General features: G+C 74.7%; 102 protein-coding genes, 1 pseudogene and 1 riboswitch (1 of these 104 only partly in view). Of the genes and pseudogenes, 45 read left to right on the top strand and 58 right to left on the bottom strand.

Annotated features, from left to right (window positions below; translation table 11 throughout):
- A protein-coding gene (locus tag IE332_RS19220) for a DUF11 domain-containing protein (RefSeq protein WP_229928713.1) crosses the window boundary here: on the bottom strand, positions 1-51 show its 5' portion. Its footprint begins 3,210 nt before the window's first position; the window shows 51 of its 3,261 coding nt (coding positions 1-51); it begins with the start codon at positions 49-51; its stop codon lies beyond the left edge, outside the window.
- Between the two features lie 213 nt (positions 52-264).
- Positions 265-1,020 carry a response regulator transcription factor gene (locus tag IE332_RS19215; RefSeq protein ID WP_189917855.1) on the bottom strand — a complete coding sequence of 252 codons (756 nt, stop codon included), beginning with the start codon at positions 1,018-1,020 and terminating at the stop codon, positions 265-267.
- Positions 1,021-1,253: 233 nt separating this feature from the next.
- Here IE332_RS19215 and IE332_RS19210 point away from each other — a divergent pair, with 233 nt between their 5' ends.
- Entirely contained in the window at positions 1,254-2,654 is a 1,401-nt protein-coding gene (locus IE332_RS19210; RefSeq protein WP_189917853.1) for a COG1470 family protein, read from the top strand.
- A gap of 470 nt (positions 2,655-3,124) precedes the next feature.
- On the opposite strand, the gene IE332_RS19205 is transcribed toward IE332_RS19210, so the two are convergent.
- From IE332_RS19205 to IE332_RS19185, 5 genes are all read right to left on the bottom strand, one after another.
- Complete coding sequence (locus IE332_RS19205; protein ID WP_189917851.1) at positions 3,125-4,381, bottom strand: hypothetical protein; 1,257 nt, start codon at positions 4,379-4,381, stop codon at positions 3,125-3,127.
- The gene (locus IE332_RS19200; protein WP_189917850.1) at positions 4,378-9,483 is read right to left on the bottom strand and encodes a hypothetical protein; all 5,106 of its coding nucleotides are present in this window, start codon (positions 9,481-9,483) and stop codon (positions 4,378-4,380) included. Before IE332_RS19200 ends, IE332_RS19205 begins: the two co-directional genes overlap by 4 nt.
- Positions 9,480-11,570, bottom strand: a complete 2,091-nt coding sequence (locus IE332_RS19195; protein WP_189917848.1) for a CHAT domain-containing protein — start codon at positions 11,568-11,570, stop codon at positions 9,480-9,482. The genes IE332_RS19200 and IE332_RS19195 overlap by 4 nt, the downstream gene beginning before the upstream one ends.
- Before the next feature lie 103 nt (positions 11,571-11,673).
- Entirely contained in the window at positions 11,674-12,498 is an 825-nt protein-coding gene (locus tag IE332_RS19190) for a hypothetical protein (RefSeq protein WP_189917846.1), read from the bottom strand.
- A gap of 295 nt (positions 12,499-12,793) precedes the next feature.
- On the bottom strand, positions 12,794-14,467 hold the full coding sequence (locus IE332_RS19185) for a PLP-dependent aminotransferase family protein (protein ID WP_189917845.1): 1,674 nt from the start codon (positions 14,465-14,467) through the stop codon (positions 12,794-12,796).
- 161 nt (positions 14,468-14,628) lie between these two features.
- Between IE332_RS19185 and IE332_RS19180 the strand changes: the two genes are divergently transcribed.
- Entirely contained in the window at positions 14,629-15,117 is a 489-nt protein-coding gene (locus IE332_RS19180) for an Lrp/AsnC family transcriptional regulator (RefSeq protein ID WP_229928712.1), read from the top strand.
- Positions 15,118-15,384: 267 nt separating this feature from the next.
- Positions 15,385-16,512 (top strand): NADH:flavin oxidoreductase, encoded by a 1,128-nt coding sequence (locus IE332_RS19175; RefSeq protein WP_189917842.1) that lies wholly within the window; start codon positions 15,385-15,387, stop codon positions 16,510-16,512.
- A gap of 68 nt (positions 16,513-16,580) precedes the next feature.
- On the opposite strand, the gene IE332_RS19170 is transcribed toward IE332_RS19175, so the two are convergent.
- The 5 genes from IE332_RS19170 to IE332_RS19150 all read right to left on the bottom strand — a co-directional run bounded on the left by IE332_RS19170 (position 16,581) and on the right by IE332_RS19150 (position 20,832).
- Positions 16,581-17,147 (bottom strand): hypothetical protein, encoded by a 567-nt coding sequence (locus IE332_RS19170; RefSeq protein WP_189917840.1) that lies wholly within the window; start codon positions 17,145-17,147, stop codon positions 16,581-16,583.
- The gene (locus IE332_RS19165; RefSeq protein WP_189917831.1) at positions 17,144-18,544 is read right to left on the bottom strand and encodes a hypothetical protein; all 1,401 of its coding nucleotides are present in this window, start codon (positions 18,542-18,544) and stop codon (positions 17,144-17,146) included. The genes IE332_RS19170 and IE332_RS19165 overlap by 4 nt, the downstream gene beginning before the upstream one ends.
- Positions 18,541-19,350, bottom strand: a complete 810-nt coding sequence (locus IE332_RS19160) for an ABC transporter ATP-binding protein (protein WP_189917829.1) — start codon at positions 19,348-19,350, stop codon at positions 18,541-18,543. The genes IE332_RS19165 and IE332_RS19160 overlap by 4 nt, the downstream gene beginning before the upstream one ends.
- Positions 19,351-19,453: 103 nt before the next feature.
- Positions 19,454-20,233, bottom strand: coding sequence for a zf-HC2 domain-containing protein (locus IE332_RS19155; protein ID WP_229928711.1), 780 nt, complete (start codon positions 20,231-20,233; stop codon positions 19,454-19,456).
- Positions 20,234-20,301: 68 nt separating this feature from the next.
- Complete coding sequence (locus tag IE332_RS19150; protein WP_373313763.1) at positions 20,302-20,832, bottom strand: RNA polymerase sigma factor; 531 nt, start codon at positions 20,830-20,832, stop codon at positions 20,302-20,304.
- A gap of 650 nt (positions 20,833-21,482) precedes the next feature.
- Between IE332_RS19150 and IE332_RS19145 the strand changes: the two genes are divergently transcribed.
- From IE332_RS19145 to IE332_RS19105, 10 genes and pseudogenes are all read left to right on the top strand, one after another.
- Positions 21,483-22,745 carry a phenylacetate--CoA ligase family protein gene (locus IE332_RS19145; protein ID WP_189917823.1) on the top strand — a complete coding sequence of 421 codons (1,263 nt, stop codon included), beginning with the start codon at positions 21,483-21,485 and terminating at the stop codon, positions 22,743-22,745.
- Complete coding sequence (locus IE332_RS19140) at positions 22,742-24,079, top strand: MFS transporter (protein WP_189917821.1); 1,338 nt, start codon at positions 22,742-22,744, stop codon at positions 24,077-24,079. Before IE332_RS19145 ends, IE332_RS19140 begins: the two co-directional genes overlap by 4 nt.
- Positions 24,076-25,260: a GNAT family N-acetyltransferase gene (locus IE332_RS19135; protein ID WP_189917819.1), complete on the top strand. Its 1,185-nt coding sequence runs from the start codon at positions 24,076-24,078 to the stop codon at positions 25,258-25,260. Before IE332_RS19140 ends, IE332_RS19135 begins: the two co-directional genes overlap by 4 nt.
- 56 nt (positions 25,261-25,316) lie before the next feature.
- Positions 25,317-26,483: a LuxE/PaaK family acyltransferase gene (locus tag IE332_RS19130; RefSeq protein WP_189917943.1), complete on the top strand. Its 1,167-nt coding sequence runs from the start codon at positions 25,317-25,319 to the stop codon at positions 26,481-26,483.
- A complete protein-coding gene (locus IE332_RS19125) occupies positions 26,480-29,065 on the top strand; it encodes an acyl-CoA reductase (protein ID WP_189917817.1) in 2,586 nt (861 codons plus the stop codon). The genes IE332_RS19130 and IE332_RS19125 overlap by 4 nt, the downstream gene beginning before the upstream one ends.
- On the top strand, positions 29,062-29,271 hold the full coding sequence (locus tag IE332_RS19120) for a hypothetical protein (RefSeq protein ID WP_189917815.1): 210 nt from the start codon (positions 29,062-29,064) through the stop codon (positions 29,269-29,271). The genes IE332_RS19125 and IE332_RS19120 overlap by 4 nt, the downstream gene beginning before the upstream one ends.
- A 55-nt stretch (positions 29,272-29,326) precedes the next feature.
- Positions 29,327-29,410, top strand: a pseudogene (locus tag IE332_RS42395) (amino acid ABC transporter ATP-binding protein); the annotation flags it as partial.
- 17 nt (positions 29,411-29,427) lie between these two features.
- Positions 29,428-30,297: a glutamate ABC transporter substrate-binding protein gene (locus IE332_RS19115; protein WP_189917813.1), complete on the top strand. Its 870-nt coding sequence runs from the start codon at positions 29,428-29,430 to the stop codon at positions 30,295-30,297.
- Positions 30,298-30,376: 79 nt separating this feature from the next.
- On the top strand, positions 30,377-31,042 hold the full coding sequence (locus IE332_RS19110; protein ID WP_189917811.1) for an amino acid ABC transporter permease: 666 nt from the start codon (positions 30,377-30,379) through the stop codon (positions 31,040-31,042).
- Positions 31,039-31,971: an amino acid ABC transporter permease gene (locus IE332_RS19105; protein WP_189917809.1), complete on the top strand. Its 933-nt coding sequence runs from the start codon at positions 31,039-31,041 to the stop codon at positions 31,969-31,971. The genes IE332_RS19110 and IE332_RS19105 overlap by 4 nt, the downstream gene beginning before the upstream one ends.
- A 42-nt stretch (positions 31,972-32,013) precedes the next feature.
- Here IE332_RS19105 and IE332_RS19100 read toward each other — a convergent pair whose 3' ends face one another.
- The 5 genes from IE332_RS19100 to IE332_RS19080 all read right to left on the bottom strand — a co-directional run bounded on the left by IE332_RS19100 (position 32,014) and on the right by IE332_RS19080 (position 38,314).
- Positions 32,014-33,357 (bottom strand): GH1 family beta-glucosidase, encoded by a 1,344-nt coding sequence (locus IE332_RS19100; protein ID WP_189917807.1) that lies wholly within the window; start codon positions 33,355-33,357, stop codon positions 32,014-32,016.
- A 111-nt stretch (positions 33,358-33,468) separates the two neighbouring features.
- The gene (locus tag IE332_RS19095; RefSeq protein ID WP_189917805.1) at positions 33,469-34,044 is read right to left on the bottom strand and encodes a GNAT family N-acetyltransferase; all 576 of its coding nucleotides are present in this window, start codon (positions 34,042-34,044) and stop codon (positions 33,469-33,471) included.
- Between the two features lie 117 nt (positions 34,045-34,161).
- Positions 34,162-35,310, bottom strand: coding sequence for a glycosyltransferase family 4 protein (locus tag IE332_RS19090; protein WP_189917803.1), 1,149 nt, complete (start codon positions 35,308-35,310; stop codon positions 34,162-34,164).
- 262 nt (positions 35,311-35,572) lie between these two features.
- Positions 35,573-37,567 (bottom strand): FtsX-like permease family protein, encoded by a 1,995-nt coding sequence (locus tag IE332_RS19085; RefSeq protein WP_189917801.1) that lies wholly within the window; start codon positions 37,565-37,567, stop codon positions 35,573-35,575.
- A gap of 6 nt (positions 37,568-37,573) precedes the next feature.
- A complete protein-coding gene (locus IE332_RS19080) occupies positions 37,574-38,314 on the bottom strand; it encodes an ABC transporter ATP-binding protein (RefSeq protein WP_189917798.1) in 741 nt (246 codons plus the stop codon).
- Between the two features lie 134 nt (positions 38,315-38,448).
- Here IE332_RS19080 and IE332_RS19075 point away from each other — a divergent pair, with 134 nt between their 5' ends.
- Positions 38,449-39,810: a sensor histidine kinase gene (locus IE332_RS19075; RefSeq protein WP_189917796.1), complete on the top strand. Its 1,362-nt coding sequence runs from the start codon at positions 38,449-38,451 to the stop codon at positions 39,808-39,810.
- Complete coding sequence (locus IE332_RS19070; RefSeq protein ID WP_189917794.1) at positions 39,798-40,460, top strand: response regulator; 663 nt, start codon at positions 39,798-39,800, stop codon at positions 40,458-40,460. Before IE332_RS19075 ends, IE332_RS19070 begins: the two co-directional genes overlap by 13 nt.
- Positions 40,461-40,489: 29 nt before the next feature.
- Here IE332_RS19070 and IE332_RS19065 read toward each other — a convergent pair whose 3' ends face one another.
- The gene (locus IE332_RS19065; RefSeq protein WP_189917792.1) at positions 40,490-40,885 is read right to left on the bottom strand and encodes an SsgA family sporulation/cell division regulator; all 396 of its coding nucleotides are present in this window, start codon (positions 40,883-40,885) and stop codon (positions 40,490-40,492) included.
- A 364-nt stretch (positions 40,886-41,249) separates the two neighbouring features.
- On the opposite strand from IE332_RS19065, the gene IE332_RS19060 reads away from it, so the two are divergent.
- The 3 genes from IE332_RS19060 to IE332_RS19050 all read left to right on the top strand — a co-directional run bounded on the left by IE332_RS19060 (position 41,250) and on the right by IE332_RS19050 (position 44,132).
- A complete protein-coding gene (locus IE332_RS19060; protein WP_189917790.1) occupies positions 41,250-42,017 on the top strand; it encodes a response regulator transcription factor in 768 nt (255 codons plus the stop codon).
- Positions 42,018-42,022: 5 nt separating this feature from the next.
- Positions 42,023-43,531, top strand: a complete 1,509-nt coding sequence (locus IE332_RS42390; RefSeq protein WP_189917788.1) for a sensor histidine kinase — start codon at positions 42,023-42,025, stop codon at positions 43,529-43,531.
- A gap of 181 nt (positions 43,532-43,712) precedes the next feature.
- Positions 43,713-44,132: a hypothetical protein gene (locus IE332_RS19050; protein ID WP_189917787.1), complete on the top strand. Its 420-nt coding sequence runs from the start codon at positions 43,713-43,715 to the stop codon at positions 44,130-44,132.
- On the opposite strand, the gene IE332_RS19045 is transcribed toward IE332_RS19050, so the two are convergent.
- Together IE332_RS19045 and IE332_RS19040 are read right to left on the bottom strand one after the other, a co-directional pair.
- Positions 44,050-45,219 (bottom strand): DMT family protein, encoded by a 1,170-nt coding sequence (locus tag IE332_RS19045; RefSeq protein ID WP_229928710.1) that lies wholly within the window; start codon positions 45,217-45,219, stop codon positions 44,050-44,052. The genes IE332_RS19050 and IE332_RS19045 overlap by 83 nt on opposite strands.
- A gap of 231 nt (positions 45,220-45,450) precedes the next feature.
- Entirely contained in the window at positions 45,451-46,068 is a 618-nt protein-coding gene (locus tag IE332_RS19040) for a MerR family transcriptional regulator (RefSeq protein ID WP_189917785.1), read from the bottom strand.
- 114 nt (positions 46,069-46,182) lie between these two features.
- On the opposite strand from IE332_RS19040, the gene IE332_RS19035 reads away from it, so the two are divergent.
- Positions 46,183-46,602, top strand: coding sequence for a DUF3291 domain-containing protein (locus IE332_RS19035; RefSeq protein ID WP_189917783.1), 420 nt, complete (start codon positions 46,183-46,185; stop codon positions 46,600-46,602).
- Between the two features lie 265 nt (positions 46,603-46,867).
- Entirely contained in the window at positions 46,868-47,539 is a 672-nt protein-coding gene (locus IE332_RS19030) for a hypothetical protein (RefSeq protein WP_189917782.1), read from the top strand.
- A 44-nt stretch (positions 47,540-47,583) separates the two neighbouring features.
- Here IE332_RS19030 and IE332_RS19025 read toward each other — a convergent pair whose 3' ends face one another.
- The 4 genes from IE332_RS19025 to IE332_RS19010 form a co-directional block, all read right to left on the bottom strand.
- Positions 47,584-48,435 carry an NAD-dependent protein deacetylase gene (locus tag IE332_RS19025; protein WP_189917779.1) on the bottom strand — a complete coding sequence of 284 codons (852 nt, stop codon included), beginning with the start codon at positions 48,433-48,435 and terminating at the stop codon, positions 47,584-47,586.
- Between the two features lie 43 nt (positions 48,436-48,478).
- A complete protein-coding gene (locus IE332_RS19020; protein ID WP_189917777.1) occupies positions 48,479-49,048 on the bottom strand; it encodes a P-loop nucleotide/nucleoside kinase family protein in 570 nt (189 codons plus the stop codon).
- A 205-nt stretch (positions 49,049-49,253) separates the two neighbouring features.
- Positions 49,254-50,015 carry a maleylpyruvate isomerase family mycothiol-dependent enzyme gene (locus IE332_RS19015; protein ID WP_189917775.1) on the bottom strand — a complete coding sequence of 254 codons (762 nt, stop codon included), beginning with the start codon at positions 50,013-50,015 and terminating at the stop codon, positions 49,254-49,256.
- A gap of 125 nt (positions 50,016-50,140) precedes the next feature.
- Complete coding sequence (locus IE332_RS19010; protein ID WP_189917773.1) at positions 50,141-50,344, bottom strand: cold-shock protein; 204 nt, start codon at positions 50,342-50,344, stop codon at positions 50,141-50,143.
- Between the two features lie 304 nt (positions 50,345-50,648).
- Between IE332_RS19010 and IE332_RS19005 the strand changes: the two genes are divergently transcribed.
- Positions 50,649-50,876, top strand: coding sequence for a hypothetical protein (locus IE332_RS19005; RefSeq protein ID WP_189917771.1), 228 nt, complete (start codon positions 50,649-50,651; stop codon positions 50,874-50,876).
- A gap of 52 nt (positions 50,877-50,928) precedes the next feature.
- Here the strand turns inward: IE332_RS19005 and IE332_RS19000 are convergent, their stop codons facing one another.
- Positions 50,929-51,375, bottom strand: a complete 447-nt coding sequence (locus IE332_RS19000) for a CBS domain-containing protein (RefSeq protein ID WP_189917769.1) — start codon at positions 51,373-51,375, stop codon at positions 50,929-50,931.
- Between the two features lie 306 nt (positions 51,376-51,681).
- Between IE332_RS19000 and IE332_RS18995 the strand changes: the two genes are divergently transcribed.
- The gene (locus IE332_RS18995; protein ID WP_189917767.1) at positions 51,682-52,131 is read left to right on the top strand and encodes a DUF5994 family protein; all 450 of its coding nucleotides are present in this window, start codon (positions 51,682-51,684) and stop codon (positions 52,129-52,131) included.
- A 113-nt stretch (positions 52,132-52,244) separates the two neighbouring features.
- On the opposite strand, the gene metE is transcribed toward IE332_RS18995, so the two are convergent.
- The 8 genes from metE to IE332_RS18955 form a co-directional block, all read right to left on the bottom strand.
- Complete coding sequence (metE, locus tag IE332_RS18990) at positions 52,245-54,560, bottom strand: 5-methyltetrahydropteroyltriglutamate--homocysteine S-methyltransferase (protein ID WP_189917765.1); 2,316 nt, start codon at positions 54,558-54,560, stop codon at positions 52,245-52,247.
- Positions 54,561-54,727: 167 nt separating this feature from the next.
- A riboswitch (cobalamin riboswitch) is annotated at positions 54,728-54,949 on the bottom strand.
- 126 nt (positions 54,950-55,075) lie between these two features.
- Positions 55,076-55,825 carry a methyltransferase domain-containing protein gene (locus tag IE332_RS18985; protein ID WP_189917762.1) on the bottom strand — a complete coding sequence of 250 codons (750 nt, stop codon included), beginning with the start codon at positions 55,823-55,825 and terminating at the stop codon, positions 55,076-55,078.
- A 3-nt stretch (positions 55,826-55,828) separates the two neighbouring features.
- On the bottom strand, positions 55,829-56,596 hold the full coding sequence (locus IE332_RS18980; protein ID WP_189917760.1) for an SDR family oxidoreductase: 768 nt from the start codon (positions 56,594-56,596) through the stop codon (positions 55,829-55,831).
- Positions 56,584-57,447 (bottom strand): TauD/TfdA family dioxygenase, encoded by an 864-nt coding sequence (locus IE332_RS18975; RefSeq protein ID WP_189917758.1) that lies wholly within the window; start codon positions 57,445-57,447, stop codon positions 56,584-56,586. Before IE332_RS18975 ends, IE332_RS18980 begins: the two co-directional genes overlap by 13 nt.
- A gap of 32 nt (positions 57,448-57,479) precedes the next feature.
- Positions 57,480-58,754 (bottom strand): aspartate aminotransferase family protein, encoded by a 1,275-nt coding sequence (locus IE332_RS18970; RefSeq protein ID WP_189917747.1) that lies wholly within the window; start codon positions 58,752-58,754, stop codon positions 57,480-57,482.
- A gap of 11 nt (positions 58,755-58,765) precedes the next feature.
- Entirely contained in the window at positions 58,766-63,160 is a 4,395-nt protein-coding gene (locus IE332_RS41905; RefSeq protein ID WP_189917745.1) for an SDR family oxidoreductase, read from the bottom strand.
- Positions 63,157-63,735 (bottom strand): DUF6309 family protein, encoded by a 579-nt coding sequence (locus IE332_RS18960; RefSeq protein WP_189917743.1) that lies wholly within the window; start codon positions 63,733-63,735, stop codon positions 63,157-63,159. The genes IE332_RS41905 and IE332_RS18960 overlap by 4 nt, the downstream gene beginning before the upstream one ends.
- 11 nt (positions 63,736-63,746) lie before the next feature.
- Entirely contained in the window at positions 63,747-64,544 is a 798-nt protein-coding gene (locus IE332_RS18955) for a phytanoyl-CoA dioxygenase family protein (RefSeq protein ID WP_229928709.1), read from the bottom strand.
- A gap of 397 nt (positions 64,545-64,941) precedes the next feature.
- Here IE332_RS18955 and IE332_RS18950 point away from each other — a divergent pair, with 397 nt between their 5' ends.
- From IE332_RS18950 to IE332_RS18940, 3 genes are all read left to right on the top strand, one after another.
- Positions 64,942-65,622, top strand: a complete 681-nt coding sequence (locus tag IE332_RS18950) for a TetR/AcrR family transcriptional regulator (RefSeq protein ID WP_189917741.1) — start codon at positions 64,942-64,944, stop codon at positions 65,620-65,622.
- 194 nt (positions 65,623-65,816) lie between these two features.
- Positions 65,817-66,011, top strand: a complete 195-nt coding sequence (locus IE332_RS18945) for a DUF1918 domain-containing protein (RefSeq protein WP_189917738.1) — start codon at positions 65,817-65,819, stop codon at positions 66,009-66,011.
- A 47-nt stretch (positions 66,012-66,058) separates the two neighbouring features.
- Positions 66,059-66,751 carry a DedA family protein gene (locus IE332_RS18940; protein WP_189917736.1) on the top strand — a complete coding sequence of 231 codons (693 nt, stop codon included), beginning with the start codon at positions 66,059-66,061 and terminating at the stop codon, positions 66,749-66,751.
- Here the strand turns inward: IE332_RS18940 and IE332_RS18935 are convergent.
- On the bottom strand, positions 66,748-67,488 hold the full coding sequence (locus IE332_RS18935; RefSeq protein ID WP_189917727.1) for a PIG-L deacetylase family protein: 741 nt from the start codon (positions 67,486-67,488) through the stop codon (positions 66,748-66,750). The genes IE332_RS18940 and IE332_RS18935 overlap by 4 nt on opposite strands.
- Positions 67,489-67,694: 206 nt before the next feature.
- On the opposite strand from IE332_RS18935, the gene IE332_RS18930 reads away from it, so the two are divergent.
- A complete protein-coding gene (locus IE332_RS18930) occupies positions 67,695-68,711 on the top strand; it encodes an MDR family NADP-dependent oxidoreductase (protein WP_189917725.1) in 1,017 nt (338 codons plus the stop codon).
- Positions 68,712-68,727: 16 nt separating this feature from the next.
- Entirely contained in the window at positions 68,728-69,120 is a 393-nt protein-coding gene (locus IE332_RS18925) for a MerR family transcriptional regulator (RefSeq protein ID WP_189917723.1), read from the top strand.
- A gap of 107 nt (positions 69,121-69,227) precedes the next feature.
- Here IE332_RS18925 and IE332_RS18920 read toward each other — a convergent pair whose 3' ends face one another.
- From IE332_RS18920 to IE332_RS18900, 5 genes are all read right to left on the bottom strand, one after another.
- Positions 69,228-70,463: an MFS transporter gene (locus IE332_RS18920; RefSeq protein WP_189917721.1), complete on the bottom strand. Its 1,236-nt coding sequence runs from the start codon at positions 70,461-70,463 to the stop codon at positions 69,228-69,230.
- 5 nt (positions 70,464-70,468) lie between these two features.
- A complete protein-coding gene (locus IE332_RS18915) occupies positions 70,469-71,059 on the bottom strand; it encodes a GNAT family N-acetyltransferase (protein WP_189917719.1) in 591 nt (196 codons plus the stop codon).
- Complete coding sequence (locus IE332_RS18910; RefSeq protein WP_189917939.1) at positions 71,056-72,246, bottom strand: type III PLP-dependent enzyme; 1,191 nt, start codon at positions 72,244-72,246, stop codon at positions 71,056-71,058. Before IE332_RS18910 ends, IE332_RS18915 begins: the two co-directional genes overlap by 4 nt.
- 110 nt (positions 72,247-72,356) lie before the next feature.
- Positions 72,357-73,718, bottom strand: a complete 1,362-nt coding sequence (locus IE332_RS18905) for a DUF6271 family protein (protein WP_189917717.1) — start codon at positions 73,716-73,718, stop codon at positions 72,357-72,359.
- Positions 73,700-74,782 carry a phytanoyl-CoA dioxygenase family protein gene (locus IE332_RS18900; RefSeq protein ID WP_189917715.1) on the bottom strand — a complete coding sequence of 361 codons (1,083 nt, stop codon included), beginning with the start codon at positions 74,780-74,782 and terminating at the stop codon, positions 73,700-73,702. Before IE332_RS18900 ends, IE332_RS18905 begins: the two co-directional genes overlap by 19 nt.
- A gap of 517 nt (positions 74,783-75,299) precedes the next feature.
- Between IE332_RS18900 and IE332_RS18895 the strand changes: the two genes are divergently transcribed.
- Complete coding sequence (locus IE332_RS18895; protein ID WP_189917713.1) at positions 75,300-77,270, top strand: FUSC family protein; 1,971 nt, start codon at positions 75,300-75,302, stop codon at positions 77,268-77,270.
- Positions 77,271-77,312: 42 nt separating this feature from the next.
- Here IE332_RS18895 and IE332_RS18890 read toward each other — a convergent pair whose 3' ends face one another.
- Complete coding sequence (locus tag IE332_RS18890) at positions 77,313-78,752, bottom strand: amidase (RefSeq protein WP_189917711.1); 1,440 nt, start codon at positions 78,750-78,752, stop codon at positions 77,313-77,315.
- A 316-nt stretch (positions 78,753-79,068) separates the two neighbouring features.
- Here IE332_RS18890 and IE332_RS18885 point away from each other — a divergent pair, with 316 nt between their 5' ends.
- Positions 79,069-80,412, top strand: a complete 1,344-nt coding sequence (locus IE332_RS18885) for a cytochrome P450 (protein WP_189917709.1) — start codon at positions 79,069-79,071, stop codon at positions 80,410-80,412.
- Between the two features lie 136 nt (positions 80,413-80,548).
- A complete protein-coding gene (locus tag IE332_RS18880; protein WP_189917700.1) occupies positions 80,549-81,277 on the top strand; it encodes a rhomboid-like protein in 729 nt (242 codons plus the stop codon).
- Between the two features lie 82 nt (positions 81,278-81,359).
- Here IE332_RS18880 and IE332_RS18875 read toward each other — a convergent pair whose 3' ends face one another.
- Together IE332_RS18875 and IE332_RS18870 are read right to left on the bottom strand one after the other, a co-directional pair.
- A complete protein-coding gene (locus IE332_RS18875; protein WP_189917698.1) occupies positions 81,360-81,926 on the bottom strand; it encodes a DUF421 domain-containing protein in 567 nt (188 codons plus the stop codon).
- A gap of 58 nt (positions 81,927-81,984) precedes the next feature.
- Positions 81,985-82,818 carry a LysR family substrate-binding domain-containing protein gene (locus tag IE332_RS18870; protein ID WP_373313759.1) on the bottom strand — a complete coding sequence of 278 codons (834 nt, stop codon included), beginning with the start codon at positions 82,816-82,818 and terminating at the stop codon, positions 81,985-81,987.
- A 58-nt stretch (positions 82,819-82,876) separates the two neighbouring features.
- Here IE332_RS18870 and IE332_RS18865 point away from each other — a divergent pair, with 58 nt between their 5' ends.
- From IE332_RS18865 to IE332_RS18855, 3 genes are all read left to right on the top strand, one after another.
- Positions 82,877-83,305: a DUF5997 family protein gene (locus IE332_RS18865; RefSeq protein ID WP_189917696.1), complete on the top strand. Its 429-nt coding sequence runs from the start codon at positions 82,877-82,879 to the stop codon at positions 83,303-83,305.
- A 261-nt stretch (positions 83,306-83,566) separates the two neighbouring features.
- Entirely contained in the window at positions 83,567-85,240 is a 1,674-nt protein-coding gene (locus IE332_RS18860; RefSeq protein ID WP_189917693.1) for a DUF885 domain-containing protein, read from the top strand.
- Positions 85,241-85,461: 221 nt separating this feature from the next.
- Positions 85,462-86,178: a hypothetical protein gene (locus IE332_RS18855; protein WP_189917691.1), complete on the top strand. Its 717-nt coding sequence runs from the start codon at positions 85,462-85,464 to the stop codon at positions 86,176-86,178.
- Positions 86,179-86,217: 39 nt separating this feature from the next.
- On the opposite strand, the gene IE332_RS18850 is transcribed toward IE332_RS18855, so the two are convergent.
- Entirely contained in the window at positions 86,218-87,498 is a 1,281-nt protein-coding gene (locus tag IE332_RS18850) for a nucleotide disphospho-sugar-binding domain-containing protein (protein WP_189917689.1), read from the bottom strand.
- 136 nt (positions 87,499-87,634) lie between these two features.
- Positions 87,635-88,402, bottom strand: a complete 768-nt coding sequence (locus IE332_RS18845) for an SDR family NAD(P)-dependent oxidoreductase (RefSeq protein WP_229928708.1) — start codon at positions 88,400-88,402, stop codon at positions 87,635-87,637.
- Between the two features lie 153 nt (positions 88,403-88,555).
- On the opposite strand from IE332_RS18845, the gene IE332_RS18840 reads away from it, so the two are divergent.
- Together IE332_RS18840 and IE332_RS18835 are read left to right on the top strand one after the other, a co-directional pair.
- Positions 88,556-89,014, top strand: a complete 459-nt coding sequence (locus IE332_RS18840) for a hypothetical protein (RefSeq protein ID WP_189917687.1) — start codon at positions 88,556-88,558, stop codon at positions 89,012-89,014.
- Between the two features lie 66 nt (positions 89,015-89,080).
- Positions 89,081-89,611, top strand: coding sequence for an STM3941 family protein (locus tag IE332_RS18835; RefSeq protein WP_229928707.1), 531 nt, complete (start codon positions 89,081-89,083; stop codon positions 89,609-89,611).
- Between the two features lie 34 nt (positions 89,612-89,645).
- On the opposite strand, the gene IE332_RS18830 is transcribed toward IE332_RS18835, so the two are convergent.
- Positions 89,646-90,590 (bottom strand): SMP-30/gluconolactonase/LRE family protein, encoded by a 945-nt coding sequence (locus IE332_RS18830; protein ID WP_189917931.1) that lies wholly within the window; start codon positions 90,588-90,590, stop codon positions 89,646-89,648.
- Between the two features lie 76 nt (positions 90,591-90,666).
- On the opposite strand from IE332_RS18830, the gene IE332_RS18825 reads away from it, so the two are divergent.
- A complete protein-coding gene (locus tag IE332_RS18825) occupies positions 90,667-91,116 on the top strand; it encodes an Lrp/AsnC family transcriptional regulator (protein WP_189917685.1) in 450 nt (149 codons plus the stop codon).
- On the opposite strand, the gene ftsH is transcribed toward IE332_RS18825, so the two are convergent.
- The 3 genes from ftsH to IE332_RS18810 all read right to left on the bottom strand — a co-directional run bounded on the left by ftsH (position 91,113) and on the right by IE332_RS18810 (position 95,758).
- A complete protein-coding gene (ftsH, locus tag IE332_RS18820; RefSeq protein ID WP_189917683.1) occupies positions 91,113-93,197 on the bottom strand; it encodes an ATP-dependent zinc metalloprotease FtsH in 2,085 nt (694 codons plus the stop codon). The two genes, IE332_RS18825 and ftsH, sit on opposite strands and share 4 nt — an antisense overlap.
- A gap of 108 nt (positions 93,198-93,305) precedes the next feature.
- Positions 93,306-93,953 (bottom strand): mycothiol-dependent nitroreductase Rv2466c family protein, encoded by a 648-nt coding sequence (locus IE332_RS18815; RefSeq protein WP_189917681.1) that lies wholly within the window; start codon positions 93,951-93,953, stop codon positions 93,306-93,308.
- 170 nt (positions 93,954-94,123) lie between these two features.
- On the bottom strand, positions 94,124-95,758 hold the full coding sequence (locus tag IE332_RS18810) for an alpha/beta hydrolase (protein WP_189917679.1): 1,635 nt from the start codon (positions 95,756-95,758) through the stop codon (positions 94,124-94,126).
- Between the two features lie 254 nt (positions 95,759-96,012).
- On the opposite strand from IE332_RS18810, the gene IE332_RS18805 reads away from it, so the two are divergent.
- Positions 96,013-96,432: a MazG-like family protein gene (locus IE332_RS18805; RefSeq protein WP_189917677.1), complete on the top strand. Its 420-nt coding sequence runs from the start codon at positions 96,013-96,015 to the stop codon at positions 96,430-96,432.
- A 32-nt stretch (positions 96,433-96,464) separates the two neighbouring features.
- Here the strand turns inward: IE332_RS18805 and IE332_RS18800 are convergent, their stop codons facing one another.
- The 4 genes from IE332_RS18800 to IE332_RS18785 form a co-directional block, all read right to left on the bottom strand.
- Positions 96,465-96,836 carry a hypothetical protein gene (locus IE332_RS18800; protein WP_189917675.1) on the bottom strand — a complete coding sequence of 124 codons (372 nt, stop codon included), beginning with the start codon at positions 96,834-96,836 and terminating at the stop codon, positions 96,465-96,467.
- 322 nt (positions 96,837-97,158) lie between these two features.
- Positions 97,159-97,869 (bottom strand): DUF6461 domain-containing protein, encoded by a 711-nt coding sequence (locus IE332_RS18795; protein WP_189917673.1) that lies wholly within the window; start codon positions 97,867-97,869, stop codon positions 97,159-97,161.
- A 306-nt stretch (positions 97,870-98,175) separates the two neighbouring features.
- Complete coding sequence (locus IE332_RS18790) at positions 98,176-99,414, bottom strand: glycosyltransferase (protein WP_189917671.1); 1,239 nt, start codon at positions 99,412-99,414, stop codon at positions 98,176-98,178.
- 268 nt (positions 99,415-99,682) lie between these two features.
- Positions 99,683-101,221 carry a purine-cytosine permease family protein gene (locus IE332_RS18785; RefSeq protein WP_189917669.1) on the bottom strand — a complete coding sequence of 513 codons (1,539 nt, stop codon included), beginning with the start codon at positions 101,219-101,221 and terminating at the stop codon, positions 99,683-99,685.
- Positions 101,222-101,292: 71 nt separating this feature from the next.
- On the opposite strand from IE332_RS18785, the gene IE332_RS18780 reads away from it, so the two are divergent.
- The 5 genes from IE332_RS18780 (at position 101,293) to IE332_RS18760 (ending at position 106,596) form a co-directional block, all read left to right on the top strand.
- Entirely contained in the window at positions 101,293-102,036 is a 744-nt protein-coding gene (locus IE332_RS18780) for a TetR/AcrR family transcriptional regulator (RefSeq protein ID WP_189917667.1), read from the top strand.
- A 40-nt stretch (positions 102,037-102,076) separates the two neighbouring features.
- Positions 102,077-103,714, top strand: a complete 1,638-nt coding sequence (locus tag IE332_RS18775) for an amidohydrolase (protein ID WP_189917665.1) — start codon at positions 102,077-102,079, stop codon at positions 103,712-103,714.
- Positions 103,715-103,859: 145 nt separating this feature from the next.
- Positions 103,860-104,159 carry a hypothetical protein gene (locus IE332_RS18770; protein WP_189917663.1) on the top strand — a complete coding sequence of 100 codons (300 nt, stop codon included), beginning with the start codon at positions 103,860-103,862 and terminating at the stop codon, positions 104,157-104,159.
- 230 nt (positions 104,160-104,389) lie between these two features.
- Complete coding sequence (locus tag IE332_RS18765; protein ID WP_189917661.1) at positions 104,390-105,793, top strand: erythromycin esterase family protein; 1,404 nt, start codon at positions 104,390-104,392, stop codon at positions 105,791-105,793.
- 311 nt (positions 105,794-106,104) lie between these two features.
- Complete coding sequence (locus tag IE332_RS18760; protein ID WP_189917659.1) at positions 106,105-106,596, top strand: HPP family protein; 492 nt, start codon at positions 106,105-106,107, stop codon at positions 106,594-106,596.
- An 85-nt stretch (positions 106,597-106,681) separates the two neighbouring features.
- On the opposite strand, the gene IE332_RS18755 is transcribed toward IE332_RS18760, so the two are convergent.
- From IE332_RS18755 to IE332_RS18750, 3 genes are all read right to left on the bottom strand, one after another.
- Positions 106,682-107,299, bottom strand: a complete 618-nt coding sequence (locus IE332_RS18755) for a response regulator transcription factor (protein ID WP_229928706.1) — start codon at positions 107,297-107,299, stop codon at positions 106,682-106,684.
- A complete protein-coding gene (locus tag IE332_RS41020) occupies positions 107,215-107,535 on the bottom strand; it encodes a hypothetical protein (RefSeq protein WP_229928705.1) in 321 nt (106 codons plus the stop codon). The genes IE332_RS18755 and IE332_RS41020 overlap by 85 nt, the downstream gene beginning before the upstream one ends.
- A gap of 71 nt (positions 107,536-107,606) precedes the next feature.
- Positions 107,607-108,176 carry an SRPBCC family protein gene (locus tag IE332_RS18750; protein WP_189917655.1) on the bottom strand — a complete coding sequence of 190 codons (570 nt, stop codon included), beginning with the start codon at positions 108,174-108,176 and terminating at the stop codon, positions 107,607-107,609.
- Between the two features lie 242 nt (positions 108,177-108,418).
- On the opposite strand from IE332_RS18750, the gene IE332_RS18745 reads away from it, so the two are divergent.
- Entirely contained in the window at positions 108,419-109,354 is a 936-nt protein-coding gene (locus IE332_RS18745) for a LysR family transcriptional regulator (protein ID WP_189917653.1), read from the top strand.
- A 78-nt stretch (positions 109,355-109,432) separates the two neighbouring features.
- On the opposite strand, the gene IE332_RS18740 is transcribed toward IE332_RS18745, so the two are convergent.
- Positions 109,433-110,209 carry a crotonase/enoyl-CoA hydratase family protein gene (locus tag IE332_RS18740; RefSeq protein WP_189917651.1) on the bottom strand — a complete coding sequence of 259 codons (777 nt, stop codon included), beginning with the start codon at positions 110,207-110,209 and terminating at the stop codon, positions 109,433-109,435.
- 157 nt (positions 110,210-110,366) lie between these two features.
- On the opposite strand from IE332_RS18740, the gene IE332_RS18735 reads away from it, so the two are divergent.
- Positions 110,367-111,701, top strand: a complete 1,335-nt coding sequence (locus IE332_RS18735) for an aminotransferase-like domain-containing protein (RefSeq protein WP_189917649.1) — start codon at positions 110,367-110,369, stop codon at positions 111,699-111,701.
- Positions 111,702-111,790: 89 nt separating this feature from the next.
- On the opposite strand, the gene IE332_RS18730 is transcribed toward IE332_RS18735, so the two are convergent.
- Positions 111,791-112,786, bottom strand: a complete 996-nt coding sequence (locus IE332_RS18730) for a helix-turn-helix transcriptional regulator (RefSeq protein ID WP_189917647.1) — start codon at positions 112,784-112,786, stop codon at positions 111,791-111,793.
- Positions 112,787-112,886: 100 nt separating this feature from the next.
- Between IE332_RS18730 and IE332_RS18725 the strand changes: the two genes are divergently transcribed.
- Entirely contained in the window at positions 112,887-113,459 is a 573-nt protein-coding gene (locus IE332_RS18725; protein WP_189917645.1) for a DinB family protein, read from the top strand.
- Between the two features lie 66 nt (positions 113,460-113,525).
- Here IE332_RS18725 and IE332_RS18720 read toward each other — a convergent pair whose 3' ends face one another.
- On the bottom strand, positions 113,526-113,750 hold the full coding sequence (locus IE332_RS18720; RefSeq protein ID WP_189917644.1) for a heavy-metal-associated domain-containing protein: 225 nt from the start codon (positions 113,748-113,750) through the stop codon (positions 113,526-113,528).
- Positions 113,751-113,945 lie beyond the last annotated feature (195 nt).

Here is a 113,945-nt window from a genome sequence, read left to right as displayed (position 1 = left end):
GGCTCTGGCCGGCCGCCGGATGGAGCGGGGAGTGCCGGTGGCGCCGATCACGCTCGACCTCTCAAGGTGGCAGGGGCGTTCTCCCGGCAGTCTCCCCGGCCCGGACGCCCGGGACCAGAGCCCGGGTGCCCGAGCCGGGGGTAACGACCGTGTCCCCAAAGGGCAGCCCGCCGGGGGCGGTTCGCCTCCGACGGGCCATGGCGCGTCTTGCGGCGGACGGTTCCGGGCCACCCCCGTGTCGGGCCGGTACAGCCGCCGCGCCCCTCAGATCAGGCCGCGCCGCATGGCGTACCCGACGGCGTGCGCCCGGTTGCGCAGGCCCAGCCTCGTGATGATCTCGTGCAGCACGTTCTTGACGGTGCGTTCGGAGTAGGAGGTCTTGGCGGCTATCTCGCTGGTGTCGAAGCCCTCGGCGACCAGTCGGAGCATCTCCGCCTCCCGGGCCGTCAGGGTGGACAGGGTCAGGCCCTTGCCGTCCAGCATGGTGCGCTGGAGCAGCCCGATCCGGTCGAGCAGCTCGCCGAGCAGGTCCCCGGGCATCACGCCCTCACCGTTGGCCAGGGCGGTGATGAGGTGCACCAGCCGGTCCTGGTCCGCCTCCGAGCGGCGCAGCACGGCGGCGACCCCGTACTCGACGATCGTCTGCAGCCCGCCGGCCTCGAAGTGCCCCACCACCAGGCCTATCCGGCCCGAGGTGGCGAGCCGCAGCCGGCGCAGGTGCTCGGCCACCGTCTCGGTCAGGGCGTCGACGACCAGCAGGGAGACCTCGGCGCCGGCCGCCTCGCCCTCGCTCAGCAGCTCCACCTCGGGCCGCTGGCGCAGCTGTTGGACCACACCGGTCTGCAGGATGAGGTCCTCGGCGTACACCGCCACGCGCACCTGGGCCGGCTTGCTACGCACCTGGGCGGCGGCGGGGCCCGGTGCGGAGGGCAGTGAGCTGCCGGACCGCTGGGCCGGTGCGGTGCGCCTGGTGGTGACGGATTCCCCTCGGCAGGTGCGGGTCGTATCGGTCGTTGTCATCGAACACTCCATATCTCCTGTGGAACTGCTGTGGTGACGGCCGGCCGGCCGTGGGGCGGTGACGGCCGGGGCCCGGCTGCTCCGGGCGCCCGGATCCCGCGGTTCCCGCGTCGGGTGCGGCCTGCCGGGACGGCGGCGGGCAGGGTCGGTCCGCCCCCGCGGGCAAGGGGTGTGCCCACGCCTTGCCCGCACGGCCCTCTCCTCCGACCCCCTCCCGGCCCTACCGTCACGCCATGACCACATCCGCCGAACTCGGCCTGTCCGCGCTGACGGTGGCGCCCGGTGGCGTGGCCACCACGACCCTGACGGTACGCAACGACCTCGACATCGTTGAGGCGTACACGCTGGAGGCGGTCGGTGATTGTGCGGCGTGGACGACGATCGAGCCGGCCCGGGTCTCCCTCTTCCCGGGGACGTCCGAGACGGTGACGGTGCGCCTGGCCCCGCCGCGTTCGCCCTCCGCGCGGGCCGGCGACTTCCCGCTCGGCATCCGGGTGCTGCCGACGGAGCGCCCCGAGCTGGTGACGGTCCCGGAGACCACGGTCACCGTGACGCCGTTCCACGAGCTGCAGGCCGCCCTCGCGCCCCGCCGCCGTCGCGGCTGGCTCCGCGGACGCTACCGGGCCTCGGTGCGCAACCTCGGCAACGCCCCCGCCACCGTCGTCCTCGCTCCCGGACAGGCCGGCGAGGACCTGCGGTTCCGGGTCACGCCGGAGCGGCTGCGCCTCGAACCCGGCGAGTCCGGGGAGCTGCGGGTGCAGGCGCGCGCCCGCAAGCTGATCTGGTTCGGCAAGCCGGCCTCCTGGCCGTTCGAGGTCACGGTCGGCCCGGAGCAGGGCGCGGACGGCAAGGGGCCGGACGGCAAGGGCACAGGCGCCAAGGGGGCCGACGGCAAGGGCCCGGGCGGCGACACCGCCGCGGCCGACCCGATGCCGGTCCAACGCCCGCTGCTGGACGGTGAGTTCGTTCAACTGCCGATCTTCCCCTGGTGGCTGCTCGCGCTTCTGGCGGCCCTGATCGCCCTGCTGCTGGCCTGGTTCGCCCTGGTCCGCCCGGCGGTGCGCAGCTCCGCGAAGCAGGCCGCGGAGAAGGCCGTCGCCCAGCAGCTCCCCACCCCGGCGCCGGCCCCCGCCACTCCGGACGGCGGCGCGCCGACGCAACCCGGCGGCGCGAGCCCCGGCGGCCAGACCAAGCCGGGGGCCGGGCAGTCGACCACGGGCCCCGGCGGCCGCACCACCGGTCCGGGCGGGCTGGCCGTCCCGGGCACCGGGCAGCAGAGCTCCGCCACCATCGACGTGCAGACCGCGAACGCGGCCGCCGCCGTGGGCAGTTACCAGGTGCCGCACGGCAAGGTCTTCGACATCACGGACATCGTGGCGGCCAACTTCCAGGGCGACCAAGGGCTACTGACCATCACGGCCGGGAACCAGACGATCACCACGATCGCCCTGGAGACCTTCCGCAACCAGGACTACCACTGGGTGACCCCGATCCAGGTGTCCGGGGACCAGACGGTGACGGCGAGCGTGACCTGCGAGGCGCCGGGCACTCCGGCCTCGGGCAAGCAGGCGGCCGCCTGCCACGAACTCCTCAACATCAGCGGCACGCTGAGCGATCTCCGACAGGGGAACTGACTGGGCGCGCAGGATGACCTTCCCTCCCCGGGCAACCGGGGAGGGCGAAGCGCCCCGGTTGTCCCGATGATGCCGACGGGTCCTGTCCGACCCGTCCGTCTCGTATCTCCCCCTCCCGTATCTCCTCCTACATCCTGTGACCATGTCAACACCGGCCGGTAACTTCGGTCGGGCCGAACGCCCTCCGACCAGGCCGCCGTACCGCGCCGACCGGAGGGCGTCTGCCCTTTCGGGGCAACCGGACAGGGCCTCCGAGGGCAACCGGCCCGGCCCCCGCGGGCCGCGAAGTCTGCCCCGGTGGACCACTGACGACCCGTCGGCCCGGCACCCGGATTGCCCCGCGCGCACCGGCGGTGGACGTTGGGCCGGGGCCCGAACCGTTCCGGTCCGAACGATCGGACCGAAGAGACCCGGGCCCCGGACGACCGGACCGGAGGGGATCACGCCCCGGACGATCGCAGCGCAGCCGCTCAGCCCGCGGACGACCCGGTCCGGGTGAGCAGGCCCGCGAGGAGGTGCCCCGCGGCGGTGGCCCGCCGGTCAGCGGCCTCCGGTGCGGGGGTGGCGGCCCGGGGGCCCTTGGGGCGGTGGTCCAGGACCTCCCGGACCACCCGCCGCCCGACGCCCATCGCGTCGTAGCCGGCCGGATCGCGGGCGAAGGCGGCGGCCGCCGAGGCCAGGGACGCCCGGGCGTCGGCCGTCCCCGACGGCATGCCGGCCAGCAGCCGGCCGGCCGCCACCTCCGGCTCCCACGCCTCGGCGCAGGTCAGCACGGACGGCAGGGTCCGGCCGCCGAGTTCGGCGTAGCCGTCGGCGGTCAGCGCCCGGACCACCACCGCCGCCTCGTCCGACGGGCCCTGCTCCCCCGACGGTTCACCCGGCCGCTCGCCCGCACCCGGTGCGGCCGGCTCGAACACGCTTCGGCAGGCCCTCAGCCGCAGTTCCTTCGGCGGGTACCCGCCGAAGGCGAGCGGCGGGAGCTCGGCCAGCGCGTCGGACAGCGTGTCGAGGTAGGCGGGGCCGCAGGCCAGGCAGGCGCAGACGTCCGCGAAGACCTCGGTCACCCAGTCCTCCCAGAGCCGCTGGCGCTCGGACGGGAGGCCGCTCCCCCGCACCCTGGCCCGCAGCGCGAGCCCCAGTCCGCAGTCGTCCTCGACGTGGTGGCCGACCTCGTGCGCCACGGTGAGCAGCCCCGGCAGGTGCTCGGTCTGGTGCCAGGGCACGCCGATGATCGGGAACGGCAGCGTGCCCGCCGCCGCCTCGCCGGAGCGGGTGCGTACGGCCCCGGGCAGGAGCTCCCGGTAGTCGTGGCCGCGGCCGACCGCGAACGGGACCTCGGCCCGGTTGAGGAAGACCAGCGGCGGCACCCCGGGGCCCGTCCCGGCCGCGGCCGGCGCCGGCTGGTAGCAGGCCCAGGCGAGCTCGTCGGCCGTCTCCAGGAAGTCCCGGTACTGCGGCAGGCAGCGCAGGACGAGCTTGCCGCGGAAGAAGTCCCACACGTGGTGGAGGTCGAGGACCGGCTCGGTCAGTTCGCGGTCGGGGAGCCCGTCCAGGTCCCGCAGGCAGGTGCGCAGCAGCCGCACCAGGCAGGCCACCTGGCTGTGGTGCTTCTCCAGCGGCTCGCCGGGCCCGGTGGCCTCGGTCCAGCGGGCGGTCTCCGCCTCCAGGCTCGCCACCAGGTGGCGGGTCCGGGCCCGGCTGCGCTCCTCGCGGTCGGCGCCGGTCATGACAGGACGTGGTCGGCGAAGGTGGTGGCGGTGGCGAACAGGGTGGTGTCGCTGGCCCGCCAGGTGGAGCCCTCCCAGACCGGACCGCTCCGGACCAGCACCAACTCGTGGAAGGCGTCGGCCAGTTGCCGCCGGTCCCGGACGGCGGTCGCCAGCTGGGCGACGGACGCGTAGGTGTGGTACTCGTTCAGCCCGATGCCGAGCACGGCGGCGGCGGGGAGCCTGGCGAACAGCTGGGCCGCGAACTGGTTGCGCCACAGCATCTGCTCGGGGATGTCCAGCGGGGACCCGGGCACCGGCGGATCGAGCACCACCACGCAGTCCGGGGACACCCGGAGCCACTCCGCCAGGGCGGCGGCCGGCAGGTCGAACCCCCGCGACCTGCTCTCCAGCCGCGACTCCGAGTACGCCACGGACATGTCGAAGTACGGACCCCTGGGGGTGGCCTCCAGCGGGGCACTGACGTGGACCAGGCTCGGCCGGGTGGTCAGCGGATCGCCGGAGTCGACGGCCTCCACGAAGCGGACGGTGAAGCCGAAGGACGCGTAGACGTCGGCGAGGGCCACCCCGGACAGCCGGTGACTGCCCCGGGACCCGTACTGCACGGCCGTGGGCGGGGCCACGATGACCACCGTGGGCGTGCCGGTCGAGGGGCGTTGCCGCTGCCGGGCCAGGTCGGCCAGGGACTCCGGGTCCGGCTCGGGGCCGCCGGCGGCCCGCGGCCCGGTCACCAGCGCGAGGGCCCGCCGGGTGCGCGGGCCGAGGAAGCCGTCGAGCGGCAGGTCCGGGTCGACCGTGTCGCGCAGCGAGGTCTGCAACTGGACGAGGGTGCCGTGCTCGGCCGCGCCGGGCAGGGTGCGGAACCCGTACGGCCCGGCGCCCGGCCCCGCTCCCCGGGGCTCGGTGACGGCCAGTTCCCACGGCAGCGCGTGGACGGCGGCGTCGTCGGACTCCAGGCGCAGCACCCGGTTCCGGTCCGGTTCCCGGACCGCCCCGAGCGCCTCGGCCAGGGGCTCGCGCAGGCGCTCCACCACGGCCCCGGGGTCGTTGAACAGCAGCCGCTGCAGCGCCTCGGTGTCCGCCGACGGCAGGCCGTCGGGGGCGGTCAGACGGATCGCCAGCTGCCCGGCGGCCTGCGGCGGCTGCCAGGTCGGCGACGGGACGGGCTCGGCCGGGCGCTGCGGCCGGCCGAGCCGCTGGTAGAGGCGGTCGGCGGACGAGCGCGCGTCCGGGTCGTCGGCCAGTTCCGCGTAGGTGCGCAGCGCGTCGGCCGCCCAGCGGGTCGGCCGGGCCACCCGGGCCGAGGCCTCCAGCGCGCGGGTGATCAGTTCCCCGGCCCGCGCGGCGTCGCCGGCCCGCCGGGCGTCCTTGGCGAGCCCGGCCAGGACGGCGGCGTGCAGCAGCGGGAAGCGGTCGGCGATGGTCGACGGGTAGTCGCCGCGCGCGGGTTCGTCGGGGACGCCGAGCCGGGTGCCGGCCCGGAACCAGCGCCACCACTGCAGCGGGTCCCGGTGGTAGGTGTCCTCCTGGAGGACGGCCCGGGCCTCGTCGACGGCCGAATGGGCGCGGTCGGGCCGGCCGGCCAGCCGGTCGAGCTCGGCGAGCAGCGCCCGGTGCAGGGCCCGGTCCAGCGGGTCCGGCGCGTCGTCGGCGGCGGGGAACACCCGGTACAGCGGGGCCAGCACGGTGTCCGAGGCCTTGCGCGGGGTCCGGCAACGGCGCAGCTCGTCCAGGACGAACAGCCGGGCGGACGGCGGTTCGAGGGCTTCCAGGGCGTGGGCGAGCGCCTGGACCGACTCCCGGTCGCGCGGTGGGGGGTCGGAGCGCCGGGTCCTGCGCCAGTCCTCGACCATCCACTGGGTGGCCAGCAGGGCGGCCTGCCGGGGCGGCAGCCGCGGGGCCGGTTCCGCGGTCGGCCGCTCCGGGTCGGGCCGGCCGCCCTCGTCGAGGACGAGCTCGCGTGCGAGCAGGGCCGTGCGGAGCGCGAACTCGTCCTCGGGCGTGGCCGACCGGCCGGCCGGCGGGCCGGTGCGGGGGCCGGCGGCGGCGAGCAGTTCGCGCGCCTCCACCAGGTCGCCGACGTCGCGGAGCAGGAAGCGGGCGTGGAGGTAGCGGCACGTTGGGTGGCCGTCGTGGTAGCCGAGTTCCTGCCACAGGCTCTCGGCCTGCTGGAAGTACCGTTCCGCCTCCTCGACCCCGAGCAGTTCGCCGGACAGCACACCGCCGAGCTGGTGGATGCGGGCCCGCCACCGGTAGCGGGCCGCCCCGGGCACGCGTTCGGTGAGCAGGGTGGCGCGGTCCAGGGCCGTCCGGGCGCGCTCCTCCCGGCCGAGCATGAACGCCGCCCGGGCCCGGAGCAGTTCCGCCTCCACCGCGGCGTCGACGGCCGCGCCGCCGGCGGCCGGCCGGTCGTCCGTGCCGAGCAGGGGCCGTAGGACGCGCAGGGCGGCGCAGGGCCGCCGGCAGGCGAGCAGCAGCCCGGCCCGGGCGAGCACCAGGCTCGGGGAGGCGGCGAGCGGGGCGAGCGGTTCGAGCCGTTCGCACCAGCGCAGGGCCTCGTCCAGCCGCCCGTGCGCCTCGCGGTCGCGGGCGAGGGCGAGGCCGATCTCGACGGCCCGGACGGCCTTGCCCTCGCGCAGGGCCAGCTCGAAGGCCTCCTGGTAGGCGTCCTGCGCGGTCGGGTCGCCGGCGGCGGCCCTGCTGTCCCCGAGCACGCGCAGCGCGTCCAGGCGCTCATCCGGGTCGGCCGCCGTCAGCGCGTGCTCGGCGCAGCGCACGGCGGCCTCGGCCCGGCCCTCGGCGTTCAGCAGCATCGCCCGCACGACGTGTTCCCCGCCGGGGACGGGCAGGGCCCGGGGCGAGGCGTCGCGGGCCCGGGCCGCCTGCTCCAGGGCGTACTCGACCTCGTCCCACTGCGGGTCCCCCGCCCCGACCCGGTCGCGCAGCGCCCGGCGGGCGAGCACGTAGGCCTCCTGGAGCCGGGCCTCGGCCACCTCGGCGTGGGTGATCAGCGCCGTCCCGCGTCCGCCGCGCCGGGGCGTGCCGTCCTCGTCCAGGTAGTCGCCGCCCAGCACCTCGCAGGCGAGCTCGTGCAGCTCGTCGAGCGCGTCGGCCTGCCGGGCCCGCCGCAGTGCGCTCCGCCAGGCGGCGGCGGCCTGCGGGTCGCCCGGCTGGAACCGGTGGTAGAGCGCCTCCCGGGTGAACTCCGCCCAGCGGTCCGGGGCCCCTTCGGCGAGCAGTTCGAAGTGCCGGGCGAAGGCGCGGTGCAGGTCCTCGAAGACCGGGTGGTCGGCGAGGAGCAGCCGCTGGGGCACCAGCACGTCCGGGTGGAAGACCACCGTCGAGGGGTCCTCGGCGGCCTGCGAGACCCAGGAGGAGGAGCCGGCGTAGTTGAGCAGCTCGGCCCAGATCCGGTCGAGCTCGGCGGTGGTCCCGGGCGGCCGGGTGAACGGGTAGGCGTCCGGGCCGCCGAGGCCGTCGGTGTCCGCCCTGGGGTCGTCGCTCGGGGTGGGCCCCGCCATGTTGCGCAGGAACGGAGCCATCACCGCCAGGTCCTCGCGCCGCAGCTTGCGGGGGACGACGCCGTAGCGCAGCAGCCAGCGCACCGGCTCCTCGGTGATCCGGCACACCACCCGCTCGATCAGCGGCGGGATGACCGGGTCCCGGGTCTTCTCCAGGGCCTCGACGCCCAGGTCCGGGTCCAGCTCGATGGCGTCGGCGAACAGGGCGAGGACCAGCGGCCGGCCGTTGGCCCGCCGTCGGGCGACGGCCCGTTTGCCGGGGTCGGCGATGCCGCGGATGGTGCGGAGGTAGGTCTCGGCCTGCTCGTCGGTGAACGGCGTCACCTCGATGGACTCGACGCCCTTCAGCGCGGCCAGGGCCTCCGGGGCCCGTGTCGCCAGGTCGTACCGGCCGGCCAGCACGATGCGGAGCGCGGGGCAGTCCTGCTGCACCTCCCCCAGCAGCGCGAGGAAGCGGCCGACTCCGGGTGTGCCCCGCAGCAGCAGTTCCTCCGTGGTGTCGCAGACCAGCAGGGCCGGCCGGTCTCCGGCGGCGTCGTTGAACCGGTCGACGAAGACCCGGGTGACCTCCGCCCGCAGCGTGTCCGGGTCCCCGGTGGTCCGGAAGCCCTGGGCCGCGGTGCGGCTCAGGTCGGACGGACGGCGGCCGAGCAGGCTGCGGAACGACGCGTAGCGGTCCAGGCTGCCGAAGGTCCGCTTGCCCCAGCGGTCGTCGAACTGCGCGGCCGCCTCCAGCAGCGCCAGCCACGGGTAGCGGCCGACGGTCACCGGGGAGACCACGTCGAAGTCGATCCGGGCGCACGGGACGTCCCGCTCGGCGCCGGCGCAGTAGCGGGTGACGAGCCAGCGCAGCCGGGTGGTCTTGCCCATCCCGGCCGCACCGTGCAGCTGCCACGCCCGGACGTCGGTGCCGGCCAGCAGGGCGGCGGCCTGCTCCTCCAGTTCGGGCCGCGCCAGGTACTGCGCGCAGCGGGCGTAGTCCACCGCCCAGTGGCACCGGGCCCGTACGTAGCCCGCGCGGTCCTCCCGGACCCGGGCGACCTCCGGGCCGTACACGGAGAGGCGGTCGTCGTCGGCGAGCACGTCCAGCAGGTCCTGGCAGCGGGCGAAGTCCCGGGCGGTGTCCGCCGCGGTGAAGAGCTCGTCGAACAGCCGCAGCCCGCGCTTCCGGTCGCCCACCAGCAGGTGGCGCAGTTGCTCGCGCCGGTCCCCGGCGGCGGCCCGGTGCTCGGCGAGCCGCCGTTCCAGCTTCGCCAGGTCCCGGGGCGCCGCGCCGCCGGCCCAGTCCACGAGCCAGAGCTTCATGTAGGCCGCGCGGTCGTCCTGCGACAGCCGGTAGCGGCCCGGCTCGCCGGGCGCCGGCTCGACGACCTCCCGCTCGACCAGCCGGTCCAGCCCGGGCGGGCCGGGACCGGCGGACGGCCGGAGGACGCGGTCGAAGAGCTCCCGGTCGAAGACGCCGGCGGCGGCGCAGGCCTTGAGCAGGGGCTCCCACCCCGCCGGGAGCATCCGCCGACGGATCTCGTCGAAGTCGGCACCGGCCTCGATCAAGGCGGTGATCTGCTCGATCGATCCGGTCATGTGTCCGCTCCGTACAGGGTCTGCCGGATCGTTCGGAAGAGGTCGACCGCGACGCCGCCCCGCCTGGAGATCATCTTCGTGTATCCCTCGAACGCGCCCCGGACCTCCTCCGCGGCGAAGTTCAGGCCCGCCCGCTGGCAGTACTCGTCGGCCAGACGCAGGTAGTCGCGGTCCGGGAAGTCCCCGAGCGTCAGCACCGGCTGCCACCACCCGCCGTCCTCCGGGGGAAGTGCGCCCCGGTCGATCCAGTCCTTGGTGGTGACCAGGAGCAGCCTCAGCGGTGCCTCCCGCCGCCGCGCGACGGGCTCGATCAGTTCGGGGTAGACGGCCTGCCGGCACATCTCGGGCAGCAGGAACTCGGCGTGGTCGAGGGCGAGGACGTGGACGCGGGCGGGGTCCGGGTCGGCCGCGTGCAGGGCGTCCAGGAAGGCCCGGAAGATCCCCGCCCGGCGCCGGTCCGCCTGCCCGACCTGTTCGTCGAACGGCCGGCCCTGGTCCGCGACCGGTTCGGCGGGCGCGGCGCCGGGCCCGGCCGTCACCGGCACGGCGCCCGCGACCAGCGCGTTGAGTTCGGCGTTGAACGCGGAGAAGGCCTCCGGCCGCATCGGCTCCGGCTGGCTGTCGTCCAGGCAGCCGTCACGCACCGCCCGGAGCAGGCCCAGCCAGTCCTTGTGGGTGCTGCCGGGCTCTCCGCCGGCGCCGCCGGACGGCCGACTCCTCAGGTCCACGTAGGTGATGCGGTGCCCGTGCAGGAAGCAGCTCAGCAGGCAGGAGCGGGTGAACCAGGTCTTGCCGGTGCACCGGGACCCGACCCGCGACTGCCCGGAGATGACCAGCAGCGGACGGCCCTCCTGCGGCCCGACGGGGTCGAGCGCCTGCCACGCCACCCGGCGCTCGTCCGCGCGGTCCACGAAGAGCTTCAGGTCGCGGTAGAGCGAGTTCTCACAGAGCGTGGTGATGGACCGCTCGGTCGGCACGAAGCGGATCGCCAGGGCCGCCTCCGGGTCACGCTGCGTGGCCAGCACCGGGAGCGCCCAGTACCCCTGCTCGCTGAAGCGGTTGCGCAGTTCCCGACGGGCGGTGTGCACGGCCCGGTCCACCGCGAGCCCCTTCACCACCTCCCGGTAGAGCGCGCAGGCGAAGGCGACGCCGGCCGGCGAGTCGATGTCGGCCTGCATCGACACCACCGCCTCGGCCTCGGCCTCGAGGAAGGCGTGGGCGAGGCCGCCGAGCTTGTCCACCGGGTCGGCCGCCGTCCGACAGGCGTTCAGGACGACGAGCCGGGGCCGCCATTCGTCCAGCAGCTCGGCGATGTCCTCGGACTCCAGGCTCCACTGCTCCTTCGGGTCGACCTCGGGGTTCTCCCGGGTGGCCCAGTTGAACGGCAGGGCGGCGGCGGCCCCCTCCACCGCGGGCATGCCGTGGCCGACGAAGTGCAGGACGTGCGGGCGCCACGTCCTGACCTCGTCGAAGAGCCGCTGGTGCGACGGGCCTTCGAGGACCTGGAGGTGCGCGCGGCCGGGCGAGGTGCCCAGCGCCGCCGCGATCGTGGCGTGCTCCTGGTCGGCGAGGTCCGTCCGGTCGAGCGGGTTGCAGACCACGAGCAGCACCCGCAGCGGCCCGAGCTCAGCGGGCCCGGCCGGCTGCCGCCCGGCGTCGGCCGGCGCCTCGCCGTTGCCGTCGCCGTCGCCGGCGCCCTCCGCGCCGGGGAAGCCGGGGACGGGGAGGTGCGCGGGCGCGTGCCGGCGTGAGACCAGCAGCCTCGGGTCGTGGAAGATCCAGCTCCCGCCGTCCCGGAGCAGCTCCCACGGCAGCCGCCGCAGGTCCTCGACCGCGATCTCCAGGCTCAGCCGCACCGGGTCGGCCCCGGTGTCCTCCGCCCGCGCGCCCGCCCGCACCCGGCCCCAGAGCGCGCCCACGGTGCCGGGGGTCAGCAGGGCGAACAGCCGCTCGCCCGCCGCCTTCCGCCGCTGGTCGGTGGTCCCCGGGCCGAGCACCCCGGTCAGGTCCTCGGCGCACCCGGCGGCCTCCGCGAGGTCCAGGTCCTCCACCGCCTCCCGCGGCGGGCCCGGTTCGAGCCCCGCCACCCGCAGACCGACCCTGGCGGGACCGTCACCCGTGCCCGCCGGCTCGGGCGGACCGGGTGCGAGGCGGAATCGGACGCTCGTCATCACGGCCTCGGACGGCGGGTCAGCCGCCCCGCGAAGGGGCGAACGGCAGTTGCTCGGCCTCGTCCACCGGGCCGAGGACGGCGGCGGGGTCGTCCCGGATCTCCTCGGTCAGCAAGGGGGGAAGGGCGGTGGGCAGGGCCCCGTGGCCCGACTGCCGCGGCCCGTACTCGGCGTGCACCTTGCCCCGCCAGTTCTCGCGCAGCCGCACCACCTGGTAGAAGGGCGTGACGTCCGCGCCGGTCCACTCCGCGCCGAGGGCACTGCGGTGGACGACCGAGGCGTCGAGCGCCAGGTCGGCCAGCTGGAGCACCCCCGCGACGCCGGCCGACGCGGCCACCTTGAGCTCCGCCGTCGCGCCCGCGGCCGCCGCCGCGAGAACGGTGCCACCGCGGGCGGAGACCACGCTGGTGACGGCCAGCAGCGACTCGTCCCAGGCCTTGTTCCACCACAGCGTCGCCAGGTCGTTCGCCAGGCTCCGGACGTCGGCGATCCCCGTCTGCGCGATACCGCGGAACACCACGAACGCCGTGTTCTCCTTTCCGAACGTGACCGACGCACCGGCGTCGATCGCGCTCAGTCCGGAAAGGGGATCGGGAGCGGCCCCGGCGGCTTTGAAACGCACACTCACGGACTTGTTCGAATCGTAAACGAACAGACCCGGCGGAGTCCCGTCCTCGGAAATGAACGAGACACCGCGGTCGGCCAGGCTGCCCGCCCTCCGGACCGAGTCCTGCCGGTCGAGCACGTCACCCAGGCGAACGCGGCTCGACGGGGGCCAAGTCACCCACCAGCCCCGCCATTGATCCCCCGTCATCGCCTTGCAGTAGACGTCGTAGCCGTTCATCGCGCCTCCCGCAGGCCGTGCGGCGGAAAGGAGACCGGGCTCGCTCCCTGAGGAGTTCGTCGACAGGCGGAATGCGTTCCACCGGCCGGTGGTTCAAAGGCCGACCAGGAGCGGCGCCCTTTGAATTCACGCTAGTCGCCGCAAAACGGCGTGTCAAAAGGCCCCCCACCGCCGCACCCGGCATTCCGTCACCCTTCGCAGCCGGTGCGGTCCGCGCGGCCCGGCGCCCCCGGATCCGGCGTCACAGCGCGCTACGGACCCGGCGTCACAGCGGGCTACGGACCCGGCCGGTGGATCAGCCCAGAACGGCGGGGTCCTCGGCGAGTTCGGCGAGCAGCGCGTCCAGCTTCGCGCGGTCGACCGAGGGCATCACGAAGACGTGCACGTAGCTGCGGCGGGTGGACTCGTCGCCCGGGACGAGCAGCACGTCCTGCGAGGACAGCGACCACTTGGCCACCAGCTCGGCGCTCGGCTTGCGGAACCGCACGGTGACCGCGCCCGGGGTGCGGGCCGGCCAGAGGTCGACGCCGAGCTCGTGCTCCATGGCCAGCAGGCGCCGCTCCAGGTAGTCGGCGAGCTCCTGCGCGGTCCGGATCCGGTCGACCTGGTCCTGGTAGGAGTGGCGGGACAGGTGGTCCCAGAGGATCAGCGGGGAGAAGCCGTTTCGGGAGCCGGCGAAGGTGGTGTCGGGGGCGCCCGTGTAGTCCGGCTGGGACGGCGGCGAGATCTGGTACTTCACCTTCGTCATGTAGATGCCACAGGGCCACGGCGCGCCCGCCCACTTGTGGCCGCTCATCGCGATCGAGGAGACCATGTCGACCTCGCCGTGGCCCGCGGTCGGCAGGGTGAGCCCGAAGTCGAACTCCGGCAGCTCCGTCTCCGGAGTCCAGCCGTACGCCGGGTCCTGCGAGGCCAGCCGGGCGAACGGCGCGTAGCCCGCGCCGAGCGCGCCGTCCACGTGGATCCAGAAGCCGCGGCGCACGTCGACCAGCGGCCGCCCGGTGCGCGGGTCCGTCCCGTACGCCACCTCGCGCCGCACCAGGCCGTACCGCTCGAAGATCGGCAGCAGCCGCTCGCAGACCGTCCGGACGTCGTCGTGGGCGCCCTTGAAGGTGCTGCCGAGGTTGAGGTTGACGAAGACCGGGTGGCCCTTGGCGGCGAAGAACTCGACCAGCGCGGCGAGCGCGTCCACGTCCACCGAGCCCGGGCCGTCCCAGGCGAACCCGGACGGGCCCGGGGCGGAGGGCACCTCGGCCGGCCACTCCCGGCGCCCGGTGGCCGGGTCGACCAGCGGGCACTCGTCCGGGTACAGCTCCAGGCCGACGGCGTGGAAGGTCTCGACGGCCAGCACCCGGACGGCCTTGGCGAAGGAGTAGTGGGTGTCCTCGGAGTAGAACGCCACCGGGCGGTGGGCGTTCGGGTTGTCCCGGTCGGGCGCGGCCTGGACGTAGCGCAGCTCGTCCCCGGGGGCGGCCGGCGGGTGGATCAGCGCCTTGCCGCTGAGGTAGTCGCGGGCGTTCCAGAGCGCGTACATGTTGCCCTCGGTCGAGCCCATGGACAGCATGTAGCCCCAGTACGACTCCGGGTCGGCCGGGTCGTGCGGGCGCTCCGCGTGCCACAGCCGGGCGTAGTAGTCGAGCACGGCGCGCTCGACGACCTTGGTGTTCGGCTTGTAGCCGCCGCTCTGGAACGGGTCGCCGAGGTTGTTGATGTTGTTCGGCATGAACCGGGCCAGGTCCAGCGCGGTGCCCTTCATGTCCTGGGTGGCCTGGTAGCCGACCAGGTGCTCGCGCTTGCGCGTCAGGTACTCGTCCACCGTGTCCAGCGCGCGCAGCCGCTGGGCGTCGTCCAGCCCGGCGGCGGGGAGCACGAAGTCGCCGCAGTCCAGCTCCGGGCCCGGGTCGACGGCGGTCACGGTCCCGGTCTCGGTCTCTGCGAAGGGACTGGTGGCGGTGGCGGTCGGGCTCATCGGCGGGGCGCTCCGGACGTGGTGGGGGTCGAGGGGCGTTCACCGCTCGCGCCGCCCAGGATGGAACTTTCCGGCGATTCCCGGAAGACCGTCCGAAGAAGATTCGGCCGAAGCCCGAACAGGTTTGCTCATCGACGGAATCGGCTGGGATCCTGGCACTCATGCCGAACAATCCGCAGCGCCGGCGGGCCCCCATCGACGACACCGACCGGGCGATCATCCGTGCCCTGGCCGACAACGCCCGCCTCCCCAACAACGCCCTCGCCGAGGCGGTGGGCATCGCCCCCTCCACCTGCCTGGCCCGGGTCCGCTCCCTCCAGGACCGCGACGTCATCCGCGGCTACCGCGCCGACGTCGACCCGGCCGCCATCGGCCTGCCGCTCCAGGCGATGATCTCGGTCCGGCTGCGTGCCCACACCCGCGAGCAGAACGAGAGCTTCCGCGGCACCGCCCCCGACCTGCCGGGCGTCCTGGCCGTCTTCCACATGGCCGGCTCCGACGACTACCTCCTGCACGTCGGCGTCGCCGGCCCCGAATCCCTGCGCGACTTCGTCGTCGACCACCTCACCACCCACCCGGCGGTGGCCCAGACCCGCACCAACCTGATCTTCGAACAGATACCGGGCCGGCACTACCTCGGGCAGGGCTGACCGCTCCGGAACGGGCACGCCCCCGGCCGGTGACGGCGGCCGGTGACGGCGGCCAGTGACCGGCTGGACCGTCGACCGGCAACCGGCAACCGGCAACCGACGGCCAGTGGCGCGGATCACACCGGGATTCCGACGGCCGGTGAAATGCCGGGGCCACCGCGGTGGTTGGCACGGGCAACCGTCTCCACACCGGCGCACCGCGCGGCACCGACCGACACCGCACCGCGCAGCACCGAATGGACGCACCGCTATCTGCGAGGAATCCCCATGACCGTCACCGAGCCGTCGACCTCCCGCGCGGCCGAGATCCTCTCCCGGCCCGTCACGATCAACGGGCTGACCGTGCCCAACCGCATCGTGATGGCGCCGATGACCCGCAGCTTCTCCCCGGGCGGCGTGCCCGGCGAGGACGTGCGCTCGTACTACGCCCGCCGCGCGGCCGCGGGCGTCGGCCTGATCGTCACCGAGGGGACGTACGTCGGCCACGAGTCCGCCGGCCAGAGCGACTCCATCCCGCGCTTCCACGGCGAGGAGCAGCTGGCCGGGTGGGCCCGCGTCGCCGAGGACGTCCACGCGGCGGGCGGCACCATCGTGCCGCAGCTCTGGCACATCGGCATGGTGCGCAAGCAGGGCGACCCGCCGGTCGCCGACGCCCCCGCCGTCGGCCCGTCCGGCATCCGGCTCGACGGGACCGAGGGCGCGGGCCGGGCGATGACCCGGGCCGACCTCGACGCCGTGATCGGCGCCTTCGCCGAGGCCGCCGCGGCCGCCGAGCGGATCGGCTTCGACGGCGTCGAGCTGCACGGCGCCCACGGCTACCTGCTCGACCAGTTCCTGTGGGCCGGCACCAACCGCCGCACCGACGGCTACGGCGGCGACCCGGTCGCCCGGACGAAGTTCACCGCCGAACTCGTCGCGGCGGTGCGCGCGGCCGTCTCCTCGGAGTTCCCGGTGATCTTCCGCTACTCGCAGTGGAAGGCGGAGAACTACGACGCCCGCCTCGCCGAGACCCCGCAGGAGCTGGAGGCGATCCTCACCCCGCTCGCCGAGGCCGGCGTCGACGCCTTCCACGCCTCGACCCGCCGCTACTGGGTCCCCGAGTTCGACGGCTCGGACCTCAACCTGGCCGGCTGGACCAGGAAGCTCACCGGCCGCCCCGCCATCACCGTCGGCTCCGTCGGCCTCGACGGCGACTTCGTCCGCGCCTTCATGGGCGAGGGCGCCCCCGTCCAGGGCATCGACAACCTCCTCGACCGGCTGGAGCGCGACGAGTTCGACCTGGTCGCCGTCGGCCGCGCCCTGCTCCAGGACCCGCAGTGGGCCGCCAAGGTCCTGTCCGGCCGCTTCACCGACCTGCAGCCCTACGACGCCGCCGCGGTCCGCAACCTGAGCTGACCCTCACGGTGAACAGGGCCCGGCCGCCGGTCGATCCGGCGCCCGGGCCCTGACCCGCTATCGGCGCGCTACCGCCGCGGTCCCGCCAGGGCGTACGCCACGGTGCCGGTCGCCAGCAGGGTCCACGCCGTCCAGTCGGACGCCGTCGTGCCGGTGGGAAAGATCATCCAGTTGAGCACCTTCCCGGTGGTGCCGCCCGGAACCGGGACGAGGAGGGCCGCCGCGAGCCAGCCGGTCGGCAGGGTCCAGGCGAGCTGTGCCCCGCACAGCACCGCGCCGAGCGCGGCCAGGCCGACCAGGCCCGCGCTGTCCCGGACGACGACCCCGGTGGGGGCCAGCTCCGTTCCCACCGACTGGACGGCCAGCAGCGCCGCACCGGCGACCGCGCCGATCAGCAGCACGTGCGCCACCCGGCGGGGCAGCCACCGGATCGCGGCCGTCCGCTCCAGCAGCACGTCCTGGCCGCCGAGCCCGACCGAGGCGGCCACCACGTTGGCGCCGAGGACGAGGACCGCCGTGCCCAGGTCCGACGGACCGGGCTCGACCAGGGCCCACACCGCCAGCCCGACCAGCAGGACGGCGGCGGCCGAGGTGGGCACCTGCCGTGAACGCGCGTACAAACCAAGCCACCTCATCGCGACGCCTCCCCCAACAGCACCGGCAGCTGGTCGTACCCCGCGCAGGAGAGGGCGGCGGCGCGCAGTTCGGCGATCCGCGAGCGCTGCTCGGCCGGTGACAGCGCCGTCAGCCTCTGCCAGGCGACGTCGGCGTCCGCCCAGGTCGTGAGCGCGTACGCGTCGCTCCCCTTCTCCTCCAGCGGTCGGAGCCGGGAATCCCGGAGGGCCCAGCTCACGGCGACGCTCTGGACCACGACGGCGCGACGGCCCCCGCCCTCCCGGTCGCTGTTCCCGCGGCAGCTCGGTGCCAGACCCTGGGCGATCAGCGCGCGGGTCAGGTCCTCACCCGTGGCATCGGCGAGCAGGCGTTCGTCGAAGTCGACCAGCACCACGTCGCCGGAGAGTGGGCGGGGGTCGCCGAGCGCGCGCGGCTCGGTGTCCTCCCGCACCGCGTTCGGCGCCTGGTCGCCCAGGACGTCGTGCAGCACGCGCAGCGCCTCCTTGCCGCGCGGCGCGAGCTCGGGCAGGCGTGAGCGGTTCGCCTGCGTCACGCACACCGGTCCGTCGCACACCAGGGTCGCGGCGGCCTTGTCGACGACGTACGTGTCCTGCGGAGCGGCGGGCAGGACCAGCAGTGCCAGGGCCGCGCCGGCCAGGGCAGGGGTCACCGCGAGCAGGCGGGCCCGGCGGGTCGCGGCCGACAGCAGTGCGAAGCCGGTGGCGAGCAGGCCGAGCAGCCAGAGCGTCTGGCCAAGGTGCACGGAGCCGGAGAGGGTCAGCAGCATCTGCCGCGGCTCCGCGATCGCCGGGGACAGCTGGGCGAGCCGGTTCGGCGCGATGCTCGACGGCAGTGCCCCGTCACTGCTCTTGTTCATGAGGAGGCCCGTCAGCAGGAGGACGAGCACCACCAGGGCCGGCGGGGTGAGAACGGAGGGCAGGGTCCGCGCGACGCCCATGCCGAACACGGCCCCCGCGACCAGGGCCAGCGCCGCCACCAGCGAGATCGGCAGCCAGCCGAGGCCCGTGTAGGTGGTCGGTCCGAGCGCCACCTGGACTCCGCCCACAAGGACGAGGAGACCGAAGCCCGCCGTCACCGCGAGCGCCGTCGCACCGGCCGGCAGCGTCGCCCGGCGCCAGGCCGGCAGCGGTGTGGTGACCAGCAGTTCGGCCATCCGCGAGCGGGAGTCGCGCAGCCCGTACACGGCTCCCATGCCCACCACGAGCGGCCACCAGAAGGCCAGCAGGTAGCGGGTCCACATCGCCATGGAGGTCCACTGGGCCGTCCACCCGGCGGTGCCCTTCCACCAGATGCCGTCGATCAGGAAGAAGACCGCCAGGCTGCCGGCCAGGACGACGACGCCGGGCCAGGGGGCGACCGAACGCCTCAGTTCGGTGCGCAGGACACGTGCGTTCACCAGGTGCCTCCCGGCCGGCCGGAGTTGCGGAGCAGCGCCGAGTAGCCGCGCTCCAGGGGGCTGTCGCCCGGGTGCTCGGGGCCGCCCGCCGCGGCCAGGTCGTCCGGCGTGCCCTGGAAGACGAGGCGGCCGTCGGCGAACAGCACCACGTCGGAGCAGGCCGCCGCGACGTCCTCGACCAGGTGGGTGGAGACCACCACGCAGGTGTCGCGGCCCAGTTCCTGGAGCAGTTCGCGGAACCGCAGCCGCTGCGCCGGGTCCAGGCCGGCCGTCGGCTCGTCCAGCAGCAGCACCGCGGGATCGTTGACGATGGCCTGCGCGATGCCGGCCCGCCGCACCATGCCGCCGGACAGGGTCTTCATCCGGTGGTCGGCGCGGTCCGCCAGGCCCACCCGTTCCACGGCCCGCTGGACGGCCGCCGGGACGGCCGCCTTCGGCACCTCCTTCAACCAGGCCATGTACTCGACGAACTCACGCACCGTGAAGCGCTTGTAGTAGCCGAACTCCTGCGGCAGGTAGCCGATCCGGCGGCGCAGCGCCCGGTGGTCGCCCAGCCCGCCCACGGCGGTGCCGAGCAGCTCCAGTTCACCCCCGGCGGGGCGCAGTACGGTGGCCAGCGCCCGGATCAGGGTGGTCTTCCCCGCCCCGTTGGGCCCGAGCAGGCCGTGGGTGCCGATGCCCAGGGACAGGTCGAGCCCGTCCACGGCCATCTTCTTCCGTCCGACCCGCACCCTCAGGTCCTCGGCCCGGATCTCCCAGGCGTAGGTCTTGGGCGCGGTGTCGGCCACGCTCGTCACGGATGTCATGCGGTGGTCCCCTTCGAGGGTCGACAACGTTGTCACAGCGTTTTCACAGCGGGCGTTCTCACGGCGGGTGTTCTCACAGCGGGCGCTCTCACAGCGGGCGTTCTCACAGCGTCGAGTACACGTTCCTGCGGGCGATCACGGCGCCGGTGCCGAGCGCGAGGAGCAGCCCCCACACCGGTAGCCGGTCCGGCTGCAGCAGGAGCCCCGGGGCGAGCGGGAGGTGGCCGCTGAGGTGGCCGGTGATCCAGGCGGGCGCCACGACGACGGCGCCCCACGCGGCCGCCAGCCCGGTGGCGGCGCGGGTCACGCCGACCACGCTGCCCAGGGCCAGGGCGGTGGAGGTGAAGGCCAGCGAGGGCAGCAGCCACTGCGCGGCCGACATGGTCCCGGTCAGCCAACCCCCCACCAGGAGCCCGGGCAGCACCACCAGGAGGACCGCCGTGGTGCGCCGCAGGAGCAGCGGCAGGCCGGCCCGGGCCGTCGAGGCCGTCAGTTCGTACGCCGGGTCCAGGGCGCGCGACCAGGACAGGGCCACGCCGCACAGCGGCAGCACCGGCGCGATCGACGACGCCGGGGAGGCCCCGCCGACCGAGGTCGGCGACGCGACCGCGTCCAGCAGCAGCGCCAGCAGGGTCACGGCGGCCGTCATCGCCAGCCACGGCGCCAGCACCGGCGTCAGCCAGGCCGACACCCACCGCGGCCGGTACCGCCGCGGGCGCACCCCGGCGGCCGCGTCCAACTGCGGCTCCAGACCGGCCCGGACGGTGTCGACGAGCGCGGCGACCTCGGGCGCCCCGGTGGCCACCGAGGCCGCCAGCAGGCTCCGGCACGGCGCGCACGCCTCCAGGTGGGCCTCCAGCGCCCACACCGTGTCCGCGGCCATCGCCGCGTCACCCCGCGCGTAGTCGTCGATCAACCGCCTCGACGCGTGTTCCCCGTTCGTACCGCCCCTCATGCCAGCGCCTCCCGCATCGCGATCCGGGCCCGGCGGGCGCGGGTCTTGACCGTGCCCTCGGGCAGTCTGAGCAGGACGGCGGTCTCCCGGACGGAGAGCCCGTCCAGCACCGTGGCCTGCAGTACCTCTCGGAGCTCCGGCGCCAGCCGGCGCAGAGCGTCCCCGACGTCGCCGCCGACGGTCCCGGCGAGCGCCTCGTCCTCGGCCGCGGGCACCACCGCCCGCTCGGCCGCGGCGACGGGCGGCTCGGCGTGGTGGGCGCGGCGCCGGAACGCGTCGACCAGCCGGCGCGCCGCGATCGTCCACAACCAGCCGACGGCCGTCCCGCCGACCGCGCTCCCGGCGAACGCGCCGGCCGCGCGCCACACCGCCAGATAGGTCTCCTGCATGACCTCGGCGACGATCTGCTCGTCCGCGCACCGGCGGCGCAACCGCACCGCCAGCCACGGCGACGTCCGCCGGTACAGCTCGTCGAACGCCCCGCGGTCGCCCTTGGCCACCCGCTTGACGAGGCCTTCCTCGTCCAGCTGGTCCACTGTTCTCCTGCGTGATCTCACACCAGCCAGACGCGGGGTGCCGCGCCCGGGTTCTGCGGATGCCGTGACCTGCGTCACATCCCCGCGGTCGCCCGCCGCTTCTCCGCCGCCCCTCCGCCGTTCGATGGGGGCCGCACCCCCCGAACGGCGGGTGGCGATTCCGGGCATCTGTTCCGCAATCAGGCGGGCGCACCTGAAATGTCTTACATTCAACAAAAAGGCGTGGCCGAATCCCGCCGATCAGCGCGGCGCAGCCGCCGATCCGGCCATCGTGAGATGTACCTCACCCTTTCATCGACGCCACCCGTGGAAAGCCGCTTGATGGGGCCTCAGGCCGCCACTCTGTCGATCCCTCGCGAGCTTCTGGCTGCGATACGAAGGTGCATCGGGGTGCTAGCCTGTGTTTCGTGCGAGCAGGGGGCCACGCACTCTTCACTTCGCACAAGTTGACCCGTGATCAGCGGCCATTCGGGGCCTTCCCTGCCGCAGCACGGTCTCCACCGATCCGGCGTCCCGAAAGGGGCGCGGCGGAATGCGAATTCCGCAGACCGCCGGATCACCGATCACCCTCGACCATTCGGGCGAGGTCGTCGCACCACACGACCTCCGCCTCACCCTCGCATGCCTCAAAGCAGGAATCGATGCCCGCTCACCCGATATCCGAACTCATACGCTTCGCGCGCCGCAATTCACCCTTCTATGCGGAGCTGTACGCCGGTCTACCCGACCGGACGGCGAAGCTGACCGATCTCCCGGTCGTCCCGCAGGCCGAGTTCTGGCAGGCGAACACGCCTCGCGACAACCGGCTGCTGACCGGGCCGCTGGAGGAGGCGGTGGTCTTCAAGAGCGGCGGCACCACCGGCTCGCCGAAGTTCTCGTTCTACAGCCGGGAGGAGTGGCGGGAGTTCACCACCTCGTTCGGCTCCGGGCTCGTCGACGCCGGACTGCGCCCGGGACACCGGGTCGCCGACCTCTTCTACGCGGGCGACCTGTACGCCAGCTACACCTTCGTCCTCGACTCGCTGCACCGCTCGCCCGTCGCCAACGTCAGGCTGCCGATCGGCGGTGCGGCGCCGCTGGAGTCGACCGTGCGGACCCTGGAGCAGTTCGAGGCCGAGGTGGTGGCCGGCACCCCCACCACGCTGTGCGCGCTCGCCGATCACCTGCTCGCCGCCGGACGCGAACTCCCGCACGTGGAGCTGCTGCTGTTCGGCGGTGAGGGCCTCTACCAGGACCAGCAGCCCCTGCTCGCCAAGGTCTTCCCCAACGCCCGTGTCTCCTCGATCGGTTACGCCGCCGTCGACGCCGGACTGCTCGGCCGGCCGGTACCCGGGCCCGACACCCGGGTGCACCGGGTGTTCGCCCCGGAGACGGTGCTGGAGATCCTCGACGACCACACCGGCGAGCCGATCACCGCCGAGGGCGTGCCGGGCCGGGTCGTGGTGACCGACCTGCGGCGACGGCTGATGCCCGTACTCCGCTACCCCGTCGGGGACCGCGCGGAGTGGACCGACCTCGCCGCCGGGTGGTTCCGCATCCTCGGCCGGGCCCAGGAGGGCGTCCGGGTGGGGCCGGTGTCGCTCTACACCGAGGACGTGCTCGACCTCGTCCGGGCCGCCGACCCGGCCGGCCGGGTGACCGGCGCGCAGCTGGTGGTGCGCCGCTGGGACGGCCGGGACGGACTGGTCCTGCGCCTGGCCTGCGACGGGAACCCCGCCGGACTCCCCGAACTGGCCGCCGCCGTCGAGGCCGGGATCCACGCGGCGCGGCCGCTGTACCCGGAGGCGGTCGCCGCCGGGTACGTCCACCCGCTGTCCGTCACCTGGGTCCGCCACCACGAGCTCGCCGTCAACGCGCGGACCGGCAAGCTGATCCGCGTCCTCGACGAACGGCCGCACTCATGACGGCCACCGGAACGGCCACGCGACCGGTCACCGGGCCGGCCGACGAACCGGCCGCGCGCCGTCTGCCGCTCGTCCTGCGCAACCGGCGGTTCGGCGCCGTGTGGGCCGCCCAGGTGCTCACCCAGGCCGCCGGGCGGATGTTCCAGGTCGGCACGGTCTGGTGGCTGGTGGGCTACGCCGCCGGTGCGGACCGCGGCCTCGCCTCCGGCGCCTTCCTCGCCGTCAGCACCCTGCCCGCGGTCGCGCTGGCGCCGCTGGTGGCCTCGCTCATCGCCCGCCGCCCGCACCGGACGGTGCTGGGCGCCTCGGCCGCCCTGGCCGGTCTGGTCGCCCTCGGCACGGCCGGCTGGACGTACGCCGGGACGCCGCCGATGGCCGTCGCGTACGGTGCCGCGCTGCTGCTGGCGGGCTGCCAGGCGGTCTTCGACCCCTGCCTGACCACGTCCGTCCCCGAGCTGGTCGAGGACGCCGACATCGAGACCGCGACCGGGTTCGAGCTCTCCACCCAGTCACTGGCCGGGCTCGCCGGCGGGCTGCTGGGCCCGCTGGTGGTCGACACCGCGGGCCCGGCCGGCGTCGTCGCCGGGTGCGCCGGCGCCTATCTGCTGGCGGCTTCGCTGATCGGCGCGACCCGGTTCCCGGGGCCGACGGCACCGGCGGCGGACGTGCCGGCCCCGGCCGGCGACGGACCCGGGCCGAGCCGCCCGCTGCGCCGCATCCTGTCCGAACTACCCTTCATCCGGCAGGTGTTGCTCTGCTTCGCCGCGGCCAACGTGTTCACCACGGCGGTGTTCGTGGTGATGCCGCTGTACACCCGCACGGTGCTGCACGCCGACGGCTCGACCGTCGCCGCCCTGGAGGCCGCCCTCGGTGCCGGCACGCTGGTGGGCTCGTTCACCGGCGGCCGCCTCCCGGGCGCTCCCACCGCGGTCGGGGCCGGCTGCCTGGTCCTGATGGCCGCCGCGCTCGGCCTGCCCGGCCTGGCCGCCGGCCACGCCGCGGCGCTCGGGGCGATGGCCGTCGCCGGCTGGTGCGTGGGCGTGATCGGCGTACGGTTCGTGGCGCTGTTCCAGCGGCTGGTTCCGGCCGCGGACCGGCCCGGCTTCTTCGCGGTGATGCAGGCCCTGCTGGGGGCGACCTTCCCGGTGTCCTCACTGGTCTTCGGCCTGCTCGGCGACCACCTCCCGGCACGGACGCTCTGCCTGGTCCAGGCCCTCGGCGTCCTGCCGGTCGCCGCCGCGCTGTGGTGGACCGGCCGGCGCGAGCCGGAACCGGTGGCGGCCCCGCAGGAGGCCCCGGCCCCGGCCGCCCAGCCGATCGGGGACGTGCGATGACGACCGCGGCGACCCTGACGATCGCCCCCGCCGCCCCGCAGGACGTCGCGCAGCTGCGCCAGCTCTACTTCGACGTCTACGGCCACGGCTACCCGGTCGCGCTCGGCAGCGACCCCGAGGAGATGCGCCGCCTGATCGCCGACCCGCACACCCACTGGCTGACCGCGCGTCACGAGGGCGCCGGCCACCTGGCCGGCTCGGTGGCCGTGCAGACCGACCCCGGCAGCCGGATCGGCAAGCTGGTGGGCCTGGCGGTCCACCCGGACCAGCGGGGCGGCGGGCTGGCCGGACGGCTGACCGCCGAAGTCTGCGGGGACGCCTTCGCGACCGGCGCCCTGGACTCGGTCTACGCGACCGTCCGGGTGGTCACCCCCGGCCCGCAGCAGGTCTTCGCCCGCAACGGCTTCCAGGCCCTCGGCCTGCTGCCGAACGCGGTCGAGGTGGCCGGGTGCGAGAGCCTCGCGCTGTTCGCCCGGCACGCCGACGGCGTCCTGGCCCGGCGGGAGGACGTCGGCCGGGTGCCGGACGCCCTGCTGCCGCTGCTGGCGGCGGCCCGGCGGAGCACCGGCATCCCGTACGGGCACCCGCTCCCGGCGGACGGGCCCGCTCCGCTCACCGCGCCCGTGACCGCACCGGTGAACACGCCCGTAAGCGCACCGGCAACCGCGCCGATGGAGCTGATCGCCGCGCCCGGCTTCGTCCGCCGCCGGTTCCTGCAGCTCTTCCCCGACCCGGCGGAACGGTTCTTCCCGCTGCACGTCCCGAACGCCGTCCTCACCCCGCCGGACGGCTCGTTCGAGGCGTACGCCGACCTGGACCCGGTCGCGGCGAGCTGCTCGCTGGTCGCCGTGCACCCGTCCCCGGCGGCCGTCACCGGCGCGCTGGAGCCGCTGATGGCGGCCGTCACCCGGGCCGGCGCCGACTACGTCGAGACGCTGCTGCCGCTGGCCGACACCGCCGGGCTCAGCGCCTTCCTGGCCGCCGGGTTCATCCCCAGTGCCGTCTACCCGGCGATGCGCCGGATCGGCGACCGGTTCCACGACTACGTGGTGCTGTCCCGGACCAGCCGTCAGATCGACTTCCGGACCACGGCCGTCAGCGTGCCGCTCCAGCCGTACCTGGCGGCCTACCTGACCGCCTGGACCTCGACCTACCTACCCCTTCCCGAGGTTGCCCCGTGACCGTCCGTCCCGTGAACGCCCACCCCGTGAACGCCCATCCCGTGAACCCCCACCCTCTGAACCCCCATCTCGCGCCGGTCGAGGTCCCCGACCCCACCGCGCTCCCGCACGTCCAGCAGCTGTGCGACCTGACCTCCCCGTACGCGTCCGGGCCCGAGGCCGACGCCCTGTTCGCCGCCGCGATGGCCGAGACCAACGCGTGGCACGCGCGGCGCTCCCCGTTCCTCCGCTCGCTGCTGGACGGCCCGGCCGAGACCCCGGCGCCCAGCGTCGGCGAGGAGGTCCGCACGCCCCTGGTGCACGCGAACTTCTTCAAGCGGCACGAGGTGCTCTCCATCCCCCGGGAGGAGGTGTTCCTCCACCTCACCTCCTCCGGCACCACCGGCCAGAAGTCGCAGATGTTCTTCGACACCTGGACGATCCGCTCCGCGCAGCGCATGGTGGCCCGCATCTTCGACCACTACGGCTGGATCACGCCCGACCAGCCCGTCAACTACCTGCTGTACAGCTACGAGCCCGCCCCGCAGCTGAAGCTCGGCACCTCGTTCACCGACAACTACCTCTGCGACTTCGCCCCGGCGAACCACACCACGCACGCGCTGCGCCACACCGGCAGCGGCCACGAGTTCGACGTCCACGGCTGCATCGCGGCGCTGCGGAGGTACGCCGAGGACGGGCTGCCGGTACGGATCCTCGGCTTCCCCGCGTTCCTGCACTTCACCCTGGAGCGGATGCGGGCCCTCGGCCTGCCGCCGCTCCAGCTGCCGGCCGGCTCCCTGGTGCTGCTCGGCGGCGGCTGGAAGGGACACACCGACCGGCAAATCGGCAAGGAGCGGTTCTACGCCGAGGTCACGGAGCTGTTGGGCGTCCCCTCGGAGCGGATCCGCGACACCTTCGGCTCGGTCGAGCACTGCGTGCCGTACATCGAGTGCGGGCACCACCGCCTGCACGTCCCGGTCTGGTCCCGGGCGGCCGTGCGCGACACCCGCACCCTTGAGCCGCTGCCGTACGGCGAACGCGGCTTCCTCCACCTGGTCTCCCCGTACATCACCTCGGTGCCGGCGCAGAGCGTCGTCATGGGCGACCTCGCCTCGCTGCACCCGGCGCAGGAGTGCCCCTGCCCGCTGCCCACGCCGTGGTTCACCGTCCACGGCCGCGCCGGGGTCAGCCGCAACCGCAACTGCGCGGCGGCCGCCGCCGAACTCCTGAAGGGACTGTCATGAAGCCTGAACCCGCGACGGCCGAACTCACCACGGCCGGACTCGCCACGGCCGAACCCGCCACGGCCGGACCGCACTTCTGGCAGGGCTCGTTCATCGACGACGAGGAGGCCGCCCGCCGGCTCGCCGAACTCCCGGAGCTCGCCGCCCGCGTCCTCGCCGAACCCCTCTCCACCGAGCTGGTGCTGGACGCCTGCCACCGCCTCGCCGACGCCCTCGGCACACCGGCCGGCCCCGTCCGCACCCGGCTGCTCGCCGTGCTGACCGACGGCGGCACCGCCCCGGCGGAGGCGTCGGCGACCCTCGCCGAGATCGCCGACGCGATCGCCCGCCCGGCCCTGGAACGCAAGCTCCGGCGCGAACTCGGCGGGCTGCGCCCCGAACGTCTCACCCGGCCCGACGCCCGCGAGACCACCTTCGAGGCCTGGGCGCCGGTCGGGCTGCTGGTCCACATCGCCCCCGGCAACGCCGCCGCCGTCGCGCCGCTGACCGTCGTCGAGGGCCTGCTCACCGGGAACCTCAACGTCCTGAAGACCAGCAGCGGCGACACCCCGCTCGCCCAGCACCTGCTCGCCGAGCTGGCCGCCGCCGACCCGACCGGTGCCCTGGCCCGCCGGATCGTCGTGCTGCGCTTCTCCTCCGCCCGCACCGAGTGGCTCCGGCTGCTGTGCGAGCCCGCCGACACGGTGGCGGTCTGGGGCGGCGAGGAGGCCGTCCGCTCGGTCGCCGGGCTGGTCCCGGCCGGCTGCCGGCTCGTCGAGTGGGGACACCGGATCTCCTTCGCGTACCTGACCCGCGACGCCTGGTCGGACGGGGCGACGCTGGACGCGCTCGCCGCCGACGTCTGCCGCTTCGAGCAGCAGGCCTGCTCCAGCCCCCAGGTGGTCTACCTGGACACCGAGGACGACGACGAGGTCTTCTCCTTCGCCGAGCGCTTCGCGGCCCACCTCGCCGACGCCTCCGCCGAGGTGCCCCGGCCCGAGCTCGAACCGGCCGAGCACGCCGAGATCACCACCACCGAGCTCATCGCCCGGCTGGAGGAACACCTCGGCCTCACCCGGGTGATCGCCGCCGAGGACGGGTCCTGGCGCGTCCTCGCCGACACCCGCCCCGCCCTGGCGGCCTCGCCGCTCAACCGCAGCGTCTGGGTCAAGCCGCTGCCCCGGGCCTCCGTCCTGGCCGTACTGCGCCCGATGCGCCGCTACCTGCAGACCGCCGCGATCGGCGGCGGCCGCGCCGACGTCGCCCGGCTGTCGCGGGCGGTCCTCGCCGCCGGCGTGCTGCGGGTCACCCCGGTCGGCGGCATGCTCGACGGCTACCACGGCGAGCCCCACGACGGCGTCTACGCGCTCCAGCGCTACAGCCGCCGGGTCAGCGTCCGGGCGGACGAGGCCTTCGCCACCACCGCCTGCCTGGACGACCTGGCGGCCCCCGCCGCCATCCCGGCCGCGCCCGGCGGCCCGCTGCTGGACAAGGCCGGCGTGCAGGAGCGGTTGCGCACCCTCGCCCCGGACCACGCCCACCTGTACTTCCGCAGCGGCGGCTCCACCGGGGCCCCGGCCCTGTCGGTGTTCACCAACGCCGACTACGACACCCAGATGCGGGCCGCCGCCGACGGCCTGCTCGCCGCCGGCTTCGACCCGGCCCGGGACCGCGCCGCCAACCTCTTCTACTGCGGCGGCATGTACGGGAGCTTCATCAGCTTCTTCTCGATCCTGGAGCGCCTCAACGCCACCCAGCTCCCCCTCGCCGCCGGCCCCGACCACGCCGCCACCGCCGAGGCGCTGGTCACGCACGGCGCGGACACCGTGTTCGGCATGCCCTCCTACCTCTGGCAGCTGTTCCACGCCGAGAGCGCCGTGCTCCGCGCGTACGGCGGGATCCGCAAGGTGTTCTACGGCGGCGAGCACTTCACGGCGGAACAACGCCGGGTGCTCACCGAGGAGTTCGGCGTCCAGCTGATCCGCTCGGCGGCGTACGGCAGCACCGACCTGGGCCCGCTCGGCTACCAGTGCACCCACACCGAGGGCTCGGTCCACCACGTCCTGACCGGCCTGCACACCCTGGAGATCCTGGACCCGGAGGCCGACCGCCCGGTCGCCGCCGGGGAGCCGGGCCGCCTGGTCTTCACCAGCCGCACCCGGGCCGGGCAGCGCCTGGAGCGCTACCAGATCGGCGACCTCGGCCGCGCGGTCGACGGCGTCTGCCCCTGCGGCAGCCACACCCCGCGGATCGAACTCCTCGGCCGGTACGGGGACGTCGTCCGGATCGGCACGTACTTCCTCAACGTCCGGCGCTTCATCGCGGTGGCGGAGGAGCGGCTCGGCTACCGCGGCGAGCTGCAGCTGGTCCTGGACAGCGGTGACGGCCGGGAGCGGATCGCCGTCCGGCTCGACGAACGGTACGCCCCGGACCCGACGGCCGCCCACGCCGCCTTCCTGGCCGCCATCCCCGAACTGGGCTCCGCCACGGCCGAAGGGCTGCTCACCTGCACGGTCGAGACGGCCGCCACCACCGCCTTCGAACGGACACCCACCAGCGGCAAGCTGCGGACGGTCATCGACCGGCGGCGGACCACGGCGTGACACCCCCGGCGCCGGGGGCCCGGGACACCGGGCCCCCGGCCCACCGCGTTGGCGGCACGGACGTACGCGGCTACGTCACGGAGGGGCCCGGGCTGAGCGCCTACGCTCTCGCGAACGGCACCGTCCACCGAACGCCGATGGGCCGGCACGAGGACGGCGAGGAGACCCACTGGCTGCGCCGCCACGACGAGTACGGGAAGGCCTGAGGGTTCGACGTCCGGCACGCTGCCGGTGCGATCGGCGACGACGTTCGGCGCCCGTCATCGGATGGGATTCGCCCGTTCGGCTGCGGATCGCATGGTGTTCGTCGCGGATGGACGGATCGTGGAGGGGTACCCGCCCGACCACGAGGGATGAGCACCATGAAGCTTCGCAAGGTGACCGTCGCGGCCGCCGCAGCGCTCGTGCTGTCCGTGACGGCCGCCGGCTGCGGCTCCAGCGGCGGCGGAGGCGGAGGCACGAGCGGTAGCACGAGCGGTAGCACCAGCGGTGGCACGAGCGGCAAGAAGATCACCGTCGGTATCAAGTTCGACCAACCGGGCATCGGCCTGAAGACCCCGGACGGCACGTACACGGGCTTCGACGTCGACGTGGCCACCTATGTCGCCAAGCAGCTCGGCCACCAACCCGGCGACATCGTGTGGAAGGAGGCCAAGAGCGCCGACCGCGAGGCGCTGCTCCAGCGCGGCGACGTCGACTTCGTCGCGGCCTCGTACTCGATCACCCCGGCGCGCTCGGAGAAGGTCGACTTCGCCGGCCCTTACCTGCTGGCGCACCAGGACGTACTGATCCGGGCTGACGACGACTCCATCAAGAAGCCGGAGGATTTGAACAACAAGAAGCTCTGTTCGGTCACCGGCTCCACCTCGGCGCAGAACGTGAAGACGAGGATCGCGCCGAACGCCCAGCTGCAGGAGTACGGCGGCTACTCGGAGTGCCTGACCGGTCTGGAGAACAAGGTCATCGACGCCCTCACCACCGATGACTCGATCCTCGCCGGCTACGCCGCGCAGGCCGAGTTCAAGGGCAAGTTCAAGCTCGGCGGCTTCAAGTTGAGCAACGAGAACTACGGCATCGGCGTCATGAAGGGCAGCGATCTCAAGGCGAAGATCAACACCGCCCTGGAGAAGATGGTCCAGGACGGCTCCTGGGACGCGTTCGTCAAGAAGAACTTCGGTCCGGCCGGCTACCACAACGAGCCCGCGCCGAAGATCGGCGTGATCGTCAGCTGAAGCCGGTACCCACGGCGCGCCGCCCTCGAAGCGGCGCGCCGCGCCCTTCCCGCATCCAGAAGGCCGGGAGTCACAGAACGTGTTCGACTTTCTCAACCGTTACGACCTGCTGGGGGCCTTCTGGGTGACGGTGCAGCTCACCTTCTACTCCGCCGTCGGGGCCCTGGTCTGGGGCACCGTGCTCGCGGCCATGCGGGTGAGCCCGGTGCCGCTGATGCGTGGCTTCGGCACCGCCTACGTCAACACGATCCGGAACATCCCCCTCACCGTGATCATCGTCTTCACCTCGCTCGGCCTGTTCCAGACGCTCGGCGTCACGCTCGGCGCCGGGAGCTTCAAGACGATCGACTTCCGGCTCGCCGTGCTCGGTCTGATCACCTACACCTCGGCGTTCGTCTGCGAGGCCCTGCGCTCGGGCATCAACACGGTGCCGATCGGTCAGACCGAGGCGGCGCGCGCCCTCGGCCTGACCTTTCCCCAGACGCTGAGGCTCATCGTCCTTCCGCAGGCCTTCCGTTCCGTGGTGGGCCCACTGGCGAACGTCCTGATCGCCCTGACCAAGAACACCACGGTGGCCGCCGCCATCGGCGTCGCCGAGGCCGCGGCGCTGATGCGGGAGATGATCGAGAACGAAGCCCAACTCCTTCTCATCTCCGCCGTCTTCGCCTTCGGGTTCAGCTGCCTCACCCTCCCGACCGGACTGGTCCTGGGCTGGTTGAGCAAGAAGGTGTCGGTCCGGCGATGAGTCCACCGACCGTCCTGTACGACGCGCCGGGGCCGCGTGCCAGACGGCGCAACGCGGTGTCGACGCTGGTGTTCCTGGTCGCCCTGGCCGTTCCGGCCTGGTGGGTGGTCCAGAGCCTCGCCGACAAGAACCAGCTCGAATGGGCCAAGTGGAGGCCCTTCTTCACGGACTCCCGCGCCTGGGAGACCTACCTTCTGCCGGGGCTCGAGAACACCCTCATCGCCGCCTCGCTCGCCATGGTCCTCGCCCTGCCGCTCGGAGCGCTGTTCGGCATCGCCCGGCTCTCCGCCCACCGGTGGGTACGGGGTACGGCCGGCACCGTCGTCGAGTTCTTCCGCGCCATCCCGGTGCTGATCCTGATGCTCTTCGCGAACGCGGCGTATGCCCAGTACACCGACGTCAGCTCGGACAGCCGACCGCTGTACGCCGTGGTCACCGGTCTCGTCCTCTACAACGCCTCGGTGCTCGCGGAGATCGTCCGGGCCGGAATCCTGGCCCTCCCCCAGGGCCAGGGCGACGCGGCCATGGCGCTCGGCATGCGCAGGAACCAGGTCATGCGCTACGTGCTGCTGCCGCAGGCGGTCACGGCGATGCTGCCGGCGATCGTCAGTCAGCTGGTCGTCATCGTCAAGGACACCGCGCTGGGCGGCGCACTGCTCGGCTTCTCCGAACTACTGGCGTCGGTCCGCCCGCTGAGCGCGAACTACGGCGCGAACACCATCGCCAGCTTCACCGTCGTCGCGGTGGTCTTCGTCGTCCTGAACCTCACGCTCACGACCTTCGCCGGCCGGCTGGAAGGCCGGCTCCGACGCGGAAAGAGATCCACCGGCGCGGTGGTCGGTGCGCACGCCGTCGAGGAACTGGGGACACCGGGCGAGCACCTGGGCCCCGACGAGCTCGGCGGAGCGGGCGGCCACTCCGGCAGATGAGGACCGAACCTGACACGGACCGGCTCCGACGCGGATGACCGACTACCCCTCGTGCCGCGCCCGGTGGGCGGCGATCAGGTCGCGGTACCAGGCGTAGGAGGCCCTCGGGGTGCGCTGCTGGGTCTTGAAGTCGACGTGGACGAGGCCGAAGCGCTGGGTGAAGAGCCCCTCGGCCCATTCGAAGTTGTCGAGCAGGGACCAGGTGTAGTAGCCGCGGACGTCGACGCCTGCGGCGACGGCCTGGGCGAGGGCGTCGAGGTGGGTGGCGAGGTAGTCGATGCGGGGCTGGTCGGGGGTGGTGGACTCGGCGACGGAGCAGCCGTTCTCGGTGATGGTGACGGGTGGGAGGGCGGTGCCGTAGGTGTCCCGCAGGCCGAGGAGGAGTCGGCGGAGGGCATCCGGGACGACGGGCCAGCCGAAGGCGGTGTGGGGGACGTCGGGGATGTCGACGAGGTCGAAGGGGAGGGCGGGGTCGGTGGGGGCGGCGACGCGGGTGGGGTTGTAGTAGTTGACGCCGAGGCCGTCGAGGCCGGGGGTGTGGATGAGGGCGGGGTCGCCGGGGCGGACGGCGCCGTAGATGTCGTCGGGGACGCCGAGGGCGGAGAGGTCGGGGTAGCGGCCGAGCAGGACGGGGTCGGTGAACAGCCGGTTGTGGAGGGTGTCGTAGGCCGCGGCGGCGGCCAGGTCGGCGGGGTCGGAGGAGGCCGGCTCGACGGGGGTGAGGTTGTTGGAGAGCATCACCTCCAGGCCGCGGTCGTGGAGGACCGACGCGGCCAGGCCGTGGGCGAGGAGCTGGTGGTGGGCGGCCGGGAGCGCCTCGAACATCAGGGTGCGGCCGGGGGCGTGGACGCCCATCGCGTAGCCGAACACGGTATGGACGAAGGGCTCGTTGAGGGTGATCCAGGTGGGGATGCGGTCGCCCAGGCGGTCGGCGACGATCGCGGCGTACTCGGCGAAGCGGTAGGCGGTGTCGCGGTTGAGCCAGCCGCCGTCGTCCTCCAGGGCCTGCGGGAGGTCCCAGTGGAAGAGGGTGGGGAGCGGGGTGATGCCCGCCTCCGACAACGCGTCGACCAGGCGGTCGTAGAAGGCGAGTCCGGCGGGGTTCACGGGTCCGCTGCCCGCGGGCTGGATCCGGGACCAGGCGATGGAGAAGCGGTAGCCGTCCAGTCCGAGGCCCTTCATCAGGGCGATGTCCTCGGGGTACCGGTGGTAGTGGTCGCAGGCGACCTCCCCGGTGTGGCCGTCGCGGATGACCCCGGGGCGCGCGGTGAAGGTGTCCCAGACGGACGGGCCGCGCCCGTCCTCGGCCACGGCCCCCTCGATCTGGTAGGCGGCGGTGGCGGCACCCCAGCGGAATCCCGCCGGCAGGTCGTAGCGGTCCGGCATGGCAGCAGCCTCCCGACAGGAACATGAGGAAGACTCATGTTACTGCCGCCGGGCCGGAACGCCAGAGGACACCGCCGCGTGACGCGCCAGGGGGCCATGCACGGGCCCGGGTCAGGCTCGACGCAGGTCCAGCATGGCGAACACCTTGTCGTAGCGGCGCTCCCCGACGGCGACGTAGTCCGGCAGCCGCCCGTACTCGGTGAAGCCGAGGGAGAAGTAGAGGTGCAGCGCGTCGGCGTTGTCGCCGCGGGCGTCCAGGGTGAGCACCTCGATGCCCGCGGCCCTCGCGTCCGCGATCAGCGCCGTGGTGAGCTTCCGTCCGATGCCGCGACCCTGGGCGGCGGCGGAAACGGCGAGCTTCTCCAGGTCCGCGTGCGGGCGGTGGGTCGGGCGCCGGTGGCGCAGCCAGTAGCCGAACCCGGCCGGCCGCCCGTCCAGGTACGCCACCCGCAGGGCGCCGTCCCCGGCCCGCGACCGCGCCAGCACCTGCTCGACCAGCGCCGCGACCTCCTCCGCCGACGGCGGCTCCAGCCACCCCAGCGCGGCGCCCGCCGACACCAGCTCCGCCAGGATCCGGTGCGCCGCGGCCGCGAACTCCCCGACCCCGCCGGCCCGCCCGGCCAGCGCCGCGGCATCGAGGATGACGAGGTCTCCGGGGGGCGCGGCAGCGGTCACGTTCTGGCTCATAGCGGGCAGGCTATCCTCCGGCCGCCGTCGGCGTGGCGACCTGGGGGTCGACAAGGCAAGTCCCGCGGTGTTGCGGCCGACTGACGGATCATCAACATCTTTGCCATCCAGGGAATTTCAGCGGATTTCGGCGTGGTGCGGGCCGGGGGTCAGCAGGCGGGTCAGCCGGTCGGCGGAGCCGTCCCAGGTCCACTCGGCGGCGGCCCAGCGGCGGCCCTCGCGGCCCATCGCGGCGCCCTCCGGGGTGGTCAGCATCCGGATGACGGCCTCGGCGACGGCACGCACGTCCCGGCCGTCCACGACGGCGCCGGTGCGGCCGTCCAGCACCGCGTCGGGGGCGCCGCCGGAGTTCCCCGCCACGACCGGCAGACCGCTGGCCGCGGCCTCCAGGTAGACGATGCCCAGCCCCTCCGCCTCCAGCCCGGCCCGGCGGGTGCGGCAGGGCATCGCGAAGACGTCGGCCGCCGCGTAGTAGGCGGGCGTCTCCTCGTGGCCGCGGCCGCCGGCGAAGACCACCGAGTCCTGCGGCAGCCGGGCAGCGAGCCTGCGCAGCCGCCGCTCGTCCGGGCCCTGGCCGACGATCAGCAGAGCGGCCTCGGGCACGGCGCCGAGGATCAGCGGCAGGGCCCGGATCAGCGTGTCCTGGCCCTTGCGGGGCACCAGCCGGGCCACGGTCAGCACCACCTTGCGGCCGTGCAGCCGGTACCGGTCGCGGACGGCCCGGCCGCCGTCCGCGACCGGTCCGGGCCGGAAGGCCGCCGGGTCGACGCCGGGCACCAGCCGGCTGAGCCGGGCGTGCGGGCCCAGCGCCGGGGCGATCCTGGCCCGGGTGTACTCGCCGAGGTAGGTGACCACGTCGACGCCGTCGCCGACCCGCCGCAGCAGCCGGCGCGCGCCGGGCACCCGGGCCCACCAGATCTCGTGGCCGTGGGTGGTGGCGACGATGCGTTCGGCGCCGGCCCGGCGCAGCGCGGGCGCCATCGCGGCGAGCGGGGCCGCCGCGCCGAACCAGACGCGGTCGCAACCGTGTTCGCGGACCAGCCGCGCGGCCCGCTCGGTGACCCGGCGGCTCGGCAGCAGGGTGCGGGCGGGGTCGCGGACCACCCGGAACGGCAGCCGGGCGTCGAAGGCGGTGTCGCCGGGCTCGGAGGAGGTGTAGACGACCACGTCGTCGCCGGGCACCCGGGTGGCCATCGCGTGCACGAAGGTCTCTATGCCGCCCTGCCGGGGCGGGAAGTCGTTGGTGACGATGAGTGTGGTGCTCAAGGCGGCTGCCTTTCTCGGGCTCCCGGCGGGTGCCGGGGCGTCATGCGGTGAACAGGTGGTTGCGGGTGTCCGGGCCGATCCCGGCGCGCGCCCTCCTGAGGCCGTAGCGGTGGCGGTGGCGGTGGCGGTGGCGGTGGCGGTCCACACAACTCCGGTCGATGTCAGGCGGGTTGTCGTCATCGGTGCTCCAGCCGACGCGGTGCCCGGGCGCAGCGGCAGCGCGTCCGCCGCGACGCCGGTTCGCGGCCGGCTCCTCCCCCGCCTACTCGCGCGCGGTGATCGCCGAGATCTCGCCCCGGCGCAGCAGCCTGCCGGTGGCCGCGAGCGCCACCGCGCCGCCCACCGCGAGGCAGGCCAGGACGAGCGCGGCCAGGGTGAACCACGGCACGTCGACGGTGACTTCGTGGTACTCGGCGGACAGCGCCGCCCGGTAGGCGCCGAGGCCCAGGGCGACCAGGACGGCGGCGACGCCCGCGGCGAGCCCGGTGGTGATCGCCGTCTCCCACAGCGCGGTGCGGCGCACCTGGCGGGCGGCCACGCCGATCAGCCGCATCCCGGCGATCTCGCGGCCGCGCCGGCTGTAGGACATCACCAGGGTGCTCGCCACCGAGATCAGGGCGTAGCCGGAGGCGGGGCCGGCCAGCACCAGCAGGACCAGGTCGTTGAGGCGGCCCTGCTCGTCGTCGGTCGCGTCGTACCAGTGGGCGGTGGTGCTGACGCTCGCCCGGTCGGTGCCCAGCCGGTGGGCCAGGTCCTGTGCTACCAGGCGGGCCGCGTCGCCGGTCACGTCGCCGGCCGCGTCGTCGGCGAGGAGCACGGTGGCCCGTTCGGGGCCGGGCAGGCCGGGGGTGCCGCTCGGCAGCAGCACCTGGGCGAGGGTGGAGCCGCCGTCGACGACGGCGACGACGGTGCCGGTGGCCGGCTTCCGCCCGTACAGGCCGTAGGTGAGCTCGGTGCCGACGTGGTAGCCGTACCAGCCGGCGTACTCGCGGGAGACGGCCAGCTCGCCGGGGGCGAGGTCGCGTACGGTGCCCTCGGCCACGTCCAGGCGGTGGGTGCGGGCGAGCGCGGGCAGGTCGACGGCGGCGCCCCGGTCCTGGCGCACCGAGGTGCGGTCGGCGACCGCGATGTCCGTCTCGGCGGGCGCGGAGACGGCGGCGACCCGCGGGTCGCGGCGCAGGCTCTCCAGGACTGCGGGGTCGAGCGCGCCGCCGCCGGGCGCCTCGACGATCAGCTCGCCGACCGTACGGCTGCGGTCGTCGGCCTTGACGGTGGCGCCGGTGGTGCCGAGCACGGAGGTGAACACGCCGACCACGGCGACGACGGCGAGCACCGGGCCGACCAGGGAGGCGGTGCGCAGCCGGGCGGTGGCGAGCGAGGCGACGGCCAGCCGTGCGGGCACCGAGCCGGAGCGGCGCAGCGGCACGCCGAGCAGGCGGACCAGCGGCCCCAGGTAGAGCGGGCCCAGCAGGGCGGCGGCGCAGGTGAGGAAGAGCGTGCCGAACAGGGCCAGCGGGGTGGCGCCCTCCACGTTCGCGCCGCGGGCGAACCAGACCATCAGGCCGCCGACCGCGAGCAGCGGCAGGCCCGCCGTCCAGCGGCCGCCGGTCATCGCGCGGGAGTCGAGTTCGGCCTCCCGCAGCGCCTCGGTGGCGTGCACCCGGGCGGCCCGCCGGGAGGCCGCGGACGCGCCGAGGACGGCCATCAGCAGGCCGGCCGGGACGGCGATCAGCAGCGGGACGGCGAGCGGGGCGTCCTTCAGGTCGACCGGGGACAGGCCGGTGCGGTTGAGGGCGGCCAGGGCGAGCGGGGTGCCGGGGACGGCGAGCAGGGAGCCGACGGCGGCGGCGGGCACGGCGACCGCGAGGCACTCGCCGGTCACCGTCCGGCGCACCTGGCGGGAGCCGGCCCCGACCAGCCGGAGCAGGCCGAGTTCGCGGCGGCGCAGCGCGATGCTGAGGGCGCAGGTGCCGGAGATCACGAAGACGGTGACGAAGAGGCAGATCACCCCGGTCATCACCAGCACGCTCTGGACGCCGCCGAGGTCGATCGCCCCGCCGGTGACGGTGTGGCTGGTGCCCTCGCCGTCCGGCAGGGTCACCGAGGGGCGGTCCCCGGTGGGCTGGGCTACCCGGAAGGTGGCCCCGAGGGCGGCCGAGGAGATCGCGATCAGCGCGACGCCGAGGACCAGCGAGACGAAGGTGCCCAGGAACAGCGGGGCGTGGTGGCGGACCGAGCGTACGGAGAGCTGCCACATCGGTGCTCAGTCCTCCCAGCGGTTGAGCCAGGCGGTGATCCGCTCGACCGTGGGGTGGCGCAGCGCGTCCACGATCCGCCCGTCGACCAGGTAGTACGCCTGGTCGGCGGCCGCCGCGGCGACCGGGTCGTGGGTGACCATGACGACCGCGCCGCCGTCCCGGTCGACCAGGTCGCGCAGCAGGGCGACGACCTGACGGCCGCTCTTGCGGTCGAGCGCGCCGGTGGGTTCGTCGGCGAAGACCAGCTCCGGGCGGGTCGCCATGGTCCGGGCGATGGCGACCCGCTGCTGCTGGCCGCCGGAGAGCTGGGCGGGCCGGCGGTCGGCGAGGTCCCGCAGGCCGACCCGGGCGAGGGCGCCGAGCACGGTCTCGCGGTCGGGGCGCCGGCCGGCCAGGCGCAGCGGCAGGGCGACGTTCTCGTGGGCGGTGAGCATCGGCAGCAGGTTGAACTGCTGGAAGACGAAGCCGACCCGGTCGCGGCGCAGGTCGGTCAGCGCCTGCTGGTCGCAGTCGGCCAGGTCGGTGTCGCCGATCAGCACCCGCCCGGAGCTGGGCCGGTCGAGGCCCGCGGCACAGTGCAGCAGCGTCGTCTTGCCGGAGCCGGAGGGCCCCATGACCGCGGTCATGCTGCCGGCCGGGAACTCCACGGACACGTCGTGCAGCACCGGGCCCGGAGAGCCGGGGTACGTCTTGGAGACGGAGAGCAGCCGCGCGGCCGGCACCGCCGTGCCGGTGAGAAGTGACATGACGCCAGTGCACCAGCCGGGGTGCGGGGGCGCAGTGGACCTGGGCGGAGAGTGCGGGGGTGGGTTTTCCCTACCGACGGCGGTCGGTCTTCCGGGCTAGGGTTCTTGATGATCATCGGACGGAAAGGCAGGAGATGTCCCTCACGGATGGGGCCGACCCGACGGCCGGGCTGGCGGCCGAGCCGGACGGGGCCGACGGGACCGACGGCGTGGCGGTGCCGGACATCGCCGTACGGCGGGCGCTCGGCCGGCGGCCGGCGGACTTCCTGTTCTCGGCCTGGCCGCTGCGCTGCTGGCTGAACCTGCTGGGCGGTGCGCTGTTCGGCCTGGGGCTGCTGCTGGCCCTGGTCGTGCTGGTCTCGGTCGGGATCCTGCTGTCGGTGGTGGGGGTGGGGCTGCTGGTGCTGGCCTGCCTCCCGCTGCTGGGCATCCCGGTGGCCCGGGTGGAGCGGCGCCGGCTGCGGCTGGTGCAGCCGCTGCGCCCCGCCGACCCGCACACCCCTGCGCCCGAGGAGGGGCTGCGGCGCCGGCTGCGGCACCGGTTCACCGAGCGGGCCACCTGGCGGGAGCTGGGGTACGCGGCGCTGCTGGCGGTGGTCTTCACCGGGGCCGGGCTGGGCGTGGTCGCGCTGCTGGCGTTCTCCTGCGTCCTGGCGGCGACCCCGGTGGTGGTGTGGGCGCTGGCCCCGGAGACCGTGATGATCGTCCCGGGGCAGGCCGTCCCCGATCCGCTGAGCGCGGTGCCGTTCAGCCTGGCCGGCCTGGCCGGGGTGGCGCTCTCGGCGTACGCGGCGGCCTGGCTGACGGTCGGCCAGGTGTGGACGGCCTGGATCCTGCTGGCCCCGCGCAAGGACCCGGAGAACCGCCGGGTGATCGAGCTGACCCGCTCCCGGGCCCGGCTCGCCGACGCCTTCGAGGCCGAGCGGCGCCGGATCGAACGGGACCTGCACGACGGCGCCCAGCAGCAACTGGTGGCACTCACCATGACCCTGGGGCTCGCAGAGCTGGAGATGAGGGAGGCCACCCCGGAGGCCGCCGCACTGGTCGCCCGTGGCCGCGGCGAGGCCCGCCGGGCCCTGGACCAGCTGCGCGACCTGGTGCGCGGCATCCACCCCCAGGTGCTGACCGACCACGGGCTGGCCGCCGCGGTGGCGGAGGTGGCGCAGCGCTCGCCGATCCCGGTGGAGGCCGCGATCGACCTGCCGCGCCGGCTGCCGCCGCTGGTGGAGGCGACGGCGTACTTCACGGTGACGGAGGCGCTGGCCAACGCGGCCAAGCACAGCGGTGCGTCCCGGATCGGGATCACCGGTACGTTGGTGGACGATCGGCTCACCCTGCTGATCACCGACGACGGTCGGGGCGGGGCCGATCCCGCCGCCGGCACCGGACTGTCCGGTCTCGCGGACCGCCTGGCGATCCTGCGGGGGCGGCTGCTGGTGTCCAGCCCCGTCGGCGGTCCGACGCAGCTCCGGGTGGAGGTCCCGTGCTCCGCGTAGTCCTGGCCGAGGACGCCGTCCTGCTCAGGGCGGGTCTGACCGAGATCCTCGACCGCAGCGGCCACCGGGTGGTCGCCGCGGTCGGGGACGCGCGGGCCCTGTCCGAAGCCGTCGACGAGCACCGGCCCGACATCGTCGTCACCGACGTCCGGATGCCGCCCGGCTTCCGCGACGAGGGGCTCAGGGCGGCGCTCGAACTGCGGGCCCGGCACGAGCGCCTGCCCGTCCTGGTGCTCTCCCAGTACGTGGCCACGGCGTACGCCACCCAGCTGCTCGGCGGCGACGGGCGGGACGAGGGCGGCCTCGGCTACGTGCTGAAGGACCGGGTCGGCGAGGTCTCCGAGTTCCTGGACACACTGCGCCGGGTCGCCGACGGGCAGACCGTCATCGACCCCGAGGTGGTGCGGGTGCTGCTGGCCCAGCAGACGGCGGCGCGCCCGCTGAACCGGCTCACCCCGCGCGAGCGCGAGGTGCTCGGGCTGATGGCCGAGGGCTACAACAACCAGTCGATCGCGGCCCGGTTGAGCGTCACCGAGGCGTCGGTGGTCAAGCACTCCAGCAACATCTTCATGAAGCTGGACCTCGACCCGGCGGAGGGCAACCGCCGGGTCCTCGCCGTGCTGGCGCACCTGCGCGGCGGCGCGGGCTGACGCACGCCCCCGCACGGCGGCGGGACCGTTCAGGACGCCAGCAGGTCGTCCAGGCCGCCGCCCCAGTCGATCCGAGTGTGCTCCGACCCCGCCGGAACGAGTTCCGCCGTGGCCGCGACGAACCGGTCCACCTCCGCCGCGGAGGTCGCCAGCAGCGCGACGCCCTCGCCACCGGCGAGCGCGATCAGCAGCCGGGAGTCGTCGAACGGCGCGACGTGCACGTCACCGTCGCCGACCGGCGTGTGGATGCCGGTCGTCAGCAGGTCGCGCGAGATCGTCCACACCGTGTCCGCCTGGAAGGCGCTGAAGTCCAGGTCTATCGCGTAGGGGTCGTCGGGCCGGTACGACCAGTCGACGTCCAGGTCCCGGCTGTGCTCGTCGCCGGTCATCAGCCGCATGCCGATCCGGGCGGTCAGGCGTTCCATCGAGCGGGTCCCCTTTCTCGGGAGTGCGTCGTGCGCGTCTTTCGCTTCCGGCGGTACGGCCGTGCGCCGCGATTCTGTCGTCTCGGGGGGAGGGCGGGCGACCCCGTCCACATGTCGGTTGCGTCACCGTCGATCTGACGATGCGTCATGCATCGGCTCGGACCCGCTTCCCTCCTCTCCTCCCGGGGCCCGCCGCACCCGGCACCGGCCACGCTGTCCGCGTGCCCCGATCCCCGCCGGGCATGCGCCCGACTTCACGACCCCCGCCCGCCGCCCGCACCCGAGGCCGGCCCGCCCACACCCCCGCCCCCACCCGGGCCCGGAGGTGTGAGAGAGTCGGCCGCCCTGACAGGAGGAGGAGCCGATGCACGGGAACGGGCCCGGGGTCACGGACGGCCCCGGCGGCGGCCGGGTCCTGGTGGTGGACGACGACGCGGCGATCCGGCGCACCCTGGAACGCGGCCTGCGGCTCAGCGGCTTCACCGTCGCCCTGGCCGAGGACGGCGAGGCCGCGCTGGAGCGGCTGGTGCCGGCCGCACCGGACGTCCTGGTGCTCGACGTCTCGATGCCCGGCCTCAGCGGCGCCGAGGTGTGCCGGACCCTGCGCGCCCGGGGCGACGACATCCCGGTGCTGATGCTCTCCGCGCTGGACGAGCCCGCCGACCGGGTGGCGGGCCTGCAGGCCGGGGCGGACGACTACCTGGTGAAGCCGTTCGCCCTGGAGGAGCTGGTGCTGCGGCTGCGCGCCCTGCTGCGCCGCCGCCCGCCGCAGCCCGCCGACCGGGTGCAGGCCGGGCCGCTGACGATCGACCCCGCCACCCGGCGGGCCCACCTGGACGGCCACGAACTGCACCTCACCCGGCGGGAGTTCGAGCTGCTCACGCACCTCGCCAGGAACGCCGGCCTCGTACTCTCCCGCGAACTGCTGCTGGAGCGGGTCTGGGGCTACGACTTCGAGGTGCGCAGCGACGCCGTGGACACCTTCGTCAGCTACCTGCGCCGCAAGCTGGAGGCCGACGGCCGGCCCCGGCTGATCCACACCGTCCGGGGTGTCGGCTTCGTCCTGCGGCTGCCCGACGGCAGCGGGAACGGGCACGGCAGCGGGCACGGCAGCCGGCACGGGAACGGGTAGCGGCCGTGAAGCTCTCCACCCGGATCGCCCTGTGGGCCGCCGCCGTCGTGCCGGTGCTGGTGGTGCTGGCCGGGCTGCTCCTGCTGCCGCTGGTCGGCCGGGACCTGCGGCACCAGCAGGACGCCCGGCTGCGAGACCGGGCGGCCGCCGTGCTGCCGGGCGTGCGCGCGCTGGTGGCCGCCGACACCCGGGGACGGCCCAAGGTCGAGCAGAACCAGCAGCGCAAGGTGGTGGACGCCGCCCTGGACTCGGGCGTACGGGTCACCGCCGAGGACGGCACCGTGCTGCTCTCGGTCGGCCCGCAGCCCGCCGACGACTCGGCGTTCCCCACCGCACCGGGCGGGCCCGCCACCGTGCACGACCGGGGCGCGGCCTGGCGGGTGCTGACCGCCCGGGTCTCCGGCACCGGGGCGAACGGCGGCAGCGGCACGCTGTGGGTCAGCGAGCCCGGCGGCCTGGCCGGCGACCAGACGGCGGCGGTGCGCCGACGGGTCCTGCTGGTGGCGGGCGTCTCCGCACCGGTCTCCGCGCTGATCGGCTTCGCCCTCGCCGAGCGCGCCACCGCGCCGCTGCGCCGGCTGAGCCGCCGGGCCGCGGAACTCGACCCGGCGGCCCCTCCCACCCCCGGCGCCGACCCCAGCGCAGGCGGCGGTACGGGCGGCGCGCCCTTCGCGGCGGTGCGCAGCGGCACCGCCGAGGTGGACGAACTCGCCTCCGCCCTGGCCCTGTTGCTCTCCCGCTACGACGAACAGGCGCTGCGCACCGCCCAGGCCCTGGAGACCGCCCGCTCGTTCTCCTCGGCCGCCTCGCACGAGTTGCGGACCCCGCTGATGAGCCTGCGCACCAACCTGGACGTGCTGGCCGCCCACCAGGACCTCCCGTCGGCCGAACGGGCCGAGATCGTCGCCGAGTTGCGCGACGACCACACCCGACTGCTGGACCTGCTGACCGCGCTCGGCACGCTCGCCCGCGGCGACCTCGTGGAGGTCGACTCCTTCGGCCCGGTGGACCTCGCCGACCTGGCCGACACGGCCGCCGCCGAAGCCCGGCGCCGCCACCCCGACGCCGACATCACCGTCGAACTCCCGCCGGAGCTACGGGTTTTCGGCTGGGACACCGGACTGCGGATCATGCTCGTCAACCTGCTGGTGAACGCCGCCGTGCACGGACGCGGCGGGCCGCTGCGCACGGATCCGGCCCGGGTGACGCTCCGGCTGGCCCCGGCCGGCCCGGTCGCACTGCTGACCGTCGACGACGCCGGCCCCGGTGTCCCGCCCGCCGATCGCGACGCGGTCTTCCACCGCTTCCACCGCCGCCGCGACAGCCCCGGCTCCGGGCTCGGGCTCACCCTGGTCGCCCAGCAGGCCGCGCTCCACCGGGGCACCGTCCGGATCACCGAACCGCCGGCCGACACCGGCTGCCGGGTGGAGGTCCGCCTGCCGCTGCCGGACGCCGACGCGCCGACCCTCCGGCTCCCGGCCCGACGGGACTGGATCACGGGCGAGCAGCCCTGAGACCGCTGCCCTGAGACCACTTCCCCCCTTGAGACCACTGCCCCCTGAGACCGCCGCCCCGTTCCACAGGGAATCCACAAGAAGCCGTCCTACGCTCCCGGCAACCGGGCCGGAACCCGCCGGGCGCCTCCGCGCCCGCCGGCCCGGGATCCGAGACCGTCCACGGCAGAAAGGGACGCCCATGTCCGTCAACCGCACGTCCGCCGGCCGCAGGGCCGCCGCCCTCGGCGCGCTCGCCCTCGCCGGCTCGCTGCTCGCCGCCGTCCCCGCGCAGGCCGCTCCGAGCGCCGCCCCGACCGCCGGGTCCGCGCCGACGGGCGACGGCGCGAAGGCCGTCTGCAAGCGGCTGCCGAAGACCGAGCAGCGCGTCACCAAGGCGCTCGCCCGGCTGAACGGCGACGCCACCGTGGGCGGTTCGGTCGCCCGCCTGCAGCAGCGGGCCGCCAACGCCAAGACCGCCGGCCACACCGAGATCGAGAAGCTCCTCAACGACCGCCTCACCGCCCGCAAGAACCTGGTCACCACCCTGCAGACCCGGCAGGAGGACCTGAAGTCCGTCGCCACCTGGTGCGGTGCCCACGACCAGGGCGCCGGCAAGTGACCCGCCGCCGCCCGTCCGCCCTCGCGGCCCTCGCCGTCCTCGCGCTCGCCGGGACCGCCCTGCTCACCGCCTGCGGCTCCGACGGCCACCCGGCCCCCGGAGCGGCCGACAGCAGCCAGGTCCAGGACATGCAGCACAAGCTCGACGCCGCCGACAGCGCGGCCACCCAGGCCGACACCGACACGGCGGCCGACGACAACTGACGGGCACCACGCGCTCGCCGGCCGCCGCGGCCCGACCCGGTCGCCGCGGCCGCCGGCTGCTCGGCGTCACCGAAACGGGCCAGGGTCAGGGCACCCGCCACCGCCGCCACGAAGCCGAGGACCGCGACCGGGGTCAGGTCGTGCCGGGTGTGGTCGCCCAGCACGAGCACCCCGACCACGGCCGGGCCCAAGGTCTCCCCCAGCACCATCGCGGCCGTCGCCGCGGTCACCGAGCCGTGCTGCATCGCCCAGGTCAGCGCGGCGAACCCGCCCAGACCCGCCACCGCCACCGCGTACGCCGAGGGCTCGGTCAGCAGCTGCGGCAGCCCCGGCTCGGGCAGCACCCGCACCGCCACCCCCACCACCCCGAACTGCAGGCCCGCCACCAGCCCGAGCAGCGGCGCGCGGCGGACACCGCCGTACCGCACCGCCGCCCAGCCCGCGCCGAGCAGCGCCACCGCGACCAGCAGCACCCCCAGCCGCAGCGCGTCGCCGCCCGTACCGTGACCGTCCCGCCCGGCCGTCAGCGCCAGCAGCAACAGCCCCGCACACACCGCCGCCACCCCGGCCCACTCACTGCGCCGCAGCCGTACCCGCAGCACGCGGGCCGCCCCGACGGCCGTCACCGCGAGCGCGGAGGCCAGCGCCGCCTCCACCTCGTACAGCGGCAGCCGCTCCAGCGCGACGAGTTCGGCGGCGAACCCGCACATGTCCATCCCCACGCCCACCAGGAACGGCCACTGCCGCAACGCCCCCGCCAGCGCGGCCGCCTCCCCGGCCCGCGCGCCCCCGGCGGCGGCACGACGGGCACCGACCGCCTGCAACACGGTGGCCGACCCGGTGAGCAGTGCGGCCAGGAGGGCGGACAGCAGGCCGATGAACATGGCCCGACGCTACGGCCCCACCCCACCCCCACTCCCCCCGGCACGCCGGACCCACCCGCCCCGGCGACCCGAGCTCGCACCGACAACCACAGCCCTCGGCTCCCGGGCCGCCACCCATCACCGCCCGGCAGCCCCGGCCAGGTGTGACGGCGGGCGGATTCGTGTTCCTGGACGTACACGCCCACCCACCCCCAAGCCGCCACCCACCACCCACCACCCCAGCGACCCCGGTCAAGTGTTCCGACGCGCGGATTCGTGTTCCTGGGCCAGGCGGCGGAGGGCGAGGAGGGCGGGTTCGAGGAGGACGGTGCGGAGCAGTGCGCTCTCGGCCTGGTCGACGGGGTCGGCGTGCGGGTCGAGCTGGTCGAGGTCGAGGACGGCGGTGCGCTCGGCGAGTGCGGCGTAGCCGAGGAGGGCCTCGTGGGAGACCTCCTCGCCGAGGGAGCGGAGGGTTTCGAGGGTTTCGCCGAGGACGGCCCGGGAGGGGGCGTGGTCGGAGACCTGCCAGCCGAGTTCGCCGATCAGGGTGTCGACGTCGGCGCTGCCGGGGGCGGGGGCCGGTTCGCCGTCCTCGTCGACGGGGCGGGCGCCGAGGACGAGCCCGAGGACCTGGTGGCGTTCGCCCGCGTGGGCGGCGACCGCGCCGAGGACGTCCTTGGTGGCGCTGACGCTGAGGCCGCGGACGCCGATGAGGGCGCGGACGAGGCGCAGTCGGCGCAGGTGGGTCTCGTCGTACTCGGCCTGGGTGGCGGCGGTGGCGCGGCCGGGCGGCAGGAGCCCTTCGCGCAGGTAGTACTTGATCGTCGCGGTCGGGACTCCGCTGCGGCGGCTCAGTTCGGAGATGCGCACGGCTGCACCCGTCTTTCTCTTCCTCGGTTCCCCTGGCATTTGGATACCAACACTGTCTAACATAGATAGTGCCACTACCCAATGTGGCGCCGTCCCCGACGAGGAGTGTCAGCCATGCCCACGCTGCCCTGGATCACCCCGAACCCGGCCACCCCCGGCACCTCGGCGGTCGTCATGGCCTCCCGCTTCGAGGTGCGCTCGCTCGCCGACGTCCCGCGCTTCTTCCTGAAGTCGCTGGCCGTCTGGCGGCAGCTGCGCAACGCCCCCGGCGCCCTCGGCGGCTCGCTGATCGCCCGGCCGCTGCGGCGGACCTTCTACACGCTCTCCGCCTGGGAGAGCCGCGAGGCCCTGAACGCCTTCGCCGCTGCCGAACCGCACCGCTCGGTCATGAGGGGCCTGCGCGCCACCATGAAGGAGTCCACCTTCACCTTCTGGCAGACCCCAGTCGAGCAGCTCCCGATCACCTGGGCCGACGCCCACGCCCGCCTGGACGCCGAGCGCGCCCGGGCCGGTGAACCCACCACGGACCGGTGACCCCGGAACGGCCCCGCCGGCCGGCCCGGGCGGGGCCGGCCGCCCTCTGCCCGCCGACAGAACACTCTTGACCGCGCATCACCCGCGACCGGCCGCCGCGACCGCGCGACATCCCCCGGCCGGTCGCCGCGGCGCGGCCCGCGGGGCGGCGGGGGCGCCGTCGCATCGGCTCCATTTTGTGACGTGGCCCTGTCTAGTTCGTTCCCGTCCCGGTGTGATGGGATGTGCCGTCACGGGGTGATGACCGCTGGTGGGGGTGGTGTGTGTGAGGCGCAACGGACGACCGTCGAAGCTCGACGGGGACGCGGCGTACCTGGTCGCCGTCGGACTGGTCCGACTGGGCGCGCAGGAGTGGCTGGGCACGGCGGGCGGGGTGCCGGCCTGGGTGGGCGGCCTGCGGGCGGCCTCGTTCGCGGACGCCTGGCTGGCGTTCGGCGACCCGGCCGCGCCAGGTCTGCGGGTGCCCGCGACGGCGGCACTGCGGGCGGTCGCCGGACGGGCGGCCGAGCTGGTCGTGCGGTCCTGCGCGGAGGACGGGTCGGCGGCCCTGGAGTGGCTGGGGCAGCGCTCGGCGGAGGCCCGTGAGCAGGCGCGCCGGGACGAGGTGTCGCACCCGGCCGAGCCCTGCGCGCTGACCCTGGTGTGGCACGGCGTCCAGGCGCTGTCCGCCGTGGACGAGCCGTCCGGGCGCGAGCGGGTCGAGGAGCGCTTCGAGGAGCGGGTCGAGGCGTACGTACGGGAGCGGCACCGCCGCCAGGACACCCTCGCACTGGTGCTGGGCTGCACCCGGATCGCCGCGGCCGCGCTGGTTGAGCTGAGCGACAGCGATCCGGCGCGGGTGTGCGGGTGGCTGGAGGAGGACGCGGCGCGCGTCATGCCGCTCGGCGGGCCCGTCCCGCTCTGGGTCCCGGGCCGTCCCTGGCAGCCCGCGGGCTGACGGCGGACGACAGCGGGCAGCTCAGGCGGTGCCCGGCGCCCGGCTCAGGCGGCACCCAGGAGGCGGGCGGTCTCGGTCATGGCCGGGCCCAGGGCCAGGTCGAGGCGGAGCACGGCGAGGTCGTCGCCGCGGGTGGAGCCCTGGTTGACGATGGCGACGGGCAGTCGCGCCCGGGCGGCCCGGCGGACGAAGCGCAGGCCCGACAGGACCGTGAGCGAGGAGCCGAGGACCACCAGGGACCGTGCCGCGTCGACCAGGTCGTAGCAGTGCTCGACCCGGGCGGCGGGCACGTTCTCGCCGAAGAAGACCACGTCCGGCTTGAGCACGCCGCCGCAGTCCGCGCAGGGCGCGACCCGGAACCCGGCCACCTGCTCCGGCGCGAGCAGCGCGTCGCCGTCCGGGCGCAGTTCGGCGGCGGGGCGGCGGAATCCCCGGTTCAACTCGTCGAGGCGCCGGTCGAGTTCGGCGCGGGAGCTGGTGCGCCGGCAGTCGAGGCAGACCACCCGGTCCAGTCCGCCGTGCAGTTCCACGGCCTCCCGGGTGCCGGCCGCGTGGTGGAGACCGTCGACGTTCTGGGTGATGACCGCGGCGACGTGCCCCGACCGCCGCAGCCGCTCGACGGCCTGGTGGCCGGCGTTCGGCCGGGCCCGGGCGAAGGCGGGCCAGCCGGTGTGGCTGCGCGCCCAGTAGCGGCGCCGGGCGGCCTCGCCGCCGGTGAACTCCTGGTAGGTCATCGGGGTGCCGCTGCGGTGGCGGCCGGTGGCCCCGCGGTAGTCGGGGATGCCCGACTCGGTGGACAGGCCGGCGCCGCTGAGCACCACCGCACCGCGCCGGTCCAGCAGCCGGGCGAGACCCGCCAGGCCCTCGGCCGGTCCCACCGCTTCGGAGGCGTCCATACCGCCGAGGGTAACCCCGCCGCCGACCGGTGCCTCCGCCCGACTACGCCTCCCCCGACTCGCCCGCCGCGAACGCGACGATCCGTGCCAGGGGCGGCCGCAGGCCCTCCGTGGTGTCCACCGCCAGGCAGGGCACGTCGAGCGCGATCGGCAGCCAGGACTCGACCGGCCGCTCCCCCGCCGCGATCCGGCGCAGCAGTTCGGCGTCCGCGTGCACGGCCCGCGAGGGCAGCTCGGCGGCCCGGCGGGCGATGCGCCGGCGGGCGAGCTCCGGGTCGACCACGCAGCGCACGACCCGGATGACGGCCAGGTCGGCGAGCGGCTCCAGGCCCGGACGCCAGAGGCGGTCCTGGTAGGCGGCCTCCGCCACCAGACTGGTCCCCGCCGCCAGGTGTTCGCCGATGGTGCGGAAGAACACCCGCAGGGTCCGCCGGTCCAGGTCCCCGCCGGGGCCGACACCGACGGCGGCCATCCGTTCCTTGAGTTCGTCCCGGCAGACGGCCGACCAGCCGAGCGCTCCGGCCAGGGCGTGCGCCAGCGTGGTCTTGCCCGCCCCGGGCGGGCCGCTGACGGCGACCAGCGTCGGGCGGCCGGTCCTGCCTCGTGAGGTCATGCCACGGGATTCTGCGCCGGCCCGCCGCCGCCCGCCACCTCCCCTGTGCGTGACGGACGACCGACGGCGGGTGATCGCTTCCCGTCGGCCTTCCCCCAGTCGGTCTTCCCCCGGGGGCGCCCGCCCGACATCGAGGTGCACGAGGAGGGACCGCCGCTGGACGAGACCGTGTGTCCGACTCGTACGGCCGACCGGCCGCGCCCGATCACCCCCAGCCGGGGACCGGCGGCAGCGGCCACACCGGCGGGGCCGGCAGCGGCTCCCCGGTTCCGGTCCGCGGCGCCGGGCCGCGGCCGGCGAGCCAGGCGAGCAGCACGTGCCCGGGTCCGCGGACGACGGGGCCCGCCTCCCCGAGGGACCAGGAACGTCCGAGGTCGGTGGCCTCCAGCCGGGCGACGGGGAAGCCGCGCGCGGCCAGCGTGGCGGCGGTCGCGTCGAGCGCCCAGGCCACGTAGCCGGCGGGCCAGCCGGCCGTCCCCCGACCGAGGTCGAGGTCGAGGTCGAGGTCGACGTGGTGGGTCTCGACCTCGCGCCAGGCGCGGTGGAGGGTGAACCAGGCGGGGTGCCGCCACCCGGCGAGGGCCGGCACGAGCGTGGCCCACCGTTCGGCGGGCACGGCCGCGGCCTCCTCGAACAGCCCGTCCAGACTGACCCGCAGGTCCTCCGCGAGCGCGGCCGCACCGCGCTCGGCCCCCTCCCGCAGCGCGCGGTCCAGCGCCGCGGCGTCGGCCCGCGGACCGGGTTCGGCACCCGTACGGGCCAGCGCGAGCAGCCACCGGTACGCGTCGGCGCCGCGCGCGAGGTGGGTGATGACGTGGGCCCGGCTCCAGCCCGGGAGCGCGGACGGCTCGCCCGCCTGCCGGTCGGTCAGGTTCCCGACGGTGGCGGCGAGTCGGCCGACGGAGGCGCGCACCTCGTCGAGCAGGACGGCGAGTTCGGCGCGGGTGAGGTCGGTGGCGGGAGTCACGGGCCCGCACTCTACGGCCCCGCCCACTCCCCCGCCCCGCCACCCCGGTAAACGCCGAGGGGCCCGCACCGCGCGTCGTGCACGGTACGGGCCCCTCGCTGCCGGACGGAAGCCGGGCAGGAAGCCTACAGCGGGCGGATGTTCTCGGCCTGCGGACCCTTCTGGCCCTGCGTGACGTCGAACTCGACCTTCTGGCCCTCGACCAGCTCGCGGAAACCGCTGGCGCTGATGTTCGAGTAGTGGGCGAACACGTCGGCGCCGCCACCCTCCTGCTCGATGAAGCCGAAGCCCTTTTCCGAATTGAACCACTTCACGGTACCGGTGGCCATGAGAAATCTCCTTCGAGAGACTGTCCGAAGTCCGCACCTCGCGGACTTTCGAGTCGCCGCGATGAGAACCCACCGGGGAAGGCCCGGAAAAAGAAAATGCGCCTGCAACAATCAGCAGGCGCACACGAACTTCATGGGAACCACTACTGCAACTAACTCGACTGTAGCAGGACCTGGCCCGCCGCGCAGGAATTCCGCGCGATTTTCCCGGCCGGCCCGCCCGCGCGCGCCCTCCCCGACCCGGCCGCGAATTCAGCCCTCCGGATCGACCCGTCCTGCCGGTTTTCGGAGCATACTGGCCGGGATGAGGAAAACACCGGTAGTCCGACGCTCCTTGCCCACCAGCCCCTTCAAATCCCGGCCCGCCGCGCCGCCCAAGCACTTCGCCGTGGGCGACCGGGTCACCCACGACAAGTACGGCCTCGGCCGCGTCATCGAGGTGGAGGACGGGGACGACGCCGCGGTCGTCGTCGACTTCGGCCCCCGTCAGGTACGGATCCGCCCGCCGTTCGCCGCGATGTTCACACTCTGAGTGATGTTCGCACTCTGAGCTGGGCACCGGCGGTGCTGCCGTCACGGCGGCCTCAGGCCGCCGGGGCGACGGCGAGCAGGCCGGTGGCGCGGTCCTCGGTGAGCACGCCGAGGATGTAGCCGTCCTCGTCGACGACGGGCCAGACCGCCAGGTGCTTGATCCGCATGGCGACTGCGGCCAGCGCCAGGCCCATGGTCGGCCAGGCGAACGGGCCGCGCTGGTGCGCGGTGACACCGATCGTGGTCCGCTCGGTGTACCAGGAGCGGGTCAGGAATGAGTGGAGTCCGGTGCGGGTGACCAGCCCCTCGCACCGGCCGTCGTGGTCGCGGACGAGCAGGTACTCGACGCCGGCGCCGCGGAGGATGTCGTTCGCCTGGTCGACGGTGTTGTCGTCGGCTATCTGGTAGTCGCAGGGGTCCATCGCGTCGGCGACCGTGAGGCCGTGGCCGGGCCACATCGGCTGTGGGGAGTGCGGGGAGTTGGGGGTCACGGTGCTCACCGTTCCCGTCTCCGGCCGCCCACCGGGGCCGCCGGGCCGTCCTTCACCCAGAACGAAGCCGGAACGGGTACCGGAATACGGGATGCCCTGGATGTCTACGACCCTACTCCGGTGGCGGGCCGTCCGGAGGCGTCCGAGGAGGTCCGAGGGCGAACTCCCGGGACCACCTCCGGGGCCGATCGCCGCGGAGTACCGTCGCCGCGGAGTACCGTGGGAGACAACCAAGGACATTCCGCACACCGGCATCAGCGTCGACGTCGCCCTGGGTCATGACGGGTCCCTCGTGGACCGGACGGGCGGCCTCAGATGATGCCGATCCCTCTTCCCCTCCCCTCCTCTGCCGGGCCGTGGACGGTGCCCGGCGCTCCGCTGCTGCCGCGGCTGGAGCTGGAGCCGACGATGTCGCGGGAGGGTGTGTTCGACGGCGCCTGGTGGCCCCGCTCGAACCAGGTCCTCGCCGAACTGCCCGACCTGATCACCGCGCTCGGTGCCCACTACGGTCGCATCGTCCGGGTGGGCCTCGACACCTCGGCCTGGGACGGCGTGCCCCGGTCCGTCGCGGCGAACGGCGTGGTGATCAGGATCAACTGGTTCCCCGGCAGCGACGCGACGATCAGCGTCACCCGTGGCCTTCAGGACCATTTCCTGCTGCTGGTGGTGCCGCCCGGCACCGCCCCGGCGACGGCCGCCTCGGCGATGGCCGGTGCCTCCGCGACCGGGAACCACACCCCGGCGGCGGAACTCCTGCTCGGCTGAGCGGATGCTCGGCTGACCGGACCGGCACCACCGCAGGCCCGACCCCGGCGATGGTGTACGCCGACCGGGGGCGCGGCCCCGCCTGGCCGCGCAGGGCCGCGCCCCCGCTTCCGTCAGCCGTCCAGTTCCGCCCGCAGGCGGCGGGCAGCGGCGACCAGGCTGTCCAGTGAGGCCCGGGTCTCCGGCCAGCCGCGGGTCTTCAGGCCGCAGTCGGGGTTGACCCAGAGCCGCTCGGCCGGGATCGCGGCGAGGCCGGCGCGCAGCAGCTCCACCGCTTCCTCGGTGCTCGGGACGCGCGGCGAGTGGATGTCCCAGACGCCCGGGCCGACCTCGCGCGGGTAGCCGGCCTCGGCGAGTTCACCGGCGACCTCCATGTGGGAGCGGGTGGCCTCCAGGGAGATGACGTCCGCGTCGAGGTCGTCGATCGCGGTCATGATCGCGCCGAACTCGGCGTAGCACATGTGGGTGTGGATCTGGGTGTCGGCGCGGACGCCGGAGGTGGCGAGCCGGAAGGACTCGGTGGCCCAGTCCAGGTAGGCCGGGCGGCCGGCGGCCCGCAGCGGCAGGGTCTCGCGCAGGGCCGGCTCGTCCACCTGGACGACGGCGGCGCCCGCGGCCTCCAGGTCGGTGACCTCCTCGCGCAGCGCGAGGGCGACCTGGCGGGCGGTGTCGGCGAGCGGCTGGTCGTCGCGGACGAAGGACCAGGCGAGCATGGTGACCGGGCCGGTGAGCATGCCCTTCACCGGGCGGTCGGTGAGGCCCTGGGCGTAGCCGAACCAGTCGACGGTCATCGGGTGCGGGCGGGAGATGTCCCCGGCGAGGACCGGCGGTCGCACGTACCGGGTGCCGTAGGACTGCACCCAGCCGTGCCGGGTGGCGAGGTAGCCGGTGAGTTGTTCGGCGAAGTACTGGACCATGTCGTTGCGTTCGGGCTCGCCGTGCACCAGGACGTCGAGGCCGGCCTTCTCCTGGTAGGCGATGACCTCGCGGACCTCTTCCTCCATCCGCTCCCGGTACGCCGCCGCGTCGATCCGGCCCGCCGTCAGGTCGGCGCGGGCGACGCGCAGGTCGGTGGTCTGCGGGAAGGAGCCGATGGTGGTGGTGGGCAGCAGCGGCAGGCCGAGCCGGGCACGCTGGGCCTCGGCCCGGACGGGGTACGGCTGGGCGCGCCGGGTGTCCGCCTCGGTGACGGCGGCGACCCGGGCGCGGACAGCCGGGTCGCGGGTGATCGGCGAGGTGGCGCGGGAGGCCAGGTCGGCGCGGTTGGCGGCGAGTTCGGCGGTGATCGCGCCGGTGCCCTCGCGCAGACCGCGGGCCAGCAGCGCCGCTTCCCCCGCCTTCTGCCGGGCGAAGGCGAGCCAGCGGGCGATCTGCGGGTCCAACTCCCGTTCGAGGGCGGCGTCCAGGGGGACGTGCAGCAGGGAGCAGGAGGGTGCCACGTCGACCCGGTCGGCGAGGCCGAGCAGGGTCGCCAGGGTGGCCAGCGACCGCTCCAGGTCGTTGATCCAGACGTTGCGTCCGTCGATCACCCCGGCGACCAGCCGCTTGCCGGGCAGGCCGCCGACGGCGGCGAGGTCGTCCAGGTTGCGGACGGCAGGTCCGGTGAAGTCCAGTGCCAGGCCTTCGACCGGGGCCTTGGCGAGGACCGGCAAGGCCTCGCCGAGGCGGTCGAAGTAGCTCGCGACCAGGATCTTCGGGCGGTCGGTGAGCGCGCCGAGCTCGCGGTAGGCGCGGGCGGCGACGTTCAGTTCGGCCGGGGTGCGGTCCTGGACGAGGGCGGGCTCGTCCAGCTGCACCCACTCCGCGCCGGTGGCCCGCAGCTCGGCCAATAGCCGCGCGTAGACGGGCAGCAGCCGGTCCAGCAGGGTGATCGGCCGGAAGTCGGCGGCGACGCCGGGGGCGGGCTTGGCGAGCAGCAGGTAGGTGACGGGGCCGACCAGCACCGGCCGGGCCCGGTGGCCGAGCAGGAGGGCCTCCCGCAGCTCGGCGACGGCCTTGGCCGGGTTCGCGGCGAAGACCGTGTCCGGCCCCAACTCGGGTACCAGGTAGTGGTAGTTGGTGTCGAACCACTTGGTCATCTCCAGCGGCGCGACGTCCTGGGTACCGCGCGCCATGGCGAAGTAGCCGTCCAGCGCGTCGGCCGCGACGGCCTCCCGGTGCCGGGGCGGGACGGCGCCGACGGCCACCGTGGTGTCCAGCACGTGGTCGTAGAGGGAGAAGTCGCCGGTCGGGACCTCCTCGACGCCGGCCTCGGCGAGTCGGCGCCAGTTCGTCCGGCGCAGGTCGGCGGCGGTGGCCAGCAGGCCCTCCGCCGGGACGGCGCCCTTCCAGTAGCCCTCGATGGCCTTCTTGAGCTCCCGGCCCTGGCCCTGGCGGGGGTAGCCGTACACGGTGGCCCGGGTCGCCGCGGCTGCGGACTTCGTCGTCAAGGGACTCTCCTTCGCGAGTCTTTCTCCGTGGATCCCGGGGACGGGACGAGAGCGCGAAGGGATGACGGGACCGGGCGGTGGCCCGCCCGAACACGCGGACGCGGCAAGCCGCCTGGTACGCACGCCGACCCGCCCACGAGGTCACCGGGATCTCCGCCCGCGGATGGTCCACGGGCGGGCAGCGGGCAGGTCTTCGGACTCGCGGGCACGCCCGCCCTGTCAAGGGCGGACACCTACAGGCCGTCGCTTCCCAGGCCCTCCCGGGCCCAGTGCGTATGACGGCGGTCGTTCCCGCTCACCGCTGCGGGGCAGTCCCGGATTCCCACCGGGTTCCCTCTTGCGACGCGCCTGCCTGGCGGACAGGGCGAACCAGCTGCCCGGCCAGCATAGATCGGCTTCGGCGTTCCGGACAGCGGGATCCGCGAACGCGTCCGGAGAGTGAGACGAGCGGGACGGCGGGCGGGACGGCGGGACCGGGACCGGGACCGCCGCCCGCCCCCGCCCCGGCCCCGCGGTCACGCCCCGGGCGGTGCCGCCTCCTGGTGCCGCCACCGCACCCGGTCCTCGGCGACCGGCGGTGCCGTCCGGGCGGGAGCCCGGAAGCCCGCGCAGGAGAGCACCAGCATCTCGTCGTCCCCCGGCTGGAACTCGTACCCGACCCGCTCCACCCGGCTCGCGACGCCCAGCCCCGCCAACTCCCGGCGCAGCGGCTCCAGTCCCTCGTACCGGAGGCCGGTGTCGTAGACCATCAGCGGGAACAGCCGGACCTCTCGGCGCGCCACCCGGGCGAGTTCCAGCAGTGCCGCCCGGTGGAAGTCCCGGCCGAGCCGGTTGCCGTACGAGAAGATCAGGTGCGAGCTGAGCACCAGGTCGAAGGAGTCGTCGGCGAAGGGGAGTTCGGGCAGTGAGCCGGCGACGTAGCGGTCCGGGCGGGCGGCGATGTCGGCCCGGAAGTCCCGGGCGTTGGCCGTCCACTGGCGGATCAGGTCGTCGGCGTCGGTGTACCAGGTCGAGGTGTAGCCGGCCGTCTCCCGCACCAGCAGGTCGCGTTTGAACCCGGTCTCCCGCTCCACCAGCAGGCCCAACTCCTCGCGGTGGTGGGCGTATTGCCGGTCGACGGCGACGGCGTCGATGCCCCGTCGCCCGGCCCCGGCGACGAAGCTCGCCGCACCGGCCGGGCAGTCCAGGATCCGCTGGTCCAGATCGCGGTCGGTGAGCGCGAACATGGCCCGGTACTCCTCGAAGGAGCGTGCGCTGACCAGCACGGTTCAGCCCCTTCCGACGAACGGCATGGTGGTGGGCAGCACCACCAGGGACTGGATGGTGGTGCCCGGCGGCTGGGCGGCCATCAGCACCAGGGCCTCGGTGAAGCGATCCACCGGGATGGTCGCCTCGACCGCCGTCGTCCCGTCGGCCTGCGTCGCGGCCGGCTGCGGCCCGCCGTCGACGGGGGTGACGTTGCCGACGTCGATCTGCCCGCAGGAGATGCCGTACCGGCGGCCGTCCAGGGCGAGCACCTTGGTCATCCCGAGCACGGCGTGCTTGGCGGCCGTGTACGCGATGGAGTTGGGGCGGGGCACGTAGGCCGAGGGCGCGCCGTTGTTGATGATCCGCCCGCCCTGCGGGGTCTGGGTGCTCATCACCCGGAAGGCCTCGCGGGCGCAGAGGAAGCCGCCGGTGACGATGGTGTCGAGCACCCGGTTCCAGTCCTCGAACGGGGTCTCGGTGATCGGCCGGCGCGGGGCGGCGGCGCCCGCGTTGTTGAACAGCAGGTCCAGCCGGTCGTACCGGTCCCGGACGGTGTCGAAGAGCCGGGCGACCTCCTCGGGGCTGCGGATGTCGGTCGGGACGGCGAGTACCCGGGCGGCGGCCGGGCCGGCCAGGACGGCGGTCTCCTCCAGCGCGTCCTTGCGGCGCCCGGCGACGACGACGGTCCAGCCGGCCTCCAGCAGGGCCAGCGCCGAGGCCCGGCCGAGGCCGCTGCCCCCGCCGGTGACGACGGCCACCTGTCCGTGCGGTGCGGTCAACGCGCCCATTCCTCCCCCTCGTTCACCCAGATCCGGAGCATCCGCCGTGAGTACGGCCCTGGTTCGTCGATGAACGGCGAACGCCCGTGCAGCACCCGGCTGTTGCGGATGATCAGCAGGTCCCCGGCGGCCATCGGCAGCCCGAAGGCGATCTCCGGGCGGTACAGCACCTCGTCCAGCACGCCCAGCGCCTCCCACTGACGGTCCGTCAGCTCGGGCCCGCCCCGGTCCGGGGAGGAGCGCACGGTGCGGGTCTGGTAGTAGCAGCCGACCGTCCCCTCCTTCCGGTGGTAGAGGATCGGGGTGATCACCACCTGCGGGCCCGCCCGGCCGGTCCGGTCGAAGGTCCAGTCCTCGCAGAGCGTGGCCAGGGCGTCCGGCCGCTCCCGCTCGATCAGGTCGTGGACGTGCCGCGCGCTCGCCAGTTTGGTCAGCCCGCCGCCGTCGAAGGCCGGCCGGAGGCAGAGCAGTACGAGCAGGTCGCAGGTGTCGCAGTGGAAGCCGAGTTCGGTGTTGCCGTCGCCGTCCTGGTCACGCAGCACCGAGGTGAGGTCGCCGCGCCCGTTCTGCGGGACGATCCGGCCGTAGTCCCGCAGCAGGAAGGCGAGCGCCTCGGTGATCGCCCCCTCCGGGTGCGCCGGGTCCACCAGGCCGCCGATGTGGGTGATGCCGACCGAGGCGACGGCGTCCCGGACGAAGTCCCGCAGCCGGGCGCGCACGGGCTCGGCCGCGCCCCACCGCCCGGCCCGCGCGTCGGCCCACAGCAGCCGCCGCTCCCGCTCGCCCAGCGGGAGCGACCAGAGCTCCCGGCGGGCCTCCAACTCCAGGCTGCTCCAGCCGATTTCCGTGGTGGCTTCCATGTGTCTCCCCTTCCTGCCGGTCCCGACCGGCCCTACCGGCTCCCGGCCGTGACGGCCTTGGTCCAGAGCTCCAGCGCCTCGTCGATCTGTTCGGCCGTGACCACCAGCGCCGGGATCATCCGGACCACGTTGAGGTGGATCCCGCAGAGGAGCAGCAGCAGGCCGTGTTCGGCCGCCGTCTGCTGGGCGTGCCGGGCGGCGTCCGGGTCCGGGGTGCCGTCCGGGTGGCAGAACTCGCTGGCGGCCATCAGCCCGAGGCCCCGGACGTCGGCGATCCCGGGCGCCTCGGCGGCGGCCGTCCGAAGCCCGTCCAGCAGCCGTACGCCCTGTTCGGCGGCGTTCTCCACCAGCCGCTCCTCGCGCAGCACGTCCAGGGTGGCCAGGGCGGCGGCGCAGGCCACCGGGTTCCCGCCGTAGGTGCCGCCCTGCGAGCCGGGCCAGGCCCGGCCCATGAGCTCGGCGGGCGCGGCGATCGCGGACAGCGGGAAGCCGCTGGCCAGGCCCTTGGCGGTGATCAGGACGTCCGGGCGGAAGCCGCCCGGACGCAGGGCGGAGTCCTCGTACTGGTGGGCCCAGAACCGGCCGGTGCGCCCGAAGCCGGACTGCACCTCGTCCACCACCAGCAGGATCCCGTGCCGGTCCGCGCGCTCGCGCAGCCCGGTGAGGAAGCCGGGCGGGGCGGGGACGTAGCCGCCCTCGCCGAGCACCGGTTCGACGAACATCGCCGCCGTCTCGGCCGGCGCGGAGACCGTGGCGAGCACCTCGTCCAGTCCGCGCAGCGCGTGCTCCACCGCCTCCGCCTCGGAGAGGCCGAGGCGGAAGGCCGCCGGGAAGGGCGCCACCGCGACCCCGGGCACCAACGGCCCGATGCCGGCCCGGAACCGGGTGCCGGCGGTGGTGAGCGAGGCCGCGCCCATGGTCCGGCCGTGGAAGGAGCCCTCGAAGACGATCACGTTCTGCCGCCCGGTGGCGTGCCGGGCCAGCCGCAGCGCCGCCTCCACCGCCTCGGTGCCCGCGGTGGCGTAGAACAGCGAGTCCAGCCCGGTCGGCAGCACCTCGCCCAACCGCTCGGTCAGGGTGAGCAGTTGGTCGTGCAGCACGGTGGTGTACTGGCCGTGGATCAGCCGGCCGGCCTGCTCGCGGACGGCCTCCACGACGCGCGGGTGGCAGTGGCCGGTGCTGGTCACCCCCACGCCGGAGGTGAAGTCGAGGTACCGGCGGCCCTCGGCGTCGTAGAGGTGGAGGCCCTCGCCGCGGACGGCGACGACCGGGGTGGCCTGCTTGAGCACCGGGGAGAGCTGGGACACGGAGCCTGCCTTCACGAGTGGGTCCTGTCTTCGGGGAAGCCCTCGGGGAAGGGCGCGGAGGTGGTGCGGGAGGGAGTGACGGGCGGCAGGTAGCCGGCCTCGGCGGCCCAGGCGAGCGCCGCCGACCACCACTGCGGGGTGGGGGCGGTGAAGCGCACGCCCAGCCGGTCGAGCACGGCGGTGGTGTACGCGCTGTCCACCCGGACGTTGCGCTCCTCCTGCTGCGCCCAGGCGGCGGCCACCCGGGCGGCCGCCGGGTGGCGGCGCTCGGCCTCGGCGATCGCGGCCGCGAAGGTCGCGTCGTCGGTCAGCCGCACCCGGTGCCCGTGCCCGGCGAGCCAGCCCACCAGCTCGTCGTGCGGCACCTCGTACGGCGACTCCACGTGGTAAGCGCCGGGCGCGGCGTACGGGTCGAGGGCGATCGCGGCGATCCCCGCGGCCACCGTGTCCACGTGCGAGAACGCGAAGGCGGTGTCCGGCCGGCTCGGGGCGGCCCCGGCCAGCAGGTAGCCGCGGATCAGCTGGTAGATCCGGTTGTCGCCGGCGTTGGCCTGGAACGCGCCGGTCCGGCTGTGCGCCGCGATGTGGCCGCTGCGGTGCAGGTAGGCGGCGTGCCCGGTGGCGGCCCAGGCCCGGACGGCTTGCTCCGCACGGTACTTGGTCCGCTCGTACGGGGTGCGGAAGTGCTGGCCGATGGACAGGTCCGCCTCGCTGAAGCGGCGCGGCGGGCCGTCCACCCCGCCCGCCACGGCGAGCGTGGAGACGTGGTGGACGCGGGCCGCCGGGGCGTGCTCCCCGACCCAGCCGAGCAGTCGGCGCACCGCCGTGTGGTTGGTGCGCTCCAGCTCGTCGGGCGAGGCCACCAGGCGGACGTCCGCCGCCGCGTGCACCACGATCCGCGCGTCCCGGGCCCGGTCCAGCCCGGCCGGGGAGAGGCCGAGGCCGTCCCGGTCGACGTCCCCGGCGACGGCGACGGCGCGGGCCGCGCCGGTGCCCAGCCGGCTCAGGGCCCCGGCGTCGTCGCCGGCCCGCACCAGGCAGGTGACCTCGGCGCCGCGCCGCAGGAAGGCGTCCAGCAGGTGCCGCCCGAGGTAGCCGGTGGCGCCGGTGAGCAGCACCCGGGCGGGTTCGCGCACCCTCGCCCGGGCGGTCGGCGGGGCGCCCGGGTGCAGCAGCTGGCCGGAGGTCGACAGCGGGACGCGGACGGGCCGGGTCGCCTGCTCCTCGGCCGCCGGCCCCGCCTCCTCCTCGGCCGCCGCCCCCGCCTGCTCCGCCACGGCGGCGGCGAACGCGCCGGTGATCCGCTCGGCGGCGGGGTGCGACAGCCCGGGCCACCCGTACACCAGGTCGGCGACCAGCCGGTGCTCCACGATCCGTGCGGTGAGCCGCAGGTCGTACAGCGGGTCGCCCCCGGCGCAGCGGGCCACTCCGGCCTGCTCGGCGGCGACCGTCCAGTCCAGCGCGGGCTCCTCGGGCAGCCGGAAGGTGCCGAGGAAGTTGAACCCGACGGCGGGCCGCTCCCCGGGCGCGTCCATCGGGCGGACGGGCGTCTCGCGCAACCGCCGCGCCACCGCCTCCGGTCCCGTCCCGGCCGCCAGCTCGACGTGCTTGACGGCGGTGAACCAGCCGACGGTGTCCAGGAATTCGCCCGGATCGCCGCCGGTGTCCCGGCCGTGGGTCTCGACCTCCACCGCGAACCGGGGGCGGCCGCTCCACCCGGTGACGGCCCCGGCGAAGGCGGCGAGCAGCACGGCCTCCAGCCGGGCCCCGCCGCCGTACCGCCCGACCAGCCGGGCGGTGGCGTCGGCGTCCAGCGTCCAACTGAGCGCGGCGGGCTGCTCGGTGGGCTCCTCGGTGGGCTCGGCCGGGCAATCGGCGGCCGGCTCCACGACGCGCTCCGGCGCCCGCTCCGCGCTCTCCGCCCACGCGTAGAAGTCCGCCGTCGGCGGCAGGTCGGCCGGCTTCCGGTCGAGCACCGCCCGGTACGCGTGCGCCAGGTCGTCCAGCAGGATCCGCCAGGACAGCCCGTCGACCACCAGGTGGTGCCCGACCAGCGCGAGCCGGTCGTCGGTCCCGGGCGGGCCGGAGAACAGGTGGACGCGCAGCAGCCGGCCCGCCAAGGGGTCGAGGCTGCGGTGGAGTTCGGTGCAGACCCCGGCGACGGTGTCGGCGAGCGGGCCGCCCGCGCGGGGGATCCGGGAGAACGAGACCGGGTCGAGGCCGTCCACCGGCCGAACCTCGCCGCAGCCGTCCGGGGAGACCGGCCGGCGCAGTGCCGGATGGCGTTCCAGGACGGCCGCGACCGCCGCCGAGAGGGCGGTCGGGTCCACGGCCGTACGACAGCGCAGCAGCACGGACTGGTTCCAGTGCCGAACGTCCCGGACGGACCGCTGCCGGTACAGCCAGCGCTGCGCCGGGGCGAGCCGGCCGGCGTCGGCCGGGGAGCGCGGGGCCGGGACGGCCGGGGCGACCGGGACGGCGGTGGCCGCCAGGCCCGCCGCGGTCGGGTGCCGGTAGAAGTCCTCGTGGGCGACCCGCAGTCCGGAGCGCCGCAGGAAGGCGATGGTGCGCATGGCGAGGATGGAGTCCCCGCCGAGGCTCAGCACGTCCACCCGCGGCCCCACCTCGGGCAGTCCGAGCGCGCCGGCCCAGAACCGGGCGATCTCCCCGGCCGGGCCGGACGCCGGTGCGCCCGCCAACCGGGCCCGGGACTCGACCAGTTCGTCCACCAGCTCGCCCAGCCGCGGCCGGTCGAGCTTGCCGTTCGGCCCGACCGGGAAGTCCGGCAGCACCAGGATCGGCTGCGGCACCGAGTAGCCCGGCAGCCGGTCCCGCAGGTACGCGTCCAGGGCCGCCACGGCCGCCACTTCACCCGGGCCGGAAGAACCACCCGCACCGGAGGAGCCGCCCGACAGCCGTACCGCGCCCAGCAGTTGGGCGCCGACGGCGGTCTCCCGCAACAGCACCGCCGCGCCGGCGACGCCCGGGTACCCGTCCATGGCCCGCTCGACCTCGGCGAGGTCCACCCGGTAGCCGCGCACCTTCACCTGGCGGTCCACCCGGCCCAGGAAGACCAGGTTCCCGTCCGCCCGGCGACGGCACAAGTCACCGGTGCGGTACATCAGTTGACCGTCCCGCCGGACGAATCCGCGGGCCGTCTCCACCGGCCGCCCGTAGTACCCGGCGGTGACACCGAGGCCGCCGATGAGCAGTTCCCCCACCGTGCCGTCCGGCACCGCCCGCCCGGCACCGTCCACCACGGTGAGCAGCACCTCGCCGATCGCGGTGCCGATCGGTACGGTCGGCTCCTCGGCGGGCAGTCGGCGGGCGTCGGTGACCGGCAGGCAGGTGGCGCCGACGGTGGTCTCGGTCGGGCCGTAGTGGTTGACCAGCCGGGCGGTGGTGCCGCCGTCGAGCAGGGCGGCGGCGAGCGGGCGCGGCAGCGGCTCGCCGCCGAGCAGCACGGTGTGCAGCGGCGGGGAGTCGGCCGGGCGGCCCTCCAGCAGGGCGGTCAGGTGCGAGGGGGTGGTCTTCAGGACGTTCACCCGGGCCCGCCGCAGCGAGGCCCAGAAGGCCTCCGGGTCGCGCACCTCGCGGTCCGGGACGACGTGCACCGAACCGGCGGTGGCGAGGGCGAGCAGCCAGGCGGTGTGGCCGAGGTCCGCGGCCAGCGTGGTGACGTGCGCGGTGCGCGGCGCGTCGGCCTCGGTGAAGGCGAGCCGGCCGGCCAGTGCCCGGGCGTAGTGCAGGGCGTTGGCGTGGGTGACGGCGACGGCCTTGGGCTCGCCGCTCGACCCCGAGGTGAAGGAGAGGTACGCGAGGTCCTCCCCCAGCACCTCGACCCGCGCCCCGGGCGACCCCGGCAGCTCCGGCAGGTCCGGGAGGGCTGGCAGCTCCGACAGCTCGGCCAGCTCGGCCAGCTCGGCCGGCTCGGCCGGCTCCGCCCGCTCCGCCCGCTCCGCCGCCTGCCGGTGCCGCGCCCGCTCCGGCGGTTCCAGCGGCTCCACCACCTCCCCGCCGAGCCCGCCCTCCGTCCCGAGCACCCGGCCCACCCGGACGGCCGCCAGCCGCCGGGCGAGGTCGGCCGCCGACCATTCCGGGTCGGCCAGCACCGCCGCGGCGCCCGAGCGCAGCACCCCGTGCAGCAGCACCAGCATCCGGGCGTCCCGGGGCCCGACCAGGGCGACCCGGTCACCCCGCCCGGTGCCGGTGGCGGCGAGCCGGGCGGCGATCCGGGCGGCCGCCGCGTCCAGCGTGCGGTAGTCGACGGTGCGGACGCCGTCGCCGAGCGCGGGCCGGTCCGGGTGGGCCCGGGCGAGGCGGGCGAGGAGCTCGGGCAGCGAGCGGGCCGCGCGGGCGGACGGGGTGGACGGGGTGGACGGGACGTGCCGTGTCGCGGAGGTCACGCCGCCTCGTCCCCCGTCCGGCCCGCCCGGGCCCGCCGGACGGGCCCGGCCGCCACCCCCGGGTCACCCGCCAGGTACCCGTCCAGCACCGTCCTGAGGGGCAGCCTTCCAGCCAACTCCCAAGCCAGCATGCGGTGCAGGCCGTCGAGGTGGATCAGCCCGGCCCGCACCGACAGGTCCCCGTAGTCGGAGTGGTCGATCGGGGCGGTGCTGAGGAAGACCGGCAGGAACGGGGACCACCGCAGCAGCCGCAGCTTCGCCGCGCACACCGGGTTGGCGGCCGTCCAGGCGGCCCCGCCGGAGCGGACCCGCTCGGCCGCCTCGCCGACCGTCAGCCCGGAGCGCGGCACCAGTTCGAGCTCCCCGCCCTCGCTGAGGTGCCAGGGCAGCACGACCCGCAGGACGTCGGCCCGCGAGAGCCGGACCCGCCACCAGCCGCCCGGTATGCGGTCGGCGCGTTCGAGGTTCTCCTCGCCGTACATGTTGGTGTTCGCCTCGTGGTCCCGTTCCACCGGGTGGTCCCGCAGGTAGGCGTCGTGGACCTCGGCGTAGGCGACGGCGGTGACGATCTCCACGGCAGTGCTCCTCAGACGGTTCCGGTGTACTCGGTGAAGTGCCGTTCCGCGAACAGCTCGGGCCACTGGCCGTCGGCCAGGTCCAGTTCACGGGCGCGGGCGAGCATCTGCCGCCAGTACGGCTTCACCGGGCGCCAGCGGGCGCCCACCTGGCAGTAGGAGGCGTCGATGAAGTACCGCGCCCGGCCCGGCCCGTCGGGCGCCGGTCTGCGGGTGTGGAACAGCGCCGAGTTGAGCAGCACGGTCGAGCCGGGCGGCAGCCGGTCGAGGACCACCTCGCCGGGCAGTTCCGCGGTGCCGCGGTGGGCGAGCGCGGACTTGCCGACGGAGTTCAGGTGCGAGCCCGGCAGCACGGCCAGGCTGCCGACCTTCTCGTCCAGCCCGCCGAGGTAGTGCAGCGCGTGGACCATCAGCAGCGACGGGTCGGAGCGGTCGTTGGGCTCGCAGTCGTGGTGCCAGGCCTTGCCCGGTATCCCCGGGGACTGGCGGTCGCTGTGCAGGTGGTGGAAGACGAAGGACGGGCCGAGCAGCCGGGTCAGCGTGCGCATCAGCGGCGGGTGGGTGAGGAGGTCGCCGTGGGCGGGCAACTCCAGCTCCAGCAGCGGGGGCGGGCCGTTCCGGCCGGGGTCCGCGCAGGCCGCGATGGACCGGGCCCGCAGGCCCTCGTCCACCCACCGGTCCACCTCGGGGACCAGCCGTTCGCGCAGCGCCTCCGGCAGCAGGCCGGGCAGGACCAGGTAGCCGGACTCCAGGAACTGCCGGCGGTTCTCGGTGTCGAGGGCGTCACGCCCTCCGAAGGACAACGTCACCGAACCGATCCCCCTCCTTCCGTCGGGCGGGACGAACAACGGGACGAGCAACGGGACGAACGACGAGACGTGCAACGGGACATGGCACGGGCAAGGGGGCACACGGGATCATCCAGACCTCGGGTGGCGGCGGCGCGCCCGTCACGGTCGCCGCGGACGCCACGACTGAACCGCGACCACCACGAAGAGGCACGCGGCGATCACGCAAGGTAGTCCGTCCCAGGAGTATGAACCGGTCTTCGCGTCCACGACAAGACCAACGCCAACCCGTGGACACCTTCCCGCCACCGTGCCGTTCAGCTCCGGCCACCAGTCGATTCCTTTCCCACGGAGAACTCCGGGCCCCTCCCGCCCCGGTGATTCGCCGCCGGAACAGCGGATGCGGCAGAGTGTGGACATGAGCGCGGACATCCGGAGTCACGAATCGGCCGGTCGGACGGCCCCGTCCGCCCGGCGGCGCCCGGTCCAACAGCGCAGCCAGGAACGGTACGGCCGCATCCTGGACGCCTGCGCCTGCCTGCTGGACGAGGCCGGGGCGACCGCGCTCACCACCAAGGAGGTCGCCCAGCGCGCCCAGGTGCCGATCGGCACCCTCTACCAGTTCTTCGCCGGCAAGGAGGACCTGCTGGCCGCGCTCGCCGGCCGCAACCTCGACCGGTACCTCCAGCGCCTCGACGCCCGGCTGACCGCCGCCGCACCGGTCGACCCGGCCGCCTTCACCGACCTCGCGGTCGAGGAGTTCGTGGCGATGAAGCGCACGGTGCCCGGCTTCGGCCAGGTCGACTTCGGCCTGGCCGGCCCGGTCGTGCCCGCCGGGGTCCGGGACGACCGCCATCTGCTGGACGCCGGTGTCGACAACAACACCGCCGTCGCCCTGCGCCTGCAGGCCCTCGGCGGCGAGGTCTTCCGGGCCGCCGACCCGGCGGCCGTCACGCTCACCCTGCGGGTCGCCCTGGAGGCCGCCGACGCGGTGCTCAAACTGGCCTTCCGCGGGGACCCGAACGGCGATCCGACGCTGATCGCCGAGTGCAAGCGCCTGGTCCGCGGCTACCTGGCGTACCAGCCGCCCGCCGGCTGACGGCCAGGGCCGCGGATCCCCGGCCTTCCCCGCGTCCCGTCCGTCCGGTCCCCCGCGACGTCCCCGGGGTCCCCGGGGTCCCCGGGGTCCGCCCGCGTCCCGTCCGCCCGAGCCGTTGCGAGCCCGCCGCCCCCGCAGCACAGTGGATAGCGGAACGGCCGCGGAGGCGGCCACCACGACCGGAGGAGCAGACCATGCACGCAGCGGTAGGTGACCAGCTCCACATCCACAGCAGGTCGGTGGGCATGGTGGACCAGAAGGGCGAGATCATCGAGGTGCGCGGCGCCGACGGCCAGCCGCCGTACGTGGTCCGCTTCGAGGACGGCCACGAGGGGCTGATCTACCCCGGCCCCGACTGCAACATCGAACAGCGTCAGGCCGGGCGCTGACCGACGCCTCCGCCGCCCCGCGCCCCCGCGCGCGGCGGTGAGGCGCGGTGTCCGCTCCCACCACCCCCCTGCCCGGGGCACTCGCCGGGCTCGCGCCACTGCTGGACCACTACGGGTACCTGGCGGTGGCGCTGCTCGTGCTGCTGGACAACTGCGCGGTCCCCGTCCCCGGGCAGACCGTCCTGGTGCTCGCCTCGGTGTACGCCGGCACCGGGCACCTCTCCTTCCCCGCCGTACTGCTGATCGCGGTCTGCGCCGCCACGCTCGGCAACAGCCTCGGCTACCTGGTCGGCCGCACCGGCGGACGCGCCTTCGTCCACCGCTGGGGCCGCTACGTGCTGCTCACCCCCGCCCGGATGGAACGCGCGGACGGCTTCTTCGAACGGCACGGCGGCAAGGTCGTCGCGGTCGCCCGCTTCGTGGACGTGCTGCGCCAGACCAACGGCGTCATCGCCGGGACGACCGGCATGCCCTGGCGCAGGTTCCTGCCGTTCAACGTGCTCGGCGCGGTGCTGTGGACCGGCGTCTGGGGCACCTTCGGCTACCTGGCCGGCGCCAACATCGGCGGCATGTACCGGACCGCGATCCGCTACCAGGTCTGGTTCGCGATCGGCCTCGGCGTGCTGGTCGCGGCCTTCCTGCTCCGGCAGGTGCTGCGCTACCGGCGCCGGCGCCGCGAGGACACCGGCACCGGGCCCGCCCCGGACGACGGGTCCAGCTCGGACGGACCCTGGCCCTAGCGCAGCGGGAACACCTCGAACGGCACCGCGAAGCGCGTCCCCAGCCGGGTGCCCGCACCCCGGCCGAAGCCCTCCAGGAACTCCCGGGCGTCCGCCATCGCCCCGCCGAGCCCGGCCAGGTACGCCTTGTGCTCCTCCAACGAGGCGACGCCCAGGTCGAAGGTCTCGGTGGTGTCCACCGCGTGCGCGGCCTCCGGCGAGGACGCCGCCCAGATCTGCCGGACGCCGTTCCACGGCTCGTGGCCCTCCGCCGTCAGCTCCCGGAACACCCACCGGTTGCCGGCGTCCCGGACCCCGTCGAGGGTGGCCCGGCCGACCGCGATGTGGTCCGCCTGGTTGAGGAACACCCCGCCGTAGGTCTCCCGGAAGTTGCTGGTGATCACGATGTCCGGACGGTGTCGGCGCACCACCCGGGCGATGTCCCGGCGCAGCGGCAGCCCGTACTCCACCACCCCGTCCGGGTAGCCGAGGAACTCGACGGTCTCCACCCCGACGACCCGCGCGGAGGCGATCTGCTCCGCCTCGCGCAGCGGCCCGCACTCGGCCGGGTCCAGCGAGTCGATGCCCGCCTCGCCGCTGGTGACCATCACGTAGACGACCTTCTTGCCCTGCGAGGTCCAGCGCGCCACGGCCGCGGCACCGCCGTACTCCATGTCGTCGGGGTGCGCGACGATCGCCACCGCCGTCTGCCAGTCCTCGTCCACGTGCTCGAAGGGCGCGGGGGCCTGCTCGCTCATGCTGCTCTTCCCTCTCGGTGCGGCTCACGGTCGTACGGTCGTACGGTCCTACCGCCGGTGACTCTAGAAGACGCGTGCCCCACGCACCGTCAGACACCCTCCGGTCCGGCGCCCTTGCCCCTGACGCAAGGGTCAGGGGTTAGCGTCCGGGCGTCCCGCGGCGGCACCGGCCGCCGCACCACCGCCCTTCCGCGAGGAGCGCCGCCATGGCCCTGCCCACCACCGCCCGTGTCGTCCGGCTGACCGCCGAGCCGGACGGGCTGCCCGCCCCCGAGGACTTCACCGTCACGGACGAGCCGCTGCCCGCACCCGGCCCCGGGGAGGTGCTCGTCCGCAACCGGGCCTTCCTGGTCTTCCCCGGCCTGCGCACCCTGATCGGCGGCGGAGGCGCCGACCTGCCCCTGCCGAACATCGCCCCCAGGGACGCGCTATTCGGGCCCGCCCTCGGCGAGGTGCTGGCCGCGCCCGGGGACGGGCCGCTGCGCCCGGGCGACCTGGTGACCCACCCGCACGGCTGGCGGGACCACGCGCTCGCGGACGCCGCGCGGTTCACCCCCGTCGACCCGGACTTCCCGGACCCGCTCGCCCTGCTCTCCAGCTCGGCCGGCTACGGCGGGCTCACCCGCAGCGCCGGGGTGCGCCCGGGCGACGTCGTCCTGGTGACCGGCGCGGCGGGCGCGGTCGGCACCGTGGCCGGGCAGATCGCCCGGCTCCTCGGCGCCGCCCGGGTGATCGGCACCACCCGCTCGCCCGCCAAGGCCGAGCGGCTGACGGTCGAACTCGGCTACGACGCCGTCCTGGTCCCCGGGGAGCGGCCGTTCGCCGAGCAGCTGGCCGAGGCCGCCCCGGGCGGGGTCGACGCCGTGCTGGACCTGGTCGGCGGCGAGCAGCTGACCGCCGCCGTCGACGCGGCCCGCCGCGGCGCCCGGTTCGCCCTGGTCGGCGCGCTGGACGGCCAGCTCGCACCGGGCCGGCGGGGCGGCGACGCACCGGCCGTGATCGACGGCTTCCGGGTCGTCACCCTCGGCCTGACCCTGCGCGGCTTCAGCGGGCTCGACCACCCGGACCTGGACGCCGAATGGCGCGAGCGGCTCGCCGGCTGGCTGCGCGCCGGGCGGCTCACCGTCCCGCGGACGACGGTCGCGGGCATCGATCGGGCCCCCGAGGCGTTGACCCGACTGTTCACCGGGGACGTCTTCGGGACGACCGTCGTGGAGCTCTGACGACGAAGGGGCGGGCATGCGGATCGGCGACGCGGCGGCAGCGGCGGGCACCACACCCAGAGCACTGCGCTTCTACGAGCAGCGCGGCCTGCTCCACCCACCCGCCCGCACCGCCTCCGGCCAGCGCGAGTACGGCCCCGCCGAGGTCGCCCGGGTCCGGGTGATCCGCCGGCTCCTCGCCCTGGGCCTGACGGTGGACGACCTGGCCAGCCGCGCCCACCGCCTCGACCTCCTCGCCGAGGACCGCCCGTGGCGCTGCTCCGCCACCCCCGGGCTCGACACCTTCGCCCCCGTCGTCTCCGCCCGCCTCGCCACCCTCGACGCCGAGATCGCCCGCCTCACCGAGCTCCGCGGCAGACTCGCCCACCACGTCGCGACGGGCGGCGCGGACCTCCCGGCCGACACCTGAGGACCCACCCGGCGGCCGCCGTTGCCGCACTCCGCGAATAAGCTCGCCCGGCACGTCGCGACGGGGGAGGCGCGAGGTGCCGGGCGAGGGCTCAGGGGGGAGGTGGATCAGGCGGCGTCGGGGGTGAGCAGGGGGTCCTCCGCGGGGGCTTCCCGGCGGGCGGGCCAGGTGATGCGGGTGGCGCAGAGGGAGACGAGGGCGGCGGAGGCGGCGACCGCGGCCATCCCCCAGAGGAGGCTGCTGGCGCCGGCGATGAAGCCGATCACGGCGGGGCCGGCGAGCAGGCCGGTGGTGCCCGTCGCGGCGACCAGGGAGAGGGCGTCGGGGCCCTGACGGGCGGCGGCGACGTAGACGCAGGGGGTGACGGCGGCGACGCCGAGGCCGACGCAGGCGAAGCCGAGCAGGGTGGGGACCACGCCGCCGGCCGTCAGGGCGAGGGCGAGGCCGAGACCGGCCAGCAGGCTGCCGGTGCGGACGAGGCGGCCGTCGCCGAAGCGGGTGCGCCAGCCGTCGGCGAAGATCCGGGCGCAGACCATCATCACCGAGACGACGGCGATGCCCATCGGGGCGAGGCCGGCGCCCGCGTGCACGACGTCCTTGAGGTAGAGCGCCGACCAGTCGTTCATGGCGCCCTCGGTGACGGTGCCGAAGACCATGGCCAGGCCCATCCAGAGCGTGGCGACGGTCGGCAGGGCGAAGCCGCGGCGGCCCTTCTTCGCCGCCTCGGCCCCGATCACCGCTTCCTCCTCCGCCTCCTCCGCGGCGGGCTCCGGCGGCCCGTCCGCGAGCAGCCCCGGCCGGGCGGCGGCGACCAGCGCGGCGAGCAGGACGGCGGCGGTCCCGAAGTGCACGGCGAGGGTGCCGGTGAAGGCGTTGACGCCGGAGGCCAGCAGCGCGGCGAGCAGGGAGCCGGCGCTGAAGGTGGCGTGCAGCCTGGACATGGTGGTCCGCTCGAAGCGGGCTTCGAGCGCGGCGCCCTGCGCGTTCATCGCGACGTTCAGGCAGCCGACCGCGACACCGTCGAGGAACAGCACCAGCAGCGTGACCGGGTAGTTCGGCACCACGGACAGCGCGAGCAGGATCACGCCGAGGGCCAGCGCGGACAGCACGGACAGCAGGCGGGAGCCGAACCGCCGCATCAGTACCGCCACCAGCGGGAAGGACACCGCCGCGCCGATGCCGCAGGTCATCAGCAGCAGGCCGATCTGGGCCTCGCCCAGGTCGAGCCGGGCCTTGAGCGCCGGCACCCGGGAGACCCAGGTGGCGTACTGGAATCCGAGGACGAAGAACAGTGCGCCGATGGCGAGTTGGGAGCGGCGGAAGTCGTCGCGTACGGGGGACATGCGGATCAGCCCACTTCGGCTCTGGGCCGGGGCCCGGGGGTCGGTTCGGTGGAGTGCGGCAGCGGCCGGGCCGGGACGGGGTCCAGCGGCATCGCCATGTAGACCGCGCGGGAGCCGTAGCTCGCGGGCAGTTCGATCTCGGGCCGGGCGCGGTAGCCCAGCGGGGTCCACAGCACGTGCGAGCCGCGCACGGCGACCAGGGAGATGCTCAGGTAGCCGGCCGTCCGGGCGGTCTCCTCCAGGTGGCGCAGCATCCGGTGGGAGAGGCCGCGGCCGCGCAGGTCCTCGGCGATGACCAGGTCGTGGGCGTGCATGTTGGTCGGGGGCGCGGCCACGCCGTCCCCGGCACCGCTCCGACTGTCCTCGCTGTGGCTCAGGTCCGGGCAGCGGAACGGCGGGTACGGCAGGGCGAGCAGGTAGCCGCCGAGGCGCCCGGCGTGGTCGAGCACGAAGCAGGTGGCGGGCGAGGCGCGGTGCCGGGACCGCAGCGCCTCGCGCCCTTCGGACAGGCCGCTGGCGGCGTAGGCGCGCTCCTCCAGCGCGACCACCTCGTCCCAGTCGTCCTCCCGGAGCAGCCGGATCCGGGTGTCGGTCATGCGGTGCCTCCTTCGGGGCCGGGGCCGCCGCGCCCGCCGCTCCCGCCGATGCAGGTGTACGGCAGCGGCTCGAAGCCGTTGAACCCGCGGGTCGCGTAGGCGGCGGCGTACGCTCCGCAGGAGTGGACCCAGACCGGGTCGCCGGAGCCGACCGCCAGCGGGACGCGGACCAGGCCGCCCTCCTGGGCGTAGGCGTCGTCGCTGTCGCAGGTCGGGCCGGCCACGACGGCGTTGACGAACTGGCCGCCGGGGTGGGTGGGGAACTCCAGCCGGTACTGCAACTGGTCCATCTCGTACAGGCCGTTGAACTTGCCGCAGCTGAGGTAGAGCCAGTCCTCCGGGGTGCCGTCGAGGCGGCGGCGGGAGGTGAGCCGGGCGACGTGCGCGCGGATCGCGCCGTGGTCGGCGACCAGGTGGCGTCCGGGTTCCACCAGGAACTCCAGCGGGCCGGCGTTGACCTCGCGCAGCCGGTCCATGCCCTCGCGGATCACCGCGAACATCTTGTCCAGCGGCGGGTCGAGGGGCCGGCCGCGCCGGTCGAGGACGCCGAGGGCGGGCAGTCCGCCTCCGAGGTTGATCCGTTCGGGGGTGATGCCGCGCCAGTTGAGCGCTTCCAGGACGGCGGCCAGCGAGTCCACGGCGGCGCCCCAGGCCTCGGCGGTCATCTGCTGCGAGCCGACGTGCACCGACAGGCCGGAGGGGACGAGCCCGGCGGTGCGGGCCTCGCCGAGCACCCGCAGGGCGTCCTCGGGCGAGCAGCCGAACTTGTGGCTCAGGCCCCACAGGGCGCCCTCGCCGGTGGTCGCGATCCGGCAGAACACCCGTGAGCCGGGGGCGTGTTCGGCGATCGCGGCGACGTCCTCCAGGCTGTCGGTGGCGAAGTCGCGCACGCCCAGCCGGTAGGCCTCGGCGATGTTGCGGTCGGACTTGACGGTGTTGCCGTAGTGGATCAGCTCGGGGGCGACGCCGGTGCGCAGCGCCTGGGCGATCTCCTGCGGGCTGGCCGCGTCGAAGCCGGCGCCGAGTGCGGCGAGGTGGTCCAGGACCTCGTCCACCGGGCAGGCCTTCATGGCGAACCGGACGGCGACGCCGGGCAGTTCGTGGACCAGGTCGGTGTACTGGCGGCCGATGCCGTCGAGGTCGTAGACGATCCGGTCGTCGGTGGCGGCGGCGAGCGCGGCGCGCAGCGCGGCGCGGTCGTGCTGGTCGGGTCGGGGTGCACCGGTGTGGACGGCCGTCTCGGTCGGGGCGCGGTGGTGGGGCGCCTGGCTGGGCGCCTGGTGTGCGGTCTGGCGTGTCACGTGGGGTTACCGGTCCTCCGGCTAGCGCGGATCGACGCGGACCGGGCCGGCGGCAGCCGGTCGGCGGGGGTGGTCCTGCTCGCCCGCACCAGCGGGCCCCAGGCGTCGATCAGCAGGGCGAAGTCCTCGATGTCCGACTGCGCCCGGTCGAGCAGTCGGGCCCTCCGGGGCGCCAGGTGGTCGGCGAACTCGGCGTACTTTCCGCCCAGGCGCCGGTAGCAGCGGTCGAGTTCGGCGAGCCGCCGGTGGTTCTCCGCGCGGTCCGTCGCGGCGCTGCGGCGGGCGGAGTCGGCGATCGGCTCGGGTCGTACGTGGTGGTGCTCGTCCAGCAGGCTGTCGCCGGCGGCCTCCAGGTCGGCGTAGACCGGGTGGAGGTAGAGCATGGAGAGCAGGAACTTGGCGTAGCGCAGCTGGTAGGCGGTGAAGCCGGGGCCGGTGCGCCGTTCCGGGGTGTGGTAGTTGACGATGTGCCGGTTGTGGGTGACGCCGGGCAGGCCGGCGTCGTGGACGAGGTGGTGGAGGAAGTAGTCGCTGCCGATGGTGTCGGTGGCGGGTGGCAGCGGGACGCGTTCGTACACCTCGTGGTCGAGGGCGATGTTGCACATGTCGATGTGCCAGATGTCGGGTCGGCCGAGGACGGCGCGGTCGGCGGTGAACGGCTCGGTGCCGCCCCCGGTGAAGGACTCGGCGACGAGTTCGCGCTTCTCCTGCTCGCTCGCGCCGGTGGGGGCCCAGAGCGCGACCACGTCGTGGTAGACCTCGGGGTCGCGTTCGAGGATCTCGCCGAGGTCGACGGAGAGTTCGCCGACGAAGGAGGCGCCGGCCAGGGCGACCGGCCGGTCCGCGTGCGCCGGGTCGAGGGTGTTCTCGGTGACGGCGGCGGCCGCGTCGGCGGCCTTCAGTCCGAGGGTGGCCAGTTCGTGCTCGATGGGGAACACCGGTGCGCCCTGGTGCCATTGGTAGCGGCTGTCGGAGTCTCGGCGGTGCACCGAGGTGCAGCCGAGTGCGGCGGCGAGCAGGAACGCCCGGTTGGTGCAGGCGCCGTAGGAGACGGTGTCGGGCAGCATCAGGTCGAGCAGCCGCTCGGGGCCGGGGAGGCCGGAGCGGTCGATCACCTCGCGCAGGAAGGCGCGTTGGGCGGACTCGTCCAGGTGGTGGACGACCAGACCGTCGACGGCGGGCAGGGCGGCGGCGGCCGCGGCGTGCCGGGCGCGGCTCGCGGGGTCGGCGGAGTCCAGCACCAGCAGGTGCACCCGGACGCCGAACCGCCGTACGGCGTGGGCGGCTTCGGCGCCGACCGCGGTGACGGTGTCGGCGCACTCGCGGTTGGTGGGCAGGGTCAGGCAGATGTCGCGCATGCCCGCTCCCCCGTCGCGTCCCGCGGTTCGAGGCTTCTGCCGGTCCAGGACCGCAGGCCGAGCAGCTTCTCTCCCAGTTCGGTGAGTTCGGCCGTCCCGTAGCGCTGCGCCTCGGGCCGGTCGGCGTCGCCGACCAGGGTGCGGTTCCAGTCCGGGGTGGCGAGCGTGCGCCAGGATTCCACCCGGGACCGGCGAAGCCCCTCGGCCTCCTCCAGGGCGGGCATCATCGACAGGTACTGCACCGCGCGGACGCCGTGCTCGGAGGTGTTGGGTGCGACGCCGTGGGCGAGCAGGCCGTTCCAGATCAGCAGGTCGCCGGCCTTCAACTCGGGCCGGACGACGGGGAACTCGTCCCGGTCGACGTCGGGGCGGATCGGGTCGCGGTCGGCCGGCTGGGCGGCCTGCCACTGGTTGAAGCGGCGGAACAGCTCGGGGTCGCACTGGAAGCCGCCGTGGTCGGGGGCGGTGTCGTTGAGCGCGATGAGGCCCTGGACGCGTTGCGGCAGCATGCCCCGGGTGGTGTCGACGTCCCAGTGCAGTTCGATGTCGAAGCCGCGGTCGGTGGGTTCGATCAGCGCGCGGTCGCGGTTGCGGACGTTGGGCGGGTTGAGGTTGAGCCGGTCGAGGGTGACCCAGAGCTCCTCGCAGTCCCAGACGTCCACGAAGGCGTCGTAGACGCGCTGCGACTGGCGGCTGTCCCACAGGAGTTGGTGGTGGTAGGCCTCGACGAAGCCGTAGATGTGCAGGTGCCGGTCGAGTTCGTCGCGGTACTCGCGCTCGCGGTACCAGTCCTCGGGGCGGTCGGGCGACAGGCCTTGGAAGTCCCAGGTGAAGTCGAGCAGGCGCCGGGCGGCCTCGGCCGGGATCGCCTGCTCGACCACGACGTAGCCGTAGGTCTGCCAGAACGCGTGGTCCTCCTCGGAGAGCACGCGCAGCGGGTGCTTCTTGCGGATCTCGCGCAGCGCGGTGCGGGCCAGGTAGCTCTCGGTGTCCGCGCTGAAGTAGGGGCGCTCCGAGGCGGCTCGGAACAGATGCTCCTCGGCCTGTCCGTCTGGGCTCGGCATGGGCAGTCACTCCACGGTTCGTAGTCGACGCAGCGCTTGATTCAGCGGTCGGTGCGGACGCGGCGGGCAGTTCGACCGGCTTCCGGCCGGGTCGGGAATTCTTCCCGCGGACCGTCGGCGGTCCGCACACGCTCCTTCTCGGCTCGCCCCCCGACCGCGCCTCGGCGCCACGTCGGAGGGTCAACTCGCCTGCCCGGCAAGGCCTCTCACCTCACCTCAGGCTTCGCCGAACCACGCTCCCCACACACTGGACTAGACCAACTAATGGTGTCAACCCTTTCCCGGTGGTTACCGATTGGGAAATCCGCGCAGCTCATGACGGCTCTCCCGGTTCGCTTTATGTTTCGCGGGCGGACATAAGACGGGGTATGTTTCCGAAATTGACATAACCGCGACGGATGAACCGGCGGGTTGAACGAGCGGTTGAACCGGCGGTTGAACCGCACCGGCCCCGGGATCCGTTTCCCCGGAGGTGTTGCGCCCGGGCCGCGCACGGGCTCCGGCGTAGGTTGGGCCCATGGCACGACCCACCGGAGCCGCCCGGCTCGCCCCGCCCACCTGGCTGACCGAGAGCCTGCGGCCCCGGTCCGCGCCGATCCCGTGGGCGGCGGTCGCCCGTGCCTCGGTCGCGCTCGCCGCCCCGCTCGCCGTCGGCACCGCCGCCGGGCGGCCCGGCTACGGCGCGCTGGTGTCGATGGGCGCGCTGTCCGGGGTGATCGGGGACACCGCCGACGCCTACCGCATGCGGGTGTTCAACATCGCCGTGCCGCAGCTGTTCGGCGCCCTCGGGGTGCTGCTCGGCACCCTGGTGTACGGCTCGGGCTGGACGGCCGTCGTGGCGCTGACCCTCGTCGCGCTGGTCTCCGGGATGATCTCCTCGATCGGCGCGGTCGCCTCCGTCTCCGGACTCCTCCTGCTGCTCAACACGGTGGTCGGGGCCGGACTGCCGCTGCCCTCCCCCTGGTGGCTGCCGCCCGGACTGCTGCTGCTCGGCGGCCTGGTGGTGCTCGTGCTGACCCTGCTCGCGTGGCCGCTGCGGCAGGGCGTCCCCGAACGCACGGTGGTCGCGGGCACCTACCGGGCGGTCGCGGATCTGCTGGAGGCCACCGGCACCCCCGGGTACGACGAGCGGCGCCGCGAACTCACCCAGTCGCTCAACCACTCCTACGACCTGCTGCTCGCCCGCCGCACCCGCCGGCACGGCCGTTCCCCCGCCCTCGCCCGGCTGCTCGCCCAGCTCAACGCGGTGATCCCGGTGGTCGAGGGGGCTTCGGCGGCGCAGCTGCTCCCGCCCGAGCTCGGCCCGCTGTCGCCCGCCTACCCGGCCGCCGTCCGCGCGCTCGCCGCCGCCGTCGAGCGGGGCCGCAGCGGGCCCGTGCTGCGGCTCGCCCTGCCGGGGCCGGTCGGCCCGTCCACCCGCGCGCTGGAGGAGGCGATCGGGCACGCCGCCGTGGTGGTGCACGAGGCCGCCCCCGACCCGTACGCCGCCGACGACCGGCTCGGCCGGCCCGCCGGACTGGAGGTCCGGGCCCGCCGGGCGGCGCGGGCGCTGCTGCTCTCCGGCGCGTCCTGGCGGTACGGGCTGCGGCTGGCGCTGTGCATCGGCCTGGCGCAGGTGCTGGTCTCGGTGCTCGCCGTGCCGCGCTCGTACTGGGTGACGCTGACCGTCGTCTTCGTGATGAAGCCGGACTTCGGCTCGGTGTTCTCCCGGGCGGTGCTGCGGGCGCTCGGTACGGCCGTCGGCCTGCTGATCGCCGTCCCGGTGCTCGCCGCCGTGCCGCGCGGCTGGTGGGACGTGCCGGTGATGGCGGTGCTGGCGATGCTGATCCCGGCGATGTCGGCCAAGGGCTTCGCCTTCCAGACCGCGGCGATCACCCCGGTGATCCTGCTGCTCTCCGACCTGCTCAACCACCAGGGCTTCCAGCTGGTGCTGCCGCGGCTCTACGACTCGCTGATCGGCTGCGCCATCTCCCTGCTGGGCGGCTACCTGCTCTGGCCGGAGTCCTGGCACGCCCGGATCGGCGACCGCCTCGCCGAGGCCGTCCGGGACACCGCCTCCTACGTGTCGCTGGCGTTCACCACCGGCCCGGGGCAGGACGAGCCGGCCCGGGCGCGGTACCGGCGGCGGCTCTACCGGGACCTGTCGGCCGTCCGCAGCGAGTTCCAGCGGGCGCTCACCGAACCGCCGCCGCTCGGCACCAGGGCGGAGGCCTGGTGGCCGGTGGTGATCGCGGTGGAGCGGATCGTGGACACCACCACCGCCACCCGGGTGCGGATCGAGCACGGCGCGCCCGTCCCGACGACGGCCGAGGTCGGCTTCGTCACCAGGGAGTTGGCAGACCTCGCGGAGGCGCTGCGCACCGGGCGGCCGCTGTCGGAGGCCGAGGTGGAGGCGCACCGGGACGTCCTGGCTCCGGACTGCGCGCTGGCCCGGCTGCACCACGAGGTGCACGCGGCCCGCTCGGTGGCGGCGGCGCCGGCGCCGTGATCCGTGATCCGTGATCCGTGATCGTGATCCGTCCAGCCCCTGTCAGCCCTCGATCGCCCGGCGCTCCTCGATCGCCCGGCAGTCCTCGATCCGGCGCCAGGGGCGTTCCGCCTCCAGCGCGAAGGCCAGCTCCAGCAGCACCCGCTCCTGCCCGTGCGCCGCCGACAGGTGCACCCCGACCGGCAGGCCACCGGGCGCCGCGCCCGCCGGCAGCGCGATGCCCGGGCCGCCGGTCACGTTGTTGACCGGGGTGAAGGCCACGTAGCGCATCAGCCGGTCCATCAGCTCGTCGAAGTCCACGTTGGGGCTGAGGTGACCGATCGGCGGGGCGGTGTGGGCGAGCACCGGGGAGAGGATGACGTCGTGCTGGCGGAAGATCCGCCGGTACACGCCCTCGGCCCGGCGAAGCCGCCGCAGCACGCCCGGGGTCTGCGGGAACTCGGCCTGGAACCGGCGGCGCAGCCCGGTGGTCAGGCCGTCGAGCCTCCCGGCCCGGAAGCTCGGGTCGATCAGCAGCCGGCCGGTGAAGGCGATCGCCCAGGCGATGTAGCCCCAGTAGGTGACGAAGTCGCGGGAGAACTCCTCGCCGAAGGGCAGGGCGGTGGGCTCGACGAAGTGGCCCATCGCCTCCAGCCGGGCGGCGGTCTCCTCGACCACCCGGCGGGTCGCCTGGTCGGTGTCGGCGATCGGCGAGTCCACCACCAGGCCGATCCGCAGCCGCTGGTCGCCCGGTCCCTCGACCAGGCCGAGCGGGGGCAGCTTGGGGTTGCGGCGGTGCCGTTCGGCGGCGGCGAAGAAGGCGGCGGTGTCGCGCACGGAGCGGGTCAGCACGCCGTCGGTGACCAGGTCGATCGGCAGTTTGGCGCCCTGCGCGTTGGTGACCAGCCGGCCCCGGGTGGGCTTGAGTCCGACGAGGCCGCAACAGGACGCCGGGATGCGGATCGAGCCGCCGCCGTCGTTGGCGTGCGCGATCGGCACCACGCCGGAGGCGACCAGGGCGGCCGCGCCGCCGGAGGAGGCGCCGGCCGAGTGCGAGGGCTTCCACGGGTTGCGCACCGGCTGGGCGGTGGCGAACTCGGTGGAGGCGTTGAGGCCGAACTCGGGCAGCCGGGTCTTGCCGAGGACGGCCAGGCCGGTGGAGAGGAACTGGTCGGTGAAGCGCGCGTTGCGGCGGGCCGGCTGGGCCCGGAAGGCCTCGCTGCCCATCGCGGTCGGCAGGCCGCGCAGGTCGACGTTGTCCTTGAGGTAGGTCGGTACGCCCCACAGCGCCCCGCCGATGCCCTCCCGGCTGATCTGCGGCTTGTCGTACGAGGCGTGGGCGACCGGCAGCAGTCTGCCGTCGACCCGCGCGGCTCGGGCGGCGGCCGCGCCGACCAGCTCCCGGGGGTTGACCGCGCCGGCCCGTACCAGGGCGGCCAGTGCCACCGCGTCGTACGGGCCGAGGGCGTCGTCGGTGAACGCGTGAACCCGCTCGTCGGTCATCCGAAATCCCCACTCCCTGCCGGAACTCCGCCGTCCGGCCGTCGCACCGGCGTCTCGCCGGGGGGTACTCCTGCCCAGAGCTACTGACAGGTAGTCGCACAGGACTTCGATTCTATGTAACCATCGCCGCCCTGGATCCCGGTCGCCCCATCAGCAGGTAAACGATCCGTCAAATCTTCGAGGGCGCACGGACGTTCGGCATGCGCCCCCGTGTTCACCCCACCCGCCCGTCCACGATCGTTTCACGCACGGCGGCCGGGAAAGATCACGAGCACGAACCGTTCCGGTCCTTCCCACCCGACCGAAGGTGACGCCCGTGCCGACCCACTTCTTCCCGCCCAGCCGGTTCACCGCCGCCACCGCCCCCGGCGGCCTCCCCCTGCTCGGCCACGTCCCCGCCTTCATCCGCCGCCCGTTCGACTTCGTCGCCGGCCTGCCCGCCCACGGCGACCTCGTCCGGCTGCGGCTCGGCCCGCTCGACGCGTACGTCGCCTGCCACCCCGAACTCGTCCGCCGGCTGCTCACCGAGGACCGGACGTACGACAAGGGCGGGATCGTCCTCGACAAGGCCCGCGAGGTCTTCGGCGACGGCCTCGCCACCTGCCCCGCCGCCGCCCACCGGCGCCAGCGCCGGATGCTGCAGCCCGCGTTCCACCGCGACCGGCTGCCCGGCTACGCCGCGATGATGGCCGAGGAGATCGCCGGCACCACCGCGCCCTGGCATGACGGCGACACGATCGACGTGCCCGCCGCGATGTACCGCCTCACCACCGCCGTCACCGCCCGCTGCCTGTTCGCCGCGCACGAACGGGCCGGCTCGCTGCCGGTGCACGCGAGCATGGACGTCATCACCCGCGGCGTCGGCCGGCGCGTCATGATGCCGCTGCCCGGCGCCGACCGGATCCCCACCCCCGGCAACCGCCGCTTCCGGCGCGCCCAGCAGGACCTCAAGGAGATCACCACCCGGCTGATCGCCGACTACCGCGCCGCCGGCACCGACCACCGGGACCTGCTCTCCGTCCTGCTCAGCGCCGAGGACGAGGACGGGCAGGGCCTCACCGACGCCGAGATCCACGACCAGGTGGTCACCTTCCTGCTGGCCGGCATGGAGACCACCGCCGCCACCCTCTCCTGGGCCTGGACCCTGCTGGCCGCCAACCCGGCCGTCCGCGACCGGCTGCACGCCGAACTCGACACCGTCCTCGACGGCCGCCCCGCCCGCCACCAGGACCTGCCCGCCCTCCCGCTCACCGCCCGGATCGTCAGCGAGACCCTGCGGCTCTACCCGCCGGTCTGGATCCTCAGCCGCACCGTCACCGCCGACACCCGGCTCGGCGGCCACCACCTCCCGGCGGGCGCCACCATCCTCTTCAGCCCGTACCTGCTGCACCGCCGGGCCGACGTCTTCCCCTGCCCCGACCGCTTCGACCCCGACCGCTGGCTCACCACCGCCCGCCCCGCCCCCGGCACCTACGCCCCGTTCGGCCTCGGCGCCCGCCGCTGCATCGGCGACACCTTCGGCACCACCGAAGCCGTCCTCGCCATCGCCACCATCGCCGCCCGCTGGACCATCACCCCCACCCCGGGCCACCGCGTCCGCCCCACCCGCAGCTCCTCGCTGTCCCCCCGCCCCTTCACCGCCACCCTGGCCCGGCGCTAGGGCCCGGCGCCTCCACCCCGGCGCCCGACGCCGGGCGGCTTTGCGCACCCGCCCGGCCGGGGCGGTACTGTCGCGCCGGGGGCCGGCGGGGTTGCGCCGGTCGGACTGTCGGCTCGACTGGGGCACCATCAGAACCATGAACGCTCGATCACCACAGGGGATCCCGGCCCGGCTGCTCCGCGCCGTCCTGACGTACCCTCGCCGCTCGCCGCTGACGCTCTGCTACGTCGCCCTGCTCGTCCTCGGACACGTCTGGGTCGAGGAGTGGATCTCCCCCGATCGGGCCGACGCCCTCCGGGACTACATCAGCACCAACCTCGACAACCTGCACGACCATCCGGTCACCGCGCTGTTCAGCAGCGCGCTGCTCTTCGACGGGACGCTCACCGACATCGCCTCCACCGGCTTCGGCGGCACCCTGATCACCCTCGGCCTCGGCATCTGCTGCTGCCTCGCCTGGGCCGAGCGCCGCTTCGGCCGACTGCGCGCCGCCGCCGTCCTCCTCGGCGGGCACATCGGCGCCACCCTGATCACCGCCCTCGTCATCCTGGTCGCCCTGCGGCACGGCTGGTACCCGGAGGGCGTGCGGCAGGACCGGGACTACGGCATCAGCTACGGCGCGCAGACCTCCCTCGCCTTCGCCACCCTCGCCCTGCCCCGCTGGGCCCGCCTCCCCTGGGCCGCGTTCGTGGTCGCCTGGCCGCTCTCCGGCGACACCGAATGGCCCGGCCCGCTCCCGGACTTCACCACCGTCGGCCACCTGCTCTCGGCCGCCCTCGGCTTCGCCCTGGCCGGCGCGGCCGCCGTCACGGCCTCACGCCGCCGCCGGGCCGCCGCCCCCGCCACGGCGGACGCCCACCCGTGACCGTCCGGGGCGGGGCCGCGGTACGACCCGGCGGGGCCGCGGTACGACCCGGCGGGGCTGCGGTACGGCCCGGCGGGGATCGTCAGGCCCGCCCCCGCTCGGTGAGCAGCCGCTCGATCGTCTCCAGGCGCCGCCGCAGGTCCTCGACGTCGCCCCGGGTGGCGCTCTGCTCGCTCGCCTTGAGGGTGACCAGCAGCTGACCGTCCGGCTCCAGCCGGGCCCGGGCGACGTCGGTCACGCTGTCGCCGTTCTGCACCCGGATCGCGTGCTCCAGCTCGGAGGGCCGCAGCGCCAGCTCGTGCAGCGCGCCGGGCACCAGCTTGCCGTCCCGCACCACCGTGGTGGGCGTGCCCTCCAGGAGCCGCGCGGCCCGCGGGTCCCGGGCGAGCCAGCGGGTGACGACGGAGTTCACCGCGATCAGGGTGACCGCCCCGATCGCACCGCCGAACAGGCTGTTGTCGTTGCCGATGATGGCGTTCTGCACCACGTTGGAGAGCAGGAAGACGACCACCATGTCGAAGGTGTTCAGCTGCGCCAGCCCGCGCTTCCCGGCCACCCTGAACAGCACCAGGACCAGCGCGTAGACGGCGACCGTGCGGAGGATCTTCTCCACGATCGGAATCTGGACCACCGCCAGGTCATGCCACACGGCCCCGCTCCTCCCACCACGACTCGACGGAACGGGGCCGACGCTACGCCACCGGCAGCTACCCGCGCCGCTTCGGCTTGCCGCGCCGGGCCGCCGCCGCGCCCCGGCGGCCGGCCGCCGGCTTGGGCTTCTGCCCGCCGGCCCGCGGCGCCTGCTTCGCCCCGCCCGCCTTCGCCCCGCCGGCCTTCTGGCCGCCCGCCTTCTGCTGCTGTTGCGGCTTGCGCGGGCCCGCCGCCGCCTTCTTCGGCTGCGCCTCGGCGGCCGCCGCCCCGGCCCCGCGCCCGCGCGAGCTGTTGACCGTACGGCCGCGGACGATCCCGATGAACTCCTCCACCAGGTCGGTGGTGCCCTCCTGCGGCCAGGACAGCGCCACCTGGGACTGCGGCGCGTCCGGCACCGGCCGGTAGGTGAGGTCCTTGCGGTGGTGCAGCCGGGCGAGCGACTGCGGCACCAGGAGCACGCCGACGTTGGCCGCGACCAGCTCGATCGCGTCCGCCGTGGTGTCCGGCCGGGCGATCGCGGGGCGCCCGGGCAGGGTGTCGGCGGTGAAGCCGAGGGTGTCGTCGAGGGGGTGGAAGACCACCTCCTCGGCGAGGTCGTCCGGCGTGACCTCCTCGGCGGCCGCGAGCCAGTGGTCCTTGGGGAAGACCACGACGGTGGTCTCGGCGTACAGCGGGATCGCGTTCAGCGCGTCCTTGTCGACCGGCAGCCGGACCAGCCCGGCGTCCGCACCGCCCTCGCGCAGGGTGCGCTCGCCGTCACCGACCGGCACCGCGAGGAGGTCGAGCGGGACGTCCGGGAGTCGCTCGCCCCAGACCCGGACCCATTTGCCGGGGGTCACGCCCGGGACGTACACCAGCCGGAAGGAGGGGTTCACCTGCATGTCTGTCACAGGGCAAGGCTACCGACCGTGACCGGAAGAGCCCGCGCGCTCCCTTACCCTTGTCCTCATGACATCGCTCAAGCAGAAGACCAGCCAGACCATGAAGCCGGCCACGGCGGCCAAGAAGCTGGGGATCTACCTCGCTGCGGCGCCGGCCGACTTCCAGGAGGGCGTGGTCTCCCGCGAGGAGCTCAACGCTCTGCAGGCCGAGCCGCCGCAGTGGCTCCAGGACCTGCGCCAGAACGGCCCGCACCCGCGCCCGGTGGTCGCCGCCAAGCTCGGCATCTCCATCTCCGGCCTCGCCCGCGGCGGCGTGACCGAGGCGCTCACCACCGAGCAGATCGACGCGATCAAGGCCGAGAACCCGCTCTGGCTGCAGCACGAGCGCGCCAACCAGGTGGACGCCCGCAAGGAGGCCGTGCGGATCAAGGAGAAGCAGGAGAAGGAGGCCGCGGCCAAGGCCGCCAAGGAGGCGAAGGCCGCCCAGGCCCGCTGACCCCCGCCTGCACGCTCCCGGCGTCCGCCCGCGCTCCGGCGCGGGTCGTCAGACGCCCGCGCGACGACTGTGCCGACTGTGCCGACGTCCGTTCCGACGGGCGTCGGCACAGTCGTGTCCGGGCGCGCCGCCCGGAGGGTGGAACTCCCCTCCCGCCACCGCGTATTGACCATGGCGTCGAGCACTCCGAATAATCGGCGGGATCGGGGACGGGGGCCGAGAGTCCCGTGCCGCTCCGACCGCACTGGACCAGGGGGATCCATGATCGAGCAGCCGCAGCACGCCGGACTCGCCGCACTGGCGGACGAGTACTTCGCCGCCGAGAACACCCACAACCCGTTCGACGCGACCCTCAGCGGCGTCGAGGGCTACGCCCACCTGCTGCCCGATCCCTCGCGCGCCGCCGACTGGCACCACCGCGAGGTGCTGCGGGCGCTCGCCGACCGGCTGGCCGCGATCCCGCTGGAGGGACTGAACGGCGAGGACCGCACCACCCACCGGGTCCTCGCCCGGCTGATCGACAACGGCACCGGCCGACTCGCCCACGGGCTGGACGAGTTCAGCGTCTCCGCCACCATCGTCGCCCCGCACAACACGGCGGTCACCTCGCTCACCATGGCCCCGGTCGACCACGAGGGCGCCGACGCCTACCTGGAACGGCTCGCCGGCCTGCCCGGCTACTACGACGCCGTCCTGCGCCGCACTCTGGACGCCGCCGCCGACGGCCGGCACCCGCTGCGCAGCGGGGTCGACGCCGCCGTCACCCAGCTGGACGCCCACCTCGCGGCCACCCCGGACGAGGACCCGCTGCTGCGCCCGCTGAAGGGCCGCCCGGAGTTCGAACGCGCCCTGACGATCGTGCGCGACGCCGTCCGCCCGGCGATCGCCCGCTACCGGGCCGGGCTGGCCCAGCAGTCGGCCCCCGGCGCCCGGCCCGACGACCGGGCCGGCGTCTGCCACGTGCCGGGCGGTACCGAGGGCTACGCCGACGCCGTCTCCCGCTTCACCCGCCCCGGGCTCACCCCGGAGGAGATCCACCGGACCGGCCTGGAGACGGTCGAGGCGCTGCGCGAGGAGTTCGCCGCGCTGGGCGGCAAGGTGCTCGGCATCACCGACCCGGCGGCGGTGCTGACGGCGCTGCGCGAGGACCGTTCGCTGCGCTTCGGCAGCGCGGCCGAGATCATCGCCCTGGTGGACGGCGCCCTGGAACGGGCCCGCCGCGCCTCGGCGGACTGGTTCCGCCCGTACCCGATCGCCGACTGCGTGACCAGGGAGATCGACCCGATCGAGGCGGAGACCGCGCCGCTGGCCTACTACCAGCCGCCGGGCCCGGGCGAGCGGCCCGGCACCCACTGGATCAACACCCTGCGCCCGGAGACCCGGTTCAGCTACGAGTACGAGGCGATCGCCTTCCACGAGAGCATCCCCGGCCACCACCTGCAGATCGCCGTCGCGCAGACCCTGCACCACCTGCCGCTGTTCCGGCAGAAGCCGAGCGGCCAGCTGACCGCGCACGTCGAGGGCTGGGGCCTGTACACGGAGCGGCTCGCCGACGAGATGGGGCTGTACGGCTCGGACCTCTCCCGCTTCGGCATGCTCTCGATGGACGCGCTGCGGGCGGTGCGCCTGGTGGTGGACACCGGGATGCACCACTACGGCTGGTCCCGGCAGCGGGCGATGGACTTCATGCGGGACAACACCGCGACCCCCGAGGCCAACGTCCGCAACGAGATCGACCGCTACCTCGCCTGGCCGGGCCAGGCCACCGCCTACCTGATCGGCCGTCGGGAGCTCGTCCGGCACCGCGAGCGGGCGCAGGCCGCGCTGGGCGCCCGGTTCGACGTCAGGGAGTTCCACCACCAGCTGATCGGGCACGGCAGCCTGCCGCTGGCGGTGCTGGACGAGCTGGTCTCGGACTGGATCGCGGCGCAGTAGCCGACCCGCGACCGGCGGCCCGGGCCACCGGCGGGAGCCGGGCCCGGCCGCGGGCCCCTCCGCGACCCCGGTGGTGCGGAAACGGTTCCGCGCGCCCGGCAAAGGCTTCACCCGCCCGGACGTGGCGTCACCCTTTCGGCCCTGTCGACACGGTAGTGTCCGCTGGCGCGGTCCCCGGCACCCCGGCGCCCGCGACCCACGCACACCCAGATGGAGGAACCGTGCCGGCTCCCGCCCGCCGCGCCCTGGCCGTGGCCGCGGCCGTCCTGCTCGCCGCCGCCGCAGGCTGCTCGTCCGGCGGCGGTCACCCCGCCAAGGGGTCCGCCCACGGCTCCGCCCCGGCGGCGGCCGGTGACGCGGCCCAGCCCGCCCCGGCCGCGATCGTCACCGGCGCCGGTCCGAAGAGCTCCTACGAGGTCCAGCCGCAGCCCGCTGCGGGCAGCTGCCACTACCGCTACACCGCGGACAAGCAGCCGCTGCCCGACCCGAACTGCACTCCCGGCGCGCTCAGTCCCGCGGTCAGCCAGGACAACCTCAAGGACACCATCTGCAAGCAGGGCGGCTACACCTCGGCCATCCGCCCGCCGGCGAACCTCACCGGCAAGGAGAAGGCCGAGAACGCCAAGTCCTACGGCTACACCGGCCCGATGGGCGACGCCGAGTACGACCACCTGATCAGCCTCCAGCTCGGCGGCGACCCCAACGACGCGCGCAACCTCTGGATCCAGCCGCCCTCCCCCGGCCACGTCCCGGGCAAGGGCCCGAACAACCCCAAGGACTCGGTGGAGACCCACCTGCACACCGCGATCTGCAAGGGTCAGGTCACCCTCGCCGCCGCCCAGCAGGCGATCGCCACCGACTGGACGACGGCCGAGGTCAAACTCGGCCTCAAGTCCGGCGGCACGCCGACCACCGAAGCGGACGCCGACGGCGACTGACCGGGCGCCAGGCCGCCGCCGGGCGACCGGCAGGCAGGGTCAGCGGCCCGCGGACTCCACCAGCTCGGCGATGGTGTCGAACGGCCGGTGCGCCGCGAGCTCCGCGCCCAGCGCGCGGGCCCGCTCGCGGAACCGGCCCTCGGCGAGCACCCGGTCGACGGCGGCGCCGACCTCCGCCGCGGCCGGCCGGCCCGTCCGCAGGTCAAGCCCCACCCCCGACCACTGCACCCGGGCCGCCACCTCCGGCTTGTCCTCGCTCGCCCCGGCCACCACCAGCGGCACCCCGTACCGCAGCGCGGTCTGCACCCCGCCGTAGCCGCCGTTGCTGACCAGCACGTCGGTGTGCGGCAGCAGCCGCTCGAACGGGACGTAGTCGACGGCGCGCACGTTCCCCGGCAGCGCGCCGCCGAACAGCTCGGCCAGCTCCCCCGGCCCGTCCGGGCGGCCGGTGGCGGCCACCACCAGCACGTCCCGCTCCGCCAGCGCGGTGACGGTCGGGGCCACCAGTTCCCCGAGGTCGGCGTTGGCCAGCGTCCCCTGCGTCACCACGACCACCGGCCGCCCGTCGGTCAGCTCGTCCCACCAGGACGGCAGCGGCTGCTCGGCCCCGACCAGCCCAGGCAGCGCGCCGATCAGCCGGAAGCCCTCCGGGGCGTCGCTGCGCGGGTACTCGAACCCGGGCACGGTCAGCTGCAGGAAGTGGTCCGGCACCGTCACCACGGCCCGCCCGCGCGGCCCCTCCGGCAGCCGGACGCCCAGCCCCTCGTACACCTTCTCGGCGTACGCGCGCAGCGGCTCGCCGCGCCGGTCCGCCTCCTCCTGCAGGGCCCGGTTGCGGGCCCGGCCCTCCTCCCCCGGCAGCGGCGGCAGCGCGAGCCCGAAGGGCGCGGTGTCGACGCTCGGCAGCATCGACGGGGTGACCCCGAGGCTGATCAGCGCCGGACGCTCCGAGCGCGGCCGGGCCAGCGCCAGCGGCAGCGCGCCCTGCAGGAAGGCGTCCGCGACCACGGCGTCGGCCGGGAACTCCGCCAGCAGCGCGAGCAGGGCCCGGTACTGGGCGGGGATCGGGTCGACGAACACGTGCCGCACGTCGAACGCGATCCGCTCCGGGCCCGGCGGCAGGCTCGACCGTCCGGGGAAGCTCGTGTCGAGGTCGCGGTCGTCGAAGTCCGCGCCGGCGGGCAGCGCGACGAACCGCGCCCCCGCCCGTTCCGCCGCCGCGGCGAACCGCGAGCCGCCGAGGAACACCACCTCGTGCCCCCGGGCGGCGAGGTCGGCGGAGACGGCCAGCAGCGGGCTGGTGTGGCCGTGGGCGGGCATGGCGGTGGTGATGATCCTGGACAGCGGAGGCTCCCGGGTCGAAGACGGTTCGTGGTCGGTCCCCACCGTAGGGACGCCCGGTTGACGATCGATGAACGCCGCGGCGCCGGGGACGACGACCGCAGCCGTGAACGCGTCAGCGCCCGAGCACCGCACCACCGTTGACGCCGACGACCTGGCCGGTGACGTACCCGGCCGCCGGGGAGACCAGGTAGGCGACCGCGTCGGCCACGTCCGCGGGGGTGCCCGCCCGGCCGACCAGGGTGTCGGCCACCTTCCGGGCGTGGAAGTCCTCGCTCCACCGGGAGCCGAAGATCTCGGTCTCCTCGATGTAGCCGGGCGCGACCACGTTGACGGTGATCCCGTCCGGCCCCAACTGCCGTGCCAGACCGAAGGCCCAGCCGTGCAGGGCGGCCTTCGCGGCGGCGTACGAACCGGCCGAGTGCGGGCCCGCCCCGCCGCGCTGGGCCGCCGCCGAGCTGATCACGACCAGCCGCCCGCCCGGGCGGCGGAACGCGTCCTGCAGGGCGGTGGTCAGCAGGACGGCGGTCAGCAGGTTGACGTCCAGGTCGTGCCGCCAGGAGCGGGCCAGGGCGGCCAGGCCCCCGTCCTCGGGCGGGGTGATGATCGCGCCCGCGTTGTTCACCAGCGCGTCCACCGGCCCGAGTCCGGCGATCCGGGCCGCCGCCGCGCCGACCGCCTCCGGGTCGGTCAGATCGGCCACCACCGGAACGATCCGGCCCGGCCCCACCGTCCACTCGATCTCCTCCCGGGCCTGCTCCAGCACGGCCGCCCGCCGCCCGACGACCACCACCCGGTACCCGTCCCCGGCCAGCCGGGCCGCGATCGCCCGGCCGATCCCGGTCCCCCCGCCGGACACCACCGCGAGCTGTTCCCCCGTCACTTCGTCCCCCTCGTACCCGGGCCGACGGTGCGTCGGCCACCCGTGCCTCGGTCACGACTCGGCCTCGGGGCGTTCCCGCCCCTTCGGGCCCGTGCCCGCTCCCCGGTACCGTAGCGAGACACGCGAACGGGCCCACACCGGGGGGATGGCACAGTGGCGCGCACGCACATCAAAGGCACGGGCACCAAGCACACGGGGATCAAGCACACGGGCACCGGGCAGACGGGTGACGGGGGTACGGGCGCCGCGCAGACGGGCGCCGGGGGTACGGGCCTCAAGGGCCGGGGCAGCGAGACCTTCGACAGCGTGCTCGCCGTGGTGCTGGGCGCGCTCACCGCGACGACGGACGGGTGGCTGCTGTCCGTCATCTGGCAGGACGCCCACGAGCAGACCGCCGTCGCCCGCCGGGACTCCGGCAGCGCGACCCTGATCCTGATCGCCCTGGTCCTCTTCACCGCGCTCCTCGGCGCGGCCGTCGCCGGCCAGCACTCCACCCCGCACCGCCGCTGGCGCTGCGCGATGCTCGGCCCCGTCCTCGGCCACCTCGCCCTGCCGGCGCTCCTGGTCGTCTGGTTCCTGTTCAACCCCCCGGCCATCACCATCCCCTGGTAGCGCCACCGCGCCCACCTGCCCGGACCCGGCGGCCGGGCCCGGACCGCCACCGGTACCTTGTCCCGCGTGACTGATCAGACCGCGGCCGTGCCGCCGACCGTGTACCGCTCCTCCCCGCTCCGGATGGTCCTCGTCCTCATCGGCTCGCTGGCCTTCGTGGCCGCGGGCGCGGTCCTGCTGACGGGGGACGGCGAGTCGGTGAAGGCCGTGGTCGCCGGTGGGCTCGCGGTGCCGTTCTTCGGGCTCTGCGCCGTGGTGTGCGCCAGCCGGCTCGTCCGGGGCCGGCCCGAGCTGGTGCTGGATCCGGCCGGCCTGGACCACGTCCAGCTCGGCCGGATCGCCTGGAGCGAGATCGCCGCGGTCCGGATCCGGGTGGTCACCGTCAGGGGCGCCGCCCAGCCCATGATCGAGCTGCTCCTGGCCGACCCCGCCGGGTACCTGGCCCGGGCCCCGCGGATCGTCCGGGCGACCGCCGCCGCGAACCGGGGCATGGGCTACGGCCCGGCCAACATCTCCACGACCACCCTGCCGGTCGGCCCCGAGGCGGTCGTCGACGCCATGCGCCACCAGCACCCGGCGCTGGTCGTCGCGGGCTAAAGCTTGTTCCAGGAGGTCGGGTGCGAGGGCCCGGTCAGTGCGACCGCTCGGGGCCGGCGACGCGGTGGGTGCCCGTCATCGTCGTCACCAGGGAGTACAGCGAGGTGGTGGCCGTGATGAACAGCCGGTTGTTCTTCGGGCCGCCGAAGGTGAGGTTGGAGACGGGCTCGGGCACGAGGATGCGGCCGATGAGCGTGCCGTCGGGCGCGTAGCAGTGGACGCCGTCGCCGAAGGCGGCCGCCCAGAGCCGCCCGTCGACGTCGAAGCGGATGTTGTCGAAGCGGACCCGCCCGGCCGGGCCCTCGCCGCCCTTGACGAAGATCCGGTCGCCGTCGAGGGTGCCGTCCTCCCGGACGTCGAAGACCCGGATGTGCCCGGCCCGGCTGTCGTTGACGTAGAGCTGCCGCTCGTCGAGCGAGAACACCAGTCCGTTCGGCCCCTCGAAGTCCTCGGCGGCGAGCCGCACCTCACCGGTGTGCGGGTCGATCCGGTAGACGTTGCGGGCGCCGATCTCGGATTCGGCGCGGTGGCCCTCGTAGTCGGTGGTGATGCCGAAGTCCGGGTCGGAGAACCAGATCGCGCCGTCCGAGCGGACCACCGCGTCGTTGGGCGAGTTGAGCCGCTTGCCCCGGTAGCGGTCGGCGAGGACGGTGATCCGGCCGTCGTGCTCGGTGCGGGTGACCCGGCGGTTGCCCTGCTCACAGCTGATCAGGCGGCCCTCGCGGTCGAGGGTGTTGCCGTTGGGGTGGCCGGCCGGGGAGCGGAAGACGCCGACCGTGCCGGTGGCCTCGTCCCAGCGCAGCAGGCGGTCGTTGGGGATGTCGCTCCAGATCACCTGGCGCCAGGCCGGCAGGTAGAGCGGGCCCTCGGCCCAGCGGCAGTCCCCGTACAGCTTCTCCAGCCGGGTGTCCCCGTTGGCGCACCGGCGGAACCGGTCGTCCAGGATCTCGTACAGTCCGAACTCGATGGAACCAGACATCATCCACCCCGAATGGTCGTTGACCGAATGTTGTTCCGACGACCTGGAGTATGCCAGAACGCGGTATGGTCCCACCATGGCCTCCGATCACCTCGACGACACCGACCGCGCGCTGCTCGCCCTGCTCCAGCAGGACGCCGGGCAGGCGTACGCGGCCCTCGGCAAGGCCGTGGGCCTCTCCACGGCGGCAGCACACGAACGGGTGCGCAAACTGCGCGAGCGCGGGGTCGTGCGCCGCACCACGGTGGAGGTGGACCCGCGGAGCCTCGGGCTCGGGGTGCTGTCCTTCGTGATGGTGGACTCCTCGGCCTGGATGGGGGATTCGGCCCGGGCCTTCGCCGCGATACCCGAGATCGAGGAGGCGCACATCATCGCGGGCAGCGCCTCGGTGCTGGTCAAGGTGCGGACGGCGACCACCGAGCAGCTCCAGGACGTGCTGCGCCGGCTCTACGCGATCGAGGGCGTGAGCGGCACCCAGGCGACCGTCGTCCTCGAGACCTTCTTCGAAAGGCCGCCCGCGCCTTAGGAATCCGCGGTTCGCTCCTCGGGACCGGCCGTTCGTGGCTTCTCCAGCGACACCGGGTGTTCCAGCGGCACCGGCTGATCGGCCGGCGGCGGCCGCTCGGCCGGCGCCGGGTGGGTCAGGATGTCGAGCACGCGCGCACCGTCCACGGTCTCCTGGGCGACCAGCAGGTCCGCCAACTCGTCCAGGTGGTGCCGGTGTTCGGTCAGCAGGCCGACGGCCCGGCGCTCGGCGGCGCGCAGCAGGCCCGCGACCGCCTCGTCCACCGCGCGCTGGGTCTGCTCGGAGTAGGGGCGGCGCAGCAGGTCCTCGGGGCTGTCACCGAGGTAGTGCGGACTGCCGCTGGAGTAGCCGACCGGGCCGAGCTCCGGGGAGAGGCCGAACTCGCGGACCATCCGGGTGGCGACCGAGGTGGCGTTGGCGAGGTCGTTGGCGGCGCCCGTCGAGCCCTCGCCGAAGACCACCAGTTCGGCTGCCCGGCCGCCGAGTTGGACGGTGAGCAGGTCGGTCAGGTAGCCCTCGCTGTAGAGGTGCCGCTCGGCTTCGGGCAGTTGCTCGGTGGCGCCGAGGGCGACGCCGGCCGGGAGGATGGTCACCTTGGCGACCGGGTCGGCGTGTTCGCACAGCGCGGCCATCAGGGCGTGTCCGGACTCGTGCACGGCGACGGCGTGCCGCTCGTCCGGGAGCAGCGCGTTGGAGGACTCGCGGCGGCCGAGCAGCACCCGGTCGCGGGCGTCGTCGAGGTCGGCGGCGGTGAGGGTGGCGCGCTGGGCGCGGACGGCGTTGATGGCGGCCTCGTTGAGCAGGTTGGCGAGGTCGGCGCCGGAGAAGCCGGGGGTGCCGCGGGCGATCCGGTCGAGGTCGGCGTCCGGGGCGAGGGTCTTGCCGCGGGCGTGCACGGCGAGGATGGCGGCCCGCTCGGCCTGGTTGGGCAGCGGCACGGTGACCTGCCGGTCGAAGCGGCCGGGGCGCAGCAGCGCGGGGTCGAGGGCGTCGGGCCGGTTGGTGGCGGCGATGACGACGATGCCGGTGCTCTGGTCGAAGCCGTCCATCTCGGCGAGCAGCTGGTTCAGGGTCTGTTCGCGCTCGTCGTTGCCGCCGATCCGGGTGCCGCCCGCGCGGCGGGCGCCGACGGCGTCGATCTCGTCGATGAAGACGATCGACGGCGCGCGCTTGCGGGCCTCGTCGAACAGGTCGCGGACCCGGGAGGCGCCGACGCCGACGAACATCTCCACGAAGCCGGAGCCGGTCACGGACAGGAACGGCACCTCGGCCTCCCCCGCGACGGCCCGGGCCAGCAGGGTCTTGCCGGTGCCCGGCGGCCCCACCATGATCACCCCGCGCGGCCCCTTGGCCCCGGCGGCGACGTACCGCTCCGGGTTGCGCAGGAAGTCGACCACCTCGCTGACCTCCTGCTTCACCCCCTCGTACCCGGCGACGTCGGCGAAGCCGGTGTCCGGCCGCTCGGCCTCGATGATCTTCGCCCGGGAGCGGCCGATGGTGCTCAGCCCGCCGCCCAGCGAGCGGGCGGCCATCCGGCCGGACCAGAGGAAGAGCCCGCCGAAGAGCAGCAGCGGGAGGAACAGCAGCAGGGTGGACCAGATCGAGCTGCCGCCGGAGCGGGTGCCGGTGACGGTCACGTGCTGGTCGCCGAGCGCGCGGCTGAGCTGGGAGGTGTCCAGGGCGGTGGGGATCTGGGAGGTGAAGCGGGTGCCGTCCTTGAGCGTGCCGCTCACCCCGCCGGTGTCGCTGACGTCCACCGTCCGGACCTGGCCGGCGTCGACCCGGTTCAGGAAGTCGGTGTAGCCGTAGCGGGTGCCGGGCTTGCCGGGGTTGGCGAAGAGCACCAGCAGGAGCAGGGTCACCAGGACGGCGACGGGCAGCAGCCAGCGCCGCCAGGAGGGCGGCGGGGACTGGGTCGGCCCGCCGGGGCCGGGGCGGCCGGGCCCTCGGCCGGAGCCCTGCCTCGGGTTCTGCCTCGGGTTCTGGGCCGGTCCCCGGCCGGGGCGCGGGGTCCAGTCGGGGCCGCGTTTCGGCGGTGTCGCGGGGTGACGGGCGGCGCGCAGCCGGATTCGTACGATCATCCACGCTCACCGCCTCTCGGGGGGACCACCCGGGCCTCCGTCTCCATGGTCGGACGCTCAGCGCCCGGACGGGAGTCCGGAGGGCCGTCAGTGGTCACCCCGGGCCGGTCAGGAGAAGTCGAGCGAGCCCGTCCGGGTCCGCTTGAGCTCGAAGAACTTCGGGTAGCCGGCCAGCAGCCGGACGCCCTCGAAGACCCGCACGGCGTCCTCCCCGCGCGGTATCGCGGTCAGCACCGGACCGAAGAAGGCGACGCCGTCCACGTGGATGGTCGGCGTGCCGACCTCCTCGCCCACCGGGTCCATGCCCTCGTGGTGGCTCTTGCGCAGCGCGATGTCGTACTCGGTGCTGTTCGCCGCGTCGGCCAGCTCCTCGGGCAGGCCGGCCGCGACCAGCGCCTCCCTGATCAGGGTGTCGTCGGCGGCCCGGTCCTGGTCGTGCAGGCGGGTGCCCAGCTCGGTGTACAGGTCGCGCAGGACGTGCGCGCCGTGCTTCTCGGCGGCCGCGATGCAGACCCGGACGGGGCCCCAGCCGGTGGTCATCAGGCGCTGGTAGCGCTCGGGCAGGTCGGTGCGGCCCTCGTTGAGCACGGACAGGCTCATCACCCGGAAGTTGAGGTCGAGCTCGCGGTGGCGGTCGACCTCCAGGATCCACCGCGAGGTGATCCAGGCGAAGGGGCAGACGGGGTCGAAGTAGAAGTCGACCTTGGTGGGCTTCGTCGTCTCGGCGGTCTTGGTGTTCGTCTTGGTGTTCGTCACGTCGAAGAGCCTAGCGGCCAAGTGGACCGCTCCAAAGAGCCAATCTGATCACATTTCATTGGGCCACTTTGCCCCGCTATCGCACTCCGCGGACGGTTCCCGCCGCCCGTCCGCCCGCCCTCCCGGCCGCCCGCTCTCCGGCCGCCCGCTCTCCCGGCCGAGCGGGCCGCTCAGCTGCAGGTCGTCCCGTCCGCGGGCACCGTGCCGTCCAGCAGGTAGGCGTCCACGGTCTGCTTCAGGCAGGGGTTGCCGGTGTTGTAGCCGCCGTGGCCCTCGCCCTGCAGGGTGACGGTGACGCCGACGCCCGCGCCGAGCTGCTGCGCCATCGCCCGGGCGCCCTCGACCGGGGTGGCCGGGTCGCCGGTGGTGCCGACCACCAGGATCGGGGCGGCTCCGGGGGCGGTGACCTCCGGGTGGTCGGCCTTGCCCGGGACGGGCCAGCCGGTGCAGCCCGTCAGGCCCCAGGCGGTGAAGGCGCCGAACACCGGCGAGGCGGTACGGAACTGCGGCAGCTGCTGCTCGACGTCCTGGTCCGAGTAGCGCTGCCGGGCGTCCACACAGCTGATCGCCCGGTTCGCGGCGTTCAGGTTGCTGTAGTGGCCCTGCGCGTCGCGTCCGTTCAGCCCGTCGGCGAGCTGGAGCAGCGTGGTGCCCGAGCCCTGCTCCATCGCCTCGGTCAGCCCGGCGGCCAGCACGGGCCAGGTCCGCTGGCTGTACAGGGCCCCGGCGATGCCGGTGACGGCCAGGGTCTCGGTGAGCTGCCGCCCGTCCTTGGCGGGCAGCGGCGACTGCTCCAGCTTCCGCACCAGCGCGGTGATCCTCGCGGTGCCCTCGTCGCCGCCCGCACCCGTCGGGCAGGAGGCGCCGACCTCGGTGGCGCAGGCCTTCATGAAGTCGTCGAGGGCGAGCTGGAAGCCCCGGGCCTGGCCGAGCGCGGACTGCTGCGGGTCCTTGGTCGGGTCGACCACCGAGTCCAGCACGAGCCGGCCGACCTGCTGCGGGAACAGGTGGGCGTAGACGCCACCGAGCTGGGTGCCGTAGCTGATGCCGAAGTAGGAGAGCTTCGGGTCGCCCAGCACCTGGCGGATCAGGTCCATGTCGCGGGCGGCGCTCTCGGTGTCCACGTACGGCAGCACCGCCCCGGAGTTGTGCTCGCAGGCGGCGACGAACCGGGCGTTGCTGTCGTCCAGGACCTTCACCGCGGCCGGGCCCTCGGGGGTGCTGTCCACGGCCGCGGAGGCGTCCGTCGCCTGGTCGTCCAGGCAGCTCACCCCGGCACTGGCGCCGACCCCGCGGGGGTCGAAACTCACCAGGTCGTAACGGGCGTTGAGGGAGGCGTAGGTCGGGGCGAGGGCGGGCAGGGTGGCCACGCCGGAGGCCCCGGGGCCGCCGAAGTTGAAGAGCAGCGAGCCGATCCGGTGCTGCTCGTCCGTGGCCCGGCTGCGGATCAGCGCGAGGTCGATGGTCGCCCCGTCCGGCTTGGTGTGGTCCAGCGGCGCCTTGAGGGTGGCGCACTGCCAGTCGGCGGCGGGCGCGGTGCCGCCGCCCTGGGCGGTGCTGGGGGCGGCGCAGGCGTGCCAGGCCGGCTGCTGGGCGGCGAGCCCGGTGGCGGATGCGGAGGTGCCGGTCGCGGAGGCGCCGGTCGCGGAGGTGGCCGTCGCGGAGGTGGCCGTCGCGGAGCTGCCGGTGACCGGGGAGGTGGGCGCGGGCTCGGCGACGGACGAACCCTCGCCCTGGCAGCCGGTGGCGGTGAGCAGGAGCGCGGCCAGGCCGAGCGCTCCGGCACCGCGGACGACGGTGTGCATGGGGCGGGTCCACCTCTCAGGAGGGCCGGTCACCCCGGCGCGCGGCGGCGTGCGCCCGGCGCGCAGCCCGGTCGACGCACGACAGACCCTAGGCGCCGGGTACCCCCGCTGCCTGCCGGAAGCCTCCGGACGGACGGCGCGCGCCACCCGCTCTGCCATCGGCCACCCGGGTGAGGGTTCAACCGCCCCGCCCGGTGGCACCCTTACCGCCGTCCGCCCGCATCGGGCACCGGAACCTCGGCACGGAGGGCGAGTTGACCGACGACACCACCGCATCCGACCGGAACGGCCACGCCGACTACGCCGGCTCCGGCTCCGGCTCCGGGATCGGCTCCGGCTCCCGCGCGGGCGACTGGGCCGTGGTCGACGCCGTCCACCGCCACCTCTCCGAGCACCGGGCGCTCATCGGGCAGCCGCTGCTGCCGCTCCAGGTGGTCAAGATCCAGGAGGAGGCCGGCGAGGTCGCCGAGGCCCTGCTGGGCGTCCTCGGCGCCAACCCCCGCAAGGGCGTCAGCCACACCGTCGCCGACCTCCAGGGCGAGCTCTGCGACGTGATCACCGCGGCCATGGTCGCCCTGCGCGAGACCACGCCCGACCCGGCCGCCGTCCTCACCGCCCACCTCGCCGCCTGGCGGCCCCGGCACCCCGCCGGTCCCCCGGACGCGTCCGCCTAGGCCTGCCCTTCCGCGCCCGCTGTGGGTCCTCCTCAGCACCCTGGGCCACGGCCGACCGGACGGACCGGACGTTCGATGAGGAGTTCGCCGCTGTCCGGGTCGTACAACTCGATGGTGCACCGGTGGCCGGTCCGGCCGAAGGTCTCGACGAACGCGGTGATCCCGTCGATCGCGATCTCCCCCGTGAAGACCACCGGGTCCAGCGGGAGCACCGACAACCGGGCGTACGTGTGCTCGGCCTCGAACTCCGTCCAGGACTGCTTGCGCACCCGCCAGCCCGCCCCGAACAGGAGCTCCGCGACCTGCTGGGCATCGCGTGCCGTCGGCACCGAACCGCTGATCTCGACGACGGGCTCCCGACCGTCGAAGGCCGGGCCGACACCCCACCCCGAGGAGAATTCCATGGCCGCAGCCTAGGCGCGGCGCAACCGACGGCACATCCGGGTTTCCGGCAGCACGTGCGCCACCCGCGCCGGCGCCGGGGCGGGCCTGAGCCCCTGCCGATCGGCAGGGGCTCAGCGGGGGTTCGGGCCGGGGAACCTCCCGATCGGCACATGTGCGGGGAGGGGTGGCGCGCAAGGATGACGGTCATCGGGGCCCCTCCGGTGGGGCCCGGGAAGGAGCCCTGCCATGACCGTGATGTCCCTTGTGCTCGCGGTGCTCGCCGTGACCGTCACCGCCGTGGCCCGCACCGCCGTCCCCGCTGGCGGCGTGGCCGCCCGTACCTCACCGCGGGACCAGCCCGGGGGTGCCGCGGACGGCGTACGCCGCCAGGCGCAGTCCGTCGAGGGCGGCGCGGGGCAGGCTGAGTCCGAAGCGCCGCTCGACGGCGCCGAGGGTGCGGCGGTGGGCAGCGTCGCCGCCGTCGCCCTCGGGGTGGCAGGGGGTGACGCCGTCCGCCTCCAGCACGCCGGCGGCGACCAGGTCGGGCACCAGGAGATCGGGCTCCTGGCCCCAGCGCCAGCGTTCCTGGCCGAGGCCGAAGCCGCACAGCACGGCGCCGTCGTGGGCGTAGTCGAGCAGTGCCGGCGGCTGCTCCGGCATCGGGCGGAAGTGCACGACCTCGACGCCGTCGCGCGCTATCTCGGTGAGCAGTTCGCCGCCGGTGGAGTCGCCGTACTCGATCGCGAACGACCAGCCGCCGCACTCGCCGACCCGGATCACGCCGTCGCCGTCGTCGCTCGGCCGGTAGACCTCGATGTCCAGGTCCTGGATCTCGGTGCCACTGATCGGCGTCGTCCCGGCCGCCGGGTCGGCGCCCATCCGGCGGGCGAGTTCCTCGGGCGGGATCCCCCGGGCGAACACCACTCCGCCGATCTCACCGTCCGCGCCGGGCCCGCCCGTTCCCTGTGGGCCGGTGCCGGGGCGGCCGACCTCCGCGAGCCACTGGATGCCGTCGCCGTCCCTCACGGATGCCTTGCGCGTGCCGTCGGTCATGGCGCCCTCCCCTCGCGCCGGCCTGCGGTGACCGGGCGCGCCGGTGGGCACCCTAACCGACGCCGCCGACAGCCGGAGCCCGGTCGCCGGAACGGTGCCGGAACACGGCCCGCCGTCGGCCGACACCCATCCCCGACCAGCCGTCCGGAGGAGGACCATCGAGCAGAACTCACCCAGCCCACAAGGACGTTCCAGCGGCACACAGCGCGGACGCCGACTGCGGACACCAGTACCGGCACGGCACCAGCACCAGCACCGGCACCGGCACCGGCACCGGCACCACCGCCCGGCACCGATACCGGCGGCTCAGGCCGGCCCGGGCCGCCGCTCCCCGCCCGCCACCAGGTCGAGCAGCCGCTTCGCGGTCACCGCCGCTCCGTCGGTGCGGATGGTGACGGCCACGGCCCGCGCCCAGGTCGCGGTCTTGGGCGCCAGGGCGGTGGCGAGCGCGGCGGACAGGGAGTCGACGGTCGGCGTGGGGTCGAGGTGGGCGGCGCCGATGCCCAACTCGGCCACGCGGACGGCCCAGTAGGGCTGGTCGGCGATCCGGGGGACGACCACCTGGGGCGCGCCGGCCACGGCTGCCGTCGTCGTGGTGCCCGCGCCACCGTGGTGGACGACGGCGGCCACCCGGCGGAACAGCGCCTGCTGGTTGACCTCGCCGACGACCAGACAGTCGTCCCGGTCGTCGACCGCGTCCAGGCCGGCCCAGCCGCGGGCGAGGACCAGCCGGCGGCCGTGTGCCCGGGCCGCTTCGAGCGCGATCCGGGCGATGTCCGCCGGGGCGTGCGTGGCCATGCTGCCGAAGCCCACGTACACGGGCGGCTCGCCGGCCTGCAGGAACGCCTCCAGATCGGCCGGCAGCGGGCGGTCGTCGGGCAGGATCCACGCCCCGGTCTGCAGCGGATCGAGCTCCGTCATGCCCCGGGACGGGCAGAGCGTCGGGTCCGCGGCCAGCCACGGCCGGTCGGCGAACACGTGGTCGCGGACGTTGTCCACCGGCGGCAGGCCGAGCTCCGCCCGGTTGCGGTTGAGCGCCTCGCCGTACAGCCCGTTCACCCGTTGGGCGTCCTGCTCCCACAGCACCCGGTGGTCGGTCTCGTCCTGCGGGGACGGCGTGCCCGGCCGCGAGCCGGGGCGGAAGTGCCGCGAGGGCAGTCCGAAGATGTGGAAGCACGCGAACACGTACTGGAGGCCGAGGTGTTCGGCCACGTCCCGGGCGCCGGCCGGCATCAGGCCGGTCGCCAGGATCAGGTCGCAGTCCTCGGCCGCCGCGGTGAGCACCTCGAACCGGGCGTCGACCAGCGCGGGGGCGAGCCGGAACGCGTCCTGCGCCGTGGGAGGTTTCGGTCCGGCCACCACCGAGCGCACCGTCGGGCCGAGCGGCACCAGCGGCACTCCGACCCGGGCCAGCAGGTCGACGAACTCCTGGTCCGGCGGAGCGGCGACCCGCACCTCGGCGCCGAGCCCCCGCAGTGCCGCCGCCAGTCCGGCCAGCGGTTCGACGTCCCCGCGCGATCCCCATGTCGTCAACAAAACGCGCATTTCACGACTCCCGTTTCCGCAGGTCAAGGCCTTCAGGCCGTCGATTCTGCGGGACGAGGGGGGCCTTGCCGCAAGCCCCCGGGTGCGGTATAGCTTGGTAGTGGCAGGGAGAGTGTTCTCCGTGCCGTTTTCTTTTTCGGGCCTCTTTCGAATCCCTTTCGGAGCCCTTTTCGGGTTCCTTTTCGGTTCCGCTTCGGCCCGTCGTCGTTCCCGGCCACCACCACGCACCACCCAGCCGCTCCGCCGCACGCCCCCGGCGCGCCCCGCCTCAGGCCCGGCGGCGCATCAGCAGGGCGTACAGGGCCGCCGCCACGGTCGTGCCCACCGGCAGCGACAGGTCGACGCCGGTCAGTGCGGCCACCGGGCCCGGGTAGAGGGTGTCGACGCAGAGGGCCGCGCTCACCACGCCACCCAGGAGGGCGAGGGCACCGGCGGGGTTGACGCCCGCGCGGTACCAGAAGGGGCTGCCGGGGCTCTCGTCGCCGAGCGCGTGCCCGTCGTAGCGGTTGCGGCGCAGCAGGATGTCGACGGCGTAGATCGCGGTGCTCGGCCCGAGCAGGACGACGGTCAGCTGGAGGACGTTGCTGACGGTGTCGAGGAAGTTGGAGACCAGCAGCGCGTACAGGGTGAGAGCGACCGCGACCGCGCCGTCCACCAGCACGCTGAGGGTGCGGCGGATGCGGATGCCGACGGCCTGCAGGGCGAGGCCGGCGCTGTAGGCGGTGAGCGCGTTGACGGCGATGGTGCCGACGACCAGGGAGAGCAGGAAGACCGGGTTGAACCACCCGGGCAGGATCCACTGCAGGGCGGCCTGCGGGTCGGTCATGTCGACGGCGGTGGCGCCGAGTACCCCGAGGCCGCCGACCACGACGCTGGGCAGGAAGCCACCGAGGGCGGTCCAGCCGAGGACCGCCCGTGGGGAGGTGGTCGCGGGCAGGTAGCGGGAGAAGTCGGCGCTGGTGGTGTACGAGAGCGGGCCGGAGGCGATCAGGGTGACGCCCGCCAGGACGGCCGCCCAGAGCCGGCCGCCGGTGAGCGGTTCGGGCTGGGTCCAGCCGAAGTCGGCGTGCCGGACGATCGCGTAGCCGACGACGGCGAAGGCCGCGGCGAGCGCGAGGGTGATCGGCAGGTAGAGCCGGACGATCACGGCGTGGCCGTACACGCTGATGGTGAGGGTGACCACGACGATCGCGATCACGATGGCGACCTTGATCGGGGTGGTCGGGGTGAGGCCCGCCCACTCGGCCAGCGAGAAGGCGGCGACGGCGGCCGCGGCGAGGTTCAGCGCGAAGTAGCAGACGGAGATCATCCAGCCGGTGACCGCGTTGTTCGCACGGTTGCCGCGCACGCCGTACATCGCGCGGGTGATGACCTCGCTGGGTGCGCCGGCGGCCGGTCCGGAGACGGCGAGCAGGCCGGTGCCGAGCCAGCACAGGTTGCCGACCACGACCACCGCGAAGGCCTGCGGGAGGCTGAGTCCGGTGAGCACGAGCGCGCCGCCGACCACCAGGTTGAGGTAGTTGACGTTGGCCGCCGCCCAGACGGAGAAGAGCTCGCGGGCCCGGCCGCGCCGCTCGGTCTCGGGGATGTGGTCGATGCCGTGGACCTCGACCCGCCCGCCCCTTTCCTGCTGGGGCGGGGCCGCAGCGGGCGGGGCTGCGGCGGGCGGAGCCGCAGCGTGCGGGGCTTCGGCGTGCGGGGCTGTGACGTGCGGGTTCGCGAGGTGCGGGGCCGCAGCGCGTGGGGCTGCGACGGGCGAGGAGAGGTCGGGGGACGTGTGGGGGTGGTCCGGGAGCGTGGACGCCATTGGGGGCCCTCCATGGGGGTGTCGTGCCCACCTGCTTGCTTATTGGTCGCACACTCAATAGCATCCGCCACATGACGTCAAGCGTTCAGCGCAAAAGGGTTCGCAAGTCCCCCGACGACCGACGGGCCGAGATCGTCGGAGCCGCCGCCGAGGTCGCCCTCACCGAGGGGCTGGAGTGCATCACCCTGCGCCGGATCGCCGAGCAGCTCGACGTCCGGCCCGGCCTGATCAGCCACTACTTCCCCGCCGTGGAGGACCTCGTCGCCGAAGCCTTCGGCAGCGCCGCCACCGCCGAACTGGAGACGCTGCTGCCCGTCGGCCCCCGGGACGGGTCCCCGCAGGAGCACCTCGCCCGCTTCTTCGCCCGCACCACCGGCCCGGCCTACGACGACATGAGCCGGCTCTGGCTCAACGCCCGCCACCTCAGCCGGTACCGCCCCGTCCTCCGCGACCGGGTGCTCGACCAGGAGAAGGACTGGCGCGGCCGGCTCAGCGGCGTGATCGCCACCGGGGTCGAGCGGGGCGAGTTCCGCACCGAGGACCCGGTGCTGGCGGCAGTCCGGATCCTCGTGGTGATCGACGGCCTGGCCGGCCACGCCAACACCGGGCTGGGCAACCACCCGGCCACCGTCACCCGGCTCGCCGCCGCCACCGCGGAGCGCGAACTGGGCCTGCCCGACGGCGCACTGGCGACCCCCGCGGCCACCGGAGAACCCGGCACCGCCACGACCCTCGCACCCCCCGCCGCGGAGCCCGCCGCCCCCGCTGTAGAGCCCGAAGCCCCCGCCACGGAGCCCGACGCCGAGCCGTCCTGACCCCACACCACCCCCGCCCCGCACTACCGCTGGAGCCGAAGTGCGCACCTCCCTCGTCCTCCTCTCCGCCCGTCTGCTCGACCCCGCCTCCGGAGGCTTCCTCCCGCAGACCGCGCTCGCCGTCACGGACGGCCGGATCGCCGCCCTCGGAGACGACCGCACGATCCGCGAACTCGCCGACCCCGCAACGACGGTGATCGATCTCAAGGGTGCCGTGGCCACCCCCGGCCTGGTGGACGGCCACCTGCACCCGGTCACCGGCGCCGAGCTCACCCACGGCCTGGACCTCTCCGGCTGCACCGACCTGGACTCCGTCCGTGCCGCCCTCGCCGCCGAGGTCCACCGCCTCGACCGCGGCGCGTGGCTGCACGCCTGGGGCCTGGACCCGAACGTCTTCGGCGACCGCCCGATCGGGTCCGCCGCGCTCGCGCCCGTCCTGGACGGCGTCCCGGCACTGCTCCAGCTCTTCGACGCCCACTCCATGCTCGCCAGCCCGCGCGCCCTGGAGCTGGCCGGAGTGGACGGCCCGCGCACCTTCGACCAGGCCGCCGAGGTGGTCTGCGACGCCGACGGCCGACCCACCGGCCTGTTGCTGGAGGACGCCGCCTGCGAGCTGGTCGAGCGCGCCGCCCCGCAGCCCACCCGCGCCGAGCGCCGCGAGCGCCTCGCCACCGCCCTGCGCGCCATGGCCGCCACCGGCCTCACCGGCGGCCACGCGATGGACGCCAACGGTGACAGCCTCGACCTCTACGCCGAGCTGGACGAGGCCGGCGAGCTGCCGCTGCGCCTGCGGGTCGCCCCCTGGTGCCAGCCCGGCGTGGACGCGGACGGCCTGCGCTCGCTGGTCGACCGGCAGGGCCGGGGCGGGCTGCTCTGGCGGGTGGCCGGCGTCAAGCTGTTCATGGACGGCACCATCGACAACGGCACCGCCTGGCTGGAACGCCCGGACTGCCACGGCGAGTCCACCCACGCCTTCTGGCCGGACCCGGCGCACTACACCCACGTCATCCGGGAGCTGCACCGGGCCGGTGTGCCGACCGCCACCCACGCCATCGGCGACGCCGCCGTCCGGCACGCCCTCGACTCGATCGAGCGGGCCGCGGACGGGAACCCGCCGCTCGGCGGAGCGCCGGCCGTCCGGCACCGGATCGAGCACATCGAGACCGTCCCCGACGAGGTCGTCCGGCGCTTCGCCGAGCTGGGCGTGACGGCGTCCATGCAGCCCACCCACTGCTGCGACTTCACCCGGGCCGACCACACCGACAACTGGTCGCGCCGCCTCGGCGAGGAGCGGGCCGACCGCGCCTGGCGCTGCCGCGACCTGTGGGACGCGGGCGCCACCGTCGTCCTCGGCTCGGACTGGCCGATCGCGCCCTACCCTCCGCTGGGGGTGATGGCGGGCGCCCGCCACCGCCGTCCCACCCGCGACCTCGACCGGCCCCCGCACAACCCCGGCCAGGCGCTCACCGCCCTGGAGGCACTGCGGGCGATGACCGTCAACGCCGCCCAGGCGGCCGGCGAGGAGCAGTCGGCGGGCCGGATCACGGTCGGCCACCGCGCGGACCTCACCGTGCTGGCCGCCGACCCGCTCACCACCCCGGCCACCGAACTCGCCGGCCTCCCCGTCCTGCTCACGGTCCTCGACGGGCGGCCCACCCACCGGGCCGACTCACTCTGACCGTCGCGCTCTGACCGGCTCGCGCTGACGGGCCGGACCAGGCCACGCCCTCCCCCGGCTGAACACCGAGCGGCCCCGCCGCGTACCCCTGAACGGGGGCGCGGGGCCGCCCGGTCCCGCGTACGTGCCCGACCGAGGAGACACGATGCTCCGCACCGCAGCCACCGGGCTGCTCGCCGGACTCCTCTGCCTGGGTGGCGCGTCCGCGGCGTTCGCGAACCCCACCCCGAACCAGCCGGGGCCACCGAACCAGACCTGCCAGGACTTCCTGGCGGCCGGCGGACACGCCCCGGGCCACACGGCTTCCTCCCCCGGCTCCCCCTTCGACGAGCCGGGCTTCGGCAGCCAACCGAACGGCGGCAAGGGCGGCCAGGCCTACAGCAACGCGGGCGCGCCGTCCCAGTACGACGTCGCCTGCTACCAGCAGTTCGTCCACTCGACCTGACCCCTCCAACCTGACCCCTCCAACCTGATCCCGGCTGATCCCGGCCGCCCTGACGCCACGACCGGCCGGGCCGTCCCGGGGGTTATCCCCCGGCCCGACCCGGCGGGTGCCCTCAGCGCGCAACAGCCCCTCGGTGATCGACGATTCGTCTACGGCGTTCGCCGGCGAACGATTTCCCGCCGGCGCCCGCCGCCGCCCGCCGATGTCACCGAGTCGAGGAGCAGTCGAGAATGACCGTACGCAGCACGCCCGTCGGCCGACGGTCCCTGCTGGCCGCCACGGCGGCCGTCGCCACCACCGCCCTGCTGGCCCCGGCCACCGAAGCAGCGGCGACAACCGCGGCAGCACCGCCGGCCGACCGATCGGAGCCTGCTGCCGACGCTGTGACGGATCGTCAGACAGCCTCCGTCATCAGCGAATTGAACACCCTCGCCCGTCCTCTGCGGTCCACCGACCCCGGCGGCCGGAACACCGACCTGCGGGCCCTGGGCGCGATGATCGGCGACGCCACGGTGGTCGGGCTCGGCGAGGCCACCCACGGCACCCATGAGTTCTTCACCATGAAGCACCGGGTCCTGCGCTACCTCGTCGAGGAGGAGGGCTTCACCGCCTTCGCGCTGGAGACCAGTTGGTCGGCGGGCCTGCGGATCGACGACTACGTCCAGGGCCGCACCGGGGGTGACGCCCGGCGGATCGCCGACCAGGTGTTCGCCCAATCCCCGTGGCACCGAGAGGAGTTCGCCGACCTCATCGCCTGGATGCGCGGCTACAACCGCGAACACCCGCAGCGTCCGGTCCACTTCGTCGGCGACGACGTGAACATCCCCGGGATCGGCGACCAGCTCTTCGACCGGGTGACTTCCTACGTACGCGCAGCCGCCCCCACTTCGCTGCCGCGCCTGGAACGGCTGTACGCCGAACTGCGCCCGTTCGAGGACGCCATCGCGTACCTGACCACCACACCGCTCGCCGAGCGCCGCCGCAGGGCCGAACTGGCGCGGCAGTCCCTGGCCCTGGCCACCGAGGCCGGGGGCGAGGGAGGCGAGGCGTACGAGTGGGCCCTGCAGCACGCCCGGTCCATCGCCCAGACCTTCGAGTTCACCGGCATCAACCTCGACGACCCGGCCGACGTCGCCGAGAAGCAGAACCTCCGCGACCGGGCGATGACCGACAACACCCTCTGGTGGCAGCGCCGCACCGGCGGCAAGGTACTGCTCTCGGCGCACAACGGCCACGTCGGCTACCGGACCGCCCACCCCGAGCTGTACCCCAGGACCCAGGGCTCCTACCTGCGCGACGCCCTCGGCGCGGGCTACCGCGCCATCGGCGTCACCTTCGGCCAGGGATCCTTCCTCACCAAGGACGCCCCGCTCGCCCCCGACTGGAAGACGGTCACCGTTCCGCCGGCCGCCCCGGGCATGGCCGAGCACACCCTGGACCGGGTCCGGCACCGCGACTACTACCTCGACCTGCGCTCGGTCCCGCCGGCCACCCGCGCCTGGCTGGACACCGCCCGCCCGACGTACGACGCCGGGACGGTGTTCGAGCGGGACCCCCTGCCCACCCTGGCGATCGGCGGGGCCTACGACGCCCTCGTCCACCTCCACCGGACGACCGCCGCCCACCGCCTCTGAGCTGCGCGAACGGCCGGCCGGGCCCGCCCGGGCCAAAGGTGCCGCTCACCCCGTGCTGCGGGAAGGCCACCAGCTGGACGTCCAGCACCCCGGCCAGCCGCTCGCGCACCTCGGCGAGCCCGGTGACCCCGGCCGGCCCGTACGCGGGCGCCACGTCCACATGGGCCCGCACCGCCCGGGTGCCGTCGATCCGGCTCGCTCTCGTTCCTCGGGTGGGGACGAATGTGCCCGGGAGGCAAAACGTCCTACCTTTCACTCAACAGTCTGTTTATCATCTCCGAGTCCCCGTCCCCCATCCGGAGCACTCGCGCATGCCCACGCCACCGTCCGCCGCCACGCCCAGGCCGCACCCGCTGCACGTCCTGCGGGCCACCGTCTTCGCCATCGGCGCCCTGCTCCTGCTGGCCGCGGTCGGCGTCGTGCTCCACCAACCGTTGCTGATCCCCCCGTTGGCCGCCAGCGCGGCCCTGGTGCACGGGGCGCCCGGCCTGCCGATCTCCCAGCCGCGCAACCTGGTCGGCGGTCAGCTGATGTCGGCCCTGATCGGCTTCGCCACCCTCGCCGTCACCGGCAGCACCGCCTGGGGAGCGGCCATCGCCGCCGGGCTCTCACTGGGCGCGATGATGCTCACCCACCTCTCGCACTCCCCGGCGGCGGCCACCGCCGTCATCGTGGTCCTGCAGGCGCCGCATCCGGTGCCGTTCCTCCCCCTGCTCGTGCTGGCCACCACCCTCCTGGTCCTCATCGGCCTGCTCCCCGGCCGGATCGGCGGCCACCCGGTCCGCTACCCGCTGTCCTGGTGACCGCCGACGAACCGCCCTGGCAACCGCTCCCCGGCTGTCCCCGGCTGTTCCCGGTGAACCCCGGCGGCCGCCGAGCCCCGGGCCCTCAGGACCCCAGGTACGTGAGCACCGCCAGCACCCGCCGGTGGTCGTCCGGCGCCTGGGGCAGGTCGAGCTTGGTGAAGATGCTCGCGATCCGCTTGGACACCGTGGCCTCCGTGACCACCAGCCGCCGGGCGATGGCGGCGTTGGAGCGGCCCTCGGCGATCAGTCCCAGGACCTCGAGTTCCTTGGGGCTCAGCCGCTGGAGCGGGTCGTGACGGCGGGTCAGCAGCTGGCGGACCACCTCCGGGTCGACGACCGTGCCGCCCGCGACGACGCTGGCGAGGGCGGAGACGAAGTCCTGCACCTCGCCGATCCGGTCCTTGAGCAGGTACCCCGTGCCCGCGCCCTGATCGCTGGAGGCGACCAGCTCCGAGGTGTACCCCTGCGAGACGTACTGGCTGAGCACCAGGACGGGCAGGCGCGGGTCCTCGGCGCGCAGCCGGCGGGCCGCGCGCAGGCCGTCGTCGGTGTTGTCCGGGGGCATCCGGACGTCGACGATCACGGCGTCCGGCCGGTGGACCCGGACGGCCTCGATCAGCGACGGCGCGTCGCCGACGGCGGCGGCCACGGTGTGCCCGAACCGTTCCAGCAGGGAGACCAGCCCCTCCCGCAGGAGCACCGAGTCCACCGCAGCCGGTAGCGGAACTCGACCGGGAACCGGCCGGGCTGCCGGACCACGATGCGGTGGCGCAGCGGCCCGGTGCGGTGGTGGACGGCGGTCCACTCGTCCACCACCGTGGACCAGTCGTCGATCCGCAGGATCAGTCGACCGTCCACCTCGCGCACCACGGCGAGCAGCCGACCGAGCCGCCTCACCCAGCGGACCTCCGAGCCCGCCCACGTCACGCGCGCCACCGCGCCGCTCCTTCCGCGAAGCCCGGCGCGTCGCGCTACTCCGCCTGCCCTGCCTTCCTTGTCTGCCCTGCCTACCCTGCCTGCTCCGCCAGCGACTTGACGCCTTCGAGGGTGGCCGTCATGCCCGTGCGCAGTTCGCCGAGCCGGAACTCGACGATCTTCTCCTCGGCCTCCGGCTTGGCGTCGATGTAGGAGCTCATGCCGCTGCGGCCCGGGCCGATCTCCACCGACTGGCGCAGCCGGGTGCCGCCGTCCTCGGGGGCGAGCTCGAAGCGCCACCGGGCCAGCGAGCCGGCCACCTCGGCGACCGGCTCGCCGTAGCGGCCGTCCGCGTCCATCACCGCCCAGGCGAAGGCGCGAGGGCCGGCCGGGCCGGCCTCGGCCGCCGTCCCGGCCTCGCCGGTCAGCTCGATGACCTCGGAGACCGTCCGCCAGTCGGGCATGCCCGGGCGGCTGTTGTGACCCTCGAAGCGGGCGCCCGGCGCGGGGCCGTCGGCGCCGTCCAGCCAGGCGACGCGGTGGAGCTCCGGGCTGAGCCGGGCGGGCAGGGCGATGTCGGTCACCAGCTCCCACACCCGTTCGACCGGCGCCTGGACGTAGATCTCACAGACCGTCCCCGGTCCGTCGGCGTAGCGCGTCACGTTCCCCCCACGGTGGTGTACGTCGTTCGTGTCGCGGATCCTTGCGGATCAGCGGATCAGTCGTGGGTCGACACCCGCCCGTGCCCCCGCCTCGGCGTCCGGAACGCCGCGAGGACAGCGGGCGGGTTGCCGCCCTGGGCCCGGAATCGATGATCGAGCCCGGCGAACCCCCAAGTCAATCCGCCGGTTTGCTGGGGCAGGTCCAAGTGATTCCTTGGGTGTCCGCGATATCTTGGGCCACCGTGACCATCGAAGACCTCCGCGTGTTCGCCGCGGTCTGCCGGGCCGGCTCGCTCAGCGCCGTCGCCCGCGACCTCCACTGCACCCAGTCCGCGGTCAGCCAGCACGTCAAGCGGCTGGAGCGGGAGCTCGGGCTCTCGCTGATCGAGCGGCATCCGCGCGGGGTCGTGCCCACCGTGGCGGGCAGACTGCTCCAGGCGGCCGTCGCCACCGGGCTCGGCGGCATCGACCACGCGCTGCACCGGATCGCCGAACTCGCGCGCGGCGAGGGCGGATCCGTGCGGATCACCACCGGTGCCACCAGCGTCCGGCACTTCATGTCCGAGGCCGTGGTGGCCTTCCGACGGCGCTTCCCGCAGGTCAGCCTGGAGTTCCAGACCGAGGTCTCCAGCCGCAGCTGTCTGGAGTCGCTCACCGCCGGCCGGGCGGACCTCGCCTGGATCACCCTCGGCTCCCCGGTCCGCGGCATCGAGCAGCGGCCGGTCGTCGACCTGCCGTGGGTGCTGGCCGTCGCGGCGGGCGACCCGCTCGCCGCCCGGGCCCGCATCGAGCCCGCCGACCTGCAGGACGCCCGGCTGATCGGGCTGCCGCCGAACTCCGTGGCCCGCTCCCAACTCGACGCCTGGCTGGGGAAGTCGGGCATCCGACCGGTCTTCGACACCAGCGTCGCGGACTGGGACACCGCGATCCTGCTGGCCGAACTCGGGCTCGGCCACGCCATCGTGCCCGTCCTGCCGCAGTGGCGCGGCCCGGGCCACCCCGCGCTGCGGCTGCTCCCGTTCCCCGACCTGCCCGCCCTCACCGCCGGCTGGGCCGTCCGGGACTGGGACAGCCTCGGCCCGCTCGCCCGCGCCTTCGCCGACACGGTCGCCGCCCACTGCGGCGCCGAGGTCACCCTCCCGTCGAATCAACCGTCGGATCGACCGGACGGGCCCTGATCCCCCCGATCGATCCGCCAACTTCCCTTCCGATCAGCCTCGTTCACCAACAGGGACGACGCAGGACCGGCGGCCGCCTCAGCGGGCGTCGGCCGTACGGTCCAGGAAGCGCCGCAGCCCGTCCCGGACGCCCTCGGTGGGCACGGTCGCGGCGAAGGCCGCGGCCTCCACCGCGAGCCCCTCGTCGATCGGGAGGTTGATGCCCCGGGTGACGGCGCGCAGGCACGCGGCCACCGCGGTGGGGGCGTGCCGGATGATGCGGTCGGCCAGATCCCGGGCCGCGTCCAGCAGTTCAGCCGCCGGGACGACCGAGTTGACCAGGCCGAGCTCGGCCGCCCGGGCGGCCGGGACCGGGTCGCCGGTGAGGATCAGTTCCAGTCCGCGCTTTCGGCCCACGTGGCGCGGCAGCCGCTGCGATCCGCCGAAGGGCGGCGGGAAGCCGAGCGAGATCTCCGGCTTGGCGAAGGTGGCGTGCTCGGCGGCGACGGCCAGCGGCGCCGCCTCCGTCACCTCGCAACCACCGCCGTACGCCAAGCCGTTGACCGCGACGATGACCGGCTTGGGGAACTCCTCGATCCGCCGGGTGAGCGTGTGGCCGCGCCGGACGAACTCGCGCAGCGCCCGCTCGGGCCCGCCGGCGACGCTGGCGGCCAGGGACGGGATGTCGGCGCCCGCGCTGAACGCCCGCTGCCCGGCGCCGGTCAGGATCACGGCGCGGACGGTGTCGTCGGCGTCGATCCGGTCCAGCTCGGCGAGCAGCGCGTCGATCGTCGGGTAGTCGAGGGCGTTGAGCTTCGCCTCCCGGTCGATGGTGAGGGTGACGACGTGCTGGTCCCGCTCGCTGCGGATGGTCATGGACGCGCGCTCCGTTCCCGGCCTCTGTTCCGGACCCTGCCTTGCCCCGGCCTTCCGCCGGACACCTCCGAGGTTAGGAACACCCGGCCAGGACAATCCACTTATTGTCCTGGATACACTCCCGGCACCCACGACACCCCGGAACGGCAGGTGACCCGTGCGACCGCCCTCCTACAAGGCCATCGTCGACGAGTACGCGGCGGCGATCCGCTCCGGCGCGCTCCCGGCCGGCACCCGGCTGCCGACCCACCGCTCCCTCGCCCGCGAGCGGCGGGTCGCCCTCGCCACCGCCACCCGGGTCTACGCCGAACTGGCCGCCGCCGGACTGGTGGTGGGCGAGCAGGGCCGGGGCACCTTCGTCCGGCAGCGGGCCGGCTACGACGGCCTCGAACCCTCCCGCACGCTCCCGGTGCCCCGGGTAGCGGACCTCTCCTTCAACCAGCCGCTCACCCCCGGCCAGGGCGACCTGCTGCGGCAGGCCCTGCGCACCCTCGCCGCCTCCGGCGACGCCGAGTCCCTGCTGCACCAGCACCCGCCGGGCGGCCACCGGCACGACCGGGCGACCGTCGCCACCTACCTGCTGGACCGCGGGATCGACACCGCGCCGGAGAACGTCCTGCTGACCAACGGCGCCCAGCAGGCGCTGGACTGCGTGCTGCGCACCCTCACCCACCCCGGGGACGTCCTGGCGGTCGACGCGCTCAGCTACCCCGGCATCAAGCTGCTCGCCGCCGCGCACGGGCTCGACCTGGCGCCCGTCCCGGTCACGCCCGCGGGCCCGGACCTCGACGCGCTCGACCGGCTCTGCCACGCCCGCCCGGTACGCGCGGTGTACACCATGCCGACCGTCCACAACCCGCTCGGCTGGGTGCTCGACCAGGCACGGCGCGAGCGCCTGGCCGCCCTCGCCACCACCCACGGCTGCACGCTGATCGAGGACGGCACCTACGCCTTCCTGGAGACCGCGCCACCCCAGCCCCTGCACGCCCTCGCCCCCGAGCACACCTGTTACGTGGCCGGCCTGTCGAAGAACGTGGCGCCGGGGCTGCGGTTCGGCTTCGCCGTCCTGCCCGACCGGCTGCTGCGGGCCGCGACCACCCAGCTGCGCACGGCGGCCTGGGGCACGCCGGGCCTGATCACCGCGCTCGCCACCGGCTGGCTCGCCGACGGCACGGTCGCCCGCCTGGAGCACGAGCGCCGCACCGACGCCGCCGCCCGCCAGACCCTCGCCCGCACCGCCCTCGCCGGACTGGCCACCACCGCCCACCCCGCCTCGTACATCGTCTGGCTCACCCTCGAACCCCACCAGCGCCCCGACCACGTGGCCGCCGCGCTCGCCACCGAGGGCATCCTGATCTCCACCGCCGACGCGTTCGCCACCACCCCGCACCACCCCAACGCCATCCGCCTCGCCCTCGCCACACCCCCACTAGCCGACCTCCCCGCCGCCCTCACCCACCTACGCGCCACCCTGGACGCCATCGCCCCGTAGCGCCCGCCCCCATCGAATCAGTAGACCGGTCTGCATATTTCTCCCGAAAGGCCCCCGACGCCGCACCAAAAGTCGACCTGCCCGACTTCCTACTCCAGCCGCCCCACAGCCGCCCCCTCCCCGCCCTCCCCGACGGCCCGCGCGAAGCGGGAGCTCCAGTCCGCCAGCAGCATGCGCAGCTCGGGCGGCTCGACCACCTCGAACTCCGCGCCCAGGGAGCCCAGGGCCATCGCGGGCCAGTCGAGGGAGTCGGCGGTCATGACGAGCCGGCAGCGGCCGGGGCCGGCGGGCTCGACCGTGCCCCAGCGGCCGACCCGGGCGTGGACGACGTCGGCGGGCGCGGCGACCAGCGCCTCCACCCGGTGCGGCCGGGGCACGTGGTTCAGCCCGGCCCGGACGAACTCCGCCGCGTCGGCGGCCGGGAGGGTGCGCGGCGCGAAGCGGGCGCCGCTGCCCTGCGGGGCGGTCAGCCGGTCGAGGCGGAAGCTGCGCCAGTCGGCGCGGTCGAGGTCGTAGGCGACGAGGTACCAGCGGCGGTTGAGGCTGACCAGCCGGTGCGGTTCGACGTGCCGTTCGGTGCCGCGCCCGTCGGCGGCGGTGTACGCGAACCGCAGCCGTTCGCCGTCCCGGCAGGAGAGGGCGACCACGGTGAGGACGTCCGGGTCGACGCCCGCACCCGCCCGGGTACCCCAGTCCACCGGGACGGTGACCGCCCGCAGTGCCTCCACCCGGCGGCGCAGCCGGGCCGGCATCACCTGGACCACCTTCGCCAGCACCCGCACCGAGGCCTCGCCCACGCCCTCCACCGGGCTCTCCGCCGCCGCCTGCAGGCCGACCGCGAGCGCCACCGCCTCCTCGTCGTCGATGACCAGCGGCGGCAGTGCCGCGCCCGCCGCCAGCTGGTAGCCGCCCTCGACGCCGCGCTGCGCCTCGACGGGGTAGCCGAGTTCGCGCAGCCGGTCGATGTCGCGGCGCAGGGTGCGGACGGAGACGCCGAGCCGGTCGGCCAGTTCCTCGCCGGGCCAGTACCGGTGGGTCTGGAGCAGGGAGAGCAGTCGCAGCGTTCTGGAGCTGGTGTTCGCCATGCCTCCGATTCTGCCGCGCATTCAGGACAGGAAGTGACCGCTATGGCCCGTAGCGTTGTTCTTGTCCGAGGGAGCAGGAACCGAACGGAAGGCCTGAATCATGACCACCACCAACGCCGCGAGCAGCGTCGTCACCGCCACCTCCGACGCCGTGCCGACGCACATCACCGGGGAGCGCGCGGACTTCCTGGAGGCGCTGGCCAAGCACCGCTACTTCCTGCGCTTCACCGCCCGTGACCTCACCGACGAGCAGGCCGGCCTGCGGACCACGACGAGCGAGCTGTGCGTGGGCGGTCTGATCAAGCACGTGACCTCGATGGAGCGGCTCTGGGCGGACTTCATCCTGGAGGGCCCGTCCGCGATGCCCGACTTCAGCAACTGGACCGAGGCCGACCTCGCCCGCCGCGCCGACGAGTACCGGATGCTGCCCGGGGAGACGCTGGCCGGCGTCCTGGCCGCGTACGAGGAGGTGGCGCGCCGCACCGACGAGCTGGTGGTCACCCTCCCCGACCTGGACGTCGCGCACCCGCTGCCGAAGGCCCCCTGGTTCCAGGCGGACGCCCGCTGGTCGGCCCGCCGGGTGCTGCTGCACGTGATCGCCGAGACCTCCCAGCACGCGGGCCACGCCGACATCATCCGCGAGGCCCTGGACGGCGCGAAGACGATGGGCTGAGCCGGACGGGCGGGGGCGGGTCCGCCGACGACCACCGACGGACCCGCCCCGCCCCGCCCCCGGGCCTCAGCCCCGCCCGACCAGCGTGAACCCGGCCCCGTCGACGGCGCCGCGGGCGGCGTCCTCGTCCAGGGGCCGCTCGGACGCCACGGTGACCCGCCCGCTCGGCGCGTCGGCGACGACCTCGCTGACGCCCGGCAGCGCGGACAGGGCGGCGGCGACCGTCCGCTCGCAGTGGCCGCAGCTCATCCCGTCGACGGCGAGGACGGTGGTGACGGCGGTGATGGACATGACGGTGCCTCCCATGGCATTCCGATGGCATTCCGGTCACGTTCCAACGGCACCCCGACAGGCACCTCAACAAGCACCCCGACGGCAACCGTGAAACGGATCGACCCGCACCACGACACCCCAATCCGGGGCCCGGCCCCAGGGACACGCCGCACGGGTGACACCATCGAGCGGTTCCGGGAACCGGCCGGGCCC

The organism is Kitasatospora xanthocidica, from assembly GCF_014656195.1.
In the GTDB taxonomy this organism is placed as follows: domain Bacteria; phylum Actinomycetota; class Actinomycetes; order Streptomycetales; family Streptomycetaceae; genus Kitasatospora; species Kitasatospora xanthocidica.
This window is presented reverse-complemented; position numbering and strand designations above follow the sequence as displayed.

Excerpts from the sequence above, each read along its gene's own strand:
- IE332_RS19215 (WP_189917855.1), bottom strand. The coding sequence starts at position 1,020 with ATGACAACGACCGATACGACCCGCACCTGCCGAGGGGAATCCGTCACC.
- IE332_RS19210 (WP_189917853.1), top strand. The coding sequence starts at position 1,254 with ATGACCACATCCGCCGAACTCGGCCTGTCCGCGCTGACGGTGGCGCCC.
- IE332_RS19205 (WP_189917851.1), bottom strand. The coding sequence starts at position 4,381 with ATGACCGGCGCCGACCGCGAGGAGCGCAGCCGGGCCCGGACCCGCCAC.
- IE332_RS19200 (WP_189917850.1), bottom strand. The coding sequence starts at position 9,483 with ATGACCGGATCGATCGAGCAGATCACCGCCTTGATCGAGGCCGGTGCC.
- IE332_RS19190 (WP_189917846.1), bottom strand. The coding sequence starts at position 12,498 with ATGAACGGCTACGACGTCTACTGCAAGGCGATGACGGGGGATCAATGG.
- IE332_RS19185 (WP_189917845.1), bottom strand. The coding sequence starts at position 14,467 with ATGAGCCCGACCGCCACCGCCACCAGTCCCTTCGCAGAGACCGAGACC.
- IE332_RS19180 (WP_229928712.1), top strand. The coding sequence starts at position 14,629 with ATGCCGAACAATCCGCAGCGCCGGCGGGCCCCCATCGACGACACCGAC.
- IE332_RS19175 (WP_189917842.1), top strand. The coding sequence starts at position 15,385 with ATGACCGTCACCGAGCCGTCGACCTCCCGCGCGGCCGAGATCCTCTCC.
- IE332_RS19170 (WP_189917840.1), bottom strand. The coding sequence starts at position 17,147 with ATGAGGTGGCTTGGTTTGTACGCGCGTTCACGGCAGGTGCCCACCTCG.
- IE332_RS19160 (WP_189917829.1), bottom strand. The coding sequence starts at position 19,350 with ATGACATCCGTGACGAGCGTGGCCGACACCGCGCCCAAGACCTACGCC.
- IE332_RS19155 (WP_229928711.1), bottom strand. The coding sequence starts at position 20,233 with ATGGCCGCGGACACGGTGTGGGCGCTGGAGGCCCACCTGGAGGCGTGC.
- IE332_RS19145 (WP_189917823.1), top strand. The coding sequence starts at position 21,483 with ATGCCCGCTCACCCGATATCCGAACTCATACGCTTCGCGCGCCGCAAT.
- IE332_RS19140 (WP_189917821.1), top strand. The coding sequence starts at position 22,742 with ATGACGGCCACCGGAACGGCCACGCGACCGGTCACCGGGCCGGCCGAC.
- IE332_RS19135 (WP_189917819.1), top strand. The coding sequence starts at position 24,076 with ATGACGACCGCGGCGACCCTGACGATCGCCCCCGCCGCCCCGCAGGAC.
- IE332_RS19125 (WP_189917817.1), top strand. The coding sequence starts at position 26,480 with ATGAAGCCTGAACCCGCGACGGCCGAACTCACCACGGCCGGACTCGCC.
- IE332_RS19115 (WP_189917813.1), top strand. The coding sequence starts at position 29,428 with ATGAAGCTTCGCAAGGTGACCGTCGCGGCCGCCGCAGCGCTCGTGCTG.
- IE332_RS19105 (WP_189917809.1), top strand. The coding sequence starts at position 31,039 with ATGAGTCCACCGACCGTCCTGTACGACGCGCCGGGGCCGCGTGCCAGA.
- IE332_RS19100 (WP_189917807.1), bottom strand. The coding sequence starts at position 33,357 with ATGCCGGACCGCTACGACCTGCCGGCGGGATTCCGCTGGGGTGCCGCC.
- IE332_RS19095 (WP_189917805.1), bottom strand. The coding sequence starts at position 34,044 with ATGAGCCAGAACGTGACCGCTGCCGCGCCCCCCGGAGACCTCGTCATC.
- IE332_RS19085 (WP_189917801.1), bottom strand. The coding sequence starts at position 37,567 with ATGTGGCAGCTCTCCGTACGCTCGGTCCGCCACCACGCCCCGCTGTTC.
- IE332_RS19080 (WP_189917798.1), bottom strand. The coding sequence starts at position 38,314 with ATGTCACTTCTCACCGGCACGGCGGTGCCGGCCGCGCGGCTGCTCTCC.
- IE332_RS19075 (WP_189917796.1), top strand. The coding sequence starts at position 38,449 with ATGTCCCTCACGGATGGGGCCGACCCGACGGCCGGGCTGGCGGCCGAG.
- IE332_RS19065 (WP_189917792.1), bottom strand. The coding sequence starts at position 40,885 with ATGGAACGCCTGACCGCCCGGATCGGCATGCGGCTGATGACCGGCGAC.
- IE332_RS19060 (WP_189917790.1), top strand. The coding sequence starts at position 41,250 with ATGCACGGGAACGGGCCCGGGGTCACGGACGGCCCCGGCGGCGGCCGG.
- IE332_RS19050 (WP_189917787.1), top strand. The coding sequence starts at position 43,713 with ATGTCCGTCAACCGCACGTCCGCCGGCCGCAGGGCCGCCGCCCTCGGC.
- IE332_RS19045 (WP_229928710.1), bottom strand. The coding sequence starts at position 45,219 with ATGTTCATCGGCCTGCTGTCCGCCCTCCTGGCCGCACTGCTCACCGGG.
- IE332_RS19035 (WP_189917783.1), top strand. The coding sequence starts at position 46,183 with ATGCCCACGCTGCCCTGGATCACCCCGAACCCGGCCACCCCCGGCACC.
- IE332_RS19025 (WP_189917779.1), bottom strand. The coding sequence starts at position 48,435 with ATGGACGCCTCCGAAGCGGTGGGACCGGCCGAGGGCCTGGCGGGTCTC.
- IE332_RS19020 (WP_189917777.1), bottom strand. The coding sequence starts at position 49,048 with ATGACCTCACGAGGCAGGACCGGCCGCCCGACGCTGGTCGCCGTCAGC.
- IE332_RS19010 (WP_189917773.1), bottom strand. The coding sequence starts at position 50,344 with ATGGCCACCGGTACCGTGAAGTGGTTCAATTCGGAAAAGGGCTTCGGC.
- IE332_RS19005 (WP_189917771.1), top strand. The coding sequence starts at position 50,649 with ATGAGGAAAACACCGGTAGTCCGACGCTCCTTGCCCACCAGCCCCTTC.
- IE332_RS18995 (WP_189917767.1), top strand. The coding sequence starts at position 51,682 with ATGATGCCGATCCCTCTTCCCCTCCCCTCCTCTGCCGGGCCGTGGACG.
- IE332_RS18980 (WP_189917760.1), bottom strand. The coding sequence starts at position 56,596 with ATGGGCGCGTTGACCGCACCGCACGGACAGGTGGCCGTCGTCACCGGC.
- IE332_RS18975 (WP_189917758.1), bottom strand. The coding sequence starts at position 57,447 with ATGGAAGCCACCACGGAAATCGGCTGGAGCAGCCTGGAGTTGGAGGCC.
- IE332_RS18950 (WP_189917741.1), top strand. The coding sequence starts at position 64,942 with ATGAGCGCGGACATCCGGAGTCACGAATCGGCCGGTCGGACGGCCCCG.
- IE332_RS18945 (WP_189917738.1), top strand. The coding sequence starts at position 65,817 with ATGCACGCAGCGGTAGGTGACCAGCTCCACATCCACAGCAGGTCGGTG.
- IE332_RS18935 (WP_189917727.1), bottom strand. The coding sequence starts at position 67,488 with ATGAGCGAGCAGGCCCCCGCGCCCTTCGAGCACGTGGACGAGGACTGG.
- IE332_RS18930 (WP_189917725.1), top strand. The coding sequence starts at position 67,695 with ATGGCCCTGCCCACCACCGCCCGTGTCGTCCGGCTGACCGCCGAGCCG.
- IE332_RS18925 (WP_189917723.1), top strand. The coding sequence starts at position 68,728 with ATGCGGATCGGCGACGCGGCGGCAGCGGCGGGCACCACACCCAGAGCA.
- IE332_RS18920 (WP_189917721.1), bottom strand. The coding sequence starts at position 70,463 with ATGTCCCCCGTACGCGACGACTTCCGCCGCTCCCAACTCGCCATCGGC.
- IE332_RS18915 (WP_189917719.1), bottom strand. The coding sequence starts at position 71,059 with ATGACCGACACCCGGATCCGGCTGCTCCGGGAGGACGACTGGGACGAG.
- IE332_RS18905 (WP_189917717.1), bottom strand. The coding sequence starts at position 73,718 with ATGCGCGACATCTGCCTGACCCTGCCCACCAACCGCGAGTGCGCCGAC.
- IE332_RS18900 (WP_189917715.1), bottom strand. The coding sequence starts at position 74,782 with ATGCCGAGCCCAGACGGACAGGCCGAGGAGCATCTGTTCCGAGCCGCC.
- IE332_RS18895 (WP_189917713.1), top strand. The coding sequence starts at position 75,300 with ATGGCACGACCCACCGGAGCCGCCCGGCTCGCCCCGCCCACCTGGCTG.
- IE332_RS18890 (WP_189917711.1), bottom strand. The coding sequence starts at position 78,752 with ATGACCGACGAGCGGGTTCACGCGTTCACCGACGACGCCCTCGGCCCG.
- IE332_RS18880 (WP_189917700.1), top strand. The coding sequence starts at position 80,549 with ATGAACGCTCGATCACCACAGGGGATCCCGGCCCGGCTGCTCCGCGCC.
- IE332_RS18865 (WP_189917696.1), top strand. The coding sequence starts at position 82,877 with ATGACATCGCTCAAGCAGAAGACCAGCCAGACCATGAAGCCGGCCACG.
- IE332_RS18860 (WP_189917693.1), top strand. The coding sequence starts at position 83,567 with ATGATCGAGCAGCCGCAGCACGCCGGACTCGCCGCACTGGCGGACGAG.
- IE332_RS18850 (WP_189917689.1), bottom strand. The coding sequence starts at position 87,498 with ATGCCCGCCCACGGCCACACCAGCCCGCTGCTGGCCGTCTCCGCCGAC.
- IE332_RS18830 (WP_189917931.1), bottom strand. The coding sequence starts at position 90,590 with ATGTCTGGTTCCATCGAGTTCGGACTGTACGAGATCCTGGACGACCGG.
- IE332_RS18825 (WP_189917685.1), top strand. The coding sequence starts at position 90,667 with ATGGCCTCCGATCACCTCGACGACACCGACCGCGCGCTGCTCGCCCTG.
- ftsH (WP_189917683.1), bottom strand. The coding sequence starts at position 93,197 with ATGATCGTACGAATCCGGCTGCGCGCCGCCCGTCACCCCGCGACACCG.
- IE332_RS18810 (WP_189917679.1), bottom strand. The coding sequence starts at position 95,758 with ATGCACACCGTCGTCCGCGGTGCCGGAGCGCTCGGCCTGGCCGCGCTC.
- IE332_RS18800 (WP_189917675.1), bottom strand. The coding sequence starts at position 96,836 with ATGGAATTCTCCTCGGGGTGGGGTGTCGGCCCGGCCTTCGACGGTCGG.
- IE332_RS18795 (WP_189917673.1), bottom strand. The coding sequence starts at position 97,869 with ATGACCGACGGCACGCGCAAGGCATCCGTGAGGGACGGCGACGGCATC.
- IE332_RS18790 (WP_189917671.1), bottom strand. The coding sequence starts at position 99,414 with ATGCGCGTTTTGTTGACGACATGGGGATCGCGCGGGGACGTCGAACCG.
- IE332_RS18785 (WP_189917669.1), bottom strand. The coding sequence starts at position 101,221 with ATGGCGTCCACGCTCCCGGACCACCCCCACACGTCCCCCGACCTCTCC.
- IE332_RS18780 (WP_189917667.1), top strand. The coding sequence starts at position 101,293 with ATGACGTCAAGCGTTCAGCGCAAAAGGGTTCGCAAGTCCCCCGACGAC.
- IE332_RS18770 (WP_189917663.1), top strand. The coding sequence starts at position 103,860 with ATGCTCCGCACCGCAGCCACCGGGCTGCTCGCCGGACTCCTCTGCCTG.
- IE332_RS18765 (WP_189917661.1), top strand. The coding sequence starts at position 104,390 with ATGACCGTACGCAGCACGCCCGTCGGCCGACGGTCCCTGCTGGCCGCC.
- IE332_RS18760 (WP_189917659.1), top strand. The coding sequence starts at position 106,105 with ATGCCCACGCCACCGTCCGCCGCCACGCCCAGGCCGCACCCGCTGCAC.
- IE332_RS18740 (WP_189917651.1), bottom strand. The coding sequence starts at position 110,209 with ATGACCATCCGCAGCGAGCGGGACCAGCACGTCGTCACCCTCACCATC.
- IE332_RS18730 (WP_189917647.1), bottom strand. The coding sequence starts at position 112,786 with ATGGCGAACACCAGCTCCAGAACGCTGCGACTGCTCTCCCTGCTCCAG.
- IE332_RS18725 (WP_189917645.1), top strand. The coding sequence starts at position 112,887 with ATGACCACCACCAACGCCGCGAGCAGCGTCGTCACCGCCACCTCCGAC.
- IE332_RS18720 (WP_189917644.1), bottom strand. The coding sequence starts at position 113,750 with ATGTCCATCACCGCCGTCACCACCGTCCTCGCCGTCGACGGGATGAGC.